Annotated in this window: 103 protein-coding genes, 1 tRNA gene, 1 pseudogene and 1 riboswitch (2 of these 106 running past the window's edge); of the genes and pseudogenes, 47 read left to right on the top strand and 58 right to left on the bottom strand. The window is 73.5% G+C overall.

All coding sequences use genetic code 11. The features are described from left to right. A pseudogene (locus tag ACFFKU_RS01345) lies at positions 1 to 706 on the bottom strand (CaiB/BaiF CoA transferase family protein); it reaches 403 nt to the left of the window's first position. A 129-nt stretch (positions 707 to 835) separates the two neighbouring features. Here ACFFKU_RS01345 and ACFFKU_RS01340 point away from each other — a divergent pair. After that, positions 836 to 1,045: a hypothetical protein gene (locus ACFFKU_RS01340; protein ID WP_380134761.1), complete on the top strand. Its 210-nt coding sequence runs from the start codon at positions 836 to 838 to the stop codon at positions 1,043 to 1,045. 15 nt (positions 1,046 to 1,060) lie between these two features. Here the strand turns inward: ACFFKU_RS01340 and ACFFKU_RS01335 are convergent, their stop codons facing one another. After that, positions 1,061 to 1,354: a hypothetical protein gene (locus tag ACFFKU_RS01335; protein ID WP_380134759.1), complete on the bottom strand. Its 294-nt coding sequence runs from the start codon at positions 1,352 to 1,354 to the stop codon at positions 1,061 to 1,063. A gap of 719 nt (positions 1,355 to 2,073) precedes the next feature. After that, positions 2,074 to 2,823 carry a hypothetical protein gene (locus ACFFKU_RS01330; RefSeq protein ID WP_380134756.1) on the bottom strand — a complete coding sequence of 250 codons (750 nt, stop codon included), beginning with the start codon at positions 2,821 to 2,823 and terminating at the stop codon, positions 2,074 to 2,076. Between the two features lie 8 nt (positions 2,824 to 2,831). On the opposite strand from ACFFKU_RS01330, the gene ACFFKU_RS01325 reads away from it, so the two are divergent. Then, positions 2,832 to 4,139 (top strand): DNA polymerase domain-containing protein, encoded by a 1,308-nt coding sequence (locus ACFFKU_RS01325; RefSeq protein ID WP_380134754.1) that lies wholly within the window; start codon positions 2,832 to 2,834, stop codon positions 4,137 to 4,139. A 201-nt stretch (positions 4,140 to 4,340) separates the two neighbouring features. Here ACFFKU_RS01325 and ACFFKU_RS01320 read toward each other — a convergent pair whose 3' ends face one another. Continuing rightward, on the bottom strand, positions 4,341 to 6,524 hold the full coding sequence (locus ACFFKU_RS01320) for a putative bifunctional diguanylate cyclase/phosphodiesterase (protein WP_380134753.1): 2,184 nt from the start codon (positions 6,522 to 6,524) through the stop codon (positions 4,341 to 4,343). A 299-nt stretch (positions 6,525 to 6,823) separates the two neighbouring features. On the opposite strand from ACFFKU_RS01320, the gene ACFFKU_RS01315 reads away from it, so the two are divergent. Continuing rightward, positions 6,824 to 8,860 (top strand): putative bifunctional diguanylate cyclase/phosphodiesterase, encoded by a 2,037-nt coding sequence (locus ACFFKU_RS01315; protein WP_380134750.1) that lies wholly within the window; start codon positions 6,824 to 6,826, stop codon positions 8,858 to 8,860. A 23-nt stretch (positions 8,861 to 8,883) separates the two neighbouring features. Here ACFFKU_RS01315 and ACFFKU_RS01310 read toward each other — a convergent pair whose 3' ends face one another. Together ACFFKU_RS01310 and ACFFKU_RS01305 are read right to left on the bottom strand one after the other, a co-directional pair. Continuing rightward, positions 8,884 to 10,011, bottom strand: coding sequence for a heparan-alpha-glucosaminide N-acetyltransferase domain-containing protein (locus ACFFKU_RS01310; RefSeq protein ID WP_380134748.1), 1,128 nt, complete (start codon positions 10,009 to 10,011; stop codon positions 8,884 to 8,886). A 35-nt stretch (positions 10,012 to 10,046) separates the two neighbouring features. Beyond that, positions 10,047 to 11,996 carry a hypothetical protein gene (locus ACFFKU_RS01305; RefSeq protein ID WP_380134745.1) on the bottom strand — a complete coding sequence of 650 codons (1,950 nt, stop codon included), beginning with the start codon at positions 11,994 to 11,996 and terminating at the stop codon, positions 10,047 to 10,049. Positions 11,997 to 12,156: 160 nt separating this feature from the next. Here ACFFKU_RS01305 and ACFFKU_RS01300 point away from each other — a divergent pair, with 160 nt between their 5' ends. Together ACFFKU_RS01300 and ACFFKU_RS01295 are read left to right on the top strand one after the other, a co-directional pair. Then, positions 12,157 to 14,217: a putative bifunctional diguanylate cyclase/phosphodiesterase gene (locus ACFFKU_RS01300; RefSeq protein WP_380134743.1), complete on the top strand. Its 2,061-nt coding sequence runs from the start codon at positions 12,157 to 12,159 to the stop codon at positions 14,215 to 14,217. Positions 14,218 to 14,544: 327 nt separating this feature from the next. Continuing rightward, positions 14,545 to 15,990 (top strand): HNH endonuclease signature motif containing protein, encoded by a 1,446-nt coding sequence (locus tag ACFFKU_RS01295; protein ID WP_380134741.1) that lies wholly within the window; start codon positions 14,545 to 14,547, stop codon positions 15,988 to 15,990. Between the two features lie 22 nt (positions 15,991 to 16,012). Here the strand turns inward: ACFFKU_RS01295 and ACFFKU_RS01290 are convergent, their stop codons facing one another. After that, entirely contained in the window at positions 16,013 to 16,963 is a 951-nt protein-coding gene (locus tag ACFFKU_RS01290; RefSeq protein ID WP_380134738.1) for a cell wall-binding repeat-containing protein, read from the bottom strand. A gap of 237 nt (positions 16,964 to 17,200) precedes the next feature. Beyond that, the gene (locus ACFFKU_RS01285; RefSeq protein WP_380134735.1) at positions 17,201 to 20,053 is read right to left on the bottom strand and encodes a cell wall-binding repeat-containing protein; all 2,853 of its coding nucleotides are present in this window, start codon (positions 20,051 to 20,053) and stop codon (positions 17,201 to 17,203) included. 487 nt (positions 20,054 to 20,540) lie between these two features. Between ACFFKU_RS01285 and ACFFKU_RS01280 the strand changes: the two genes are divergently transcribed. From ACFFKU_RS01280 to ACFFKU_RS01270, 3 genes are all read left to right on the top strand, one after another. Continuing rightward, positions 20,541 to 22,688 (top strand): SpoIIE family protein phosphatase, encoded by a 2,148-nt coding sequence (locus ACFFKU_RS01280; protein ID WP_380134734.1) that lies wholly within the window; start codon positions 20,541 to 20,543, stop codon positions 22,686 to 22,688. Positions 22,689 to 22,849: 161 nt separating this feature from the next. Beyond that, entirely contained in the window at positions 22,850 to 25,549 is a 2,700-nt protein-coding gene (locus ACFFKU_RS01275; protein WP_380134732.1) for a diguanylate cyclase domain-containing protein, read from the top strand. Positions 25,550 to 25,629: 80 nt separating this feature from the next. Next, a complete protein-coding gene (locus ACFFKU_RS01270; protein WP_380134729.1) occupies positions 25,630 to 26,481 on the top strand; it encodes an NAD(P)H-binding protein in 852 nt (283 codons plus the stop codon). A 43-nt stretch (positions 26,482 to 26,524) separates the two neighbouring features. On the opposite strand, the gene ACFFKU_RS01265 is transcribed toward ACFFKU_RS01270, so the two are convergent. Continuing rightward, positions 26,525 to 27,019 carry a MarR family winged helix-turn-helix transcriptional regulator gene (locus tag ACFFKU_RS01265; RefSeq protein ID WP_380134726.1) on the bottom strand — a complete coding sequence of 165 codons (495 nt, stop codon included), beginning with the start codon at positions 27,017 to 27,019 and terminating at the stop codon, positions 26,525 to 26,527. Between the two features lie 83 nt (positions 27,020 to 27,102). Here ACFFKU_RS01265 and ACFFKU_RS01260 point away from each other — a divergent pair, with 83 nt between their 5' ends. Further along, the gene (locus ACFFKU_RS01260) at positions 27,103 to 29,196 is read left to right on the top strand and encodes an MMPL family transporter (protein ID WP_380134723.1); all 2,094 of its coding nucleotides are present in this window, start codon (positions 27,103 to 27,105) and stop codon (positions 29,194 to 29,196) included. On the opposite strand, the gene ACFFKU_RS01255 is transcribed toward ACFFKU_RS01260, so the two are convergent. Genes ACFFKU_RS01255 through pyrE form a run of 3 tightly spaced genes read right to left on the bottom strand, consistent with a single transcriptional unit; the run spans position 29,174 to position 30,972 of the window. After that, the gene (locus ACFFKU_RS01255) at positions 29,174 to 30,037 is read right to left on the bottom strand and encodes a methyltransferase domain-containing protein (protein ID WP_380134720.1); all 864 of its coding nucleotides are present in this window, start codon (positions 30,035 to 30,037) and stop codon (positions 29,174 to 29,176) included. The two genes, ACFFKU_RS01260 and ACFFKU_RS01255, sit on opposite strands and share 23 nt — an antisense overlap. A gap of 1 nt (position 30,038) precedes the next feature. After that, positions 30,039 to 30,395, bottom strand: coding sequence for a hypothetical protein (locus ACFFKU_RS01250; protein ID WP_380134719.1), 357 nt, complete (start codon positions 30,393 to 30,395; stop codon positions 30,039 to 30,041). 1 nt (position 30,396) lies between these two features. Continuing rightward, positions 30,397 to 30,972 (bottom strand): orotate phosphoribosyltransferase, encoded by a 576-nt coding sequence (pyrE, locus tag ACFFKU_RS01245; protein WP_380134717.1) that lies wholly within the window; start codon positions 30,970 to 30,972, stop codon positions 30,397 to 30,399. Positions 30,973 to 31,055: 83 nt separating this feature from the next. Between pyrE and ACFFKU_RS01240 the strand changes: the two genes are divergently transcribed. From ACFFKU_RS01240 to ACFFKU_RS01230, 3 genes are all read left to right on the top strand, one after another. After that, complete coding sequence (locus ACFFKU_RS01240) at positions 31,056 to 31,853, top strand: exodeoxyribonuclease III (protein ID WP_380134715.1); 798 nt, start codon at positions 31,056 to 31,058, stop codon at positions 31,851 to 31,853. Positions 31,854 to 32,051: 198 nt separating this feature from the next. After that, a complete protein-coding gene (locus tag ACFFKU_RS01235; protein ID WP_380134713.1) occupies positions 32,052 to 32,618 on the top strand; it encodes a hypothetical protein in 567 nt (188 codons plus the stop codon). A 50-nt stretch (positions 32,619 to 32,668) separates the two neighbouring features. Further along, entirely contained in the window at positions 32,669 to 34,057 is a 1,389-nt protein-coding gene (locus ACFFKU_RS01230; protein WP_380134712.1) for a serine hydrolase domain-containing protein, read from the top strand. A gap of 18 nt (positions 34,058 to 34,075) precedes the next feature. Here ACFFKU_RS01230 and ACFFKU_RS01225 read toward each other — a convergent pair whose 3' ends face one another. Continuing rightward, on the bottom strand, positions 34,076 to 34,891 hold the full coding sequence (locus ACFFKU_RS01225; RefSeq protein WP_380134710.1) for a class I SAM-dependent methyltransferase: 816 nt from the start codon (positions 34,889 to 34,891) through the stop codon (positions 34,076 to 34,078). A 48-nt stretch (positions 34,892 to 34,939) separates the two neighbouring features. Between ACFFKU_RS01225 and ACFFKU_RS01220 the strand changes: the two genes are divergently transcribed. Next, entirely contained in the window at positions 34,940 to 35,539 is a 600-nt protein-coding gene (locus ACFFKU_RS01220; protein ID WP_380134707.1) for a helix-turn-helix domain-containing protein, read from the top strand. A 9-nt stretch (positions 35,540 to 35,548) separates the two neighbouring features. Here ACFFKU_RS01220 and ACFFKU_RS01215 read toward each other — a convergent pair whose 3' ends face one another. Then, on the bottom strand, positions 35,549 to 36,166 hold the full coding sequence (locus tag ACFFKU_RS01215) for a DUF1684 domain-containing protein (RefSeq protein ID WP_380134706.1): 618 nt from the start codon (positions 36,164 to 36,166) through the stop codon (positions 35,549 to 35,551). Positions 36,167 to 36,325: 159 nt separating this feature from the next. Here ACFFKU_RS01215 and ACFFKU_RS01210 point away from each other — a divergent pair, with 159 nt between their 5' ends. Then, complete coding sequence (locus ACFFKU_RS01210; RefSeq protein ID WP_380134704.1) at positions 36,326 to 38,053, top strand: ATP-binding protein; 1,728 nt, start codon at positions 36,326 to 36,328, stop codon at positions 38,051 to 38,053. Positions 38,054 to 38,141: 88 nt separating this feature from the next. Here the strand turns inward: ACFFKU_RS01210 and clpB are convergent, their stop codons facing one another. Beyond that, positions 38,142 to 40,781: an ATP-dependent chaperone ClpB gene (gene clpB, locus ACFFKU_RS01205; protein ID WP_380134701.1), complete on the bottom strand. Its 2,640-nt coding sequence runs from the start codon at positions 40,779 to 40,781 to the stop codon at positions 38,142 to 38,144. A gap of 108 nt (positions 40,782 to 40,889) precedes the next feature. On the opposite strand from clpB, the gene ACFFKU_RS01200 reads away from it, so the two are divergent. Further along, positions 40,890 to 41,810, top strand: coding sequence for a ribonuclease Z (locus tag ACFFKU_RS01200; RefSeq protein ID WP_380134699.1), 921 nt, complete (start codon positions 40,890 to 40,892; stop codon positions 41,808 to 41,810). A gap of 37 nt (positions 41,811 to 41,847) precedes the next feature. Here the strand turns inward: ACFFKU_RS01200 and ACFFKU_RS01195 are convergent, their stop codons facing one another. The 6 genes from ACFFKU_RS01195 to dnaK form a co-directional block, all read right to left on the bottom strand. Further along, on the bottom strand, positions 41,848 to 42,327 hold the full coding sequence (locus ACFFKU_RS01195; protein WP_380134697.1) for a cell wall-binding repeat-containing protein: 480 nt from the start codon (positions 42,325 to 42,327) through the stop codon (positions 41,848 to 41,850). Positions 42,328 to 42,459: 132 nt separating this feature from the next. Then, a complete protein-coding gene (locus ACFFKU_RS01190) occupies positions 42,460 to 42,831 on the bottom strand; it encodes a hypothetical protein (RefSeq protein ID WP_380134694.1) in 372 nt (123 codons plus the stop codon). A 179-nt stretch (positions 42,832 to 43,010) separates the two neighbouring features. Beyond that, entirely contained in the window at positions 43,011 to 43,379 is a 369-nt protein-coding gene (locus ACFFKU_RS01185) for a heat shock protein transcriptional repressor HspR (RefSeq protein ID WP_380134791.1), read from the bottom strand. Between the two features lie 125 nt (positions 43,380 to 43,504). Continuing rightward, a complete protein-coding gene (locus ACFFKU_RS01180; protein WP_380134692.1) occupies positions 43,505 to 44,551 on the bottom strand; it encodes a DnaJ C-terminal domain-containing protein in 1,047 nt (348 codons plus the stop codon). Between the two features lie 46 nt (positions 44,552 to 44,597). After that, positions 44,598 to 45,191: a nucleotide exchange factor GrpE gene (grpE, locus tag ACFFKU_RS01175; RefSeq protein WP_380134689.1), complete on the bottom strand. Its 594-nt coding sequence runs from the start codon at positions 45,189 to 45,191 to the stop codon at positions 44,598 to 44,600. Continuing rightward, positions 45,191 to 47,056: a molecular chaperone DnaK gene (gene dnaK / locus ACFFKU_RS01170; RefSeq protein WP_380134687.1), complete on the bottom strand. Its 1,866-nt coding sequence runs from the start codon at positions 47,054 to 47,056 to the stop codon at positions 45,191 to 45,193. The genes grpE and dnaK overlap by 1 nt, the downstream gene beginning before the upstream one ends. Before the next feature lie 163 nt (positions 47,057 to 47,219). Between dnaK and ACFFKU_RS01165 the strand changes: the two genes are divergently transcribed. After that, positions 47,220 to 48,311 (top strand): DUF3616 domain-containing protein, encoded by a 1,092-nt coding sequence (locus ACFFKU_RS01165; RefSeq protein WP_380134685.1) that lies wholly within the window; start codon positions 47,220 to 47,222, stop codon positions 48,309 to 48,311. A 99-nt stretch (positions 48,312 to 48,410) separates the two neighbouring features. Here the strand turns inward: ACFFKU_RS01165 and ACFFKU_RS01160 are convergent, their stop codons facing one another. The 3 genes from ACFFKU_RS01160 to ACFFKU_RS01150 are packed head-to-tail and all read right to left on the bottom strand — an operon-like array spanning position 48,411 to position 51,366. Further along, on the bottom strand, positions 48,411 to 49,178 hold the full coding sequence (locus ACFFKU_RS01160) for an energy-coupling factor transporter transmembrane component T family protein (RefSeq protein WP_380134683.1): 768 nt from the start codon (positions 49,176 to 49,178) through the stop codon (positions 48,411 to 48,413). Further along, positions 49,175 to 50,728, bottom strand: coding sequence for an ATP-binding cassette domain-containing protein (locus ACFFKU_RS01155; RefSeq protein ID WP_380134682.1), 1,554 nt, complete (start codon positions 50,726 to 50,728; stop codon positions 49,175 to 49,177). Before ACFFKU_RS01155 ends, ACFFKU_RS01160 begins: the two co-directional genes overlap by 4 nt. A gap of 2 nt (positions 50,729 to 50,730) precedes the next feature. After that, on the bottom strand, positions 50,731 to 51,366 hold the full coding sequence (locus tag ACFFKU_RS01150; RefSeq protein WP_380134681.1) for an ECF transporter S component: 636 nt from the start codon (positions 51,364 to 51,366) through the stop codon (positions 50,731 to 50,733). Positions 51,367 to 51,415: 49 nt separating this feature from the next. Further along, positions 51,416 to 51,520, bottom strand: a riboswitch (TPP riboswitch). Between the two features lie 28 nt (positions 51,521 to 51,548). Between ACFFKU_RS01150 and ACFFKU_RS01145 the strand changes: the two genes are divergently transcribed. Next, positions 51,549 to 51,689, top strand: coding sequence for a hypothetical protein (locus tag ACFFKU_RS01145; RefSeq protein ID WP_380134678.1), 141 nt, complete (start codon positions 51,549 to 51,551; stop codon positions 51,687 to 51,689). A gap of 16 nt (positions 51,690 to 51,705) precedes the next feature. Beyond that, entirely contained in the window at positions 51,706 to 52,008 is a 303-nt protein-coding gene (locus ACFFKU_RS01140) for a DUF4235 domain-containing protein (protein WP_380134675.1), read from the top strand. Between the two features lie 100 nt (positions 52,009 to 52,108). Here ACFFKU_RS01140 and ACFFKU_RS01135 read toward each other — a convergent pair whose 3' ends face one another. After that, the gene (locus tag ACFFKU_RS01135) at positions 52,109 to 53,098 is read right to left on the bottom strand and encodes an NAD-dependent epimerase/dehydratase family protein (protein WP_380134672.1); all 990 of its coding nucleotides are present in this window, start codon (positions 53,096 to 53,098) and stop codon (positions 52,109 to 52,111) included. 212 nt (positions 53,099 to 53,310) lie between these two features. On the opposite strand from ACFFKU_RS01135, the gene ACFFKU_RS01130 reads away from it, so the two are divergent. Continuing rightward, positions 53,311 to 54,444 (top strand): GGDEF domain-containing protein, encoded by a 1,134-nt coding sequence (locus tag ACFFKU_RS01130; protein ID WP_380134670.1) that lies wholly within the window; start codon positions 53,311 to 53,313, stop codon positions 54,442 to 54,444. A gap of 96 nt (positions 54,445 to 54,540) precedes the next feature. Here the strand turns inward: ACFFKU_RS01130 and ACFFKU_RS01125 are convergent. Further along, positions 54,541 to 54,611, bottom strand: a tRNA-Gly gene (locus ACFFKU_RS01125). A 125-nt stretch (positions 54,612 to 54,736) separates the two neighbouring features. Here ACFFKU_RS01125 and dcd point away from each other — a divergent pair. The 5 genes from dcd (at position 54,737) to ACFFKU_RS01100 (ending at position 59,500) form a co-directional block, all read left to right on the top strand. Beyond that, the gene (gene dcd / locus ACFFKU_RS01120) at positions 54,737 to 55,312 is read left to right on the top strand and encodes a dCTP deaminase (RefSeq protein ID WP_380134668.1); all 576 of its coding nucleotides are present in this window, start codon (positions 54,737 to 54,739) and stop codon (positions 55,310 to 55,312) included. Positions 55,313 to 55,568: 256 nt separating this feature from the next. Continuing rightward, complete coding sequence (locus ACFFKU_RS01115) at positions 55,569 to 56,795, top strand: EAL and HDOD domain-containing protein (protein WP_380134666.1); 1,227 nt, start codon at positions 55,569 to 55,571, stop codon at positions 56,793 to 56,795. Between the two features lie 67 nt (positions 56,796 to 56,862). Continuing rightward, on the top strand, positions 56,863 to 57,330 hold the full coding sequence (locus ACFFKU_RS01110; RefSeq protein WP_380134664.1) for an ankyrin repeat domain-containing protein: 468 nt from the start codon (positions 56,863 to 56,865) through the stop codon (positions 57,328 to 57,330). Positions 57,331 to 57,471: 141 nt separating this feature from the next. After that, positions 57,472 to 58,830 carry a TrkH family potassium uptake protein gene (locus ACFFKU_RS01105; RefSeq protein WP_380134662.1) on the top strand — a complete coding sequence of 453 codons (1,359 nt, stop codon included), beginning with the start codon at positions 57,472 to 57,474 and terminating at the stop codon, positions 58,828 to 58,830. Next, on the top strand, positions 58,823 to 59,500 hold the full coding sequence (locus ACFFKU_RS01100) for a potassium channel family protein (protein WP_380134660.1): 678 nt from the start codon (positions 58,823 to 58,825) through the stop codon (positions 59,498 to 59,500). Before ACFFKU_RS01105 ends, ACFFKU_RS01100 begins: the two co-directional genes overlap by 8 nt. A gap of 24 nt (positions 59,501 to 59,524) precedes the next feature. Here the strand turns inward: ACFFKU_RS01100 and ACFFKU_RS01095 are convergent, their stop codons facing one another. Then, a complete protein-coding gene (locus tag ACFFKU_RS01095; RefSeq protein WP_380134657.1) occupies positions 59,525 to 59,716 on the bottom strand; it encodes a hypothetical protein in 192 nt (63 codons plus the stop codon). 91 nt (positions 59,717 to 59,807) lie between these two features. Between ACFFKU_RS01095 and ACFFKU_RS01090 the strand changes: the two genes are divergently transcribed. Together ACFFKU_RS01090 and ACFFKU_RS01085 are read left to right on the top strand one after the other, a co-directional pair. After that, the gene (locus tag ACFFKU_RS01090) at positions 59,808 to 61,040 is read left to right on the top strand and encodes an MFS transporter (protein WP_380134654.1); all 1,233 of its coding nucleotides are present in this window, start codon (positions 59,808 to 59,810) and stop codon (positions 61,038 to 61,040) included. A 115-nt stretch (positions 61,041 to 61,155) separates the two neighbouring features. After that, positions 61,156 to 61,356, top strand: a complete 201-nt coding sequence (locus ACFFKU_RS01085) for a hypothetical protein (RefSeq protein ID WP_380134651.1) — start codon at positions 61,156 to 61,158, stop codon at positions 61,354 to 61,356. Positions 61,357 to 61,734: 378 nt separating this feature from the next. Here the strand turns inward: ACFFKU_RS01085 and ACFFKU_RS01080 are convergent, their stop codons facing one another. Then, positions 61,735 to 62,067 (bottom strand): DUF350 domain-containing protein, encoded by a 333-nt coding sequence (locus ACFFKU_RS01080; RefSeq protein WP_380134790.1) that lies wholly within the window; start codon positions 62,065 to 62,067, stop codon positions 61,735 to 61,737. Between the two features lie 83 nt (positions 62,068 to 62,150). Here ACFFKU_RS01080 and ACFFKU_RS01075 point away from each other — a divergent pair, with 83 nt between their 5' ends. After that, complete coding sequence (locus ACFFKU_RS01075) at positions 62,151 to 62,498, top strand: hypothetical protein (RefSeq protein ID WP_380134648.1); 348 nt, start codon at positions 62,151 to 62,153, stop codon at positions 62,496 to 62,498. A 36-nt stretch (positions 62,499 to 62,534) separates the two neighbouring features. Further along, the gene (locus ACFFKU_RS01070) at positions 62,535 to 63,170 is read left to right on the top strand and encodes a thymidine kinase (RefSeq protein WP_380134646.1); all 636 of its coding nucleotides are present in this window, start codon (positions 62,535 to 62,537) and stop codon (positions 63,168 to 63,170) included. 10 nt (positions 63,171 to 63,180) lie between these two features. Here the strand turns inward: ACFFKU_RS01070 and ACFFKU_RS01065 are convergent, their stop codons facing one another. Beyond that, positions 63,181 to 64,686 (bottom strand): thioredoxin-like domain-containing protein, encoded by a 1,506-nt coding sequence (locus ACFFKU_RS01065; protein WP_380134644.1) that lies wholly within the window; start codon positions 64,684 to 64,686, stop codon positions 63,181 to 63,183. Between the two features lie 87 nt (positions 64,687 to 64,773). Between ACFFKU_RS01065 and ACFFKU_RS01060 the strand changes: the two genes are divergently transcribed. Genes ACFFKU_RS01060 through ACFFKU_RS01050 form a run of 3 tightly spaced genes read left to right on the top strand, consistent with a single transcriptional unit; the run spans position 64,774 to position 66,261 of the window. Continuing rightward, a complete protein-coding gene (locus tag ACFFKU_RS01060) occupies positions 64,774 to 65,193 on the top strand; it encodes a hypothetical protein (protein WP_380134641.1) in 420 nt (139 codons plus the stop codon). Between the two features lie 16 nt (positions 65,194 to 65,209). Continuing rightward, complete coding sequence (locus ACFFKU_RS01055; RefSeq protein WP_380134638.1) at positions 65,210 to 65,407, top strand: helix-turn-helix transcriptional regulator; 198 nt, start codon at positions 65,210 to 65,212, stop codon at positions 65,405 to 65,407. Between the two features lie 26 nt (positions 65,408 to 65,433). After that, positions 65,434 to 66,261 (top strand): IclR family transcriptional regulator, encoded by an 828-nt coding sequence (locus ACFFKU_RS01050; protein WP_380134636.1) that lies wholly within the window; start codon positions 65,434 to 65,436, stop codon positions 66,259 to 66,261. Positions 66,262 to 66,335: 74 nt separating this feature from the next. Here the strand turns inward: ACFFKU_RS01050 and ACFFKU_RS01045 are convergent, their stop codons facing one another. Continuing rightward, the gene (locus ACFFKU_RS01045; protein WP_380134634.1) at positions 66,336 to 67,919 is read right to left on the bottom strand and encodes a GMC family oxidoreductase; all 1,584 of its coding nucleotides are present in this window, start codon (positions 67,917 to 67,919) and stop codon (positions 66,336 to 66,338) included. Further along, complete coding sequence (locus tag ACFFKU_RS01040; RefSeq protein ID WP_380134631.1) at positions 67,916 to 68,506, bottom strand: hypothetical protein; 591 nt, start codon at positions 68,504 to 68,506, stop codon at positions 67,916 to 67,918. Before ACFFKU_RS01040 ends, ACFFKU_RS01045 begins: the two co-directional genes overlap by 4 nt. 172 nt (positions 68,507 to 68,678) lie before the next feature. On the opposite strand from ACFFKU_RS01040, the gene ACFFKU_RS01035 reads away from it, so the two are divergent. Continuing rightward, positions 68,679 to 69,320 (top strand): ClpP family protease, encoded by a 642-nt coding sequence (locus ACFFKU_RS01035; protein WP_380134628.1) that lies wholly within the window; start codon positions 68,679 to 68,681, stop codon positions 69,318 to 69,320. After that, complete coding sequence (locus ACFFKU_RS01030) at positions 69,320 to 69,913, top strand: ClpP family protease (RefSeq protein ID WP_380134625.1); 594 nt, start codon at positions 69,320 to 69,322, stop codon at positions 69,911 to 69,913. The genes ACFFKU_RS01035 and ACFFKU_RS01030 overlap by 1 nt, the downstream gene beginning before the upstream one ends. Positions 69,914 to 69,919: 6 nt before the next feature. Here the strand turns inward: ACFFKU_RS01030 and ACFFKU_RS01025 are convergent, their stop codons facing one another. The 5 genes from ACFFKU_RS01025 to ACFFKU_RS01005 form a co-directional block, all read right to left on the bottom strand. Next, positions 69,920 to 71,086, bottom strand: a complete 1,167-nt coding sequence (locus tag ACFFKU_RS01025; protein WP_380134622.1) for a mannosyltransferase family protein — start codon at positions 71,084 to 71,086, stop codon at positions 69,920 to 69,922. Positions 71,087 to 71,142: 56 nt separating this feature from the next. Continuing rightward, positions 71,143 to 71,415, bottom strand: a complete 273-nt coding sequence (locus ACFFKU_RS01020) for a helix-turn-helix domain-containing protein (protein ID WP_380134619.1) — start codon at positions 71,413 to 71,415, stop codon at positions 71,143 to 71,145. Between the two features lie 187 nt (positions 71,416 to 71,602). After that, a complete protein-coding gene (locus ACFFKU_RS01015) occupies positions 71,603 to 73,126 on the bottom strand; it encodes a methyl-accepting chemotaxis protein (RefSeq protein ID WP_380134617.1) in 1,524 nt (507 codons plus the stop codon). A gap of 97 nt (positions 73,127 to 73,223) precedes the next feature. Beyond that, a complete protein-coding gene (locus tag ACFFKU_RS01010; protein ID WP_380134615.1) occupies positions 73,224 to 73,760 on the bottom strand; it encodes a SigE family RNA polymerase sigma factor in 537 nt (178 codons plus the stop codon). Then, positions 73,757 to 74,602: a serine/threonine-protein kinase gene (locus ACFFKU_RS01005; protein WP_380134612.1), complete on the bottom strand. Its 846-nt coding sequence runs from the start codon at positions 74,600 to 74,602 to the stop codon at positions 73,757 to 73,759. Before ACFFKU_RS01005 ends, ACFFKU_RS01010 begins: the two co-directional genes overlap by 4 nt. Before the next feature lie 135 nt (positions 74,603 to 74,737). On the opposite strand from ACFFKU_RS01005, the gene ACFFKU_RS01000 reads away from it, so the two are divergent. Further along, positions 74,738 to 76,081 (top strand): sensor histidine kinase, encoded by a 1,344-nt coding sequence (locus tag ACFFKU_RS01000; protein WP_380134609.1) that lies wholly within the window; start codon positions 74,738 to 74,740, stop codon positions 76,079 to 76,081. Then, on the top strand, positions 76,078 to 76,758 hold the full coding sequence (locus ACFFKU_RS00995) for a response regulator (RefSeq protein ID WP_380134606.1): 681 nt from the start codon (positions 76,078 to 76,080) through the stop codon (positions 76,756 to 76,758). Before ACFFKU_RS01000 ends, ACFFKU_RS00995 begins: the two co-directional genes overlap by 4 nt. Before the next feature lie 132 nt (positions 76,759 to 76,890). On the opposite strand, the gene ACFFKU_RS00990 is transcribed toward ACFFKU_RS00995, so the two are convergent. From ACFFKU_RS00990 to ACFFKU_RS00970, 5 genes are all read right to left on the bottom strand, one after another. Next, a complete protein-coding gene (locus tag ACFFKU_RS00990) occupies positions 76,891 to 77,601 on the bottom strand; it encodes a MerR family transcriptional regulator (protein WP_380134604.1) in 711 nt (236 codons plus the stop codon). A gap of 103 nt (positions 77,602 to 77,704) precedes the next feature. Beyond that, the gene (locus ACFFKU_RS00985) at positions 77,705 to 79,312 is read right to left on the bottom strand and encodes a methyl-accepting chemotaxis protein (protein ID WP_380134602.1); all 1,608 of its coding nucleotides are present in this window, start codon (positions 79,310 to 79,312) and stop codon (positions 77,705 to 77,707) included. Between the two features lie 118 nt (positions 79,313 to 79,430). Beyond that, positions 79,431 to 80,798: an ATP-dependent 6-phosphofructokinase gene (locus ACFFKU_RS00980; RefSeq protein WP_380134599.1), complete on the bottom strand. Its 1,368-nt coding sequence runs from the start codon at positions 80,796 to 80,798 to the stop codon at positions 79,431 to 79,433. Between the two features lie 95 nt (positions 80,799 to 80,893). Beyond that, positions 80,894 to 82,948: a bifunctional copper resistance protein CopD/cytochrome c oxidase assembly protein gene (locus tag ACFFKU_RS00975; protein WP_380134596.1), complete on the bottom strand. Its 2,055-nt coding sequence runs from the start codon at positions 82,946 to 82,948 to the stop codon at positions 80,894 to 80,896. 109 nt (positions 82,949 to 83,057) lie between these two features. Next, complete coding sequence (locus ACFFKU_RS00970) at positions 83,058 to 83,468, bottom strand: ATP-binding protein (protein WP_380134594.1); 411 nt, start codon at positions 83,466 to 83,468, stop codon at positions 83,058 to 83,060. Positions 83,469 to 83,767: 299 nt separating this feature from the next. On the opposite strand from ACFFKU_RS00970, the gene ACFFKU_RS00965 reads away from it, so the two are divergent. Both ACFFKU_RS00965 and ACFFKU_RS00960 read left to right on the top strand, forming a co-directional pair. Then, positions 83,768 to 84,325 (top strand): MarR family winged helix-turn-helix transcriptional regulator, encoded by a 558-nt coding sequence (locus ACFFKU_RS00965; protein WP_380134591.1) that lies wholly within the window; start codon positions 83,768 to 83,770, stop codon positions 84,323 to 84,325. Then, complete coding sequence (locus tag ACFFKU_RS00960) at positions 84,322 to 86,340, top strand: MDR family MFS transporter (protein ID WP_380134589.1); 2,019 nt, start codon at positions 84,322 to 84,324, stop codon at positions 86,338 to 86,340. Before ACFFKU_RS00965 ends, ACFFKU_RS00960 begins: the two co-directional genes overlap by 4 nt. 95 nt (positions 86,341 to 86,435) lie before the next feature. On the opposite strand, the gene ACFFKU_RS00955 is transcribed toward ACFFKU_RS00960, so the two are convergent. The 3 genes from ACFFKU_RS00955 to ACFFKU_RS00945 form a co-directional block, all read right to left on the bottom strand. After that, a complete protein-coding gene (locus ACFFKU_RS00955; RefSeq protein ID WP_380134586.1) occupies positions 86,436 to 86,732 on the bottom strand; it encodes a hypothetical protein in 297 nt (98 codons plus the stop codon). A gap of 75 nt (positions 86,733 to 86,807) precedes the next feature. Beyond that, the gene (locus ACFFKU_RS00950; protein ID WP_380134584.1) at positions 86,808 to 87,884 is read right to left on the bottom strand and encodes a ScyD/ScyE family protein; all 1,077 of its coding nucleotides are present in this window, start codon (positions 87,882 to 87,884) and stop codon (positions 86,808 to 86,810) included. A gap of 139 nt (positions 87,885 to 88,023) precedes the next feature. After that, a complete protein-coding gene (locus tag ACFFKU_RS00945; protein ID WP_380134581.1) occupies positions 88,024 to 89,067 on the bottom strand; it encodes a ScyD/ScyE family protein in 1,044 nt (347 codons plus the stop codon). Between the two features lie 206 nt (positions 89,068 to 89,273). Here ACFFKU_RS00945 and ACFFKU_RS00940 point away from each other — a divergent pair, with 206 nt between their 5' ends. Further along, positions 89,274 to 91,574 (top strand): cell wall-binding repeat-containing protein, encoded by a 2,301-nt coding sequence (locus ACFFKU_RS00940; protein ID WP_380134578.1) that lies wholly within the window; start codon positions 89,274 to 89,276, stop codon positions 91,572 to 91,574. A 158-nt stretch (positions 91,575 to 91,732) separates the two neighbouring features. Here ACFFKU_RS00940 and ACFFKU_RS00935 read toward each other — a convergent pair whose 3' ends face one another. The 5 genes from ACFFKU_RS00935 to hisC all read right to left on the bottom strand — a co-directional run bounded on the left by ACFFKU_RS00935 (position 91,733) and on the right by hisC (position 97,692). After that, a complete protein-coding gene (locus ACFFKU_RS00935; RefSeq protein WP_380134576.1) occupies positions 91,733 to 92,782 on the bottom strand; it encodes a hypothetical protein in 1,050 nt (349 codons plus the stop codon). A gap of 124 nt (positions 92,783 to 92,906) precedes the next feature. Next, complete coding sequence (locus ACFFKU_RS00930; RefSeq protein WP_380134573.1) at positions 92,907 to 94,193, bottom strand: dihydrolipoamide acetyltransferase family protein; 1,287 nt, start codon at positions 94,191 to 94,193, stop codon at positions 92,907 to 92,909. A 32-nt stretch (positions 94,194 to 94,225) separates the two neighbouring features. After that, positions 94,226 to 95,209, bottom strand: a complete 984-nt coding sequence (locus ACFFKU_RS00925; RefSeq protein ID WP_380134570.1) for an alpha-ketoacid dehydrogenase subunit beta — start codon at positions 95,207 to 95,209, stop codon at positions 94,226 to 94,228. Beyond that, positions 95,209 to 96,414 (bottom strand): pyruvate dehydrogenase (acetyl-transferring) E1 component subunit alpha, encoded by a 1,206-nt coding sequence (gene pdhA, locus ACFFKU_RS00920; RefSeq protein ID WP_380134567.1) that lies wholly within the window; start codon positions 96,412 to 96,414, stop codon positions 95,209 to 95,211. The genes ACFFKU_RS00925 and pdhA overlap by 1 nt, the downstream gene beginning before the upstream one ends. 198 nt (positions 96,415 to 96,612) lie before the next feature. After that, entirely contained in the window at positions 96,613 to 97,692 is a 1,080-nt protein-coding gene (gene hisC / locus ACFFKU_RS00915) for a histidinol-phosphate transaminase (RefSeq protein WP_380134564.1), read from the bottom strand. A 130-nt stretch (positions 97,693 to 97,822) separates the two neighbouring features. Between hisC and ACFFKU_RS00910 the strand changes: the two genes are divergently transcribed. After that, the gene (locus tag ACFFKU_RS00910) at positions 97,823 to 98,332 is read left to right on the top strand and encodes a flavin reductase family protein (protein ID WP_380134788.1); all 510 of its coding nucleotides are present in this window, start codon (positions 97,823 to 97,825) and stop codon (positions 98,330 to 98,332) included. Positions 98,333 to 98,351: 19 nt separating this feature from the next. Here the strand turns inward: ACFFKU_RS00910 and ACFFKU_RS00905 are convergent, their stop codons facing one another. Together ACFFKU_RS00905 and ACFFKU_RS00900 are read right to left on the bottom strand one after the other, a co-directional pair. Further along, complete coding sequence (locus ACFFKU_RS00905) at positions 98,352 to 99,968, bottom strand: proline dehydrogenase family protein (RefSeq protein WP_380134562.1); 1,617 nt, start codon at positions 99,966 to 99,968, stop codon at positions 98,352 to 98,354. Beyond that, entirely contained in the window at positions 99,965 to 100,231 is a 267-nt protein-coding gene (locus ACFFKU_RS00900) for a hypothetical protein (protein WP_380134560.1), read from the bottom strand. Before ACFFKU_RS00900 ends, ACFFKU_RS00905 begins: the two co-directional genes overlap by 4 nt. A 175-nt stretch (positions 100,232 to 100,406) precedes the next feature. Between ACFFKU_RS00900 and ACFFKU_RS00895 the strand changes: the two genes are divergently transcribed. Together ACFFKU_RS00895 and ACFFKU_RS00890 are read left to right on the top strand one after the other, a co-directional pair. After that, positions 100,407 to 101,201, top strand: a complete 795-nt coding sequence (locus ACFFKU_RS00895; RefSeq protein ID WP_380134558.1) for a fructosamine kinase family protein — start codon at positions 100,407 to 100,409, stop codon at positions 101,199 to 101,201. After that, the gene (locus ACFFKU_RS00890) at positions 101,198 to 101,776 is read left to right on the top strand and encodes an MOSC domain-containing protein (protein WP_380134556.1); all 579 of its coding nucleotides are present in this window, start codon (positions 101,198 to 101,200) and stop codon (positions 101,774 to 101,776) included. The genes ACFFKU_RS00895 and ACFFKU_RS00890 overlap by 4 nt, the downstream gene beginning before the upstream one ends. 10 nt (positions 101,777 to 101,786) lie before the next feature. Here the strand turns inward: ACFFKU_RS00890 and ACFFKU_RS00885 are convergent, their stop codons facing one another. After that, positions 101,787 to 102,455 (bottom strand): AMIN-like domain-containing (lipo)protein, encoded by a 669-nt coding sequence (locus tag ACFFKU_RS00885; protein WP_380134554.1) that lies wholly within the window; start codon positions 102,453 to 102,455, stop codon positions 101,787 to 101,789. A gap of 110 nt (positions 102,456 to 102,565) precedes the next feature. On the opposite strand from ACFFKU_RS00885, the gene ACFFKU_RS00880 reads away from it, so the two are divergent. The 3 genes from ACFFKU_RS00880 to ACFFKU_RS00870 all read left to right on the top strand — a co-directional run bounded on the left by ACFFKU_RS00880 (position 102,566) and on the right by ACFFKU_RS00870 (position 105,255). After that, positions 102,566 to 102,766 carry a hypervirulence associated TUDOR domain-containing protein gene (locus ACFFKU_RS00880; protein WP_380134552.1) on the top strand — a complete coding sequence of 67 codons (201 nt, stop codon included), beginning with the start codon at positions 102,566 to 102,568 and terminating at the stop codon, positions 102,764 to 102,766. Positions 102,767 to 102,844: 78 nt separating this feature from the next. After that, positions 102,845 to 104,224 carry an adenylosuccinate lyase gene (gene purB / locus ACFFKU_RS00875; protein ID WP_380134785.1) on the top strand — a complete coding sequence of 460 codons (1,380 nt, stop codon included), beginning with the start codon at positions 102,845 to 102,847 and terminating at the stop codon, positions 104,222 to 104,224. 2 nt (positions 104,225 to 104,226) lie between these two features. Further along, on the top strand, positions 104,227 to 105,255 hold the full coding sequence (locus tag ACFFKU_RS00870) for a zinc-dependent alcohol dehydrogenase family protein (protein WP_380134550.1): 1,029 nt from the start codon (positions 104,227 to 104,229) through the stop codon (positions 105,253 to 105,255). A gap of 130 nt (positions 105,256 to 105,385) precedes the next feature. Here ACFFKU_RS00870 and cls read toward each other — a convergent pair whose 3' ends face one another. Both cls and ACFFKU_RS00860 read right to left on the bottom strand, forming a co-directional pair. Further along, positions 105,386 to 106,849, bottom strand: a complete 1,464-nt coding sequence (gene cls, locus ACFFKU_RS00865) for a cardiolipin synthase (protein WP_380134782.1) — start codon at positions 106,847 to 106,849, stop codon at positions 105,386 to 105,388. 46 nt (positions 106,850 to 106,895) lie between these two features. Next, entirely contained in the window at positions 106,896 to 107,543 is a 648-nt protein-coding gene (locus tag ACFFKU_RS00860; protein WP_380134547.1) for a VOC family protein, read from the bottom strand. 118 nt (positions 107,544 to 107,661) lie between these two features. Between ACFFKU_RS00860 and ACFFKU_RS00855 the strand changes: the two genes are divergently transcribed. Further along, the gene (locus tag ACFFKU_RS00855; protein ID WP_380134544.1) at positions 107,662 to 109,863 is read left to right on the top strand and encodes a RecQ family ATP-dependent DNA helicase; all 2,202 of its coding nucleotides are present in this window, start codon (positions 107,662 to 107,664) and stop codon (positions 109,861 to 109,863) included. 90 nt (positions 109,864 to 109,953) lie between these two features. Continuing rightward, on the top strand, positions 109,954 to 110,304 hold the full coding sequence (locus ACFFKU_RS00850) for a DUF3817 domain-containing protein (protein ID WP_380134542.1): 351 nt from the start codon (positions 109,954 to 109,956) through the stop codon (positions 110,302 to 110,304). 21 nt (positions 110,305 to 110,325) lie between these two features. Here the strand turns inward: ACFFKU_RS00850 and ACFFKU_RS00845 are convergent, their stop codons facing one another. Then, the gene (locus tag ACFFKU_RS00845; RefSeq protein WP_380134541.1) at positions 110,326 to 111,660 is read right to left on the bottom strand and encodes a reverse transcriptase family protein; all 1,335 of its coding nucleotides are present in this window, start codon (positions 111,658 to 111,660) and stop codon (positions 110,326 to 110,328) included. Positions 111,661 to 111,866: 206 nt separating this feature from the next. Further along, positions 111,867 to 112,439 (bottom strand): NYN domain-containing protein, encoded by a 573-nt coding sequence (locus ACFFKU_RS00840; RefSeq protein ID WP_380134781.1) that lies wholly within the window; start codon positions 112,437 to 112,439, stop codon positions 111,867 to 111,869. 181 nt (positions 112,440 to 112,620) lie between these two features. On the opposite strand from ACFFKU_RS00840, the gene ACFFKU_RS00835 reads away from it, so the two are divergent. Further along, positions 112,621 to 112,869, top strand: a complete 249-nt coding sequence (locus tag ACFFKU_RS00835; RefSeq protein ID WP_380134540.1) for a hypothetical protein — start codon at positions 112,621 to 112,623, stop codon at positions 112,867 to 112,869. Here ACFFKU_RS00835 and ACFFKU_RS00830 read toward each other — a convergent pair. After that, entirely contained in the window at positions 112,845 to 113,222 is a 378-nt protein-coding gene (locus ACFFKU_RS00830; RefSeq protein ID WP_380134539.1) for a hypothetical protein, read from the bottom strand. The two genes, ACFFKU_RS00835 and ACFFKU_RS00830, sit on opposite strands and share 25 nt — an antisense overlap. Next, positions 113,219 to 113,361 carry the 3' end of a hypothetical protein gene (locus tag ACFFKU_RS00825; protein WP_380134538.1) on the bottom strand. The gene runs 508 nt beyond the window's last position, so the window shows 143 of its 651 coding nt (coding positions 509-651); the start codon falls outside the window, past its right edge; the stop codon is at positions 113,219 to 113,221. Before ACFFKU_RS00825 ends, ACFFKU_RS00830 begins: the two co-directional genes overlap by 4 nt.

Raw genomic sequence — 113,361 nt, 5'->3', positions numbered from 1 at the left:
ACGTCGGCGAGGCCCGGAACATGGCGTCGCTGCCGCAGGCCAGCGCGAGCGGTTCGTCGGAGCAGTCCAGCAGCTCGTAGGGGGCGATGGAGGGGTGCAGGTTCCCGAGGGCCCGCGGCTCCACCCCGGCCCCCAGGAGACCCTGGACCTGGTTCACCAGGGCCGCCTGCAGGCTGGAGAGCAGGTTCACCTCGACCCGGGAACCCTGGCCGTCCACCCCGCGGCGGACCAGCGCGGCGAGCGCCCCGATCGCGGCGTCCTTGCCGCACAGCACGTCCACCAGCGCGACCCCGACCTTCGTCGGCGAACCGGGTTCCCCGGTGATGCTCATGAGCCCGCCGACGGCCTGGACGAGGAAGTCGTAACCCGCCCGGTCGGCACCGCCATCCGGGCCGAACCCGCTGATGGAGACCGTGACGAGTCGCGGGTTGAGGTCAGCGAGCACGTCCGGGCCCCACCCGAGCTCGGCCAGCCGACCGGGCCGGAAGTTCTCGACGAGGACGTCGGCCCGGCGCAGCAGTTCCCGGGCCGTCGTCCGGTCGTCGCTGTCGGTCAGGTCGAGGCGGACCGACTCCTTGTTGCGGTTCACGCTGTCGAAGTAGGTCGTGCCGGTCGCGGTGAACGGCGGACCCCACCGTCGGGTCTCGTCCCCACCGTCCGGGCGTTCCACCTTGATCACTCGCGCACCGAGATCGGCCAGGTGCACCGTGGCCAGCGGCCCGGCGAGGACCCGGGAGAAGTCGGCGACGAGCACCCCGGCCAACGGCGCGGACCTCCCGGACGGACCGACCACCGACACCCCCGGCGCAGCGTCCCCGACTCCGAGGACCCGACGGTGGGCCCTCCGGTGGACCTCCTCATCCTGGGCCGGACGACGGGTGCCGACAAGGCCCCCCACCACCACGACCCTCAGGCACGGGTGTCCGGGACGCCCCGCAGGGCGTACCGTCGCCGGCACCGAGAGGGGGCTCCCATGACCGAAGGCGGACTCGTCGTCCTGGCGATCATCATCCTCGTGCTCGTGCTGCGCCGCAGCGGGAAGTAGGCGCGGCGAGCGTCCTCAGCCGCGACCGAGCAGCCGAGCGAGCAGCCGGGCGAAGAACCCGCGACGCACGACGGGCGCGACGACGGGGGCCGTGACGGGCGGGGTGGCGACGGGCGTCACGGCGGCAGCGACAGGGGCGACGGTGGCGGGGACGGGCTCGGTCGCGCGCGACGGCGCCTGCAGGCGGGCACCGGCCCGGACCTCGGGGACGTAGGCCCCCTCGTCCAGCTGGGCGGCGGCGAGCAGCAGGGCGGACGCGTCGGTCCGGCCGACGGTCAGGGCACCACGGGTGTTCGGCGAGTCCGGCATCGACATCTCCTCAGGGCGCGGGGGGCGGACCGCCCCTTCATCGACCGTTCCCGGCCCCGACTTGAGCGCCCGTCCGGGGGAGTCCCCGGACCCTCCGATCAAGGTCCGGCCCCGACCTGCCGATGGAGCGGGCCGACGGGGCTCCGACGCCCCAGCGAGGGAGGGGACACCGTGCGAGCGTCCGACGCGAACCGGCTGCGGACCGGCGACTACGTCCTCGTCCGCGGCATCGCCGGGGTCGCGGTCGACGGGCCCGGGCGCCGCGCCCAGGTGCTCTCGGTCACCGCGACCCGGCTCGAGGTGCGGTTCTCGATGAAGGACAAGCCCCTGCACCTCGACGTCACCGGGCCGGGCGAGGTGACCCCCGTCGACAAGCCCTTCCCGCCTACGCCCGTCACCCGGGTCCTCGGCACCGCCGAGACCCCGGCCCGTCCCCGCCGGACGGGCCGGACCGTCGCCGCCGTGCTCGTCGCCGTCGTCGCGGCGGTGGGGGTGTGGTCCTGGTCGGGCGCGGTGTCGGCCAGCCGGGCCGGGAACGGCGGCGGGGCCGACCTGGCCGCGGCCGCGACCCTGGCGGGCGCGGGCACCGGCGGGCCCGAGCGTGTCGGCCCGGAGGGGACGTCGACCGCGACGACCGGCACCGCCACGGCACCGGCCGCGGCCGGTGGTCAGACCACGCGCCCCGGGGTCGGGTCCGCGCCGTCAGCCACCTGCGGGGATCAGAACAGGCAGACCGCCGCCAGCGCGTCGCCCTCCGGGGCCTCCTCGGCCACGAGCAGCGGCGCGATCTCCTGCAGCGCCCACCAGACGCCTCGGGCCGAACCCCATTCCTCGCGCAGCTCGTCGCGCTGGGTCGGGTCACCGCCCAGCGTGCGCGCCGCCGAGTAGAAGGGCGCCGGATCGGCCTGCAGGGCGCGGCACCGTTCAGGGTCGTCCGCTCCGGCGGGCAGCAGCGCCGGGTCCGACTCGGTGCTGAGCGCGGTCAGCGCGTACCCGTTGTCGGCCGTGGCGACGGTGAACGTCCCGGTGATCCGCAGCAGGTCGGCGGCCTGGTTCTCGACCGCGAACGCCGTCGGCTCGTCCGTCGTGAGCCGGAGCGGCCGCACCCCTTCGACGAGGGCGTCCGTCGGCAGCACCACCCGGCCCTCTCCCAGCTCGCTCCCGCTGGGGTCGAAGTCGGCGACCACGTCGAGCTGGACCCGCCGGTTCTCCGTCGCCGCCGCCCGCAGGGTCTGGTTCAGCGCATCGCTGCCGTCGGGGGCCACCACCACGGAGTCCACCAGCGAGGTCGGCGGCTGCTCCTGGGTCCCGCTCGACGTCGGTGCGGACGCGCTCGGTGCCGACGCGCCCGCCGTCGGACCCTCGCCCGGCTCGTCCCCGCCGCACGCGGCCAGCGTCGTCACGGTCACGAGTGCCAGCGCGAGGGCACCGGTGGGACGCAGGAGTCGCCAGGACAGTCGAGTGGTCACAGTCAGACATGGTGTCAGAGCAGAGCGTCACGCGTCAGTGGGCGGGACAGGACCGCCCGGACTGGCTACCGTGCAGCGTGGCCACCTCGACGGGGCACGTCCTCACCCTCGCCGGGCACGACGTCGCCATCACCCACCCGGAGAAGGTCGTCTTCCCCGAGCTGGGCGTCACCAAGCTCGACCTCGTCGAGCACTACCTCGCCGTCGCCGAGGGCGCCCTGCGCGGGGTGGCCGGCCGGCCCATGGTCCTCAAACGCTTCGTGAAGGGCATCGCCGAGGAGGCGGTGTTCCAGAAACGGGCGCCCACCAAGCGACCCGAGTGGTTGGAGGTCGCCGAACTCCGCTACGCCTCGGGCACGTCGGCCGCCGAGACGGTCGTCCGCGACACGGCGGGACTGGCCTACGTCGTCAACCTCAACTGCATCGACCTGAACCCCCACCCGGTCCTGGCCGAGGACCTCGACCACCCGGTCGAACTGCGCATCGATCTCGATCCGGTGCCGGGAGTTCCCTGGGGACAGATCGTCGACGTCGCGTTCGTGGTGCGCGAGGTGCTGCTCGACCACGGTCTGACCGCCTGGCCCAAGACGTCCGGGTCGCGGGGCATCCACGTCTACGCCCCCGTGCACCACGAACCCGGGGTGCAGGTGTGGACCTATCCGCAGTTGCGGCGGGCCGCCGAGACGGTCGCCCGCGAGGTCGAGAACCGGGCCCCGGATCTCGCGACGTCGAGGTGGTGGAAGGAGGAACGCGAAGGCGTGTTCGTCGACTTCAACCAGAACGCCAAGGACCGGACGGTCGCCTCGGCCTGGTCGGTGCGCGCCACTCCCGACGCCCGGGTCTCGATGCCGCTGACCTGGGACGAGGTCCGCGACGTCGACCCGGCCGAGCACACCATCCGCACCGCGGCGGGCAGGTTCGCGGAGATCGGCGACCCGTGGGCCGGGATGGACGACGTGGCGGGGTCCCTGCAACCCCTGCTCGATCTCGCCAAGGCCCTCGGGCCCGCCGAGAAACCCCCGAAGGGGACCGGCCGACGGACCATGACGATGCCCCTGGTCGAGATCGCCCGGACCCGGACGAAACCCGAGGCCCTCGACCTGGTCCAGGTGTGGCGCGACGCCCACCCCGCCGTGGCCGCCCACCTGCACGAGGCCGACGTCCTGGTGGACGGGATGCGGGGCAGCAGTTCGCTCTGGTACCGCGTGCGGATCAACCTCCAGCACGTCCCCGAGGAGCAACGCCCCGAGCAGGGGGATCTCCTGGCGGACTACAACCCCTGGACGAACTACCGGGGTCCGCAGCGACCGTCCTGAGACGGTCGCCACTCCCCCGACCTCACCCGCGGGACGCGGCCCCTCACGAGTACCGGTCCGACCCGAACGTGTCCGGGCCGATGCGAGGGAGATCGTCGCCGACGCGCAACCGGCGCTGCGGGACCGGGTCCGGGGCCGAGGGGGCGGGAGCGGACGCGCAGACCTCCGTGGGCGGCGCGGCGTCGCGTCCGACGCCGCGACCTAGCGTCCCCCGGGTCGGTCGGGACGGCCCGGCCCCACGACGTCCGCCGCGGCCCGCCCCACGAGCTCGCGCGGACCCGGCTGACGCGCCCGCACCCAGTCCAGGAGTTCCACCACCGGCAGGGCCGGGGTCAGGGCGAAACCCTGCACCAGGTCGCAACCCAGCAGCCGCAACGCCTCCACGACGACGGTGTCCTCGGCCCCCTCCGCGACCACCCGCAGCCCCAGCCGGTGGGCCAGGTCGACCGTGGCGGCCACGATCGTGGCGACCCGGGGGTCCTCGACGACCCGGGCGCAGAAACTCCGGTCGATCTTGAGCTCGTGCGCCGGGAGGTCGTTCAGGTACGACAGCGACGAGTACCCCGTGCCGTAGTCGTCGATGCTCAGCTCGAACCCCGCGACGACGAGCGAGGAGCAGACCGCGAGCGCCAGGTCGGCGTCGGCCATCAGCGTCGTCTCCGTGACCTCCAGGACGATGTCGCCCGCGACGGCCCCCGGTGCCAGCGCGGCGAGCAGGGCGGCGGGCAGCCCGGGGTCGGAGAGGCACCCGGCCGACAGGTTCACCGACATCCGTGGTCGCCGACCGGTCCCTCCGGGACCGGTCGGCGGGAACCGGGACAGGTCCCGACTCGCCGTGGCCAGCACGAACACGGTGAGGTCCGGCATCCGCCCGAGGTTCTCGACCAGGGTCAGGAACTCGACCGGGGGGACGGGACCGCGACGGGGGTGCCTCCACCGGACCAGGGCCTCGAGGCCCCGGACCGATCCGTCGTCCAGACCGACCTGCGGTTGGTAGTGCACCTCGAAGGGGAGCGCGCCCGTCTCGAAGGCGAGGCGCAGGTCCTCGGTCAGGGCGAGCCGCTCCTGGTGCGACCGGTCGCTCTCCGGGTCGAAGACCGCCACCCCGGCGCCGGTGGCCTTGGCCGCGTACATCGCGACGTCGGCCCGTCGCAGCAGGTCCGTGTGCTGGTGGCGACCGCTCCAGGCCACGCCGACGCTGAGGTCGACGTCCACACGGGACCCCGGTCCGAGGAGTTCGGCCGCGCGCAGGAGCTCGGTCGCGACGTCGGTGCGGACCCGGGCGGCGAGGTCGACCGCGTGCGCCTGGTCCGGGTCTCCGACGAGCACCGCGAACTCGTCACCACCGAGGCGGGCCGCGAGCGCGGCGCCCGGGACGACGTCGTTCAGCACCCGACCGACCCGGGCCAGCAGACGGTCACCGGCCTCGTGCCCGTGCCGGTCGTTGAGCTTCTTGAACCGGTCGAGGTCCAGCAGCAGCAGCGCCGTCGGTTCGCGGGTCCGCGTCACCTCGGCGAGCCGCTGGTTCAGGGCCCGGCGGTTCGCCAGCCCCGTGAGGTCGTCCGTGAGCGCCTCCACCCGTCGCTGGGCGAGGCTGGCCAGGTCGCGGATGGTCGTGGCCGCGCGCGTGCTCACCCCGGCGACCGCCGCGACCGCGAACGCCACCACGGTCGTCGTGCGGTCCGGGGGGAACCGGGTCGCGACCACGAGGGCGGTCATCGCCGCCGAGAGGACGACCAGGGCCCCCACGACCGCCGACTGGGGCGTGACGATCTGGGTGGTGGTGCGGGCGGCGGGGAGCAGACGAGCCGCGCCGAGCCCGAGGCCGAAGGTCGCGGTGGAGACCAGGCCGAGGGTCGGTGACGGGCCGCCCCCCGTTCCCGCGAGCTGCCATCCCGCGGCGACACCGGCGCCCGCCACCCCGAGGCTCATCACCCACGGCCGCGGGTCGCGCGTGAGCGCCGCCAGCGACGCCACCGTGAGCGTCGAGCCCAGGACGATGACGAGGGCCGAGATCTGCAGGACGGCCAGCTGCTCGACCGGGCCGACGACGCGCCCGTCGACGTGCAGGAGCAGCAGGTTGACGAGTGCGGCCAGGGCCAGGGTGCCGCTCAACCCGTTGAGGTGGTCCCCGGGATCGGCCACCGCCGAGGAGTCGCGGTTCCAGGCGAGCAGCCCCTGGTAGAGACAGGCCGCCGCCAGCACGCTGCTCAGGGCGGCCGCCGACCCGGCAGGGGTGTCCGAGCCCGCCGCCTGCGCGAGGACGAGGGTCAGCGTGGTCCCGACCGCCAGGGTCCAGAGTGCGCGACGCACCCAGCGCCACAGGGCGTCCTCGCTGGCTACCGGGCCACGTCGGGCCGCGGCCGGCGCGGGATGTCTGGTCATCGGACCCTTCTCGGTACTGAAGGTGGGCCCGACTGGCTGCAGGTCGGTGGAACATCGGCGCGACGGCCCGCCCGGCGGACCCCGACCGGGCAGGACCACCCCCTCGGGTGAAGATCGGCGCCCGCCGAGCGGCACGTCCGCCCGGGCACCGCCACGCGGGTGATCCCCGCCGGGGCCCGTTCAAGCCGTCGTCCCTGTCGGCCGATGTTCGGGACGACCCGGAACCACCGGGGCGGCCTCGGCGGACGGGAGGGCAGGGCGTGGTCCGGTTCCGTCGGCGCCCGATCCGGCCGGACCGCGTGACGGCTCTGCTGACCGTCGCCGGGGTGCTCACCACCCCGGCCGGGGCCCTCGCGCTCGTCGGGCCGGCTCCGGTGTGGTCGCTGCTGCTGGGCCTGCTGGGGCTGGGTTCGCTCTACCTGGGTCAGGTCTTCCTGCTGCGGCAACGGGTCCGGGTCGAGGTGCGCAGCAGCTGGCTGGACCCCATCGGTTGGACCCTGGCCGGCGCCGCCGCGATGATCGGGCTGGTCGGGCCGGCCTACCAGCGTCTGGCCGGGATCGACCTGGCCCAGGCCGACCTGTCGATGGCCTCGGTCGCCCTGTCCCTGAGCTCCGCCCTGTTCGCGGCGTCCACCGTCGTGCGGTGCGGGGTGCGCGAAGACCCCCGGGTCGGCTGGCTGTCCCTCGGCGCGGTGAGCATCCTCGGCTCGCAGGTGCTGCTGATGCTGCACGCGGTCGGCGTCGGGATCCCTCTCCTCACGGCGCAGCTCAGCATGGCCGTGACGTCGTTCGCCTACCTCGCCGTGCTCTACGCCCGGCCCGAGACGCTGCCCCCGCGCCGTCCGATGCCCTGGCGCCAGCACGTGCTGAGCGGCCTGGTCACCACCCTCACCGCCCTCGTCGTGATCCTCGGCGTCGACCGGTCGGCGCCGATGGTCCCGGCCCTGGCCCTGGCCGTGGGGGCCATCGGCTGCGTCGGCGTCATCGCCTACGTGACGGTGCGCGACGTGGTCGCCCTGCAGGGCTCGCACGAGGAGGCCCTGACCGACGAGCTCACCGGACTGGCGAACCGCCGGGCCCTGCTGCGGGCGCTGGCCGGTGGCCCGCACGGACAGTACGGCGCGGCCCTCCTCCTGCTGGATCTCAACCGCTTCAAGCAGGTGAACGACGGGCTCGGTCATCACGCGGGTGACACCCTGCTGCGCCAGGTCGCCCGCCGGTTGCGGGGTGAGATCCCCCCGGAGGCCGTACTCGCCCGGATCGGCGGCGACGAGTTCGCGGTCCTCCTGCCCGGCGCCGGCGCGCTCGACGCCGCCACCCTGGCGGACACCCTCACCCAGGCGTTGCGCACCGACTTCTCCCTCTCCGACCACGTCGTGAACGTGGGGGCGAGCCTGGGGATGGCGGTCGTCGAACCGGGGTGCTGGAACCCACCCTTCGAGGCCGCCGCGGCGGAACTGATGCGGCAGGCCGACACCGCCATGTACGTCGCCAAGGCCGAGGGACGCGGTCCCGTCCTGCACGAGGAACGGCACGACGACGACGCCCGCACCCGGCTCACCTTGCTCGAGGAACTGCGCAAGGCGTTGCGCGCCGGGCACATCGGTCTCCACTACCAGCCGCAGGTGGACGTCCGCGACGGCCGGGTCCGGGGGGTCGAGGCGCTGGTCCGGTGGCAGCACACCACGCGCGGCACGATCTCCCCGTTCCACTTCCTCCCGCTGGCCGAGGACGCCGGGTTGATGCCCGAGATCACCGCCACCGTGCTCGAGCAGGCCGTCCGGCAGGCCGCCGAGTGGTACCGCACGGGGTTCGCCGTCCCGGTCTCGGTGAACCTCAGCGCCGACGACATCACCCCCGACCTCGAGACCACGATCACCGCTCTCCTGCGCAAGCACCGGCTGCCCCCGGAAGGCCTGGTCCTGGAGATCACCGAGACCTCCGTCATGCACGACCCGACCGCCGCGGCGATGGTGCTGCGCGGCATCCGGGAACTCGGTGCGGGGGTGAGCCTCGACGACTACGGGACGGGCCACTCCTCCCTCACCCTGCTGCTCCGCCTGCCGGTCACGGAGGTCAAGATCGACCGCTCGTTCGTCTCGTCGTTGCCCGACGACGCCCGGCACACCGCCGTCATCCGGTCGACGATCGAACTGGCCCACTCCCTCGGGATGCACGTCGTCGCCGAGGGGGTCGAGACCCACGCCATGCTGGGCGCGCTGCGCGAACTCGGCTGCGACATCAGCCAGGGCTACCTGCACTCCCCACCCGTACCGCCCGCGGAACTCCCCGGGATCCTGCGGCACAGCGGGGTCGCGGTGCTGGCCGACCGCTGAGGCGCCTCCCCCGGGGCGACCCGTCAGGGCCGCAGGTAGATGCGGAACCGGTGCAGCACGGCGGCGACGAGCGTCCAGGCGAGGACCGCGGCGACGGAGAACGCGAGTTGTTCGTGCCCGGTCAGGGACGACGCTCGCGTGATGCCGTCGGCGATGCGGGTGGGCAGGTCGACCCCCTGCGCGTCGACGCTGCGGGTGAGCAGGGCCATCGCCACGTGCGAACCGAAGTAGACGAGCAGGCTGTTGCGGCCCAGTGCGATCAGCGGCCAGACCGCGCCGCGGACGACCGCCGGGTTCCGCGGTCGGTCCAGGAGCAGGTGCGCCATGAGCAGGACGACCAGGACTCCCGCGGCGACGGACAACCCGAACGGCGGGGTCCACAACCGTTTCATCGTCGGGAGGTCGACGCCGGCCAGGGCCTGCGGGACGACGGAACAGGCCCAGGCCAGACCGGCGGCACCCAGCGCGAGGGCCAGGCCGGGCAGGGCGGAACGTCCGGGACGGGCCAGCAGGAGATGCCCCAGGGTCACCCCGGCCGACGCGCTGACCAGGGCCCCGAGGATGGCGACGAGCCCCTCCGGGTCGTGCCCGAGAACTCCCCCGGCGTACATGTGGCCCGGCCCGAGCCAGGCGAGGTCGACGACACCCGAGGGGTTGCACTCCGGCGTGAGCGTGCGTCCCGGGCAGTCCCGGGCGGAGAGGGTCAGGACGACCGTGGAGGCCGCGGCCAGCAGGACCGTCAGCAGCGCCCAGCCGCGCCAGTCCCGGGTGACGAGGTGCAGCAGGGCCAGCACCAGCACGACGACCGCGTAGAGCTGCAGGACGCCGGTGAAGCGCCAGGTGTCGGGCACCCAGGAGTTCAGGACGAGGGCGTTGTAGAGCAGTCCCACCGCGACGAGGACGAGGATGCGTCGGCCCAGGCTGCGGACGTCGGTCCGGCGGTGCATGGCGAAACCCAGACCGCACCCCGTGAGGGTGACGAACGTGGGGAACACCAGGTCGACGACCCCGACCCCGGCCCACTTCGCGTGGTTGAACCAGGTCGGGACGTCGACGAGCACGAGGCTGTCCACGGACACGCTCACCACGAGCATGAGGCCACGGACCACGTCGAGACTCTGCAACCGGAGCCGGGACGGCGAGGAACCCACCCGGCCACTCTGCCCCACCCGGGGCGGGGAGACCGTCAGCCGCGCGTCACGACCGTCCGCCCGGTCCCGAACGAGTAGGTGATGGAACCGTGCTGGAACGTCTGCACGACCCCGCCGGGGACGGCGGTCTCCTCACCGGTGGGGTATCCGAGGGTGGAGTTCTCCCAACCCAGCGAGGCCCACCGGTCGCGGATGGCCCCCTTCACGACGTGCGCACCCCCGAGCGGGCTCCAGTAGATGGAACCGTGCTCGAACCGGGTGAACGCCCCACCGCGCAACGGGATCTCGTCGGTGACCGGGAGGCCGAGGCTGGAACGGTTCAACCCGGCGGCGCGGTAACGCTGCAGGATCGCCCCGCGCACGACGACCGTCCGGTCCCCGCGACGCACCGCGATCGTGCCGTCCGGTCGCTCGGTCACCGGGGAGAGCTGCCGCGAGGGCGGCCGGGTCGGGGTGGGGCTCGAGGTCGGGCGGGTGGTGGTCGGGCGGGTGGTGGGGTTCGACGTGGGACGGGTCGTCGGGGTGCCGGTGGGCGACGTGGTGCGCGTCGGGGTGGACGTCGGCGTGGCCGTCGGGGTGGAGGTCGGGGCGCTGGTGGGCGCCGCGGTCGGGGTGGACGTCGGGGTGCTGGTCGGGGTTTCCGCTCCCAGGGCCACCTGGACGGTCGCGGAGGTCCCGTCGACCGTCGTGGTGGTGATGCGGACCTGCCCGCTCGCCGAGGTGAAGGTGGAACCCGCGGTCAGGATCCAGTTCCGGTCGGTGCTGGACCCGGTGGGGGTCGCGTCCAGGACGACGCTGCCCCCCGACTGCGAGTCGTCGGCCTTGGTGATCCGCACCCCACGCGGCATGGACGTCAGCGAGGCCGACGACCGGGCGTCGCCCGACCAGTTGCCCCGCAGCTCGACGAAGTAGGTCCCCCGCCCGGCCGGGTCGGGGATGCGCAGACCGTGGGCGGCGCCGTCGGTCCGGACCGGCAGGGCGGCGACGGTGTAGCTGCCCGCGGATCCGACCGTGCGGATGCCCGCCGTCTGCAGGCCGAGCCGGGACTGCCCGGCCACGCCGAGGCTGCCGTACCCGAGCTGCCCCGAGGGGCCCATCACGTCGAACCAGTCCCCGTAGGAGACCCAGGTCCCGGTGCAGGAGGCGCACCCGCACCCCCAGGTCGAACCGTTCCAGGTGACGTCGGCCGACGCGCTGCAGTACACGGCGTTGGCGTGGTTCAGGCTGAGGTTGTGGCCGAGTTCGTGCGCCCAGAGGCTCGACGCGGTGTCGGTGACGTAGAGGGCACCGTTCGCGGCCGACGAGGAACCGATGGTGCCCTTGCCGTAGGCGTCGCAGGCCCGCGACGTGTACGCCTGGCGGGGGACGACCACGACGAGGTGCTCCCGGGCCGCACCGGTCCACCCGGTGCGGGCGGCGGCCTCGTTCCAGAGGTTCCCCACGTCCGAGCAGGGGTAGGTCGAGGTGTACCAGCCCGTCACGGGGGCGGCGAGGGTGAAACTCACCTTCCCCTCGGTCTGGTCCGACCAGTACTGCGAGGCGGCGGCGAGGGAGTTCTCCGCGTCCTGCGCGGTCATGGGGTTCGCGTCCTGGCCGGCGCCGGCGGGCACCACCATCGCGATGCGCACGGTGTGCGGGGCCGACGAGGAGCCGGTGGACTGCGGGCGCGCCGGAGCCGAGACGTCCTGCACGGACAGGACCCGCAGGGTGTCGGCGTCGGCATCGCTGACCCGCACGGTCACCTCCGAACCCGGGGCGACCCGGTCGAGCCGCTGGTTCCCGACGGCCCGGAGGTCGAACCCGGCCCCGTCGCCGAGGTCGAGGTAGGTGGTGGGGCTGCCGTCGGTCCCGGAGTCGGCGATGCGGACGACCGTGCCCACCAGCTCCTCCCCGGTCAGGGCGTGCGCCGGCAGCGGACCCGTCCCGAGGAGGGGGGCCAGCGCCAGCGCGAGGACCAGGGGCGTGCGGGCGCGACGGGAGCGCATCGGGGGGTTCACCGATGAGGGATCGGTCGCGGGACCCCCGGTCTCGATGGTCCGGGCGGGTGATCCGTCCACCACCCCGCGGTCAAGGAACCACGGGACGGGGCCGATCATGGGACGGAGTCCCGGGAGGCCGGGGCCGGAGCCCGGGCGGGGGACGGTCGTGCTGCAGGTCGTGTCCTACTACCGCCGGGGCGGCCTCGCGTCGGCGCTGATGGTGGTCGCGGTGACCCTCCAGGCGCCGGCCGTCGCCACGAGCGTCGTCGGCCGGGCCCCGTCCTGGGCCCTCGCGCTGGCGGTCCTGGGGCAGGCGGTCGTGCTCAACGCCCAGGTGCTCCTGCTGCGTCGCCGGGTCACCTCGATTCCCTGGAGCAGCCACGTCGAGATCGCGACGAGCGTGCTCTCGTGGGGTGCGCTGCTGGTCTGGCTGGGCGCGGAGACCCTCTCCGGCACCGACGGCACCGGCACCACCTGGGCCTGGCTCGCCCTCGCCGCCGCCCTCGTGTCCGCGACCCTGGCCGGGGCCAGCGTCGCGATGTGCCGGCCGCGCCCGGACCTGCGTCTCCTCGCCCTGCTGGCGGGTTCCACGGCCGGGTTCCTGCTCCAGGTCCTGCTCCACGTCGACGACGCCACGTCCCCCGTGCCCGGGGCAGCCCGGGTCGTCCTGGGCGCCCTGGTCGCAGCGAGCTTCCTGGTTTCCCTCGGGGAGCAACCGGTCGTGCCGCGCTCCGCGCCCCGGCCCCGCTGGGCCCGCGAGTTCGCCACCGGCGCCCTGTCCGGGGCGATGGCCCTGGTCGTCCTGACCGTGAGCGGACACGTCGACGTCCCGTCGTCGGCGGTTCTGCTGGCCGCCCTCTCGGTGGCCACCGGGTTCGTCCGGGCCGGGCTGGTGGTCCGCGAGTTCCTGGCCCTGCAGGCCTCCCGGGAGGAGGCGACGACCGACGAGCTGACCACCCTGCCGAACCGCCGGGCCCTGCTGCGAGCCCTCGGCCGGAGGGTGACCCGGGGTTCCGGCGCGACGCTGCTGCTGCTGGACCTCGACCGGTTCAAAGAGGTGAACGACACCCTCGGCCACCACGTCGGCGACGAGCTGCTCCGCCAGGTGGGCGCGCGGATGCGGGCCACGGTGCCGACCCCCGCCCTCGCCTCCCGGTTGGGAGGTGACGAGTTCGCGATCCTGCTGCCCTTCGCCGATCCCGGGAGGGCCGAGGCGGTCGCCCGGCAGGTCGAGACGGTTCTGGGCCAGGGTTTCGACCTCGGCACCCACGTCGTCACCGTCCAGGCCAGCATCGGCGTGGCCCTGTTCGACCCCTCCGCGCACCAGGATGACGACCCGGGGATGACTGCGGTGGAACTCCTCCGTCGCGCCGACGTCGCCATGTACGCGGCCAAGGGGAACGACCTCGGGCCCGTCCTGCACGAGGAGACGCTGGACGAACGGACCAGGACCCGCGTGCGGGAACTCGCCGAACTGCGGAACGCCCTCGAGCGCGGCGAGATCGTCCTGCACTACCAACCGCAGGTCGACGTCGTCTCGGGATCCCTGCGCGGCCTCGAGGCCCTGGCCCGCTGGGACCGCCCCGGGCGAGGCGTCCTGCCCCCGCCCGCGTTCCTCCCGCTCGCCGAGGAGACCGGCCTCATGCCGGCGATCACGAGGGCTGTCCTGGAGCAGGCCGTCCGGCAGGCGGGTACCTGGAACGCCGCCGGGCTCGCAGTTCCCGTCTCGGTGAACCTGGCCGCTGCGGACGTCCACCCGGGTCTGGTCCCCACCGTCGCCGACCTCCTCACCGCGTCCGGGCTCCCCGCGAACCTGCTCGTCCTGGAGATCACCGAGACCTCCGTGCTGCACGATCCCGACGCGGCAGCCGCGGTCCTGACCGAGCTGCGGGACCTCGGGGTCGGGGTGAGCCTCGACGACTACGGCACCGGGCACTCGTCGCTGCTGCTGCTGCTCCACCTCCCCGTGAACGAGGTGAAGATCGACCGCTCGTTCGTGGCGCAGCTCCTGCACGACGAGCGCCACCTGGCGGTCATCAGTTCCTCGATCGACCTGGCCCACCGGCTCGGCATGGTCGTCGTCGCCGAAGGGGTCGAGACGGAGGCGATGCTGGACCGGTTGGCGCAGCTGGGGTGTGACGTCAGCCAGGGGTATCTGCACTCGCCACCCCGGCCCGTCGCCGACCTCTTCCCGGCCCTGGGCACGATCGCGGTACCGGGTTCCTGACCGGGGTGGGGGCATGGACCGCGGCGACCGCGGCGGCTCCCCCGACCGGTCGTCCCCGTACGCCCAGGGAGGTGCCGACGGTCGTTCCAGGCCGCGGTCGCCGCAGGCAGGAAGGTGAACCCGCGGCGGCGGAACTCACGCCATCACGGTAGCTCTCCGTTGTCACTCGCGCACGTCTGGTCACAGATTTCGTGTCGCGGAAGGGTTCCCGATTCTCGCACGGAGGGGATCGTCAAGGCGCCGATATGGGCTGTAACTGTTGCTGTGCAACGGATTAGGGGGTCGGAAGACCTTGATCGGACAACCTTGTTCGGATGATATTCGGACATGGACGCAGGGGTAGTCATGCCGGTGGACAACTCGGTCGAACTGGCGCCTCGCGACGCCCTGGCCGAGCTGTTGCAGGCCTCCGAACGCCTCCGCTCCACCGGACACGCGATGGCCATCGACGCCGTGGTCGCGCTGCTGGACTGGGTCCGTCGCGAGCACCCCGACGTGGCCCGCGCCCGCGACCTCGGTTGCACCCGCGACGGGGAGGAACTCACCCTCGAACTCCTCGACCACCTGGTGGCCGAGGTGGCGGCGATGATCCTGGCCGAGGCTCGACACCTGTCCCACCTGCAAGCCGTGGGGCAGGTCGGCGACGCGGAGGACGCCCTCCAGGACCCGGCCCTGCACGACGCCTACCGGGCCGGGAACATCACGTTCACCCACCGCGCGGTCGTCCGCCGCGCCCACGACCGCCTCGCCGCCCGCGAAGCCACCCTCGTCCCCATCGAGGGTTCGGAGGGTGTTCGGGTGGGCGCGTTCGGCGAACCCGTTCTCGACGGCGACACACTCGCTGCCGCCCGGGCGGAGTTGACCGCCTCGGCGCTGGCCCACATCGCCACTGCTCATCCCACCCCGCAGCAGTTGACCCGGCACTGCACGAAGGTCATCCGGCGGTTGACCCCCGAGCACGTCCCGGTCGCGGTGCGGGTCGCGGACGCGAACCGTCACGTCAGCGTCGACCTGTGCGACACCGGTGAGGACTCCGGCCTCTCCGCGCACCTCACCGCCCTGGTCGGCAAGGACGTCGCGCTGCGCTTCGACCGGTGGTTGACCGCCGCCGCCGACGCGGCCGCCGACCACGCCACGGCCACCGGAACCCGTGACCACCGGACGCATCAGCAGCGTCGCGCCGACGTGTTCACCGACGTCCTGACCACCGCGATGCGCGACGGCGTCCCCGCCTTCTCCGACCCCACCATGCCGGCGGAGCCCGGTGAGGTGAACCCGGTCAAGCACGTCCGCACCCACCGCCCCGCGTCCAGCACCACCGTCCACGTCACCATCGCGGCCAGGACGTTGTTGGGGTTGGACGACGAACCCGGTGAGGTCGCCGGGATCGGACCGGTCCCCGCCGCCCTGGCCCGCGCCCTGGCCGCCGACGGGGACTGGCGAAGAATCCTTACCGACCCGGTGTCGGGCGAGGTTCTGGACGTGTCTCCGCGGGTCTACCGCCCCGGCGCCGCGTTGCGACGGTTCGTGCAGGCGAGGGATCGGACCTGCACCACCCCGGGCTGCTTGGTGCCCGCGATCGACTGCGACCTTGACCACCGGGTCCCGTTCGAGGAGGGCGGGCGGACGGTCCGGTCGAACCTGCACGCCTCCTGCCGCCGGCACCACCGGCAGAAGACGCTGTACGTGTTCGAGCACCGTGCCGCCCACCGTCGACGCCAGCGGAACACCGGAACGTCGCGGTGGGGCAGGCCGGACGAACCACCGTTCTGAGGGGGCGGGTTCTGGACGTGACTCAGGGACGCGCGGCCCCGACGAAGACGACGTTGTCCGGCCGCCGACGCTCCAACTCGACCGCGGTCTCGACCGGGGTCGACCCGACCTGGGTCAGGAGGAGCGGGGCGTCGATCTCGGCCGCGAACGGACCGGCCGCCAACGCGTCGGGGTAGTTGTCACCGACCGCGAGAACCGCGGTGTCGTTGCCCGGGAAGAAGCGTTGCCCGACCGCAACGGCGGTGGCGTAGCGCGTGTTCCCCCCGAGCCGCTCGAACGAGGCGTTCTGGAACCCGAGGGCCCGGATCTGGTCGATCACGGCCGGACTGATCGCGCCCTCTCCCCCGAGGACGAAGAACCGACTGGGTCGGAGGGGCAGGAACTGCTCGGTGAACGCGTCCCGGACCTCGGCCGGAACGGTGTCCCGCCCGACCAGGAGGATCGGCGCACCGAGGCTGCCGGCGGCGGCCGCTCCGGCCAGCGCGTCGGGGAAGTTCTGTCCGGTGGCGAGGAAGGCGGTGTCGGGGTCGTCGAAGAGGATGCGGGCGGTCTGCACGGCCGTCCCGTAGCGGTTGGCCCCCTCGAGCCGCAGCACGCTGTACCCCCGCCGCTCCAGCTCGGTCTCCACCTCGGCGCTCACCGACGTGGTCCCACCGATCACGTAGACGGACCGCGTGCCGAGTCCCTGCAGCTCGTCCCAGGTCGCCTGCGGAACCGAGTAGCGGGACGTCAGCAGGACGCGGCTCTGGTCCGCCCCGGCGGCAGCGCTCGCCGCCAGCGCGTCGGGGAAGTTCTCCCCGGTCGCCAGGTACACCGGCGCGAACTCGGACCCGTCGAAGGCCGCCGACACCAGCGCGGCGGTCTCGAACCGGTTGGCCCCCGAGATCCTCGTGTCCGCGGCCTGGGCGGGGACCGCTCCCACGAGACCGATCGCGACGGCAGCGGACAGGACGGTGAGCACTCGACGTCGCACGACGCCTCCCTGGTGTCGGGCGACTCCGGGCGGAGCCGGCGGTGCGCGCCACCCTCGCTGCGCCCCCGCGGTGACGCAACCGGGACCACCACGAAGACCGGTCCGCCGGGCACGACGAAGCCCCCACCGGTCGAAGATCGGTGGGGGCTGCGTGCGGGACCGTTCGGGTGGAACGGATGACGACCACGTCCGTGGCCGCCACCCGCTCACCGAGCCCGGGTCACCTCATCGACGGTGTCAGCCGTTGGTGATGGCGTGGTTCTTGCCGGTGGTGGCCGAACCCGACGTGGTGTCGGTGTAGACGACCGAGTCTCCGACGCTGATCGCGTCCACCAGCTGCGCCGCGGTGGCGGTGCTGCCGTTGACCGTCCCGGTGCTCCCGGAGGCACCGATGGTCAGGAGCACGTTGCCGACGCTGGTCTGCAGCAGGTACGACGCCGACGGGGTCGCGGTGTTCTTCGTGACCCACAGGACCGTGCCGGAGAACGTCTCGGCCGCGGTGCCCGACTCCGCACCGTTCACCTTGAGGAAGGTGGCCGAGTCGGAACCGGAGAGGTTCACACCGTTCACCGTGGCTGCCGCCGAAACGGTCGCCGAGGTGGCGTCGGCCGCGGTGAGGGTGATCGTCTCGTTGTTGGCACCCGAGGCGATCGTGTCGGTGTAGGTGCCCGTCGCACCGGCGGCCAGGGTCAGGCTCGACCCCGAGGCGGCAGTGGCGCCGGAGATGACGACCGGGTTCGCACCGGTGTTGCGCACCGTGTACGTGACCGGGGTGTTGGCCGCCACGTTGATCGCGTTGCCGCTCTGGTCCACCGTCGTGAAGGTGAAGACCTCGGAGCCGGAGGTGCCGGCAGCGCTGCTGGTGGTCAGGACCTGGTCGTCCGGAGCGGCCAGCGTGGCACCGGTCAGGACCGGGGCGACCCAGGTGGTGGCCGTCGAGGTGAACTGCTGCTCGTTGGACTCACGGATGGCGTTCGGCGTACCGCTCTCCACCCAGATGGTCGGGGTGGCGGTGGTGGCCGCCGCCGAGTAGACCGCGAAGGAGAAGTTCCCGCTCGCGTTCGGGGTGACCGAGACGGTCGCGGCACCGGTGGTGCCGTTGACCGCGGTCGCCCCGGTCGGGGTGGCCGTACCGGCGCCCGGCGTGGTGACCGGCGTGGCGGTGGCGGACGTCCACAGCAGGACCGCCGAGGTGGTGGTGCTGCTGTTGTTGTCCTGCAGCTCGTTCAGACCGATCTCGACGGACCCGGTGTACGGGGTGCCGTACTGGTCGACGACCCGGCCGGAGTAGACGCGCTGCCCACCGTTGCCGATGCTCGCGGTACCGCTGACCGGAGCCGCGGTGAAGGTGTACTGACGGGCGACGAACGTGGTCGCCGGACCCTGGGCCCGGAACTCGTTGGCGTCGATCGCGTTGTCGCTGTCCGAGTCCAGCCAGACCGTCGGCGTCACGGTGGCCCCGGAGGTCGAGGACAGCGTGAACGTCGCGCTCGCGGTGTTGGCCGGGACCGTCACGGTCCCGATGCTGCTGCCGGTCACGGTGGGGGCGGAACCCGAACCGTTGAAACGGACGTCGGCCACCGAGTTGTTGGTGGCGTCGGTGTCGAGCAGGTTGGCCAGCGAGACCTTGAGCGTCGTCGCGGTCGTGTACGGAGCGCCGGTGGCCGGGTCCTGCAGCGTCACCGTGTAGGTGCGGGCGGTGTTGACCCCGACGCTCGACCCACCGGCGGCGGTGACCGCGATGGGCGTGGCGGCGACGCCGACCTGCAGCGAACCGGCGGTCTGGGTGGCGACCTCCGGGGTGGCGGTCACGAACGCGCGGTAGGTGTAGGAACCCGTCGCACCGGTGCTGAAGTTCACCGAGGCGACACCGTCGGAGTTCGTGGTCGCAGTGAGGGTGCGCACGACCGCGCCGCCGCTGTTGAGGACCTCGAAGGTCACGCCGGCGTTGCGCACCGGCGGGGCCACGGTCGAACCGGACGGGATCGCCCCGGTCACGGTCGAGGACAGGGCCACGGTCTGGCCGGCCTGGGCGTAGGTGAACGCGGGCACCGAGATGGCCGCAGCCGTCGTCACGGTGGACGCGGCCTCGTCGGCCGCCTCCACGACACTCTCCGGCAGGACCGAGGTCCCGCCGGCGGCGATGGCGGTGGTCAGGGTCGAGTAGTTGGCGGAGAGGTAACCCTCGGCCTCCTCGCCCAGCGACCCGTCGGCGGTGAAGACGATCGGGTAGTTCTGCGCGGCCGCGACGATGGCCGCGGGCAGCGCGTCGACCGGACGGTTGCCGTTGACGAGCCAGACGCCGGCCTTGGAGAAGGAGTTGCCGTTGGCGATCTGGACCGAGGTGTCGCGACGGTTGTCACCGCGGACGCGGGTCACCGCGTGACCGGCGGCGGAGATGTCGCTCTCGATGTCGGCGGAGACGGCGTTCTCGCCACCGATGATGAAGACGCGGGTGCCGGTGCCCCAGGTCGACAGGGCGTCGACGACGGAGTCAGGGAGCTCGTTCGGCTTGGTCAGCAGGACCGGGATGCCGGAACGGGCGGCGACGGGGGCGATCGCGAGCGCGTCAGCCAGGTCGGTGCCGGTCACCAGGTAGACGGTGTTGGGGGTCGCGCCGTTGAGCTTGGTCTGGGCCACCTCGAGGGCGGTCTCGTACCGGTCGGAACCCTGGACGCGCTCGTCGCCGCCGACCTCGTCGTACACGGCGTCGGAGATCGCGTTGGTGCCACCGACGACCCACACGGTGCTCGGGTTCAGGTCCTCGAGCGCCGCGGCGGTCTCCTCGGGAACGCTGTCGCGCTTCACGTAGAGGATCGGGATGGTGGTCCCGGCGAGGAAGGACGCGGCCAGCGCGTCGACGGGGTTGTCACCGTTGACGACGATGACGTTGCTCGCGCCCGACGTGAAGTAGTCGGTGTTGATCGACGCGGCGGTGGCGAAGCGGTTCTCGGTGCTGCTGGGGCGGGCGACTTCGAAGTTGGGAAGAGCCTGGGCCGGCACAACGGTGCCGAGGCCGGTCAGACCAACAAGAGCCGCGACGCCGGCCCCGATACCACGCCGGCGCAACCGGGAGGTTGCTGCGGTCACGATTGCCTCCAAGGCATATGAAGTGGTGTTCCCCCCCACGGGGGCCGGCCCAGTTGGACCTGTCGTCGCCCTCAGCCGCCGCTACGGAGCGGAGTCTTCCGGTGACAGGGATGAACGTACACGACAGTCACAACAGCAACACGGGGAGTAACGACGAGAGGGGGAGTCACACGCTCAGTCATGACGTTCATACAGCCCGTGACCTGCACGTTTACTGCGTCAGCTTGTTTGTTACAGTTCGATAACGGAGTGTCACACCCGTCGCAGACGTACTCCCCCGCCCCAGATGACCACGACTTCCGGGCCCCCGGCTCCGGGCCGAGCATGGTCACGTCCGACCAGGCGACTGCTTCGATGGGGCCACTGCCTCGACGCGCCGTGATCACGAGCTCCATGATCCGTGACGGAGGGTGAGTCTCGTCGGACTCCCCCGCAGCCCCTCACCCTTGCCCTGCCAGGGCCCCCGCGGTCGGTTAGTGTCGCGGCAATGGACAGGCATCTCTTCGCCCTCACCGAGGGCTCCCTCGCGGACCTGATGCCGACCGTCATGCACGGCGAGCCGGGGGCCGTGCTCCTGGTCGGGGTCGTCGACGGTCTCGTCCACTACGCCAACCCGGTCGCCGAGCAGCTCGCCCCCGGGGTCCAGCTGCCGTGCCTGGTCGACGACTGGTCGCGCGCAGCCCAGTTGCAGGCCGCCGACGGCTCCCCTCTCGACCACCCCGAGCTCGGCCTCGCCACGAACCCCCTGTCGCGGATCGCGAAGGGTCGACCGGTCAACGGAGAGCGCATCTCCGCCGCCCGCGGCTCCGACATGAGCAACGCCCGGGAGGCGCTCTGGGTCATCGGGATCCCCTTCGAGGAGGGGGTCACCGAGGCGCTGGTCGGGATGGCGCTCGTCGTCCTTCTCCCCGTGCGCGAGCTCCATGACGCCGCCGGGAAGCGCGACGAGCTCCGCGGAGCGGCCGAGCGGCTGCACTCACGGGCCGTCGTCGCCAGCGACCTCTCCTTCACCATCTCCGACCCGAACACCCCGGACAACCCGCTGGTCTGGGTGAACCCGGCCTTCGAGCGGGTCACCGGGTACGGGACGGAGATGCTGGGCCAGAACTGCCGGTTCCTGCAGGGGCCGGACACCGACCCCGCGGGGGTGCAACGGATCCGCGAGGCCCTGGCCAAGGGCGAGACCGTCACCGAACTGCTGCTGAACTACCGCAAGGACGGCAGCGCGTTCTGGAACGAGGTCGTCATCTCCCCCGTCCGGGACTCCACCGGGCACATCACCCACCACGTCGGCGTCCAGTCCGACGTCACCGTGCGCGTGCACGCCGAGAGGGAGCGCGACGAGGCCCTGGCCGCCGCGCGCAGCGCCCGCGGCCGCCTCGAGTTCCTGTCCGGGGTGGCCGACACCCTGTCCGCCGAACTCGACCCGCGGACGGCGCAGGACCTGTTGCCCAGCCTGGTCGTCCCCGACCTCGCCCACTGGGCCTTCGCCACACTGGTCGACCACGACGGGTCGCACCGCTCCCGCGGGGGTTTCGTCGTCCGCGCCGCCCACTCCGACCCCGCGCTGAGCGGTTCCGCCCTCCGGTTCGCCGAGAACGCGAGCGTCCTCACCTCGCAGTCGCTCACGGTGCGGGTGCTGCAGGGGCGCACCGGCCCCACCCTCCTGCCCACGATCGCCGACGACGCGCTCACCAGCGGGGTGGCCGACGAGCACGGGCGCCGGCAGCTCCGGGAGCTCGGGCTGGGCAGCGCCATCGTGGTCCCGCTGCGGGCCCGCGGGGAGATCATCGGGGCCCTGACGTTGCTCTCCGGTCCGCACCGGCGGCCCTTCGACGACGAGGACCTGCTGACCGCGGCCGACCTCGGCGCCCGGGCCGGTCTCGCCCTGGAGAACGCGCGGCTCTACGCCCAGCAGCGTCGCAGCAACGAGACGCTCCAACTGGCGATGCTCTCGACCCCCCGCAGCGGATCCGGCCTCGAGGTGGTCACCCGCTACGTCCCGGCCGGGGAGGTCGCCCAGGTCGGCGGCGACTGGTACGACGCCTTCCCGTTGCCCGACGGCTCCACCGTCGTCGTCATCGGCGACGTCATGGGGCACGACGTGTCCGCCGCCGCGGCCATGGGGCAGTTGCGGACCCTCGTCCGCGGGATCGCCTACGACCGGGCGTGCTCGCCCGACGAGGTGCTGCGGCGGATGGACCACGCGCTGGAGGGGCTGGGGGTCTCCAGCCTGGCCACCGTCGTGATCATGCAGATCTCGCCGGCCGAGGGTGGCGAGAACGTGCTGCGCTGGTGCACGGCCGGCCACCTCCCCCCGCTGGTGCGTGAGGCCGACGGCTCGGTCACCGCCCTGCAGGGCGTGGGGTTCATCCTCGGTCTGGGACTCGGCGGGGTCGAGCGGCGCCAGCACGAGCGCATCCTGGCCCCGGGGTCCACGGTGCTGCTCTACACGGACGGTCTCGTGGAACGCCGGGACGAACCCATGGACGTCCGCCTGGCGGAACTGCGCGAGGTCGTCACCGGCTTCGACGACGCACTGCCCCTGGACGAGCTGTGCGACGAGATGCTGCGCCGCATGCTCCCCCACGGCAACGACGACGACGTCGCGATCGTCGGGGTCCGGACCAGCTGACCCCTCCCCGCCCGTCGCGGACGCCGCTGCGCCGTTCGGTGACGTGGGCACCGACTGCGCTACAGATGATCCCCTCCCGCGTCGAAGGCTTGTGAGCACGGTCGACGACCTGCTGCCCGAAGGGTTCGGGCTCGCGATCACGGGGTGGAGCTGAGACGAGGATGCGCACGCGACGCGATCTCGGCGTCCTCGTCGTGGGCTTCGTGGTCTACCTCCTGGCCGCCCTGCTCGGCCGCTGGAGCCGCCCCGAGGACAGCCTGCTGGCCCTCGTCTGGCCCTCGGCGGCGGTCGGCACGATCTGGTTCGGCCTCGTCCGCGGGGCCCGCGGTCGACTGGCCGCCTCCGTCGCGATCCTGGTCGCCACGCTCCTCGCCGGCCGGTGGACCGGAGGACTGCCGGCGTCCGCAGTCGCCTCCACCGCGATGGGCGTCCTGCAGTTCGTCGTCACGGCCCGCCTGCTCGACCGTCATCTGACCCGCGGCGGCACGAGGTTGCCCTGGCGCCTGCGCACCCTCCACGACCTGTGGTGGTTGCTCGGAGCCACCGCGCTCGGCTCGCTGCCCATGGCCGTTCTGCAACCACTCTGGTGGTCGCTCCTCGGGAATCCCGTCGCGCTCGGCGAGGGACTGCAACTGGGCTCGCTCCTCGTCGTCCGCAACGTCACGGCGGTCGCGACCCTCGTGGTCCCCGTGCTCCTCCTGCTGGACCGCCGCCGTTCCGAGAAGCCGGTGTCGACCCACGCCGGGGCCCTCGAGACCGTCCTGGGGCACGCGGTCGGACTCGCCCTCGCCGTCGTCGTGCTGCTGGGGGCGATCCACCTGCCGCTCGGCTGGCTGGTCATGCTCTACGTCTTCTGGGTGGCCCAGCGACGTCCCACGCTGGAGGCGTCCGCCCTGGTCCTGGTCACCAGCGTGATCGCCGTGATCGGCGTCCTCCTCGACCTCGGCCCCTTCGTCGGCCGGGGTCGGCTGGAGGGGATGCTCATCGCCCAGGCGTTCCTCGTGGTCCTCACCGTCGTCAGTCTGGCCACGGCCGTCCACCGCGACCGCCAGGCCGCTCTGCTGCGCGCGGTGCAGCGGGCCCGCAACACCGCCGCCTCGCAGCGGGGGATGCTGGAGGCGGTCTTCGCCGCCAGCAACGTCGGACTCGTCGCCTACGACCGTGACGGCCGGGCGCTGCGGATGAACGCCGTGGCCGAGGAACTCTTCTCGCACTTCCCCAACCCCGCCCGCTCCGCCGACGCCCACGTCGACGGCGTGTGGGCCACCGACCCCACGACCGACGCTCCCATCCCGCTCGGCGACCTGCCGCTGAGCCGGGCCCGCAACGGGGAGACCGTGACGGACATGCCGTTGCGCGTCTTCACCCCCGGGATGCCGCAGGGGCGGGTCATGAACGTCAGCACCTACCTGCTGCCGGAGTACGGCGACGACGAGTGGGGCGGGGGTTTCGTCCTGAACTTCGCCGACGTGACCGCCGCGCACGACGCCGGTCGGGAGCTGGCCCGGGCCCACGCCCTCCTCTCGGGACTCTTCGACGCCGCGACCGAGCAGAGCATCATCGCCTGGGACCTCGACCTGCGGATCACCACCGCGAACGCCGGCGCCGAACGGCTCACCGGATACTCGCGGGCCGAACTGATCGGGCGCAGCCCCGGCATCCTGCACGAGAGCGAGGAACTCACGGACCGGGCCCGGGAACTCGGGGTCGAGGTCGGCCCGGCCGTTCTCTGCGCGATCCCGCTGCAGCAGGGCAGCGAGACCCGCACCTGGACCGTGCGTCGCCGGGACGGTGCGACCCGGCCCGTCCGGCTGACCGTCACGCCGATCCTCTCCACCCACGGGGAGACGACCGGGTTCATCGGCATCGGCAGCGACATCTCCGCCGAGCTGCGCGCCCGGGCCGTGCTCACGGAGTCCGAGCAGATCTTCCGGCTGGGTTTCCTCACCGCCCCCGTCGCGATGTTCATGCTGGACGTGCGCACCGCGCGCATCCGGCGGGTGAACGCCGCGGCGTCGGTCTTCACCGGGCGCAGCGAGGACGAGCTGCTGACCCTGCGGGGTTTCGACCTGCTGCACGAGGACGAGCTCGCCGAGAGCCACGGGGCCCTCGAACAGTTCCAGGACGGCAGCCTGCACGAGACCCGTTTCGAGCGGCGGTTCGTCCACGCCGACGGGACCTCCCGGTGGGCCGTGCTCTCCACGTCGTTGGTCGAGTCCCCGGACGCCGATCCGTACCTGATGTGCCACCTGCAGGACGTCACCGATCGCAAACTGGCCGAGCAGGAGATCGTCCGGCAGGCGCAGCGGGACGCCCTCACCGACCTGGCCAACCGCACCCTGTTCCACCAACGGTTGCGCGAGGCGCTGTCCGCCGCCCGCGGCGAGGGGATCCCGGTCGGGGTGGCCTTCGTCGACCTCGACGGGTTCAAGGCCGTCAACGACACCGGTGGTCACCGGGCCGGGGACGCCGTGCTGCGCCACGTGGCCGACCGGCTGCGACGCTGCGTGCGCGACGGGGACACCGTGGCCCGCCTCGGGGGGGACGAGTTCGCCCTGCTGTGCACCTCGGTCGACTCGGTCGCGACGCTCGCCGCGATCGCGGAACGGGCCCTGGACCTCGTCGAGCAGCCCATCGTCACCGAACGGGGCGTCTTCGGGGTCGGCGCGAGCATCGGGGTCCGCTGGTGCGGTGGCGCCGACCTGGACGGGCTGGACCGTGACGACGACCTGGAACGGGCGGCGGAAGCCTTCCTGCACGACGCCGACGAGGCCATGTACACCGCCAAGCACACGGGCAAGGGACAGGTCGTCCGGCACGCGGGAGGGTCCTGGAGGGTGACCGGCGAGTCCCGGACCTGACCTCCGGAATCAATCCGGGCGGGGCGTGGTTGGCGCCGATGCTTCAACCGACAACAACCTCGCGCACCCCAGGAGCCGTCATGTCCTTCGCCGTCACCGGAGCCACCGGAGCCCTCGGCCGTCTCGCCGTCACCGCCCTGCTCGAGCGCGGGGTGGCCCCGGCCGAGGTCGTCGCCCTGGTCCGGACGCCGGCCAGGGCCGCCGACCTGGCCGCGCTGGGCGTGCAGGTCCGCCCGTTCGACTACGACGCCCCGCAGACGCTGGTCCCCGCGCTGGCGGGCGTGCACCGTCTGCTGCTGATCTCCGGCAACGCCGTCGGGCAGCGCGTGGCCCAGCACACCGCCGTGATCGAGGCCGCCCGCACGGCCGGGGTGGGGCACCTGACCTACACGAGCATCCTCGCGGCCGACACGACGGCGAACCCCCTGGCCCCGGAGCACCTCGCCACCGAGCAGGCCCTGGCCGCCTCCGGCCTGGCGTACACGCTGCTGCGCAACGGGTGGTACGCCGAGAACTACACCGCCCGGGTGGCCGAGTACGTCGCCTCCGGCACCATCCCCCACTCCACCGGGGGCGCCGCCCTGTCGTTGGCGAGTCGCGCCGACTTCGCCGGGGCGGCCGCGGGCGCGCTGCTCCTCGACGCCCCGGCCGTCCGCTACGACCTCGGCGGCCCGGCCGTCACCTTCGAGGGGTTGGCCGCGGCCGTCACCGCCGCGACCGGGACGACCGTGGTCGCCCTGCCACTGAGCGGCGCCGACCACGTGGCCGCGCTCGTCGCCGCCGGGCTGGACGAGGGCACGGCCGCCTTCGTCGCCGGCATCGACGCGGCGATCGCCGCGGGCGACCTGCTCACCGACCCGGCCCCCCTCGAGGCCCTGCTCGGCCGCCCGGCCACGCCGCTGGCCACCTCGCTCGCCGCCGCCCTCGCCTGATCCCGTCCCGCCCACCCCACCCCGCGGGCGGGGTGGGCGGGGGTCAGGTGTCGCGCAGGCCCTGCCGGTGCTCGGCGAGGGCGTCGGCCATGCGGGTCAGGAACCCGAGCACGAGGGTGAGCTCGGTGTCGTCGTAGTCCTTCATGATCTCGTCGCTGCGCCGCCCCAGGGGGCCGAAGAACGCCGTCGCGACCTCGCTGCCCCGCTCGCCGTAGTGCAGGTGGACCCGTCGGCGGTCGGTGGTGTCGCGCTCGCGGCGCAGGTGCCCGAGCTGTTCCAGACGATCGACCACCCCCGTGACCGCTCCGGTCGAGATCCGCAGCAGCGCAGCCAGTTCACCCGCGGTCGTGGGCGCGCCGAGGGTCTCGGCCCGCATGACGTGGATGAGCGCCTGCAGGTCGGTGGGGTGCATCGACTGCGACTCGGCGAAGGCGTGGGCCACCTGCTGGGACTCCAGGCCGATGCGCCGGACCTCGTCCAGCAGCTCGGCCTGCAGTTGCCGCCGCGGGGTGTCGCGGGGCCGGTACATCTGCGTCATCTGTTCTCCGTCGCTCCGACTGGCAACTGTATCCGAGACCTGCTAAACCTCTCACTCACTGAACCTTTCAGCGAGGGAGAGAAATGACCCGGCACCGCGTCGAGACCCCCGGACGGAGCCCGTTCGGACCGGTCGGCCGCCTCGTCACCCACCGCCTCGGAGCCTGGCTCACCATCGCGGCCGGCCTGCTGGTCGCCGTCGGGATCGCCCTGTCCGCGGGGACCGCCCCGGCCGGGCAGGCGAGCGCCACCGGGCTGCCCGACTCGGCCGAGGCGGCGAAGGTGGCGGCGCTGCAGGCGCAGCTGCCCGGGGCCGAGGTGTCGCCGGCCGTCGCGGTCTTCAGCTCGACCACCGCGCTGACCCCTCAGGACCTCCAGGTGCTCGCCGCCGCCCGCGACCGGGTCGGCGGACTCGCGACCGGCGGGGAGGTCGGGCCGCTCATCCCCTCCGCGGACGGCCTCGCGGCCCTCCTCCCGATCCCGCTGGACACCCGGGTGTCCCTCGACCAGCAGACCGAGGAGGTCACGCAGATCCGCGCCGCGCTGCGCGAGGACCTGCCCGCCGGGGTCCAGGTCCAGGTCACGGGGGGGCCCGCGTTCGGGGCCGACATCGCCGGGTCGTTCAGCGGGGCCGACACCCGGCTGCTGCTGGTCACCGTCGCGGTCGTGGCCCTGCTGCTCCTCATCACCTACCGCAGCCCGGTCCTCTGGCTCGTCCCGCTGGCCGTGGTCGGGATCGCCGACCGGACCGTGCTGGCCCTGCTGACCCTCATCGCCCGGGTCACCGACGAACCGCTCGACCCCTCCGTGGGCGGCATCACGTCGGTGCTCGTCTTCGGGGCCGGGACCAACTACGCGCTGCTGCTCATCGCCCGGTACCGGGAGGAGCTGCGCCGCAGCGACGACGCCCGCGCGGCCATGCGTCGTGCGCTGCGCGGGGCCGGCCCCGCCATCGCCGCCAGCGCCTCGACCGTCGTCCTGGCCCTGCTGACCCTGCAGTTCGCCCTCTCCCCCAGCAACCGGGTCCTCGGGACCGCGGCCGCGCTCGGGATCGTCGTCGCCGGGCTCGGCGCGCTGCTGGTGCTGCCCGCGGCCCTCGTCGTCTGCGGCCGCCGGTTGTTCTGGCCGTTCGTCCCGCACGTCGGGTCGGCCGACACCGCCCGCACGGGTGCGTGGTCGAAGATCGCGAACCGCGTCGTGACCCGACCCGTCCCGGTCGTCGTCGGTTCCGTCGTGCTCATCGGGGCCCTCGCCGCCGGGCTCGTCGGTGCGAAGCTCGGCCTGTCGCAGACCGAGCAGTTCCGGGTGAAGGCCGAGTCGGTGGAGGCCACCGCGACCCTGGCCCAGCACTTCCCCGACGCCGCCGGGCAGCCGGCCGCCATCCTCACGACCGAGACGCAGGCCGATGCCGTCGTGGCCGCCGCGCAGGCGGTGCCCGGGGTCGAGTCGGCCGCGGTGTCGGTGACCGGGGGCGGTCGGGCCCAGGTCGACGCGGTGCTCACGGCCGAGCCGGAGACGGCGGCCGCGCGGGACACCGTCGAACGGCTGCGCAACGCCGTCCACGCCGTCCCCGGGGCCGACGCGCTGGTCGGCGGGCCGGACGCGGTGGCCCTGGACGCCCGGGACACCGCAGTCCGCGACCTCCGGGTGATCGCCCCGCTCATCGTGGGGGTCGTCCTCGTCGTGCTGCTGGTCCTGCTGCGGGCGCTCGTCGCACCGATCGTGCTGGTGCTGACCGTGCTCGCGACCTACCTGGCCTCGCTCGGGGCGGCGAACCTGCTCTTCACCCGGGTGTTCGACGTCCCGGCGCTGGACACCCCGGTCCCGCTGCTGTCGTTCCTGTTCCTGGTCGCCCTCGGGGTCGACTACAACATCTTCCTCGTGACCCGGGCCCGCGAGGAGACGCTCGGGCACGGGACCCGGGAGGGCATGAAGATCGCCGTCGCGGTGACCGGCGGGGTGATCACCAGCGCCGGCGTGCTGCTCGCCGCGGTGTTCACCGTGCTCGGGGTCCTGCCGCTGATGACCCTGACCCAGATCGGCGTCATCGTCGGGATCGGGGTCCTGCTCGACACGCTGCTGGTCCGGACGGTGCTGGTGCCGGCCATCGTGTCGCTGCTGGACCGGCGCACGTGGTGGCCCTCGCGGCTGGCGGTCAGGTCGGCCGCAGGGTCGTGACCCGCACGGCCAGGGTGACGGGGGTCGGGTCGGCCAGCGCGGCGACCCGCCCCCGCAGGTCCTCGGCCGTGACGTGGTGGGCGCTCGGACCCATCTCGACCAGGGCGCGCAGGTCGGCGTGCCCCAGCTCGCGGACCACGACGACGTCGCGACGTTCGAGCGTGGCCCAGCCGCGGAACTCCTCGGCCAGGCGTTCCTCCTTGCGCGGGTCCACCGCGATCATCCCGAGCGGTCCGACGAGCTCGGCCAGGTGCTCGGGATGCGGGGTGACGACCACCCAGACCCCGTCCGGCCCCAGCACCCGCCGGACCTCGACCGGGTTGCGGGGCGCGAAGATCCCGAGAACCGCTGCCGCGCAACCATCCTGGACGGGCAGGGCACGCCAGGCGTCGGCGGCGACGGCCGCGACCCGGGGGTGCGACCGGGCGGCGCGGTGCACCGCCGGGGTCGAGGTGTCCAGGCAGATGCCGTGCGCGGCGGGGACGGCGTCGAGGACGTGGGCCAGGTACTGCCCCGTCCCGCCCCCCAGGTCGACGACGAGCCCCTCCGGGGCGTGCCGGGCCACGGCGTCGGCCACGGCGTCGGCGATCGGGGCGTAGTGGCCGGTGGCGAGGAACTCCTGCCGCGCGGCGACCATCGCTGCGGTGTCCCCGGCGGGCAGCGGTCGGCCCCCGGAGAGGTTCAGGCTGCCCTGCCGGGCCAGGTCGACGACGTGCCCGTCGGCACAGGTCACCGAGCGGGCCGGCCCGGCGCCCGGGGCGAGACCCGCCTCGCAGACCGGGCAGCGGAGGGCGGGCAGCACGGCGAGCAGTCCCGCCGGCAGCTCGCGCCGGGTCCCCACCTCAGGCGTGGTCGGCGGAGGCGCCCAGCGGGTGCAGGCCGGAGACCGCGCCCACCCAGGACGCGGGAGCGGCCGACAGGCGCGCGTCGTAGGCGCGGACGGCGGCGGCGTGGAAGGAGAGGTCCCCCGCCAGGCGCTGCTCGGCGTCGGTGATGGCGCGACGGATCTCCGGCTCGTCCCGGTTGGGGCGACCGTCCAGGTCGGACAGGCGCGAACGGCGCTGCTCGGCGAGCGCCCCCGCCTCGACCGCCAGGTCGCGCATCCGGACGAGCGCCGAACGGGTCGCCGCCGCCCAGGCGATCACGCCGAGCACGGCGAGGACCACCAGCACCAGCACGACGGTGCCGAACGGTTCCACCTCAGGCCTCCAGACCGATGTCGGTGAGGCCGTAGGCGTAGCGGTACTCCAGCCCCTCGGCCTCGACCTTCTCCTTGGCGCCCGTGTCGCGGTCGACGATGACGACGACCCCGACGACCTCGGCCCCGGCCTCGCGCAGCGCGGCGACCGCGGTGAGCACCGAGCCGCCCGTGGTCGAGGTGTCCTCGACCGCCAGCACGCGACGCCCGGCCACGTCGGGCCCCTCGACCCGGCGCTGCAGGCCGTGGGCCTTCTCGGCCTTGCGCACGACGCAGGCGTTCAGCGCCGCCCCGTGGCGCTCGGCCCACCCGGAGGCGTTGGCCGCGTGGACCATGGCCAGGGCCACCGGGTCGGCGCCGAGGGTCAGCCCGCCGACCGCGTCGAAGTCCCAGTCCTGCACCAGGTCCAGCAGCACGGGACCGATCAGGGCCGCGGCCTCGCCGTCCAGGCTGATGCGCCGCAGGTCGACGTAGTAGTCGGCCTCCTTGCCCGAGGCGAGGGTCACCCGGCCGCGGACGACGGCCTTCTCGGAGATCTGCGCGGCGAGGGCGTCACGCGCGGAGCGGGGGTCGGTCACGAGGCCACAGCCTACGGGCGGCGGGGGTCCCGCCCGGACATCCCGGGGCGGGTCCTCCCGCCGTGGCGGGTAGCGTGCGGGCCGTGCGTCTGGCCACCTGGAACGTGAACTCCGTCCGCGCCCGCCTCGACCGGGTCCTGGCCTGGGTCGACCGCAGCGACGTCGACGTGGTCGCCCTGCAGGAGACCAAGTGCAAGGACGAGCAGTTCCCGACCCAGGCCTTCGAGGACCTGGGCTACCAGGTGGCCCATCGCGGTCTGTCGCAGTGGAACGGGGTGGCGCTGCTGTCCCGGGTGGGGCTGGAGGACGTCGCCACCGAGTTCAGCCCGGCCGTCCCGCACTTCGGCGAGCCGGCGGCGGCCGAGGCCCGGGCGATCGGGGCGACCTGCGGCGGCATCCGCGTCTGGAGCCTCTACGTGCCCAACGGCCGCACGCTCGACGACCCGCACTACCTCTACAAGCTGCGCTGGCTGGAGGTGCTCCGCGACGCCGGTCGGGAGTGGCTGGCCGCGGACCCGGAGCTCCCGGTCGCGCTGGTGGGCGACTTCAACATCGCCCCCACCGACGACGACGTGTGGGACCCGGCCTTCTTCGAGGGCTCGACGCACGTGTCAGGTCCGGAGCGCGAGGCGTTCGCCGCCCTCGTCGAGGCCGGGTTCGCCGACGTCGTGCGCCCCTTCACCCCCGGCCCGGGCGTCTTCACGTACTGGGACTACCAGCAGCTCCGCTTCGCCAAGCGCCAGGGCATGCGGATCGACTTCGTGCTCGGCTCGCCCGGCCTGGCGCGGCGGGTCAGCGGCGCGACGATCGACCGTGAGGAGCGCAAGGGCAAGGGCGCCTCCGACCACGCCCCGGTGGTCGTGGAGCTCGACGCCCCGTAACGCACTCACGGTGAGTGAGCCTTCAAGGACCACCTGTGACAGAACATGATCCGGGTGGGGGACGGCGCCACCGGTCCCGAGCGCACCGCGAGCACTGCGCCGCACGGGTGTCCCCCGGCTGAGCCGAACGGTTGACTTGGCCGCGCGGCGGGGTCGTGGGGCAAGACGCCGGGCCCGTGGCTGGCTAGCGTCGAGAGGGTGCGAACCCCCCTCACCCCCGGCGATCTCGAGGCCGTCGAGCTCGCAGCCGCACCGGACCCGCGCAGCCAGCAGGCGGTCGCCGACCTGCTCCAGCTCTGGGCCACCGGAACCCATCCCGACGACTCCGTCTCCCGCGGGCGCCTGCTCGTCGCCGCCAGCGAGCACGCCGTCTTCGCGAACGAGTCCGCCCGCGCCGTCCGCCTCGCCCGCGAGGCGATCGAGACCCGTGACACGGTCTCCCCCGACACCCGCTGCTACCTCATCTCGGCGCTGCTGGCCGACGACCAGCTCTGCGAGGCCCTCGAACTCACCGAGGACGTCCTCGACGACCGCGGCGGCGACGCCGAGGTCCTCGTGTTCCTCGGTGAGGAGTTCGGGTTCCACGGCCAGCCCCGCCTGGCCCACCTGATCCTGACCCGCGGGTTGTACCGCTGCGCCGACGACGAGGAGGCGACCGAGCTGCTGCTCAGCGCCCTGCGCCGGATCCGGTCGGCGGCCCCGTCCTCCGTCGACGTCCGCGACGTCATCCCCGCCCGTCCCGGTCCGGGGTGGCTCACCGCCTGAGGCGGGGCCGTCGACGGGACCGCGCGACCGGGGCGTCGTAGTGTTCGCGCGTGAGTGACGACGCCACCGCCCGCCTGCCCCGCAGCACCCCGACGGACGCGGGGGTCGACGCCCGCGGGATCGGGCGGTTCCTCGACGCCGTCGACGCGCTCGACGGGGTCGAGCTGCACTCGCTCATGGTCTGCCGGAGCGGCCGGGTCGTCGCCGAGGGCTGGTGGGCGCCCTACGCGCCCGAGCGCCCGCACCTCGTCTACTCGGTGTCGAAGAGTTTCACCTCGACCGCGCTGGGTCTCGCCGTGGCCGAGGGGCTCGTCGACCTCGACGCGACCGTGCTCTCGTACTTCCCCGAGCTCGACGCCGACGTGACCGACGACCGCGCCCGGTCGATCCGGGTCCGCCACGTCGCCGCCATGGCCTCGGGGCACGCCGAGGAGACGGTCGGGCCGGCCTCGCTCGACGAGGAGGGGGACCTGCTGCGGGGGTTCCTGCGCATCCCGCCGGACGTCGAGCCCGGAACGCTCTTCACCTACAACCAGCCCTGCACGTTCGCCCTGGCGGCCATCGTGCAGCGGGTGAGCGGGACGGGGTTGCTGGAGTTCCTCCGACCCCGCCTGCTCGAACCGCTGGGCATCGGTGAGCTCGGCTGGATCCGGGACGGGCGGGGTCGGGAACTCGGGTTCTCCGGGTTGCACGCGCCGACCGAGGCGCTCGCGAAACTCGGGCTGCTCTACCTGCAGGAGGGGGTCTGGGAGGGACGGCGGTTGCTGCCGGCCGAATGGGTCGCCGAGGCCCGCCGCTCCCACGTCGACACCTCCGCGGAGGAGAAGATCGACTGGGCCCAGGGGTACGGGTTCCAGTTCTGGGTGGGGCGGCACGGGTACCGGGCCGACGGGGCCTACGGCCAGTTCAGCCTGGTCCTGCCGGAGCAGGACGCCGTCGTGGCCATCACCTCCCAGACCGTCGACACCCCCGCGCTGCTCGCCGCCGTGTGGGAGCACCTGCTGCCGGCGCTCACCGCCGGGTCGGGCGACGAGGAGGCGGACGACGCGGTACGGCAACGCCTCTCCGACGGACGACTGGCCGGACCGGCCGGGGACCCGGCCCCCGCACCGGAGGGCACCTACCGGCCCGGTACCGACGTGGAACCCGCGTCGCTGGCCCGGGTGGGCGTCGGCGGTGGCCGCGTCGTGCTCGAGGAGGACGGCGTGGAGACCTCCGCCCCGCTCGGCGAGGGGTGGCCGGGCGGGGAACCGCTGACCACCGCGGGCGCCCGCCGCGCCGACGGCACCTACGCCCTCGACGTGGCCTTCGTCGAGACCCCGCACCGGCTGCACCTGGTGCTGGACCCGGCGGACGGCACCTTCACCTCGCGCTGGGGCAGCACGCCCCTGCACGTGGGTTCGCTCGCGGAGCTGCGGGTCCCGACACCGCTCGCCTGACCGTCCGCCGGTACCGGGTCAGGCCGTCCGCGGCCGAGCCGTCCACCGCGTGCGCGAGGCCCGGGGACGCACCGGTCGATCCGCCGCGACCTCCCGGGCGGCCCGCAGCAACCCATCCCGTGCCTGCTCAGCCAACCCGTCGACCCGGGCCAGGCGCAGCAACCACTGCGCGCCGTAGCGGCGGGCGGCCGGGGTGGCCGACAGCTCGTCGTCGCTCCGGTCCGTCGCGACGTCGAAACCGGCCGCGACCAGCAGCGGGGTCCAGTCCGGGTACCGGTTCCAACCCTGGGCGGCCGCGAGCGCGTGGGCGTGAGCCTCGAACCCCGCGTCGGGACCGGTGCCGTCGAGGAAGGAGGGAAGACCGGCGAGCTCGACCACGAGCAGGGTCCCCGCGGGATCCATCGCTGCACGCACCGAGGCGAGGAAACCCGCCGGGTCGACGACGTGGTGCAGGGCCGAGGACATCCAGACGAGGTCGGGTGCCGGCCCGTCGCGGTCCGGTCGCAGATCCGGGAAACCGTCGTCGAGATCCACCTCGACCGCGTCGAACCCCTGCTCCCGCAGACCGGCGAGCATCACCGGATCACGGTCGAGGCAGCTCAGCCGAGCCTGCGGGAACCGCTCGCGCAGCATCCGACTCCCGGCGCCGCTGCCCGCCCCCACGTCGACGACGTGCCGGGGCGCGGTCACCCCGGCCCCGTCCACGGCCGCGACGAGCTGCCGGCCGAAGACCTCGGCGTCGAGGTCGAGGAACGTCCCGTGATCGACCTCGCCCGTCGGTGCCCCGTGTTCGTGCCCGTGACCCGTCTCCTGACCGTGGTGCCCGTGTTCCATGTCCCGCACGCTAGACCGGTGATGCGCGCAAGGCATACGGTCTTGCGCATGAGGCAAGGATTCGGTGCCGTGCCCGACGTCGACGCGGTGGTCCGACGTCGACTGCGGGCCCTCCGCGTGGCCCGCGGCTGGTCGCTGGAGACCATGGGGGCGCGGTGCTTCCTCAGCCCCTCCACGCTGAGCCGGATCGAGACCGGGGGGCGCCGGATCGCGCTGGACCAGCTCGTCCCTCTCGCCCGGGCGCTGGGCGTCAGCCTCGACGACCTGGTGAGCGTCGACGACGACGAGGACGTGGTCATCCGCCCGGAACCGGCCCATCGGGCGGGCGTCACGACCTGGGTCCTCTCCCGCGACCGGGCCGAGGCGGGCGTCGTGGTCGTCAAGGCCGCCGTCGCGGCCGGGACGGCGATGGGACCCCGGCACCAGGTCCACCCCGGCTGGGAATGGTTCACCGTGCTGGCCGGTCGGGCCCGTCTCGAACTGGGTGACCGGGTCGTCGCGGTCGGTCCGGGGGAGGCGGCGGAGTTCTCGACGATGGTCCCGCACCGGGTGTGCGCCGAACCGGGGGACGACCTGGAGATCCTGTCGATCTTCAACCGCGACGGTCAGCAGGCCCACCTGCGGACCGACCCGGCCGCCACCGTGTGACGACCGGCGTCACGTCGCGACGCCGACGAAGGCGAGTTCTCCGGCCTCGACGGCCGTCGTCACCGTGTTCCCGACGGGCGGCAACGGACAGGCCCACTCCGGGTCGTAGGCGCAGCTCGGTGCGTAGGCGAAGTTGAGGTCGACGACGAGCGCTCCCCCGGCCTCGCCCGCGCCCAGGTCGGCGCCCTTGACCGTGTCGAGGACGTACCGACCGCCGCCGTAGCCCGGGCCCGGGTCCTTGAGCGGCAGGAAGATCCCCCCGCCGTACTGCGCGAGCCACCACACGTCCAGGTGACCGAGACCCGGGAGCTCGACGCGCCCGATCCGGTCGAACCCGACGGTGCCGTCGGTGCCGGTGACCACGTCCCGGCGCTCGGGCTCGGCGGGGACGACCTCGACCTCGAACCGGAGCCCGGGGTCGTAGGGGGCCAGGGCCAGGCCGGTGAAGGTCGCCCGGTCGGCCGGCAGCAGCGGGGAGGCCGGGTGGGTGGCGAAGAGCTCGTCGCGGCCCTCGACCCAGACCCGGTGCCCCAGACGGGGTTCCGGCGCCGCCCGCACCCGCGCGTACAGCGCCGTGACCCGGCGACGCCAGTCGAGGACGGTCAGTGCGGTCGTCGCGGTGCCCATCGGACGAGTTTCGCCGAGGAGCGCGTCGCGGGCAGGACGTGACGCCGCCGTTCTGGCGAACTCCTCAGGTCGAGCGCCTACTTGTCAAGCTTGTCACTAGCTTGCTAAGCACGTGACGAACGAACTCTGCTCAGTAGGTACGTGGACGAAGGAGCCGGCATGGTCGAGACCACCGACGTCGTCGAGCTGCTGCAGACCCTCAGACGGCTTCGGGGTGAGCCGGAGACTGTCGAGGTCAAGAGTGGGGCCGGAGGCTTCCCGGCCTCGATACGGGAGACACTCGTCGCCTTCGCGAACACCGACGGAGGGACCGTCCTCATCGGAATCGACGAGGACGCCGGCTTCGCAGTGGTCGACCTTCCAGACGTCTCCCGCTACCGGGACAACCTCGTGGCACTGGCCCGCGACACCATCACTCCACCCTTGATCGTGTCCGCCGAGATCATCGACGTAGAAGGTCGACTCATCCTGCTCGGTCAGGTCCCCGCGCTTCCCTCTGATCAACGCCCTGCCTACGTCACGACCAAAGGCATGGCCGGCGGCGCCTACCTCCGCACCGGGGACGGTGACCGCCGGATGAGCGAGGGGGAGATCGGACTCGTCTACGCGTCACGCACCCGACCCGTGTACGACCAAGAACCTGTACCCGGGACGAGCACGGACGACCTCGACCTCACCGTGGTGCGACGAACGCTGGAACGAGTCAGAGCGGGATCGCCGCGACTCAGAAGGGTGGACGACCTAGCGGTCATGCACAACATCGGAATTCTCACCGAGCGCGATGCATCTGCGCCCCTCACCCTTGCCGGTCTCCTGACGTTCGGTGATTTCCCCCAACGCCTCTTCCCTCAGCTCATGGTGTCCGTCGTCGTCCACCCGCCCGAGCCCGGCACCACGCGCTTCCTCGACAACGTCACGATCCGAGGCCCCATCCCTGATCTCGTCGCCGAGTCGTTGGCGGTCGTCCGTCGAAATCTCGCCGCTCGGGCAGTGATGACCGAGACAGGTCGGCGGGATCAGCTCGAGTATCCGCTCACCGCCGTCCGTGAGGCCATCGTGAACGCGGTCCTTCATCGCGACTACAGCCCCCTCACCCGCGGCACGCAGATCCAGGTGGACCTCTTCCCCGACCGACTTGTGATCCGTAGCCCAGGGGGCCTCTTCGGCGGTCTCACGGTCGACGATCTGGGCCAGAACCGTGCTTCGACCTCCCGCAACACAGTCCTGGCAAGCCTTCTCTCGGACACCTACCTGCCGCAGTCCGATGAGCTCATCGCAGAGAACCGGCACACCGGGGTTCCGACCATGATCGATCTGGCGCGTGACAACGGGCTACCTCGGCCCGTCTTCGACAGCGCGATCTTGAGCTTCGCGGTGACGATGGATCGGTCGCAACTCCTCGGCCCAGACACGCGTGCATGGATTTCCGCCGTCGCCGGACGTCTGCCGTCGCCTCGGCACGAGGTTGCGCTCGCCATGCTCCGTAGCGGATCAGTGACGAACAGCATGCTGCGTGAATGGGGGGCGGATCGCGTCGAGGCAGGGCAGGTTCTTCGTGACCTCGTCAGCGCCGGCCTCGCGGTGAAGGAAGGCGGGCGACGCTACGCCCGCTACCGCTTCGCAGGGCCCTCGAATACGCCCGGCACGTTCCGGCAACTGGAGTTGGCGCCGCCGGATGACGAGGTGGAGACCGTCGAACGCGTCACCGCAGCCCTCCGCTCGCTCGGGGAAGCGACCACGCAGCAACTGATGAAGGTCACCCGCCTGAGCCGACCGACGGTGACCGGCCATGTCAACACCTTGATCCAACGGGGCGACGCAGCAGCCGTAGGGGCGCGAACCAGTCCTCGACGCCGCTACCGGTGGCTCGGAACGAACGCCACCTGATCTTCCTGTCCGATGGCGGATCACGAGAGGGCGACAGATCGCACCGGGTTGGTCCCGCCGCCCGGAGCGGGACCAACCCGGGTCGGCCTCACACCGTGACGCCGACCTCCCGGCGCCGGACGACGAGCCCGCTCGCGTCGCCCGACCGCTTCTCCAGGTCCACGCCGAGCGAACCCTCCGCGGTGTCGACCTCGACGGTGTCGCCGTCGTGGATCTCCCCCGAGAGCAGCGACCGCGCCAACCGGTCGCCGATCTCGCGCTGCACCAGCCGCCGCAGCGGACGCGCGCCGTAGGCGGGGTCGTAACCGGTGAGGGCCAGCCAGTCCTTGGCCACGTCGGTGACCTCCAGGGTGATGCGCCGGTCGGCCAGCCGGGCCGCGAGCCGCTGCACCTGCAGGTCGACGATGCGGGAGAGCTCCGCGGTCGAGAGCGGTTCGAAGACCACCACGTCGTCCAGGCGGTTCAGGAACTCCGGCTTGAAACTCGCACGCAGCGCCGTCATCACGGCGTCGAGCTTGGTCTCGCGGGAGAGCTCCGGGTCCACCAGGAACGCCGACCCGAGGTTCGAGGTCAGCACCAGGATCACGTTGCGGAAGTCGACCGTCCGCCCCTGCCCGTCGGTGAGCCGACCGTCGTCGAGGACCTGCAGGAGGATGTCGAACACCTCCGGGTGGGCCTTCTCCACCTCGTCCAGCAGGACGACGGAGTAGGGACGCCGGCGCACGGCCTCGGTGAGCTGACCACCCTCCTCGTACCCGACGTAACCGGGGGGCGCCCCGACGAGACGGGCGACGGCGTGCTTCTCGGAGTACTCGCTCATGTCGATGCGGACCATCGCGCGCTCGTCGTCGAAGAGGAAGTCGGCCAGCGCCTTCGCCAGTTCCGTCTTGCCGACCCCGGTGGGGCCGAGGAACAGGAAGGACCCGGTCGGGCGGTCGGGGTCGTTCACCCCGGCCCGCGAGCGCCGGACCGCGTCGGAGACCGCCTGCACCGCCTTGCCCTGCCCGATCAACCGGCCGCCCAGGAACTCCTCCATGCGGAGCAGCTTCTGCGTCTCCCCCTCCAGCAACCGGCCGGCGGGGATCCCGGTCCACCCGGCGATGACCTCGGCGATGTCGTCGGGGCCGACCTCGTCGGCGACCATCGGGGCCGCGGCGGTGCCACCCTCCTCCGCGGCCTGGGCCGCGGCGAGGTCGCGCTCCAACCCGGGGATGCGGCCGTAGAGGATTTCGCTCGCCCCGGCCAGGTCGCCCTCGCGCTGCATCCGTTCGGCCTGCGAGCGGAGCTCGTCGACCTGCTGCTTGAGGTCACCGACCCGGTTGAGGCCCGCCTTCTCCTGCTCCCAGCGCGCGGTGAGCGCGGTCAGCCGCTCCTGCTTGTCGGCCAGGTTCTGCCGCAACGTCTCCAGCCGGTCGCGGGAGGCGGCGTCCCCCTCCTTGGACAGGGCCAGTTCCTCCATGCGGAGCCGGTCGACGGCCCGGCGCAGTTCGTCGATCTCGACCGGCGAGGAGTCGATCTCCATGCGCAGGCGGGACGCGGCCTCGTCGATCAGGTCGATGGCCTTGTCGGGCAGCTGCCGACCGGAGATGTAGCGGTCGGACAGGGTCGCGGCCGCGACCAGTGCGGCGTCGGAGATCGCGACCTTGTGGTGCGCCTCGTAGCGCTCGCTCAGCCCGCGCAGGATCCCGATGGTGTCCAGGACGGAGGGTTCCCCCACGAACACCTGCTGGAAACGACGCTCCAACGCCGGGTCCTTCTCGATGCGTTCGCGGAACTCGTCGAGCGTGGTCGCGCCGACCAGGCGCAGCTGGCCGCGGGCGAGCAGGGGCTTGAGCATGTTGCCCGCGTCCATCGCCCCCTCGGCCGCCCCCGCACCGACGACGGTGTGCAGCTCGTCGATGAACGTGACGATCTGCCCCTCGGACCGCTGGATCTCGGCCAGGACGGCCTTCAACCGTTCCTCGAACTCACCGCGGTACTTGGCCCCGGCGACCATGCTGGACAGGTCGAGGGAGATCAACCGCTTGCCGCGCAGGGATTCCGGCACGTCGCCGGCGACCATGCGCTGGGCCAGGCCCTCGACGACGGCGGTCTTGCCGACGCCCGGCTCCCCGATGAGGACGGGGTTGTTCTTGGTCCGCCTCGAGAGCACCTGGATCACCCGACGGATCTCGGCGTCGCGCCCGATGACCGGGTCGAGCCGACCCTCGCGGGCCTGCGCGGTCAGGTCGACGCCGTACTTCTCCAGCGACTTGTAGGTCCCCTCCGGGTCCGGCGAGTCCACCTTGGCCCCGCCGCGCACCGAGGGCAGGGCGTCGAGCAGCGCGTCGCGGCCGGCCCCGACCGCCCGCAACGCCTCGCCGGCGGCCGACGTGGACGCGGCGGTCCCGAGCATGAGGTGCTCGGTGGAGACGTAGGCGTCGTCGAGCGCGCGCGCCTCGTCCCCGGCGGCCTGCATGAGGGCCAGCGCGGGACGCGACAGCTGCGGTTGCGCGACGGCGCTGCCCGACGCGCTGGGCAGCGACGCGAGGGCGCCCTGGACGCGGCGCGCGAGCACGGCCCGGTCGGCACCGACCGCTTCGAGCAGGAACCCGGCCACACCGTTCTGCTGCTCCAGCAGGGCCAGCAGGATGTGCAGGGGTTCGACCTGCGCGTGGCCGGCGGTCGTCGCGCGACCGACCGCGTCGGCGAGCGCCTCCTGCGCGCGGGTCGTGAGCTTCAGGTCCACGGAAACCTCCTGGATCGACGACGGGACCTCGACACCAGGCACAACTCTCGCAGAGTTGAGCTTGTTCCGCTCAACTTCGCGGTTCGTCCCCCGCGTAGATTCACCGGCATGGCCGCCCGCGAACTCGTGGTCCTCGGGACCTCCAGCCAGGCGCCGACGCGCACCCGTAACCACAACGGCTACGTCCTGCGCTGGGACTCGACGACGCTGATGTTCGACCCGGGTGAGGGGACGCAGCGGCAGATGGTGCTGGCCGGGGTGGCCTCACCGCGCATCGAGCGGATCTGCGTCACCCACTCCCACAACGACCACTGCCTCGGGGTGCCCGGGGTCCTGGCCCGGATGGCGCTCGACGCGCCGGGGCGGCGGGTCGCACTGCACGGCCCCGACGCCGCGCTCGGGCACCTGGGCGACCTCGTGCGGGTGGCGCAGGCCGACGTGGACGTCGAGCTCTCCGCCGTGCGGCCGGGAGCCGAGCCCCTGGACGTCGCCGGGGCGGCGCTGCGCGGGGTGGCCCTGGACCACCGCGTGCCCGCGGTGGGCTACCGGCTCGACGAACCCGCCCGCCCCCACCTGCTGCGTGACCGCCTGGCCGCCGCGGGGATCGTCGGCCCCGACGTCGGACGGTTGCAGCGGGAGGGGGAGCTGCGCGGCGTGAAGCTCGCCGAGGTCAGCGTGACGCGGCCCGGGCAGTCCTTCGCCTTCGTCATGGACACGCGGCTCTGTCCCGGCGTGGAGGAGCTGCTGCGCGGTGTCGACCTCGCCGTCGTCGAGTCGACCTTCCTCGACCGCGACGCCCGCCTGGCCCAGGACTACGCGCACCTGACCGCCCGGCAGGCGGCGACCGCGGCGGCCCGGGCAGGGGTCCGCCGTCTGGTGCTGACCCACTACTCCCAGCGCTACGGAAACCTGGAGGAGATCGCGGCCGAGGCCCGCTCGGCGGTGCGCGAGGCGGGCGGGAGCACCGAGGTGCACGTCGCGGCCGACCTCGACGTGATCGCGGTCCCGGCCCGCCGCGAGACCACCTGACGGGCGCCGACCGGACGGGGGCCGCCCGCGGAGGCGGTCAGTTCCGGAGGCACGCGCTCCCCTCGGGGTCGACGTAGGTCATGGCCTCGGCGACGACGGCGTCGGAGAGCACCTGGGTCCCGCCGACCGCGACGAGGAGGCAGGGCCGCAACCGTTCGAGCTCGGCCCGGGTGGCCTCGGGGAGACGGTCGCGGGCCGTGAGCAGCAGCGGCCCCTGGGAGAACGAGGACGGACCCAGCGCGAGGGCGTCGGCCGTCGAGGTCCCCGAGGCGAGGAACACCACGAAGGTCGTGGTGGGGGCCCAGTTCCGGCGGGAGATGTCGGCGGCGGTCTCGTAGCGGTCGGCCCCACCCACCCGGATCAGGCCGGGCGTCTCGGCGGCCAGCGGGGACGCACCCGCGGTCGCCGGGCGGGCCCAGGAGGCGGGGGCGGGGTCGGCCGCGACCGCGGAACTCGTCGTGAGCGACCCGACGGCGAGCACCCCCACCGCGAGCAGTTTCCGGGCGGTGCGGCGCATGACGAGGTCCGATCTGTGGGCGGTGGAACCGGGTCCGTCCTGGGGTTCCGTCGACGACGGTAGACCCCCCGCGAACTCCCCGAGCCGGTTCGACCGACGAACTACGCAGTGCTGCTCGCGGTGACGCTCAGCTCACTCCGGCTGGCATCCCGGGGCGCGCGGGTCGGCGTAGCTCTCGGCCTCGAGGAGGACGGAGTCCGACACGCTCCCCGCCCCTCCGACGACCATGACGAAGCAGGGTTGCAGCCGGGCGAGCTGGTCGCGGGTCCCGGCCGGGAGGTGGTCGTGACCGGTCGGCAGCAGCGGTCCGTCCAGGAAACCGGCTCCCCCCGAACCCCCGTCGGGGCCGAGGTAGACCACGGAGGAACTCGTCGACGACCCTCCGGCGCGGGGGCCGGCACCCAGACCCAGCGCGGCGAGGGCACCGTCGAGGTCGGGCAGCACGAACGCGCAGCCGCCGGCGAAGACGGCGGCCGCGACGATCGCGGCGACGGTGGTGCGCATGGCGGCGTCCAGATCCGAGACGGGCAGGACCGGGCGTCGGTACCCGGCGCGCGCCAGCTTCCCGACCCGGCACCGCCTCGGGGGCGAGGAACTCCGCAGCCTCACCCGTTCGGCGCGGGGCGTCACCCGTTACCGGAACGGAGCGACGCGACGTGCCGCGGAGGACACGGAGAGCGAACTCAGTCGCGGGTGTGCGGACGCCAGACGACGAGGGCGGTCGAGCGCTCCCGGGCCGCGGGACGTTTCCCGACCGGGGTCGCGACGATGTCACCGGCCATGCCGGCGGCGAAGATGCGCCGGGCCTGCTGCCGCACCAGGTCGAGCTCGGCCTCGAGCTCGGAGACGCGGTAGCCGAGGGCCGAGACCTGGTTCTCCAGGTCGAGGATCCGTTTGATCCCGGCGAGGTTGACGCCGTCCTCCTGCGACAACCGCTGGACCTCGCGCAGCTGCGCGATGTCGCGGGCCGAGTAGCGACGCCCCCGGCCCCGGGTGCGACTGGGGGAGACGAGGCCGAGCCGGTCGTACTGCCGCAACGTCTGCGGGTGCATCCCCGCCAGTTCTGCGGCGACCGAGATCACGAACACCGCGGTGTCGTCGTCGTACACCGAGCCTCCTCTCCCCCTGTCGTCGGGTCATCATCACCCGGGGCGGGTGGCCCCGGGGCGGGATCTCCTCAGCGACCCACCTGGGCCGCGAGCCCGGCCCGGGGGTCCTCCCCCTCGGTGGCCGCGGCGAACGCCTCGACCGCCTCACGGGCGGCGCCGTCCAGCTTCTGCGGGACGACGACCTCCAGCGTCACGAACAGGTCGCCAGCGCGGGAACCGTCCCGGTCGAGCGCGACCCCGCGACCCTTGAGCCGCAGGGACCGACCGGAGGGGGTCCCGGCGGGAACCTTCATCCGGACGCTCGTGCCGTCGAGCAGCGGCACGTCGACGGTCGCCCCGAGGACGGCCTCGGGGAAGGTGACCGGCAACGTCATCCGCAGGTCGTCGCCGTCGCGACGGAACACCGGGTGCGGCTCCACGGTCACGGTGACCAGCAGGTCGCCGTGGGGGGCGCCGCCGGTACCGGGCAGGCCCTGGCCCTTGAGCCGGACCTTCTGACCGTCCTTGACCGCCCGCGGCAGGCGGGCGGTGACGCTGCGGGCGGGGCCCCCGCGCGGGTCGGGGACCCGCAGCGGGACCGTCGCGCCCTCCAGGGCGTCCCGGAACGACACCCGGGCCCCGGCGGCCAGGTCCTGACCCTTGGGCGGCGGGGGCGGGGGGCCGCCGAAACCGCCCCCCTGCCCGAACAACCCGCCGAGGAGGTCCTCGAACCCCGCGCCCGGCGCCCCGGCGCCGCCGGGGGGCCCGAACCGCGGAGCACCCCGCCGGGCACCCCCGGCCCCCGCACCGGCCTGGCCGAACAACCCGCCGAGCAGGTCGTCGAAACCCGCCCCGCCGGCACCGGCCCCCGGTCCCCCGGAGGAGAACCGGGCACCGCCGCCGACCATGGCGCGGATCCCGTCGTACTGCCGACGCTGCTCGGGGTCGGACAGGACCGAGTTGGCCTCGCCGAGTTCCTTGAACCTCGCCTCGGCCTGCGCGTCACCGGGGTTGGCGTCGGGGTGCAGGAGACGGGCCTTCTTGCGGTAGGCCTTCTTGATCTCGGCCGCGTCCGCGTCCGGGGAGACGCCCAGGACCGCGTAGTAGTCCTTCTCCGCCCAGTCCTGCATGCTCATGCCCGTTCCCTCCTTCCGTCAGCCTGTTCGTCGGACCCGACCAGGGTCACTGCGGGTCGGCGACCGCGACGCGCGCCGGACGCAGCACCCGCTCGCCGAAGCGGTACCCCGGCTGGAGGATCTGCGTGCACGTCGCCACCTCGACCTCGTCGGAGTGCGCGTGCATGAGCGCCTCGTGCACCGCCGGGTCGAACGGTTCGCCGTTCTCCCCGTAACGGACCAGACCGAACCGCTGCAGCGTCGCCTCGAGCTTCTCGGCGATGGCCGCGAACGGACCGCTCAGGTCCCCGTGCTGACGCGCGAGGTGCACGTCGTCCAGCACGGGCAGCAGGGATTCGGCCACCCCCGCCAGCGCCGCGTTCTTGGCGACGTCGCGGTCGCGGTCGACCCGCTTGCGGTAGTTCACGTACTCCGCGTTCAGCCGCTGCAGCTCGTCGAGCCGCTGCTCGGCCAGCGCCTGCGCCGCAACCAGTTCGGCGTCGGCCACGGACGTGGCCGCGGGTTCGTCGGCACCGTTCGCGCCGTCCGGGGCCCCGGCGGCCTCGGCCGCCGGGGCCTCGGGACGGACCTCGCCGGTCTCGGGGTCGAGCCGGCGCTTGTCGCGGATCACGGTCGGTTCGGCGGGGAACTCCTCCGCCATCACTTGTCCTTCGGGGTCTCGTCGTCCACGACCTCGGCGTCGACGACGTCCTCGTCGGCCTTGGCCTGGGAGGAACCGTCGGTGCCGGCGCCCGCGGAGTCACCCTGGGCGGCCTGCTGCTCGTACATGGCCGCCCCGAGCTTCTGGCTGGCCGCGGCGACGGCGTCGGACTTGGCCTTGATCTCGGCCGCGTCGGTGCCGTTCAGCGCGGTCTTGAGCTCCGCCACCGCAGCCTCGACCTCGGTCTTGCCCTCGGCCGGGAGCTTGTCCGCGTTGTCCGCGACGAACTTCTCCGTCTGGTAGACGAGCGCCTCGGCCTGGTTGCGGGCCTCGGCCTCCTCGCGGCGGGAACGGTCCTCGCTGGCGTGCGCCTCGGCGTCCTTGACCATCCGCTCGATGTCCTCCTTCGACAGCGCGCTGCCGCCGGAGATGGTCATCGACTGCTCCTTGCCGGTGCCGCGGTCCTTGGCCCCGACGTGCACGATGCCGTTGGCGTCGATGTCGAACGTGACCTCGACCTGCGGGACCCCGCGGGGGGCCGGCGCGATGCCCGTGAGCTCGAACGTGCCCAGCGGCTTGTTGTCGCGAGCCAGCTCGCGCTCGCCCTGGAACACCTGGATGAGGACCGAGGGCTGGTTGTCGTCGGCGGTCGTGAAGACCTCCGAACGCTTGGTCGGGATCGCGGTGTTGCGCTCGATCAGCTTGGTCATGATGCCGCCCTTGGTCTCGATGCCCAGGGACAGCGGGGTCACGTCGATGAGCAGGACGTCCTTGCGGTCGCCCTTCATGACGCCGGCCTGCAGGGCCGCACCGATGGCGACGACCTCGTCGGGGTTGACGCCCTTGTTGGGCTCGCGGCCCCCGGTGAGTTCCTTCACCACGTTGGTGACGGCCGGCATGCGGGTCGAACCACCCACGAGCACGACGTGGTCGATCGCGGACAGCTGCACGCCCGCCTCGGCGATGACGTCGTGGAACGGCTTCTTGGTGCGGTCCAGCAGGTCCTGGGTCATCGACTCGAACTGCGCGCGGGACAGCGACTCGTCCAGGTGGACGGGGCCGTTCTCGGTCATCGACAGGTACTGCAGCGAGATGTTGGTGCTGGTCGCCGTCGAGAGTTCCTTCTTGGCCTGCTCGGCCGACTCGCGCAGCCGCTGCATCGCGATCTTGTCCTTGGACAGGTCGATGCCGTAGCTGCCCTTGACCTTCTTGAGCAGGTGGTCGACGACGCGCTGGTCCCAGTCGTCCCCACCGAGGTGGTTGTCACCGGAGGTGGCCTTGACCTCGATGGTCGCGAAGCCGTCCTCGTCCTTGCTCACCTCGAGCAGGGACACGTCGAACGTCCCGCCGCCGAGGTCGAAGACGAGGATGAGCTCGTCGGCCTTGCCCTTGTCCAGGCCGTAGGCGAGGGCGGCCGCGGTCGGCTCGTTGATGATGCGCAGGACGTTCAGACCCGCGATCTCCCCGGCCTCCTTCGTGGCCTGACGCTGGGCGTCGGAGAAGTAGGCGGGAACGGTGATGACTGCGTCGGAGACGGCCTCGCCGAGGTAGCTCTCGGCGTCGCGCTTGAGCTTCTGCAGCACGCGGGCGCTGATCTCCTGCGGCGTGTACTTCTTGTCGTCGATCGTGGTCGTCCAGTCGGTGCCGACCTCGCGCTTGACGGAGCGGATCGTGCGGTCGACGTTGGTGACGGCCTGGCGCTTGGCGATCTCGCCGACCAGGACCTCGCCGTTCTTGGCGAACGCCACGACGGAGGGGGTGGTGCGGCCACCCTCGGCGTTGGCGATGACCGTCGGTTCGCCGCCTTCGAGGACGGAGACGACGGAGTTGGTGGTGCCCAGGTCGATGCCGACGGCACGAGCCATGGTGGATCTCCTTCGGTTGGTTGAGCTTGTTCCACTCAAGTCTGCCCGTCCTCGCGGATCTGTCAACCCGGGAGTCACGCATCTTGAGTCCACCCCGCTCAACTCATGGCGGTCGCGTCCTGTTCCCGGGAACCTCGACGACCTCCCGGACGCTGAGCGGGGCATGATCGAGCCGCTGCGGCGCATCCCTCTGCACTTCTCCGACGACTCCCGCGAGGCGGGCACCCACACCAACCTGTCCGCGGTCCGGACCGACGGGCGCCACCTGTGGGTCGCGGGCGACGAGACCGCCACCGTCGAACGGCTGACCGCCCTGGGCGACGAGCACCTGGACGGCTACGGCGAGCAGGTGAGCGTCCGGCTCGGCGAGCTGGTGGACCTGCCCGCCCCGGACGACGAGGAGGCCGACGTGGAGGGCCTGGCCCGCAGCGGTCCGTGGCTCTGGGCGGTCGGCTCGCACAGCCTCAAGCGCAAGCGCGTGCGGGCGGGCGACGACGACGACCGGGCCCGGGAGCGGCTGGCCCGCGTGGTCCGGGAGGAGAACCGGTTCACGCTGGTCCGGTTGCCGGTCGACCCGGTCACCGGGCTGCCGGCCCGCGAGGTCCGGACGGACGGGCAGGTCCTGACGTCGGCCGTCCTGGGAGGTCGCGACGACGACCTGGTCCACCTGCTGCGCAAGGACCCGCTGATCCGCCCCTTCCGCAAGATCCCCTCCAAGGACAACGGCATCGACGTCGAGGGTCTGGCCGTCCACCACGACGAGGCCGGCGACCCGACGCTGTTCGTCGGCTTCCGCGGACCGGTGCTGCGCGGGTGGGCGCTGCTGCTGGAGATCCGACCGGTCACCCACCCCGACGACCCGCACCGGCTGGCCCTGGCCGAGCTCTCCGCCGGGAAGGCGTACCGGCTGCACCTGCTCGACCTCGGCGGCCTCGGCATCCGCGACCTCTGCCCCGACGGCCCCGACCTGCTCGTGCTCGCCGGACCGTCGATGGGGTTGTCGGGGCCGGTCCGGGTCCACCGCTGGGTCGGGGGCTGCGCCACGCAGGCCGCCGACGTGGTCCGGGCCGAGGAGCTCCCGGTCGTCCTGGACCTCCCGCACGGTCAGGGCGTCGACCATCCCGAGGGCATCGCGGTCGTCCCCGCCGAGGTGGACGGGGCCCGCGACCGGCTGCTGGTCGTGCTCGACTCCCCCGCCCCGCAGCGGCACGTCCCCGGCGGGATGCTGGCCGACCTCTGGGAACTCCCGGGGTGATCCCTCCCCCGACGGTGCAACGGATCGGGCCGGCACGGCGTCCTCGTCGGTGACGGGGCGACCCGGCCTCGTCGGAGGGGAGAGGCCGGGTCGTGACCGTCAGAGGATCTGCGACAGCACGACGGGCACCAGCGCCACCACGACCGCGGCCCCGACCAGCACGGTGTCGGCCCGGGTCCAGGGCGCCGGCAGCGCCCAGCTGCGCGGGTGCTCGGAGTCGAAACCCCGCGCGTCCATCGCCACCGACATGCGGTCCGCCCGCCGCATCGACTCGACCAGCAGGCCGAAGGAGGTCGAGGCGAGGAACCGGACCGTCGAGGCCGGGGTCCGGGACGGCCCCAAGCCGCGGGCGCGGCGGGCGCGGGCCAGGTCGTCGTGGACGTCCTTGAGGGCTGCGAGCTGCTCCAGCGCCGCGACCGCGGCGACGACCGGTCGCCCCGGGACCCGCAGCCGCTGGGCCAGGTGGTCGCCGGTCTCGCTCGGCTCGATCCACCCGAGCAGGGCCGCCCCGGGCAGCACGAGGACCAGGATCCGCAGCGCCGCCCCCGCGGCGGTCGCCACCGGGTCGGTCGATTCCCCCAGCAGCCAGGTCGACCACCCGACCGAGGCCGCGGCCACCAGCATGGGGACGATCCGCGCGCAGAAGGGACGCCAGCTCCGGACCAGGAGCGGCAGGCAGAGCAGCTCCACGACCAGCGCCGCCAGACCGACCCGCCAGTCGCGGACGAACATCGAGGCGGGGACGGCGAGCAACGAGGCGGCGAGCACCGAGAGGGGTCCGCAGAACCGCACCGGGGAGCGACCGACCCGCGAACGCTCCACCGTCGCCGTCGGCGGGATCACGACGGGTCGCGCGTCGACGCTCACCGGGACCCCACCCCCGTCCGCACCGGGGCCCGGCCCGCGACCCGGTGGTCGACGTGCCCGTCGACCAGGTGGACCTGCTCGTCGGCCAGGTCCAGCAGGTCGGTGTCGTGGGTGGCGGTCACGACGGTCGCGCCGGCCGCCGCCGCCGAGACGAGCAGACCGGTGACGAAGGCCCAGGTCCGGGCGTCCTGACCCACCGTCGGCTCGTCGGCCAGCAGGACCGCCGGGGCGGCGGCCACGGCGCAGACGGCGCTCAACCGCCGTTGCTCCCCACCGGAGAGCAGCCGCGGGTCCAGCCCGGCCCGGTCGGCGAGCCCGGCCTGCTCCAGCAGCCCGACGACCCGTTCGACCTCGCCCGGCCCCCGACCGAGGACGTCGAGGGTCACCCGGACCTCCTCGGCCACCGTGGGCCGGACGAAACCCCGGTCCGGGTGCTGGGGCATCCAGCCCACCCGGGCGGCGAGGTCGCGGGAGCGCCAGCGGGCCGGCTCCCGGTGGCGCAGTCCCGCGGTCAGCCCGGCCGCGGCCAGCACCCGCCCCCGGGTCGGCCGCTGCAGTCCGGCGAGCAGCCCGAGCAGGCTCGACTTGCCCGCCCCCGAGGGTCCGCCCAGCGCCGTGAGCGCTCCGCTGCGCAGCTGCGCGTCGACCGCGTCCAGGACGAGGGTCGGCGCGCTCGGGCGGATCCCGCGCGAGCGCACCGACAGCCCCACCGACTCGGCGACGAGCGCCGGCTCCCCCTCCACCAGGGCGATCGCGGGGTGCAGACCCGCGACGTCGGCGGGCCGGGGAGGGGCACCACCGGGGACCCGCAGCCCCAGCCGGGTCGCGAGCACCTCGTCGCCGAGAACGGCGGCGGGGGTCCCGTCGGCGACCAGGACCCCGTCGTGGTCGAGGACCAGGACGCGGTCGACGGCCTCGGCCCACGCCGCGAGGTCGTGGTCGACCACGACCAGCGTCCGCGGGCCGACCGCGGCCAGGACCGAGTCCCGGACCCGCCGCGCGGTGGCCGCGTCGAGCATCGACGTGGGCTCGTCCAGCAGCAGCAGCCCGGGGTCGAGCGCGAGCACCCCGGCGAGTCCGAGCCGCTGCCGTTCCCCGCCGGACAGGGTCACGGTGTCGCGACCGGGGCCGACCCGGAGCTGGGCCCGGTGGTGCGCCTCGGCGACCCGGGCCCAGATCTCGGCCCGGTCAGCGCCGCGGTTCTCGGGGCCGAAGGCGGTGTCGCGCCCGACGCTCGCCGCCACCACGGTCTCCTGCGGGTCCTGCAGCAGCAGGCCGGCCGAACCCGCGCGACCGGCCCGCACGGGACGCCCGTCGAGGAGCACCTCCCCGGAGTTCTGCCCGTCGAGGTCCTCGACCAAGCCGGCGAGGGCCCGCAGCAGCGTCGACTTGCCCGCCCCGCTGGGGCCGACCAGCAGCACCCGGGACCCTGCCCCGACGTCGAGGTCGAGACCCGCGGACCCGCCCAGGTACGTCCGCGAACCGTCCCGGACCCGCAGGCCGCGGACCCGGACCGACGTCGCCCCGGACGGCGCCGAGGCCGGTGCCACGGTCAGACCCGGGTCCGGGCGCGCAGCTCGGCCGCGACCGGGAAGCGCCGCAACGCCCCGGCGCGCGCGAGAGCCTGCACGATCGCGTGGCCCAGGACGCCGGCCAGCAGCGCCCCGGACACCGCGAAGAACCCGAGGTAGGCGAGCTTCCAGGCGAACGACCACTCCGGGATGTAGGCGAACCACTCGTAGACCGACTCCGCCGTGGCGGCGACGATCCCGGCCAGGACGGCGACCCCCACGCCCCAGCGCTTCCAGGCGAGGGCGGCGACGGCGAGCTCGACGCCGAGCCCCTGCACCGCACCGGAGATCAGGACCCCGGTGGACCAGTGCGACCCCAGCAGGAACTCCACGTTGGCGGCGACGAGCTCGGCCAGCAGGGCCGCGCCCGGGCGACGCACGATCAGCGCGGCGATGACCGCGGGCATCAACCACACCCCGCCGACCAGCCCGGAGGCCGGCTGGAAGAACGTCGTCAACGGGGTGACGACGGCGGAGTACACGACGCCCCACCCCCAGAACACGACGCCGAACGCGACGCCGACCATGGCCGCGGTCAGCAGGTCGATCGTGCGCCAGCGCGCGACGGGACCGGTCGCGACGGAGATGCGGGTGGGGGTTCGTTCGGTGGTGCTCACTGCGTCCTCCTGCGGATCAGGAGGGGGACCCGCGGCCATCGTGGCCACGGGTCGAGACGTCCCGACTCCCTACGCCGGTGTGAACCGGATCAGGTTCGAGGGTCTGCGGTCTCCCGCACTCTCAGCGCCCGGTGGCGCTCCCCTGTCGTGGCGCCCAGGGTACTCCCGGCAGGATGGGGTCCGTGCTGCGCAACCTCCGTGGACCGGACGGCGGCCCCTCCCGGGGGGTCCGCCTCGTCGCCGTGCTCCTGGCGTTCGCGCTGGTGCTGGGGGCCGCCACCGCCCTCGTCCCGGCCCTGCGCTGGCTCGTGGGTCTGCTGTAGGGCAAGGTCTGGACCCATGAGTTCTGTCGTCTGGAAGCTGGTCGGCCCCGGGGCCGGGTTCATCGCGACCGCGGTCGCGAACCGGGTGGTCAAGAAGGCCTGGGTCGGGATCACCAAGAGCCCGCCGCCGGACAACCCGGAGGACCCGGACGTCGCCTGGAAGGAAGCGGTCGTCTGGGCGCTGGCGTCCGGCGCGATCATCGGGATCACCCGTCTGCTGGTCGAACGCCAGGCCGCGGTCTGGTACCGCAACACGTTCAACGAGGCGCCCCCCGGTCTCGGCAAGGGTGACGACGGCCGGGTAGAGCAGCTCAGCTGACCACCCCTCCGACGGGCACCACCCACCCGTGATCAAGGAATTCGGCGCCTCGGATTCCTTGATTACGGGGGGAGGGTCGAGAACGAGGGAGGGGAGGTCGTCAGCCCCAGCGCCTGACGAGGTCGTCCTCCAGCGCGTCGACGACGGGGTCGACGCGCCGGAGTTCCGGGTGCGCGTCGTGATGGGCCACGATCTCCCGGGCGCCCTCGGCGAACGGGATCGTCGCCGCGAAACCCGGGACCAGCCGTTTCAGCACCGTGGTGTCGAAGACGACCGAGTGCGCCTTGTCCCCCAGCAGCCCGGGACCCCGGGCGGGGTCCTCACGGGCGATGACGTCGGAGGGGACGTGCACGAGCTGCGGCTCGCCCGCCCCGGCCGCGTCGGCCAGGACCCGGTGGATGGCGTCCCAGGTCAGGACCTCCTCGCCGGTGATGTGCACCGCCTCCCCGGTGACCCGGCGATCCCCCAGCAGCGGGACGAAACCCTTCGCGAAGTCGCGATGGTGGGTCAGCACCCAGAGCGAGGTGCCGTCCCCGTGCACGACGACGGGCTTGCCGCGGCGCATCCGCTCGACGATGGTCCACCCGCCGTCGACCGGGAGGGAGTACCGGTCGTAGGTGTGGCTGGGCCGGACGACCACGGCCGGGAACCCCTCGTCGCGGTAGGCGCGGACCAGGACGTCCTCGGCCGCGATCTTGTTGCGGGAGTACTGCCAGAACGGGTTGCGCAGCGGGGTGGACTCGGTGATCGGCAGGTGCCCCACCGGCTTCTGGTACGCCGAGGCCGAGGAGATGAAGACGAACTGCCCCACGCGCCCCCGGAACGTCTCGACGTCGGCGGCGACGTGCGCGGCCGTGAACGCCACGAAGTCGACCACCACGTCGAACTCCCTGTCCCCCAGCGCCGTCCGCAGCACCTCAGGTGACCGGGCGTCGGCGGTCAGCACCTCCACGCCTTCGGGCAACGGTCGGCGGCTGGCACCGCCCCCGCGGTTCAGGACGGTCAGGTCGAGCCCGCGTTCCACGGCGAGCGCCGCGCAGGCCGAGCTGATGATCCCGGTGCCCCCCAGGAACAGCACGCGCAAGGACATTCGTGACCCTCCGTCGTTGTCGGTCCGGTCACCGTAGGACGACCCGGGTGTCGGCGCGCGCGAGCGGGCCGGGGGGAGCACAGTGATCACCTGCCCCATGAACCTCATCCGTCACACCGCAAGCCGAGGAGTCCGTGCCCCGCACCGACCGGGCTCGTCCCGCCCACCGGGAACGACGTCAAGACCGCCCTGCGAATCGTCGATGGTCACCCGTGACCGAACCGGACCCGCTGCTCGGGCGCCCCGCGGTCCGGGCGCGCATCGAGGCGCTCGCCTTCACGGCCATGGCCCTGCTCTGCGTGCCCGGGCTGCTGGTGGCGCTGTCGCGGGCCGACCTCGCGGCGTTCCTGCCCGTCGCGGTGGCCGTCGCGCTGTGGTCCTCGGTCGCGGCACTCGCCGTGCGGTCGCTGCGGCGGGGGCAGCTGGTGGCGCGGGGTCTGGTGGCGGTGGCCCTTGCCACCGACACGGTGCTGATGACCTTGAGCGGCCTCTCCCCGCCGCGGATCGGCAACATCACCGTCGCGGCCCTGGCGCTCCTCGCCCTCTGCGCCGCGGCGGGTTTGCTCGTCCCTCCCCGCTGGGTCCCGGTCACGGTGGTCCCCGCGCTGGCCGGGCAGGTGGCGTTGCTGCAGGCGGCCGACGCCGGTGCCGGCGCGGGTCGGCTCGTGGCCGACGTCGCCGGGACGGTGACGCTGACCCTGGCCGTCACCGGGATCATCGTCTGGCTGGGGCACGAACGGGACCGGGCCGCCGCCGCCCTGCACCGGGCCGCCACGACCGACCCCCTGACCGGTCTGCTGAACCGGCGCGGGCTCGACCTCGCCCACCGTCGGTTGGTCGCCGAGCCGACCGGACGCACCCGGCCGGTGCTGGCCGTCGTCGTCGTGGACATCGACCACTTCAAGAGCGTCAACGACCGCCGCGGCCACGAGATCGGCGACGAGGTCCTGGTCACCGTCGCGCGGGTCCTCCGGGAGAGCTGCCGGGCCGGGAGCGACGCCGTCGTCCGCCTGGGCGGGGAGGAGCTGGCCTGGCTCGCCCGCTGGCCCTCGGCGGAGGCGACGGTCGAGGCGGCCGAGCGGCTGCGCGCCGAGATCGCCCGGGTCACCGCGACCACCACCGAGGCGGTCACCGTCAGCGCGGGGGTCGCGGCCGACGTGCCGGGCCCGACCCACGACGAGACCGACCTCGCCCGCCTGCTTAATCGGGCCGACCAGGCCCTCTACTGCGCCAAGCAGGAGGGCCGCGACCGGGTCCGGGTGGCCGGGGCGGAGGCGACGGACACCGACGGTCGGCGGGACCGCCACAGGGTCGCGCTGGACGACTCGCCGAACGGCGCCCGGTAGCCGGGGGGCTGCCGCCCCGGCGCGGTGCCCGGAGAGGGGCTCATCGGCCGGGAACGACGAAGGCCCCGGTCGGAGCACGACCGGGGCCTCACGCGGAGCGGGTGACGGGAATCGAACCCGCGCTATCAGCTTGGGAAGCTGAAGTTCTACCATTGAACTACACCCGCGAACCGTCGGAGCCGCACCACGGCCTCGACGAGCGAGTCGAGCTTAACGCACTCCACGGGGCGCTCCGTCACCCCTCCCGCCCGAGCCGCCGATCACCGCTGCCCCGGCCTGTACGGTGACCGGCGTGCTGCTCTCCGACCGCGACATCCGCCGCGAGGTCGACGCCGGTCGCGTCGTGCTCGACCCGTACGACGCGGCGATGGTCCAGCCCTCCAGCGTCGACGTGCGGCTCGACCGGTTCTTCCGCCTCTTCGACAACCACAAGTACCGGGTCATCGACCCGAGCCAGGAGCAGCCCGAGCTGACCCGACTGGTCGAGGTCGAGCCCGACGAGGCGTTCATCCTGCACCCGGGCGAGTTCGTGCTCGGCAGCACCTACGAGGTCGTCACCCTCCCCGACGACCTCTCGGCCCGTCTGGAGGGCAAGAGCAGCCTCGGCCGGCTGGGCCTGCTGACCCACTCGACGGCCGGGTTCATCGACGCCGGGTTCACCGGTCACGTCACCCTGGAGCTGTCCAACGTGGCGACCCTGCCGATCACCCTCTGGCCGGGCATGAAGATCGGCCAGCTCTGCTTCTTCCGGCTGACCTCGTCGGCCGAGAACCCCTATGGCAGCGGCGTTTCCGGGTCGCGCTACCAGGGACAGCGGGGCCCGACGCCGAGCCGCTCCTTCCACGACTTCCACCGCACGGCCCTCTGACCGGGGCCGCGGCCGGTCGCCCGTTCACCCGACCGGTGGATCTGTGCGGGCACCCGCTCGGACGGCTCAAGATTCGCGCTCGACGATCCGTATCAGTAGTCATGCGGATCACGACGGTTCACCCGGCTCGCCGGGTGACGACGTCGGCGTCCCGCCCGTCGCTGCGAGCCGGAGAAGACAAGCCCATGACCATGCCCCGCGAGGCCGCCCACCTCGCCCCTGCCGTTTCGGTGGTGCGTCCGCGATGATGCCTCAGATGGAGCACCCAGCGCCCCCCGCACCGGTGCGGGTCGGCCGGCAGGCCATCTACGACCGGGAACGGCACGTGTACTCCTACGAGCTGCTGTTCCGGGCCCACGGCGGCACCGCCGCCGGCCTCGCCCCGGGCAGCGCCGCCCAGGACTACGCCACCTCCCAGGTGATCAGCGCCACGTTCGGGGACTTCGGCGTCGAGCAGATCGCCGGCGACAAGCTGCTCTTCATCAACCTGACCCGCGGCTTCTTCACCGGGGAGCTCCCGGTGCCGTGCGCCCCCGACCAGGTCGTCCTGGAGCTGCTGGAGGACATCGAGGTCGACGAGCGGGTCTTCAAGGGCCTCATGAACCTCAAGCAGCAGGGCTACCGGATCGCCGTCGACGACTATGCGGGCGAGGAGGGGCGGCTCGCGGCCGTCGACATCGCCGACTACGTCAAGATCGACCTCGAGGCGGTGGGCGACCGTCTCGAAGGCCTCATCGGTCACGTGCGGTTGAACAACCCGCGGGCCCTGATCGTGGTCGAGCGCATCGAGACCCAGGCGGACCTGGAGCGGTGCCTCAAGGCCGGGGCCGACCTCTTCCAGGGGTACTTCCTCAGCCGCCCGCAGACCATGGAGGCGGCCAGCCTCTCGCCCTCGCAGCTGGTCTGCCTGCGGCTGCTGCGCGCCCTCAGCGGCAACGAGGCGACCACCGACGAGATCGCCAAGCTGGTCGCTTCCGACCCGGGGCTCAGCCTGCGGGTCCTGCGCACCGTGAGCTCCGCGGCCTACGGGGCCCGGCAGGAGATCACGTCGCTGCGTCAGTCGATCGTGCTCATCGGTCGCCGGCAGCTCAGCTCCTGGGTCGTGCTCATGCTGCTCGGCGGCGTGACCAGCGTCGACAGCGAGGCGCTCACGACGGTCCTGGCCCGGGCCGCGGCCTGCCAGCAGCTGGTGCCCGACTCCGAGGCCGACGTCGCCTACACCGCCGGCCTGCTGTCCGGGGTGGCCAGCGCGCTCGGCATGTCCGAGGAGGAGCTCGTCGAGACGACCGGTGTCGGCCTGAGCGTCCGGAGCGCCCTCGTGCAGCACAGCGGGGCCGCCGGGCACGCGCTGGAGGCCGTGCTGGCCTACGAGCGCGAGAACGAGGACGTCCCCGAGCACGAGATGTACGAGGTCTCCCGGGCCTACCTGGCCGCCCTCGGCACGGCGATGTCCACCGTCAACGCGCTGGGCGGGACCGCCTGAGGCGACCGCCCGCGTCCCGACACCCGGTGATCCCCGGGGGGTCGCCCCGGGTCCGTACCCTGACCGCGTGAGCGAGGAGACCGGGCGCCGGGGGACCGCCGGGGCCGACGCCCCCGGCACCGCGCACGAAGAACGCGCGGTCGACCTGGCCCAACGACTCTTCGAGCACGCTCGGGCCGGACGCACCGAGGCGCTCTGCGCCTGGCTGGACCACGGGTTGCCGGTCGACGCCGCCGACGCCGAGGGCAGCACGCTCCTGGCGCTCGCCGCCTCCCACGGCCACGTCGAGACGGTCGAGGCCCTGCTGTCCCGGACGGCCGACCCCGACCGGGCCGACAACCGCGGGCGGACGGCGCTCGGCATGGCCGTCCTCAACGACCGGCAGGACGTCGTCACGGCGCTCGTGCGCGCCGGGGCCGATCCCTACCGCGGCTCACCGAGCGCCGAGGAGTCGGCCCGCTTCCTGGGACGTCCGGACCTGCTCATGGCCATCGGCATCGACGACGACGACCCCCTCTCCCCCGGGCGGGGGTAGGGAGCCCGACCCGCCCCCGACGCGTCTCTCGGCCCGACCGCCTGCGGACGGCCCGGCGCCGACCCTCCGGCATGATCGAGGGATCGGGCCAGACATGCCCTAGCCTGACCCCGCTCGATCCGGCCCGGCAGGAGGCACCACGTGGAGGCAGGTCTCCGACGTCGCCTCAAGCTCCCCTTCCTGCGGCACCCGGCGCAGGTCGTCGCCTTCGCGTTCGGGGTGGCGGTCGCGATCGGCACCGCCCTGCTCTGGTTGCCCATCGCCCGGCGCGGGCCCGGGGGCGCGGCGTTCGTGGACGCCCTGTTCACCGCGGTCAGCGCCCTGTGCGTGACCGGCCACGTCGTGGTCGACACCCGCGAGCACTGGTCCGGTTTCGGGCTCGTGGTCATCCTGGCCCTGGCCCAGGTCGGCGGTTTCGGGATCATGACCTCGGCGTCCCTGCTGGGGGTGTTCATGTCCCGTCGCCTGGGGCTGCGCACCCGGATGTGGACGGCGACGGAGTCGCGCGGGGTCGAGATGGGTGACGTGCGCCGGGTCCTGCTCGGGGTCGTCAAGGTCTCGCTGCTGGTCGAGCTGGTCACCGCCGTGATGCTCACCGCCCGCTTCCTCCTCGCCTACGACCGCAGTTTCGCCTCGGCCCTCTGGGAGGGGGTGTTCCTCGGCGTCTCCTCGTTCAACAACGCCGGTTTCGCCCTTCGCAGCGACAGCCTCACGGCCTTCGTCGCCGACCCATGGGTCTGCCTGCCGGTCCTCGCGGCGACGATCCTCGGTGGTCTCGGGTTTCCCGTGCTCCTGGAGCTGCGCCGACAGTTCCGCCGGCCGCGGCAGTGGTCGCTGCACACCAAGCTGACCCTGACGACGACGTCGGTCCTCCTGGTGCTCGGCTGGTTGCTGATCACCGCCAACGAGTGGGGCAACCAGGCCACGCTCGGCCCCCTGTCCTGGGACACCAAGCTGCTGGCCGGTTTCTTCCAGGCCACCGCCACCCGCAGTTCCGGCTACAACACCGTCGACATCACCGAGATGACCGGTGCGTCGTGGATGGTCATGTCGGTGCTGATGTTCATCGGGGGCGGGTCGGCCTCGACCGCGGGCGGCATCAAGGTCACGACGTTCGCCCTGCTGCTGGTCGTCCTGGTCGCCGAGTTCCGCGGCGAGCAGACCGTGACCGTCTTCGCCCGTCGCATCCCCGAGCGCGTCTACCGGCAGGCACTGACCGTCGCGCTGGTCTCGGTCGCGGTGGTCGTCGGTTCCACGCTGCTCCTGGTCGAGATGACCGGTGCCCCCATGGACATGGCCCTGTTCGAGGTCGTCTCCAGCTTCGGGACCGTGGGCCTCTCCACCGGGTTGCTGGCGGACCTGCCCGACTCGGGGCAGATCCTGCTGGCCGCCCTCATGTTCCTCGGCCGCCTCGGGCCGATCACCCTGGGCGCGGCGCTGGCCCTGCGCGAGCGCAAGCGTCTCTACGAGTACCCGGAAGGAAGGCCGATCATTGGCTAGGCGGTCTGCACTCGCGACTCCCCGCTCCGTCGTCGTCATCGGACTGGGGCGGTTCGGTCGTTCCCTGGCGCTGGAACTGATGGAGGGCGGCGACGTCGACGTCCTCGGGATCGACTCCGACCCCGCGCTCGTCGACGAGCTCGCCGGTCACCTCACCCACGCCGTCGTGGCCGACTCCACCAAGGAGGAGGCGCTGCGCCAGCTCTCGGTGGACGAGTTCGACCGTGCCGTCGTGGGGATCGGCACCAACCTGGAGGCGAGCATCCTCACGGTGTCGGTGCTGCTGCAGTTCGGCATCCGCCACGTGTGGGCCAAGGCGATCTCGGAGAGCCACGCCCGCATCCTCAGCCAGCTCGGCGCCCACAAGGTCATCCGCCCGGAGCACGAGATGGGGCTGCGGGTCGCGCACCTCGTGCGCGGTCGGATGCTCGACTTCATCGAGTTCGAGGACGGGTTCGCGATGGTCAAGATGACCCCGCCCCCGGCCCTCGTCGGGCGCACGTTGGGCCAGACCCGGCTGCGCAGCGAATACCGTGTGACGGTGGTGGCCCACCACACCCCGGGCGAGGGCTTCACCTACGCGACCCAGGACACGATCCTCGGCGCGGAGGACGTGATCATCGTGTCCGGGCAGATCCGCGACGTCGAGGCGTTCAGCTCGATCATGTGACCCGGGGCCGGGAGCGCGAGGACCTCAGTCGTCCTCGGGCAGCTGCTCCCGCTCGGGGCCGGCGGTCCCGCGCCGTTCCAGGCCGGGGAAGGCGCGACGCTCGGGCTCACCCCGCTCGGCGCGCGTCAGGTCGACGGTCCGCCGACGGTCGGGCAGCTCCTCGTCGTGACGCCGGTCGCCACCCTCGTCGCCCACAGTCCCGGGATCAGTACTCACGGTCCTACTTCATCACGGAACGTCGCTCGGCGTCGCACTATGGACCCCTCAGGTTTATAGTGTCCCTAAGCAACTACTTCCGAACGAAGGGATGAGCGTGTCCTCCCCCGGCACCAGCCTGCTCCGGCAGCCGGTGGCCGTCTGGGCGGTGGCCTTCGCCGCCGTGGTGTCCTTCATGGGCATCGGCCTGGTCGACCCGATCCTGCCTGCCATCGCCCACGACCTCGGCGCCAGCCGCTCGCAGACCCTGCTGCTGTTCACCAGCTACCTCGGCATCACGGGTCTGGCCATGCTGCTGACCGGCGCCGTCGCCGGCCGCTACGGGGCCAAGAAGACCCTGCTGATGGGTCTCGGCCTCATCGTCGTGTTCGCCGCCCTGGCCGGGGCCTCCGGGTCGATCGGTCAGATCGTCGGCTTCCGGGCCGGCTGGGGTCTCGGCAACGCCCTGTTCATCGCGACCGCGCTCGCCACCATCGTCAGCGCCGCGAGCGGCGGCACGGCCGGCGCGATCATCCTCTACGAGGCCGCGCTGGGACTGGGCATCGCCGTCGGACCGTTGCTCGGCGGCGCCCTGGGCGAGATCAGCTGGCGCGGTCCGTTCTTCGGCACCGCCGCGCTCATGGCCGTCGCGTTCCTGGCCATCTCCGTCCTGCTGCCCGCGACCCCGCGGCCGGCGGTCCGCCCCCGACTCGCCGACCCGATCCGGGCGCTGCGCCACCCGGGCCTGCGCGCGGTGGCCGTGATGGCGTTCTTCTACAACCTGGGGTTCTTCACGCTCCTGGCCTACACGCCGTTCGCGCTCGGCATCGCCTCCCCGACCGGGCTCGGGCTCGTCTTCTTCGGCTGGGGGATCTGCCTGGCGCTGGCCTCGGTCCTGCTCGCCCCGGCGCTGCAGCGGCGCTTCGGCGCCGTCCCCGTGGTCGCCACCATGCTCGGTCTGTTCGCCCTGGTCCTCGCCGCCGAGGCGGTGCTCGTCGGCCACCCCACGTTCCTCGTCGTGGGCACCGTGGTCGCCGGGATCTTCCTCGGGGTGAACAACACCGTGGTGACCGAGCTGGTCATGGAGGTCTCCCCCGTCCCCCGCGCGACCGCGTCGGCGGCCTACTCCGCCGTGCGGTTCGTCGGCGGGGCCCTGGCCGCCTGGGCCGCCGGTGTCCTCGGTGAGGCCGTCGCCCCCTGGGCCCCGTTCGCCCTCGGTGCCGCCGGTGTCGCCGTCGGCCTGCTGATCCTGCTGGACAACGCCCGCCACCTGCGGGTGGTCGACCACCCCGTCGAGGCGCACTCGCGCACCGAGGCCGTGGCCGTCGGGACCGGGGACGCCTGAGGTCGCCGTCCCCACCTCAGCACCAGGACCACCCCCGCCGTTCCTCGGACGGTCGGGGTGGTCCTGTGCTGTGATCGGCGGACGAGCGGGTCTCCGGACGACAGGAGCGGTGTCGATGGACCAGGAGGAGGTCCGGCGCCGGGTCGAGGCCCGGGGGGAGGACGCCTCCGAGTTCCTCGCGTCGACGCCGGCCACCGATGCGGCCGGCTACAGCGAGGAGGCCATGCTCGTGGAGGAGGTCGTGACGCGGTTGGAGAACGTCGAGGACGGCACTTGCACGGACGACCGGGTGTCCCGCGTCCGTCGGTGGCACTGAGTGTCGGTCGGGCCGCCCCTGCTGTTCACCGGACAACGGGCACGGAGTCGTGCTGTGATCGTCAGACCCACGGGTCGACGGCATCTCCCCGGACGGAGACGACGGCCGGTGCCGGACGGTTCGGTCCGACCGGGGCGGACGCCGCGTCGCCGCGTCGTCGTCGGGTTTCCCTGGTCCTGATTCTTCTGGGAGGGAACCGATTCCTGCCCGATGAGGACGAACAACCGGCCGCCCCGCTCCGACGAGCCTGGCTGTATCGCCCGCCCGCGGGCTGACCCCACCTCACCTCCCCCGCCCCCACCTCCCGTGATCAAGGAATTCGGCGCCGGGGAATTCCATGATCACGGGTTTGGGGCGGGCACGTCGCGGTCAGCGCCCTCACCAGATCGAGGCGACCACGACCAGGGACACCGCGAGTTGGGCGGCGCCGAGGACGACGCCGGCCGGGTGCAGGTCTCGTTCGACGAGGAGCTCGCGCATCCTGCCCGGTGTCAACAGTTCCAGCACCGCCCCGGCCAGGGCCTGCAGAACCACACCGAGCAGACCGGACGCGACCGTCCAGCCGAGGGCCGGCCCGAGGCTGGCGTCACCGTTGGTCCAGATCGCGGTGAACACCACCAGTCCCAGGCCCAGGAACCCGCACGAGACGACGACAGCCGCGTTGGCCGAACGGTGGACCCAGATCTGCTCGGCCAGTTTCCCCGGGGTCAGCAGAGCGTCGGGAACCCGTCGGCTCCACGTGCCACCCTTCGAAAGACCGGACGGCGATCATCCTGGCCTCCTAGGCTGGGCCGGTGCCCGCCCGACACCGGACCTGGCCCCGAAGGGTCACCCGACTGGCCCTGCCGGTGGTGCTCGTCGCGCTCGGCGTCGCGGCCTTCCGGCTGCACGAGGTCCACGACGAGACCGGGGAGTGGCGGCTGCAGGCCTCGGAGTCCCCGCCCCGGGTGCGTTTCGAGGATCGCGACTACCGCCGCGGGGAGCCGGTGGCCGGACCGCCCGCGGGGACCCGGGAGGTCGGCCGGGTGCTGGGCGACACCCCCGTCCTCGCCCGGCCCGCGGCAGCGGGAGCGACGGCGACGGTGATCTGGTTGCCCGCCGACGGGCGATGGGTCGGGTACGGCCTGGTCGGCGGGCCCTGACCTCCGGCCGGCACCGTTGCGGCAGGATGGTCGGCCGTGGCCGAACTCGTGTTCTTCTCCGGGACGATGGACTGCGGGAAGTCGACGCTGGCCCTGCAGACCGACCACAACCACACCGTCCGCGGCCGCCGCGGCCTGCTGTTCACCCGGTTCGACCGGGCCGGGGAGGCGGTGATCTCCAGCCGCATCGGGTTGCGACGCCCCGCCTTCGAGGTCCGCGACGACACCGACCTGTTCGCCGAGGTGGACTCCCGGCGACGGGCCGGGGAGCAGGTGGACTACGTGGTCGGGGACGAGGCGCAGTTCTACTCCCCCGAGCAGGTCGAACAACTGGCCCGGGTGGTCGACGACCTCGGCATCGACGTGTTCGCCTTCGGGATCACCGCCGACTTCCGCACCCGGTTGTTCCCGGGTTCCGCCCGCCTGATCGAACTCGCCGACCGGGTCGAGGTGCCCCAGGTCGAGGCGATCTGCTGGTGCGGGGCCCGGGCCACCCACAACGCGCGCACGGTCGACGGTCGGATGGTCGTGGCCGGGGACCAGGTTCTCGTGGGGGACGTCGGCCGGGTCGAGGGCACCCTCGACGTCGGGCCGGTGGGCACCGTCGAGTACGAGGTCCTCTGCCGGCGTCACCACCGCAGCCGCAGCACCGCGGCGCACCGGGACGGCTGACCCCGGCTATCTAGAACCGCGGCCGGCAGAGGTCGGCGCAGTCCTCCCCCTCCAGCGGCACGCGGGTCAGCCGGTGCCCGGCGGACTCGACCACGACCAGGGTGTCGCCCTGCACCAGGACGTCGGTGGGTTCGGCGAGGTCGCGCGCGATCGTGCTCACCTCTCCGTCGGGACGGACCCGTCGGACCGCGCCGTTGTAGGTGTCGGCCACCAGCACCGACCCGTCGGGCGCCACGGTCAACCCGTGCGGGTGCTGCATCAGGGCCTCGGCCGCGGGACCGTCGAGGTGCCCGAACTCGAACAACCCCTGCCCGACGACGGTGTGCACCTCGTACCCCGGCCGGGCGACCGGGTCGACGTTGGCGAAGCGGGGGTCGACCACCCCGGGGATGCTGCGGTCGGGAGTCACCCCGGGACGGCGTCGGAGCCACCGCAGGGCCGAGGTCTCGGCGTCCACGAACCACAACCGGTCGCCGACCGGGTCGGGGGCCAACCCGGTCGGCTGGGCGAACCAGGCGGCTTCCGCGGAACCGTCGCGCAGCCCCTCGGCGGTCGTCCCCGCGATCACCCGGAGGTGTCCGGCAAGCGGGTCCAGGGCCCACAGCTGGTGCACCCCGGCCATGGCCACGACCACCTGGCCGTCGAACCAGGCTACGTCTTCCGGCGTCGACATCGTCTGCTGGGCAGCCGGTCCGCCCCCCTCGCGGCGCCGCAACGGTTCCCCGGTCCCGGCGATGCGATGCAGGTAACCGTCGGAGCGGCGTCCGAACAGGGCGTGCCCACCGGCGTCGGCCACCACGAGGTCGTGGCCGACCTCGCGCGCGACCGCGGTGGGCAGGAAGCAGAACCCCCGGGGTTCCACGAGAGCGCTCGCGGTGGAACTCCAGCGTTCGGTGACGAGGTCGGCGTCGAGTTCCACGACCCGGGAGTTCCCCGCGTCGGCGACCAGGACGCCACCGTCGGCCGCCGCACCGAGGCGGGCCGGGAAGCGGAAACTCTTCGTCACCCGGGGTTCGGGGACGAACAGGTCCGGGCCGGTCCGCCAGGACCCGTCGGCCCGGTGCCGGTCGAGGACCTCGGCCACCCGCTCGCCGATCTCCGCACCGTGCCCTTCCCCCGACCACCGGTCCTCGACGTAACCGTCCGGGGCGAGCAGGACGACCGTGGGCCAGGCCTTCACGGCGTAGGCGTCCCACGTCGCCCGGTCGGCGTCGTCGAGGACGGGGTGGCGCAGGTCGAGCCGTCCGGCCGCCGCTCGCAGCGCCGCCGGGGTCGCCTCGTGCGGGAATTTGGGGGTGCGCACCCCGAGCACCACGAGGTCGGCCCCGAACCGTTCCTCCAGCGCGCGAAGCTCGCCCGCCGCATGGGTGCAGTTCACGCACCCGCCCGTCCAGAAGTCCAGGAGCACCACCCGGCCCCGCAGCTCGTCGAGCTCGGGACCCCGCTCCCCGGCGCCCCACCACCCGCGTCCGCGCCACCGCGGGGCGCGGACCCGACCCCGGGCGGAACGGTGCACGTCCCGATGGTGCCCGGCCCCCGCCCTCCCCGCACCCGTTGTCAAGGAGACTTGACATGGCCGACCGGACCGGCGCACAGTCGAGGCATGACAAGGAAACTTGACACCCGGATGAGTCGGGGCGACCGGGCGCGGGCCGCGGCCTACTACCGCGACTTCCTGCCGGGCATGATCACCTACGTGCTGGTCGTCGTCCTGGTCGGTGCCGTGGGGCACCTCGACGGAACCAGTCCCTGGCGCTTCGCCTGGGCCCTGCTGCCCGTCGTCCCCACCCTGCTCGTGGTCCGCGCCGTGGTCCGCCACCTGCGCCGGGTCGACGAGTTCGCCCGGACCCAGCTGCTCGTCGCGATCGGCGTCGGGTTCGCGGCGGCGATGACCGCGGCCGTCGGTCTCGGTTTCCTGGCCTCGGCCGGCGCACCCTTCCCGGCCGGGACCCCGAGCTTCGGGGTGCTGGCGGCGGGCATGGCCGCGTTCGGGATCTCCGCCGCGGTGCAGAACCGACGCTGAGCGCGGGACGACCGGGATGGACAACCGCATGCGCGAGCTGCGCTCCGACAAGGGCTGGAGCCAGGCGACCCTGGCCGACCTGCTGGACGTGTCCCGCCAGACCGTCAATGCGCTCGAGACCGGACGCTACGACCCCAGCCTGCCGCTGGCCTTCCGCATCGCGGCGCTCTTCGGCACCCGGATCGAGGAGGTCTTCTTCCCCGGACAGCCGTGAGCGCACCCCCGACGTACGATCACCCTGTGCTCGACGCCGACGCTGCGCTGAGGGTCAGTCCACGACCCCCCCGCGACTCCGCCCCGTCCGGCAGCGTGCAGACGGTGGAGAAGACGTTGGCCATCCTGGAGGTGGTCGCCGAACGCGGCGGGGCCAGCGCCAAGGACGTCTCCGAGGCTCTCGGCTACCCGCTCCCCACCACCTACCGGCTGTTGCAGGCCCTGGTCAGCAGCGACTACCTGGTCCACCTCCGCAAGGAGAAGCGGTTCGAGCTGGGCTACAAGCTCGACCGGCTCGGCGCGTCCCTGCACCGGCAGATCGGGGTGCCCGCCCCCGTCCGGGCCGAGATCGCCCGCCTGCACCAGGCGGGCCAGACCGCGGCCTACTTCGCCGTGTACCGCGGCTCCGACGTCGTGGTCACCTACGTCGTGGACTGCCCCGTCCATCCCCGCATCACGCCGCTGCGGTTCGGTTTTCACGAGGCCACCCACGCCACGGCGTTCGGCAAGCTGCTGCTGGCCGGCATGGACGAGGACGAGGCCGCCCGTCACCTCGACCGGTACGGGACCCCGGCACTGACCTCCTCGACGTTCACCGACCGCGACGCCCTGGCCGAGCACCTCGCGGAGATCGGCCGCGCCGGGCTGGCCTGGGAGCACGAGGAGTTCGTTCCCGGGATGACCTGCGCCGCCGCCGGGGTCCGCAACGGCGCCGGGATGCTCGTCGGGGCGGTGGCCATCAGTTCCCCGACGGAGGCGCTGACGTCCATGCGCGCCGCCGAGGTCGAACGGGCGTTGCGCGAGTCGGCCAACCGCGTCTCGCGGTACTACCGGTCCGGACGCACCTCGGGTTAGATGCGGTCCGGCCCGGTCCCGTGGTGGCCGCGTCGAGGGGGGACACGGCCACCACGGGCGTTCGGGCGACCGGGTCAGATGCCCCCGGTCTTCAGCTGGTCGGCGATGTACTCCGCCTGCCGGATGGCCAGGGCCACGATCGTCAGGGTCGGGTTCGCCGCAGCACCGGTGGTGAACACCGAACCGTCGGACACGAACAGGTTGTCGACGTCGTGGGTGCGGCCCCACTTGTCGACGACACCCTCGTCCGCCCGCGCGCTCATGCGCGAGGTGCCGAGGTTGTGGGTGGCGGGGTAGGGCGGGGTCCGGTGGACGCCCGTCGCGCCGACCGCCTCGTACAACGCGGTGCCCTGCCGGTAGCCGTGCTCCCGCATGGCGGCGTCGTTGGCGTGGTCGTCGAAGTGGACGTTGGGCACGGGGAGACCGAACTTGTCCGTGATCGCCGTGTTGAGCGTGATCCGGTTGGTCTCCTGCGGCATGTCCTCACCGACGACCCACATCGCGGCCGTCCGCGCGTAGGCGTCCATCACCTCGGTGAACTCCCGACCCCACGCACCCGGGTCGGCGAAGCTCGCGAGGAAGGCGGGCCCGAGGGAGATGGTCTCCATGTAGTAGCCGCCGACGAAACCCCGGTCCGGGTCGTGCCGGGACTCGTCGGCGATGACCCCGGCCATCGTTTCCCCGCGGTACATGTGCACCGGCTGCGGGAAGCGCGCGTAGAGCGACCCCGTCGTGTGCCGCATGTAGTTGCGACCCACCTGGCCCGAGGAGTTCGCCAACCCGTCGGGGAACATGGGGCTCGCGGACATGAGCAGCAGGCGCGGGGTCTCGATCGAGTTCCCGGCCACGCAGACGAGCTTCGCCTTCTGCCGCTGCAGGTTCCCCTCGGCGTCGAGGTAGAGCACCGCGTCGGCGCGACCGCGGGCGTCGTGCGTGATCTGCACGACGTGGCTCTCGGGACGGAGGTCGAGCAACCCGGTCGCCTCGGCGCGCGGAATCTCCCGGACCAGCGTCGACCACTTGCTCTTGTTCTTGTCGCCCTGGAAGTTGAACCCGTCCTGGATCGAGGCGGGGCGCCCATCGTAGGGTTCGGCGTTCGTCGCGTAGGGGCCCGTCGAGTAGAACGAGTAGCCGACCTTCTCGGCGCCGTTGGCGAACACCTTGTAGTTGTTGTTGGCGGGCAGCGGGGCCCGGCCGCCGGTGTGCGTGGACCCCATGGCGTCCTCGGCCCGGGTGTAGTACGGCTCCAGCTCCTCGAGCGTGATCGGCCAGTCGAGCAGGCTCGCCCCCTCGACCCGGCCGTAGGTGGTGCGGGCCTGGAACTCGTGGGCCTTGAACCGCGGGGTCGCCCCCGACCAGTGCGTGGTGGTCCCGCCGACCGCCTTGACGATCCAGGCGGGCAGGTTCGGGAAGTCCTTGGCGATCCGCCACGACCCCGAGGTCGTCCGCGGGTCGAGCCAGGCCATCTGGTTGAAGGCCTCCCACTCGTCGTTGAGGTAGTCCTCGTTGCGCAGGTAAGGACCGGCCTCGAGGACCACGACGGGGATCCCGGCCTTCGTCAGCTCGTAGGCGAGGGTGCCGCCACCGGCGCCGGAACCGATGATGACGACGGCGTCCTCGTCCTGCGACTGCGGCTTGCCGATGGACTGCGCGCTCACTTCGCGACCTCCTGCATCGTGGCTTCGGTGGCTCCGGGCTGGTTGCGGGTGTCCGCCTCGCCCTGGGCGCTGCGCTGCGGGGAGTTGCCGGCCAGCGGCACGGTCGGGGCGATGTCGTGGAACTCGGCGGGGCCGGAGTACGTGTCGATCCGCGGTTCGGGCAGCCAGTCGAGGTCGTCGAAGCCCCGGTTCACGTAACCGCCCTTGTCGAAGCTGGGCCCCTCGTAGCCGAGCAGGTCCCACACGTCGGCGTTGTCGTAGAAGTTGAGGACGGTCGTCCGCCGCACGAAGCCGAAGAACTCGGTGGTCTCGATGCGCTTCAGGACGCTCGTCGCCGCCTCGTCGTCGAGGTCGCGGAAGTCGCCGCCGGCGAGGTGGCTCAGGGTCAGCAGACCCTGGGTGAGAGCCACGCGGAACCAGGTGGACTTCTCCGCCTCGGCGAGGATGGTGTCCGCGGTGCGCTCGTAAGGACCGTCGGGGATCTGCTCGTGGGGGAAGGCGACCCGGAGGACGCGGATCAGGACGCTCTTGGCCTCGTCCGTCAGCGTCGTGTCGTTGAGTTGCGGGTACTTCGCGGGGAACGCCATCTCAGCTCCTTCGCTGCGCTGCACGCTTGCCCCACCAGCCTGCCCCGGGAGGCGACCTGAGGACACGTCCCGTTCTCACATGGTGACGATCCTCTGCCGGCAGCAGAAGGCGCGGCCGGGTGCGGCCCCGGGGGGCGACGGTGGGACGACCACCGATCCCTGGAGGTCCACCATGATCCACCGTCCCACCTCCCTCGCCGGGCCGTCGTCGACGGCCGGCGACGAGGCTCCCCCCACCCTGGACGAGCAGCTCGGGCGACGGCTGCAGGAGCAACGCATCCTGGTGCTCGGCAGCGCCGTGGACGACGCCGTCGCGCACCGGTTGTGCGCGCAGCTTCTGCTGCTCTCGGTCGAGGACCCCCGCCGACCGATCACCCTGTGGATCAACTCCCCGGGTGGGTCGGTCACCGCCGGCCTCGCCGTCTACGACACGATGCGGGCCCTCCCGAACGAGGTCACCACGGTGGCCCTCGGGTTGGCGGCCAGCATGGGCCAGTTCCTGCTCTGCGCGGGCACCCCCGGGCGCCGCTTCGCGCTGCCGCACGCCCGCGTGATGATGCACCAGCCCTCCGGCGGGATCGGCGGGACGGCCGCCGACATCGCCATCCAGGCCGAGAACCTGGCCCACACCAAGGCGACGCTGCAGCGGTTGATCGCCGAGCACACCGGGCAGGACGTCGCCACGGTCGAGGCCGACTCGGCCCGCGACCGCTGGTTCACCGCCGAGGAGGCCCGGGCCTACGGGCTCGTGGACGAGGTCCTCACCTCCCTCGCCGACCTGCCCGCCACCCGCGACCGGAAGGTGGGTCTCTGATGGCCGGCTACCCCATCCCCTACGTCACCGAGACGACCCCCCGTGGGGAGCGGACCGCCGACGTGTTCTCGCGGTTGCTCAGCGACCGCATCGTCTTCCTGGCCGGGGAGATCGACGACGGGGTCGCCAACGTCGTCGTCGCCCAGCTCCTGCACCTGGCCTCGGCGAGCCCGACCGCCGAGATCAGCCTCTACATCAACTCCCCCGGCGGCTCGGCCACCGCGCTGACCGCGATCTACGACACGATGCGCTTCGTCCAGCCCGACGTGGCGACGTTCTGCGTCGGGCAGGCCGCCTCGGCCGCCGCGGTCCTGCTCGCCGCGGGCACCCCGGGCCGGCGTTCGGTCCTGGAGCACTCCCGCGTCCTGCTGCACCAACCCTCCGGCGGGGCCCAGGGCACGGTCGCCGACCTGGAGATCCAGGCCGCCGAGGTGCTGCGCATCCGCGCCGACGTGGAACGGGTCCTCTCCCGGCACACCGGCCACCCGGTGGAGAAGCTGCGGGCCGACCTCGACCGCGACCTCGTGCTCACCGCGAGAGCCGCGGTGGAGTACGGGATGGCCGACCGGGTGGTCGAGCCGGCCGTCGCCTGAGCGGGGTCAGCCGACCCAGCGGGCCTGGGCGAAGAGCATCGCGGAGGAGAACAGCACGGCCGCGGAGGGGAGGAGCACCAGCGCCAGCCTCCCCTCCCCGGCCAGCCGCCGGGAACCGGCGAGGGCGACCGCGACCGGGAACACGACCAGCGCGTACCGGTTGACGGCCTGGAAGTTGCTGTTGATCGAGGTGAGAACGAGCGTGCCCACCGCCAGCACCGTCCAGGAGAACGGCTGGCGACGGGCCAGGACGACGGTGAACCCCAGCAGGACCAGCCAGGTGCCGACGCCGAGCCCGTCGCGGAACAACCAGGCGACGTCGGGGCCGCCGGGCGCGGTCGCGTACCCGGCGAGTTTCACCAGGTTCACCCACAGGGTGTGGGCGATGTTCGGGTCGAACACCTGGTAGGTCCAGGCGATGTCGTAGGCGTGGAACGAGGCCAGCGGGTCGTCGAGGGCCGCCCAGCACCAGCCGTACCAGGACAGCACCCCCACCGGGGCCAGGGCCAGCCACGCGGTGGACCGGTCGAGCCGGCCGATCCGCCACGGGCGCAACGAGAACCCCTTCTGGGCCAGGTGCTCGACGACGATCGCACCGAGGACCACCAGGGCGGGCAACCGGGTCGCGGTCAGCAGTGCCAGCACCAGCCCGGTGCGGGCCCACTGCCCCCGCCCGGCGAACAGGAACGCGGCGAAGGCCAGCGCGCAGAACAGCGCCTCGGTGTAGATCGCGGCGAGGAAGAACGCGCCCGGCGCGAGCAGGAACACGACGGCGGTGCGGGCGACCCGGGCCTCGTCCCCGAACCGGTCCCGCGCGATCCCGCGCAGGCACACGAGCGCGACGAGGGCCGCGACCCAGCTCACGAGGACCCCCGCGTAGGGGAGACCGACCCCGAGGCTCGCGACCCCGCGCACCAGCAGCGGGTACAGCGGGTAGAACGCCGGTTGGATCGGGTTCTGGTACCCGTCCCGGGCGATGTCGAGGTAGTGGTTGGCGTCCCACCGGCTGAGCGCCTGCACCCACTCGGGATAGGGCCGCAGCCAGTCGTAGGCAACGTCGAGACCGGTCGGCGGCAGGGTCGCCAGGGTGACCGTCATGGTCCCGACGACGCCGACCAGCCAGACCAGCAGCAGGGCGGCGGCGGGCAGGGCTCGGCGGAGCGGGGTCGGCACCCGAGGACGCTAGTGCCTCGGGTGCCGGGTCGCGGTGCGTCCGCCGGCGCCCGGGGTCAGGCGGCCAGGCGCAGCTGCACCGACGACGGGGCGGTCGGGACGGCGCGGGTGGTGACCGTGCGGAGGCTGCGGGCGAGGAGGTCGGGCACCGTGAGGTCGAGGGCGCCGCAGAGGTCGGCGAGGATCTCCGAGGACGGTTCCTTGCGACCCCGTTCGATCTCGGACAGGTACGGCAACGAGATCCCCGACCGGCGGGCGACGGCGGCGAGGGTGCGGCCCTGGGCCAGCCGCTCCTCGCGCAGCACCGCGCCGAAGACGGTACGCAGCAACGGGTCCGGGGACCGGCGGGCCGACCGCGGCGGCGACGACGACGGCGACGGTGACGACGCGGACGGCACGAGTCGGAGCGCGGGACGGGCCAAGGCGGTCTCCTCGGGCACGGGGAACGGGTCCGCCCCCGACGCTAGGCGTCGGGGGCGGGTCCGGACAGGATCGTCCGCTGAGGGCAGAACCCGGTCAGTCGCGGCTGTCGAAGGCCGAGGCCATGCGCACCTGCTCGTCGATGACCTCGTTGATGCGGGCCTGGACGGTGTCCAGCTCGCGCACGATGGCCGAGGTCTCCTCGATGCCGTGCTGCACCGAGCGGGAGGACTGCTGGATCCCGGCGACCTGGTGCACGACGCGCTGGGTCGCCTCGGCGGTCTCCCGGGCGAGGTCCTTGACCTCGCTCGCGACGACCGCGAAACCGCGGCCGAGCTCGCCCGCCCGGGCCGCCTCGATCGTCGCGTTCAGGGCCAGCAGGTTCGTCTGGTCGGCGATGCCCGAGATGATCTTGATGACCTCGCCGACGGCGGCGGAGGCCTGCGACAGCGCGTCCACGTCGGCGGTCATGGTCAGCGCGTGCCCGACGGCCGCGTCGGCCACCCGGCCCGCGTCCTGGGTCGCGTCGCGCAGCCGCGACACGGTCTGCAGCAGGTCCAGCGCGTTCTGCGCGTCGTGCTCGGCCCGGCGGACCACGTCGAGACGCTGCGAGAGGAGCTGCTGGACGCTGCGCAGCGCGTCCATGCGGGACTCCGACACGTCCACGTGGTTGTGGGTGAAGAAGTCCATCGTGCCGATGATGCGACCGCCGACGACGACCGGGAAGCACACCCCGGAACGGATGCCGGCCCGCTGCGCGGCGGGGGCGCGCACGCAGTCGCCGAGCTCGCCCAGGTCGGGCACGTAGAGCAGCTCGCGCGACTGCCAGGCCCGCCCGTTCAGCCCGACGCCCGGGGAGTAGGAGGTGGCCAGCGTCGCCCGGCGGAACTCCTCGCCGGCCGAACCGGAGTCGGTCTTGAAGCGCAGCTGCTGACGGGCCTCGTCGAGCTCCCAGAAGGAGCCGTAGGCCCAGCCGAAGACCTCGCGGACCGTGGACAGGGCGATCACGATGGCCGAGGCCTCGGTCGCGGCCTCCCCGACCCGGGTGACGACCGTGGTGACCGCCATCCGGTCGTTCAGGGTCTCCTGCAACGCGGTCTGGCCCAGCGCCGCACGACGGGCGTGGGTGGCGACGCGGGCGATGGCCTGCCACTTCTCGGCGCGGGGCCCGAAGAACGGCAGCGGGGTGCGGCTGTAGAACTCCTGGACCGCGACCAGGCGTCCGCGCTCCAGCACGGGGACGAAGGCCCCGTAGAGGGCCCCGGCGGCCCGGGCGGTGGTCCAGCGCAGGCTGCTCTCCACCTCGTCGCAGGCGACGGGTGTGCGGCTGATGACGGCGCCGCGACCCGCGGTGTGCTCGAAGGGGACGGTCCGGACCAGGGCCATCTGCTCGGCCACCGGGCCCGCCTCGGCGGACAGGGCGAACCGGTCGTCGTCGTCGGGCAGCCAGACCGCGCCGTACTCCAGGCCCAGGGCGCGCACCAGGGCCTCGACGCACAGCCGGTGCCCCTCGACCGCGTCCCGGACGCCCCCGTCCAGGGCGTCGAGGACGGCTTCGAGCGCCTCGACGTCGCGGGGGGTCGGCATGGGCGCGGGCGCCTGCTGCTTACGACGGAACACGGATCATCCTCCGGCCGTGGGGTGCCCTTCCTGGACTTCCCCGGATCTCTTCCCCAGCTTGATCGGCGTGGATCATCCCGATCTGAACCCGCCGCGCTCAGGTGCCGCCGAGACGGGTCCGCAGGGTCGCGAGCCCGCGGTGGGCGTTGCTGCGGACCGTGCCGGGAGAGATGTCCAGGAGGTCGGCGATCTGCTCGTCGGCGAGGTCCTCGAAGTGCCGCAGCACGAGCACCGTCCGCTGCCGGGTCGGCAGTCCGCGCAGCGCCCGGAGCAACTGGTCGCGGTCGGCCAGCATGGCGTCGGCCGCCCGGCCACCGGTGGGCCGCTCCGGCAGGTCGCCGTCGAGCGTCGGCCCCTCGCGGCGGGCCGCCCGCCGCCACCACGACGTGCACGCGTTGACGACCATGCGGTTGACGTAGGCGTTCGGGTCGTCGGCCCCGGACACCCGCGACCAGGAGAGCAAGGCCTTGGCCAGCACGTCCTGCACGACGTCCTCCGCGGTGTCGGGGTCGCGCAGCAGGCCCCGGGCCAGCCGGACCAGGGCCGCGCCACGGGCCACGACGAACGCCTCGAACTGCTCCTCGGCCGAGGTCCGGGCGGGCGGGGCCGCGGTGCCGTCCCGGACGGCCCTCATCGGGTGGCCGCCGGGATCTCGGTGCCGTCCAGGGCGCGCTGGACCGCCGTGCGGGCCAGGGTCTCGGCCAGGGCGGTGACGTCGGCGGGGTCGCCGGCGGCGACGTCGCCCTGGACGGTGACGAGCAACGGCCCGTCGTGGGTGACGACCGTGAAGCGGTAGACGGAGTCGGTCAGGCTCGCGTACCCGCCCACCACCGCCTCCCCGACCCCGCCGACCGGGAACGCCGTCCACGGGCCGGTCTCCTCGGGAGCCTGGCACCCGTCGGCCAGCTGGTCCCGGGTGACGGCCACGGCCCGCTCGGGCGCGTCTCCGCCCAGGGCCAGCACGGTCTCCCGCAGCGCCCGCGGCGGACCGTCGGCCAGGACCGGGTTCTCGCTCCACAGCGTCGACCGCCCCGCCCGGAGGTCGGCGTCGGGCAGCACCTGGTCGGTGCAGGCCCCCGTGGTCACCGGCGTCCCGGCCGGGACGGCTGCGTCGTCGTCGGTGCGGACCAGCTCCGGGAGCTGCGCCGCCACGTCGGCGTCGCTCAGCATCGCCGCCGCGGGGACGTCGTCGGGTACCGCGGGCGCCGCCACGGAGGCGGTGCTCGTCGGTCGGGTCGCCGGCGGGACCGCCGCGTCGGGCCGGGCCAGCTGGCTCCACCCCACGGGGACCACCAGGGCGACGAGGGCCAGCGCCCCGACCGTGGCCCGTCGTCGCCGTCGGATCCCGACCGCCCGCCCGCGCGCGCCCACCAGCAGCGCGGCCACGTCCACCGGCCGCTGGTCGGCCGCCCCGCGCAGGGCCCGGCCCCACGCGTCGTCGGCCCCCGCCCCGCCCCGTTCCTCGTCGCCGAGCATCCCGGTCCCCCCCTTCCGCCCGGACGCCCGTGGTCCGGTCTCCTCGGCAGGACGCTGCCCGGTCGGCTGAACGTTGCACCGGATCGCCGACCGTCGGTCGATCCTCGCCCGTGCGCACCGACCTAGCCTGGGCGGGTGCACGACACCCTGCGTCGTCGGTCCTGGATCGAGCGCTACGGCCCCCGCATCCGCGACGTGCTGCTCGTCGTGCTCGGCCTCGCCTTCGCCGCCGCGTTCACGCACGACCTGCTGACCCAGGGCGGGCGGGTGGAGTTCTCGACGTCCGCGGTCCGCGCCCCGGTCGTCCTGTCCGGGGTGCTCGCCGCCCTCTCGGCCCTGGCCCTGTGGTGGCGGCGGCGCTACCCGGTCGTCCTCACCGTCGCCGGGTCGGCCGTGGGGCTGCTCGTCGGTTTCGACGGCGTGGCCGTCCTCGCGCTGCTGACCCTGGCGGTCCGTCGCCGCGACCGGTTGCTCGTGCTCCTCTCGGCCGTCGTCTTCGTCACCTCCGTCGCCTCGGGCCTGCGCGCGCCCGGGGTGTCCTGGCTGGTCGCGCTGCTCACCTCGGCCGCGTTCGTCGCCATCGCCGTCTTCCTCGGCGCGTTCGTCGGGGCGCGCCGCGACCTCGTGCGGAGCCTGCGCGAACGGGCCGAGCGCGCCGAGGCCGAGCAGGTCCTGCGGGCCGAGCAGGCGCGGCTGGCCGAACGCACCCGCATCGCCCGCGAGATGCACGACGTGCTCGCCCACCGGATCTCGCTCGTCGTGCTGCACGCGGGCGGGTTGGAGGTACGGCCCGACGTGGGGGCCGAGCAGGTGGAGGCGAGCGCGGCCACGATCCGCGAGACGGCCCGCACGGCGCTGGAGGACCTGCGCCGGGTGCTCGGCGTGCTGCGCACCCCGGGCGAGACCGGCTCCGCGGTCGGTGCGGCGGAACTCCTGCCCCAGCCCACCCTGGTCGACGTGCGGCGGCTGGTGGAGGGGTCGCGCGAGGCGGGGGTCGACGCCGACTTCCGGACCGACGTCCCCCTGCACGCCGACGTCCCGGCCGAACTCGGGCGCACCGTCTACCGGGTGGTGCAGGAGGCGCTCACCAACGTCCACAAGCACGCCCCCTCGGCCCGGACGATGGTGACGGTCTCGACCCGGACCGGTACCACCGGCCGCTCGCTGCTGGTGAGCGTCGTCAACGAACGGCCGACCTCGCGGGCCGACGACCTGCCGGGCACCGGGTCCGGTCTCGTCGGCCTGACCGAACGGGTGGGGATCGCCTCCGGCACGTTGACGTCCGGCTTGGAACCCGGCGGGGGTTTCGCGGTCCGGGCCGTCCTGCCCTGGCCCTGCGCGGAAGGGGCCGACCCCGACCGCGCGGCCTGGACGCCGCCCGACTTCCGCCCGGGTGCCAGACTCTCGACCGTCCACGACACCGCGGCACCGGCGGAGGGAACTCCTCGCGCCACCGACGACCACCGGAGGAACCCGTGACCACCCCCACCCCGGACCGTCCCACCCGGGTGCTGCTCGTCGACGACGACGCCCTGGTCCGGGCGGGCCTGCGGATGATCCTGACCAGCGCCGACGACCTCGACATCGTCGGGGAGGCCGAGAACGGCGTGCAGGCGGTGGAGGCCGTCTCGGCCCACCACCCCGACATCGTCCTCATGGACGTCCGGATGCCGGTGATGGACGGACTCGCTGCGGCCAAGGCGATCACGAGCCGCCCCTCGGCCCCGGCCGTCATCATGCTGACGACCTTCGACCTCGACGAGTACGTGTTCCAGGCGTTGCAGGCCGGGGCCACCGGTTTCCTGCTGAAGGACACCCCGCCGCGCGACCTGCTCGCCGCGGTCCGTGTCGTCGCCTCGGGAGAGGCGATGCTCTCGCCCACCGTCACGCGCCGACTGGTCGGCCACTACGCCGCCGACACCGGCAACCCCCGGCGCCGGGAGGCCACCGAGCGCCTCACCCTGCTGACCGAACGCGAACGCGAGGTGCTGGCGGCGGTCGGGCGCGGGTTGTCCAACGCCGAGGTGGGCAAGGAACTCTTCATGAGCGAGGCGACCGTGAAGACCCACGTGTCCCGGCTGCTGACGAAACTCGACGCCCACAACCGCGTCCAGGTCGCGATCATCGCCCACGACGCGGGCCTGCTCGACTCCTGACCCCACCCCTCCCCAGGCCCCGCCCCCCTGCGAAACCCTCCCCCGCGAAACCTTCCCCCCGCTCACCCCTCCCGTGATCAAGGAATCCGCCATCAGGATTCCTTGATCACGGGGAGTGTGCGGGTGGACGGTTCAGAGGCCGGCGCGGGTGATGAAGTCGATCGACACGGGGCTGGGGCCGCCGTGGTCGCGCTGGATCTGCTCGGTGTTCTCCTCGTTCATCCGGAACAACGCGTTCCGCAGTTCCGGGTCACCGCCGTGGAAGCGGTGCAGCAGTTCCTGCCACTCGGCCAGGAGTTCCTGCCCCCGCGGCGAGGACGGGTCGACCCCCGCCGCGACCGCCTCCTCCACCTCCGCGATGAGCGTCGGCCACCGTTCCTCGGTCGCGCGGACGACATCCTCCCCGAGCTCGACCCGTCGCTGCTGCAACGTCTCCAGCTGCTCGGGCGTGAAGTACTCCTGCACCGTGCTCACCTCTCTCACCAGGTCGAGGACGTCGGTGTCGGTCACCGCTTCGCGGACCACCGTGGTCAACCGGGACCGCAACCGCTGCAGGGCCAGCAGCTGCTCGTCCACGCGGGCCAGGTGCGCCTCGGCCAGGTCGCGCAGGGACGCGGTGCCCTGCAGCACCTCACCGATCTCGGCGAGTCCCATGCCCAGCGCGCGCAGCGCCAGGACCCGGTAGAGACGTTCCACGTCGGCCGGGGCGTAACGCCGGTGCCCGGCGACGGTCCGGCCCGACGGGTGCAGCAGCCCGACCGCGTCGTAGTGGTGCAGCGTCCGGACCGTCACCCCCGTCCGCCCGGCCAGTTCGCCGATGCGCCAACCCTCGTCCTGGTCCATCCCGGAATCCTCCCCACGACGGTGCGGGACCGCCCGACCCCCTCCCCCACCCGTCGTGGGGGTGCTCCGAGCATCGGCCCTGACGTGGCGTGAGGAGCAAGCGTCAGATGCGGAACGTCTGGGCGGCCGACCGCAACCGGTCGGCGGTCGAGCGCAGCGAGCCCACGCTCTCCACGGTCGCGCGCAGGCTGCGCTGGTCGTGGTCGACGGCGGAGCGGACCCCGATCAGCATGGAGGAGATGTCGGTGGTGCTGCGGGCCGCACCGGTGACGCTGCCGATGAGCTCGCGGGTCGTGGCGGTCTGCTGCTGCAACGCGGTCGCGACCGCGGCCTGCAGCTCGTCGACCCGCTCGATGACCCCGGAGATCCGCCCGATCGCGACGACCGCCTCGGCGCTGCCGTTGCGCACGGCCTCGACCTTCGCGGCGATCTCCTCGGTGGCGACCCCGGTCTCCCGGGCGAGTTCCTTGACCTCGCCGGCCACGACCGCGAAACCCCGACCGGCCTCGCCGGCGCGGGCCGCCTCGATGGTGGCGTTGAGGGCCAGCAGGTTGGTCTGCTCGGCGATCGAGGTGATGACCGCGACGACCGCCCCGATGCCCTCGCTGGCCGCCCCGAGCTCGGCGACGGCGGACCGGGTCCGCTCGGCGGTCTCGACCGCCTGGCGCGCCACGAACGAGGACTCGTCCATCGCCATCGCGATCTCGTCGATGGAGGACCCCATCTGGTGGGCCCCCTCGGCGATGACGGCGACCTCCTCGGAGATGGCGTCGGCCGCGGTCCCCACCCGGTGGCTCTCCTCGCGCGTCCGCCGGTTGCCGTCGGTCAGGGCGCTGGCCTGGGCGGACAGCCCGTCGGCCAGCGCCGAGACCGAGTGCGAGGCCCCGACCAGGTCCATGACCGTGGCCCGGGTCGCGGCGACCGCGTCGGACAGGGCGCGGGCGATGTCGGCGAACTCGTCCCGACCCTCCACCACCGGTTGGACCCGGAGGTCGCCGTCGGCGACCCGACGGACCTCGGAGAGCATGCGCCGCAACGGCACCCGGATGCTGCGCCCGATGAGCCAGAGCAGCGACAGGATGCCGAGGCCGGCCAGGGCCAGCGTGAGCAGGACCCAGGTGCGGGCACGGTCGGCCCGACGGTCGGCCTCCCGCTGGGCAGCGGCGGCCCGCGCCTCGACCGAGGCGGTGAGGCGTTCTGTCGCGGTCAGGAGTTCGGCGTACACGCCCCAGCTGTCGTTCTGGATGATGTCCTCGCCCCGGGCCAGGTCACCCGCCGCGTAGGCGGCGACCGCCCGGTCGTCGCTGGCGAAGAACTCCCGCCACTTGCGCACGACGAGGTCGTTCTCGGCCCGTTCGTCGGGCGTCATCACGGCCACGGGGGCGAGGGCCAGGGCGGACTGGAGCTTCTGCTTGTCGGCGAGGTAGCCCGCGCGGTTCGGCGAGGCCGGGTCGATCGCCCGCTGCGGCCCGAAGCGGTAGGTGTCCCAGGCGTAGGCGGCCTGCCACCCGGACACGTCCGCGTCCCAGAACCGCTGCTCGTGGACGTAGTCGGTCAGCCGACCCAGCTCGCGCAGGTGCGTCACGGTCCGGACCTGCGCACGGTTGGTGCCGAGCGCCACGGCGCCGCACGCGACGAGCAGGGCCAGCACCACCCCTGCCGTCACCGCGAGCCGAGCCCCCACCCGCACCCGTCGCACCATGCCGATCATGCATCCCCCACAACGATCCGACCGGGGGCGTCCGCCCTCCGTCCGCGGTCCATCGGCAGACCGGGGGGAGGAACGTAGATCGTCGGGCGAGCTTTCTAGAAGCCGGCCTCCGGGCGGGTCACTGCCCCCCGAACGCCGTCACCTGGTCGGCGTCGCGCTCACCGAAGGACCACGGCTGCCCCGTCGCCTCGAGCACCGACCACCAGAGGTCGCCGTGGGGGTCGACCTGGTTGCGGGCCGAGACCGCGAGGTGGATCGGGATGTGCACGAACCGCCGTCGCCAGCGCCCCACGACCATGTTCGTGCGGCCCGCCATCGCCGCGTGCACGGCCGCGTGGGCCAGGCGAGTGCAGTAGACGGCGTCGTAGGGGTTGGCCGGGACCGAGCGGATGACGTAGCTCGGGTCGATGTAGCGGAAGTTCAGGTCCATCTGGTGGGCGGCGAAGTCGTCGACGATCGCCTGCCGCAGCAGCAGACCCACGTCCTGGAGCTTCTTGTTGCCCGAGGCGTCCCGGTCGTCGACGTCCTCGAACAGTTCCTGCCCGGCCCCCTCGGCCGCCACGACCAGCGCGTGGCCCTGGTCGCGCACCTTGGCGCGCAACGCCTCCAGGAACCCGCCCGGGCCCTCGAGGGTGAACGGGACCTCGGGGATGAGCACGTAGTCGGCGTCGTTCTGCGCCAGCGCCGCGTAGCAGGCGATGAAACCGGAGTGCCGCCCCATGAGCTTCACCAGCGAGACCCCGTTGGGGGCCGTGCGGGCCTCGACCTTGGCCGACCGGATGGACCGGGTCGCCTCGGAGAACGCCGACTGGAACCCGAAGCTCTGGTCGATGAACGGGATGTCGTTGTCGATGGTCTTGGGGATCCCGACGACCGCGATCCGCTGGTCGCGCTCCTTGATCTCGGCCGCGATGCGCTGGGCCCCCCGCAGGGTGCCGTCGCCCCCGATCACGAAGAGGATCGAGATCCCGAGCCGTTCCAGGCAGTCGACCATGGCGACCGGGTCCTGCTGCCCGCGGGAGGTGCCGAGGATGGTGCCGCCCTCGTTGTCGATGTTCTCGACGACCTTGGGCGTCAGGTCCACGATGTCGTGGCCGTAGCTGGGGATGAAGCCCTGGTAGCCGTTCTTGAACCCGACGATGCGACGCACGCCGTAGTGGTTGGTCAGCTCCGAGACGACGGCCCGGATGACGTTGTTGATGCCGGGACAGAGCCCCCCGCAGGTGACGATGCCGACGCGCGTCTTGGACGGGTCGAAGAAGATCTTCTTGCGCGGTCCGGTCGGCTCGAAGCTCGGCAGGTCGGCCAGGCCGTCGACGTCACCGCTGCGGCGCGACACCTTGGAGAGCGTGTCGTCGAACAGGACGCGGTCGGTCTCCTGCACGTAGTGCTGGGTGGTGCGCCGGGCGTCGAGTCGGGGGGCCAGGGGCGAGTCCACCGTGCACGACCCGAGGGTCTCCACGGTGAAGTCCAGGCTGGTGCTCATGGGCGCGGCAGGTCCTCTCGAAAGGTCGGGCTCGTGACCATCATCGAGCACGAGGGGGGACGGGCGACAGTCCGGGGTCGGCGCCCGACCGGGCCTCAGCGCCCCTGACGGTCGCGGTCGGCCATCCGGGCCAGCATCGCGTTGTACTCGGCGAGGTCCCGGTCGCCGTCGCGGTCGGCCGCCCGGTCGCGACGGCGCACCTCCCGGCCGTCCGAGCGCGACCAGGCGACGGCCACGCCGAGCAGCAGCAGCACGGTCGGCACCTCGCCGATGCCCCAGGCGATGCCGCCGCCCTTCTGCTGGTCGGCCAGCAGGGCGGGCCCGTCCAGACCGGAGACGGCCGCGAACCAGCTCCCGGCGAGCAGTCCCGACCCCTGCATCAGCGCGACGCCGAAGAAGGCGTGGAAGCCCATGGTCGCGAGCAGCAGGATGAGGCGCAGCGGGTAGGCCGGCCGGTGCGGACCGGGGTCGACCCCCACCAGGCAGGACGCGAACAGGTACCCGGTGCCGATGAAGTGGACCATCATCAGCTCGTGCCCGACGTGGGTGCGCAGGGCCAGCTCGAACAGCGGCGAGTAGTAGAAGACGATCAGGCTGCCGGCGAACAGGACCGCGGCCACCAGCGGGTGCCCGACCACCCCGAGGAAACGCGAGTGCGCCAGGGTCAGGACCCACTCGCGCAGACCGCGCGAACCGTCGCGGCGGGACGGGACGGCCCGCATCACCAGCGTGACCGGGGCGCCCAGGACGAGCGGGACGGGCACGGCCATGGTCAGCAGCATGTGCTGGAGCATGTGCGAGCTGAAGGTGAGGCGGCCGTAGGCCGCCGGGCCGCCGCTGGTGACGAAGAACAGCAGCACGCAGCCGAGCACCCACCAGAGGGTGCGTCCCACGGGCCACCGGTCCCCCCGCCGACGCAGGCGGCGGACGAGGACGAGGTAGCCGACGAGGACGGTGGCCCCGACGACGAGCCAGAGCAGGTCGGGCGAGACCTGCACGAACCAGTTGACGGTGCTCAGCGGCGGCGGGACCGCCTCACCGAGGAGCTCCGCGGCCGGGGAGACGCCCGGGGCGGCGTCGGGCACCGGCGTGGGGCTGCGGCTGAGCGCGACCCCGAGACCCAGCGCGGCCCCCATGACCGCGACCTCGACCGCGGCCAGGCGCAGGAACGCGTGCGGGGACCGGCCGATCGTGGGCACGGTCCGTCGCCGGTGCCAGACCCCGAGGCCGGCGAGGACGAGCAGCAGGACGACCTTGGCGACCACGAGGAGGCCGTAGGGGCTGCCGAGGGCGCCGAACCCGCCCAGCCGGACGGCCGCGTTGACGACGCCCGACAGGGCCACCAGCCCGAAGCAGGCGAGGGCGATCGTGGAGTACCGCGCGGTGACGGTGGCCAGGTCGACCACCTTCTCCCCCGCACCGGCCCCGCGCCGCACCCCGGTCAGCGGGGCCACCGCGACCAGCACGACCAGCCCGCCGACCCAGAGCGTGACCCCGACCAGGTGCATCCCGAGCGAGCTGACCGCCGTCATGTGCGAGGCCGAGCCGGCGGCGTGCCCCGACAGCGACAGCGGCAGCAGGGCCACCAGCGACAGGACGGCCCCCGCGGCCGCCCCGGTCATCGAGGTGGCCGCGGCACCGATGGTGGCCACGACGGCGGCGAGCACGGTCGTGGCCAGCAGGGCCCGCCCGAGGTCGATCTCGGTCGCGAACTGCCCGAGCTGCGCCCCGAAACCCGGGGCACCCGGGGCGGCCCCGAGCACGTCCATGGCCGTGAGGACCAGGACCAGCAGCGCGGCCACCGCCCAGACCCCCGCGGCCGTCGCGCCGATGCGCACCGCGCGGGTCCATGCGGCCGAGGGTGCGGGGAGCACGACCGAGGCCAGGACGAGACCCCCGACCGCGACGGCGGCCGCCAGGTCGTGGACGACCCGGACCACGGGCAGCCCCCAGCGCACCAGGGGGCCCGGGTCGAGCAGGGCGGAGGGGCGCAGACCACCGGACAGGGCCAGCCCGAGCAGGGCCAGCAGGACGGCGGTCACGAGCGCCGCCCCGACCGCGGCCAGGACGAGGGCGGGACGTTGCGGGCGGGCACCGGGGCGCGGGGCCGGGCGCACCGACCCCGTGGCCGAGGACGACGGGGAGGACACCCCTCCAGGGTAGGCGCCGGGTCGGAGCGTGGTCCGCCCTCGTCGTGCCGGCCCCCCGTGCGGTGCTCGGCCCCGGGCAGAGCGGTCGGCGGCCGTCGGACCCGGGGGATCAGGCGGGAACGGCGTGCCGCGCGGGTTCCGTGGCGACGTCGAACCAGACGGTCTTGCCGCCGGGGTCGACGTCGACGCCGTGCGCGTCGGCCAGCGTCTCCACGAGGGCCATGCCCCGGCCGTTGAGGGCGTCCGGGTCGAGCGGGCCCCGCTGGGGGACCCGGCTGTTCTCGTCGCCCACCCCCACCCGGATGCGGGTGGCCGTGCGGCGCAACCGGAGGACGACCTCGGAGCGGCCGTGCAGGACCGCGTTGGTCACCAGCTCGGCGGTGAGCAGGACCGCGGTGTCGACGGCGTCGCCGTCCACCCCGTGCCGGGAGCACCAGTCGCTGACGATCCCGCGGGCCGCGCGTGACGAGCGCGGGTCGGGGGGCAGCGTCGTGACGCTCGACCAGGACACTGCGGTCACGGCGTTCCTCCATCTCCGTTCGGCGAACCGTCCGCAACGGTAACGCAGAGTGACCGAGTATGCGCCATACGTCGTACTTCTGACCGCCGAACACCTGAAGGCGCCGTTCCGGGGCTCGCGCCGGACGGAGATCGGCTGCTACTTTGTTGCATGAGGCACTCAAGGAATCTCCTCCGGTGCCGAAGACCGGATCAGCACCATCGTCCGCCGAACGCACCGCCCGAACCTCCCTGTCGTCATCCCCACCGCCCGGACGGCCCCGCCCCGGGCGGTCCGGACCCGCCCCACCCGAGGACCTCATGACCGAACCCGCCGCGGCCCCGCCGCCGCTCCCCGACCGTCCGGACGGCCTCGTCGCCGCCCTGGCCGACGGTCTGCTGCGTCAGGTGCGCGCCCAGCACCAGCTCAAGTGCCTCCTGAACCGGGGCCGCAGCGAGAGCGAGCGGGCCGTCCACCTGGCCCTGTTCGTCCTGCACGACGGCGGGCCGCAGCGGGCGGGGGCCCTGGCCGAGCAGCTGGGCACCGACCCCTCGACGACCAGCCGGCAGACCGCCGAACTGGTCCGCCTCGGGCTGATCGAGAAGCTGCCCGACCCCGACGACCGTCGCGCCAGCCTGCTGGCCGTCACCACGGCGGGGCAGGACCTCGTGACGCAGCTGCGCCGACGTCGCGACGCCTTCATCACCCAGGCCGTCGCCGACCTCGACGACGACGAGCTCCGCACCTTCACCGCTCTCACCGCCCGCTTCACCGCCGGCGTGGAACGCCTCCGCGAGGACGCCCTCGCCGGATGCCTGGACCTGACCGTGGCCGAGACCCCCTCGCCCCGGACCGCACCGCAGGAGACGCACGCATGAGCGCCACCACGGCCGAGACCTCGGCCCCCTCCCCCGCCCTCACCCACCGGCAGATCCTGGCCATCCTCTCGGGGCTGCTGCTGGGCATGTTCCTCGCGGCGCTGGACCAGACCATCGTGTCCACCGCCATCCGCACCATCGCCGACGACCTCGACGGGTTCTCGCTGCAGGCCTGGGCGACGACCGCGTTCCTCATCACGTCGACCATCTCGACGCCGCTGTACGGGAAACTCTCCGACATGTACGGCCGGCGGCCGTTCTTCATCGCCGCCATCACGATCTTCGTCATCGGTTCCGCGCTCTGCGGGATCGCCGGGTCGATGTACGAGCTGGCCGGGTTCCGGGCACTGCAGGGCCTCGGCGCCGGTGGGCTCATGTCGCTGGCCCTGACGATCATCGCCGACATCGTGGAACCGCGGGAACGCGCCAAGTACCAGGCCTACTTCATGGCCGTCTTCGGTACGTCCAGCGTCCTCGGTCCCGTCCTCGGCGGGTTCTTCTCCGGTCAGTCGGAGATCCTCGGCCTGCCCGGCTGGCGCTGGATCTTCTGGATCAACGTGCCGATCGGGGCGTTCGCCCTCTTCGTCGTGTTCCGCAACCTCAAGCTCCCGCGCCGCTCGACCCGGCACCGCATCGACTGGCCCGGCGCACTGGCCCTCGTCACCACGCTGGTCCCGGTGCTCATCGTCGCCGAGCAGGGCCGGATCTGGGGTTGGGGTTCCACCTCCTCGATCGTCTGCTACGCCATCGGCGTCGTCGGGCTCATCGGTTTCCTGCTCGCCGAACGGGCCTACGGGGACGAGGCGCTGCTCCCGCTGCGCATGTTCAGCGGCCGCACCTTCGTCGTCGGCAGCCTCGGCAGCTTCATCCTCGGGATGGGGATGTTCGGTGGTTTCGCCGTGCTCCCGCAGTACCTGCAGGTGGTGAAGGGTTCCTCGCCCACCGTCGGTGGTCTGCAGATGCTGCCGGTCGTGCTCGGCATCATGTCGGCGAGCGCCGTCGCCGGCCGGATCATCTCCAAGACCGGCAAGTACAAACCGCTGCCGGTCGTCGGGATCTCGCTCATGGCGGTCGCCCTGTTCGGGTTCTCCCGGGTCACCGCCGACACGCCGATCTGGCAGACCATGATCCTCATGCTGCTGCTCGGCTGGGGCCTGGGCGGCAACATGCAGCCGATGATCCTCGCGGTGCAGAACGCGGCGAGCCCGCGCGAGATCGGGGTCGCCACCTCCTCGGTGACGTTCTTCCGGCAGATGGGCGGGACGCTCGGGACCGCGGTCTTCCTCTCGATCCTGTTCTCCACGCTGGGTTCGCACATCCGTGACGCCTACACCGCGGCGGGCAGCGACCCGGCGTTCCAGGCCGGCATGCAGCAGGCGGGGCTGAGCCAGGAGCAGCTGCAGTCGACGCTCGGCCGGGCGGTCGACAACACGTCGATCCTCGCGACGCTGCCCGACGCGGTCGCGCACCCGTTCCGGGTGGGTTTCACCGACTCGATCAGCATCATCTACCTGGTCGCCGCGCTCGTCATGGTGATCGGCGTGGTCGTGGTGGCGTTCCTGCCCGCCCTCCCGCTGGTCCGGCACGGCGCCGCCGGTGCCCCGGCCCCGACCGGGGACGCGGCCGCCGCCGCTGCTCCGGCCGCCGCCGCAGGTGCCCCGGTCGAGACGGCCGAGGGTTCCACCGGGCACCCCGCCCACCGCTCCGACCTCGCCCCCGACGAACTCGCCGACCGGGTCGGGTCCGCGGTCCAGAAGGCCAAGGACGCCCAGCAGGCGGTCGAGGCCCTGGCGGCCGAGTCCGCCCTCCGGGAGGCGGAGTTCACCGCCGCCGTGGACTCGCTGCGCGACCTCGGGCTGGACGACGCCTCGATCGAGGCCGCTCTCGGCGCCGACGTGACCGCCCCCTCCGGACGGCACGCGGCCCCGAACGCCACCGGGCCGGCATCTCCCTCCGGCCCCACGGGGCCCGGGCCGCAGCGCACCAACCCCGACCGGCTGGGCGCACAGCACTGACCGACCCCGGGGGCAGCGGCCCCCGGTCATGACGAAGGCCTCCGGGAGTTCCCTCCCGGAGGCCTTCGTCGCGTCCGGCCGTTCTCGGACCGGGTTCAGCGTTGGCCGGGGTGCTCCGGACCGGTGTCGCCGGAGACCACGTCCTCCCCGTTCGCGGCGGCCTCCTCGGCGTCGAACGTCACCCCGGCCAGCGGGTCGCCCTGCCCGGTCCCGTCCTCGACCCCCTCGTCGGCGGCGTCCGGGACGCCGGGCACGGCGTCGGCCTCCCGGGCCGGCGAGGGCACCGGTCCGCCGTCGCTGGACCGGGCGAGGGTGTGCGAGGCCGTGGACTCGGCGATCTGCGACTCCTCGTTGTCACGCGGGTCGATGGGGGTGCTCTTCTCGTCGGTCATGCCCCCGACCCTCGCACCCCCACCGGCACCGCGCCCGCCGACGGATCATCGACGGGCGCCGTCGCGACCGACGGCTCAGTCGTCGACCTCGACGAAGGCCTTCTCCCCGACCCGGACGACCTGCCCGAGTCCGGGCCCGGCGATGCTCCACGCGGTCGAGTAGAGCTCGCCGTCCACGACGCGCAGCCCGAGCGGCTGCGTCACCTGCGCCGTGGCGAGCGACCCGTCGGGGTCGATCCGGGTGATCTGCCCGACCGTCGACGGGTCGAAGTCCGGCGGCGGGGGTTGTTCCGGGTCACCTGCCGGCGCCCCCTCGAGGATCTGCGACACGTAGATCTCCCCGTCGTCGCCGACGGCCACACCGGTCGGGGAGTCCAGTCCCCCGACGGTGCGGACGACCTCGGCGGTGCGCGGATCGAGGACGTAGACCAACCCTTCCCCGGGAGCCTCGCCCGACAGGGTGGAGACGTAGAGGTTGCCGTCGGGACCCCAGGCGAGGCCGGTCGGCACCGAGTCGCACCCGGTCGAGGCCTCGTCGTTGTTCGGACGGCCCTCGCACGCGCCGGTGGTGACGGTCGGCGGGACGAAGAAGGTGCTGACCGTGCCGTCCGCGGCGACCTGCAGCACGTCGTTGCCGCCCCCGTCCGCGACGTACGTGGGCTGGCCGCGCCAGCGGCCGGCCAGCACCGACACCGGGTTGCTCAGGGCGTCCAGGGCGGCCCCGTCGGGCCCGAACTGGGTCTGCCCGTCGGGGTTGGCGGCCAGCTCGTAGGCCTGCAGGTCGGCGATCGTCTGGGTGGGGGCGTTGCGCCGCGCGTGGAACAGGGTCGCCGCCCCCGGGACCGGCGTTCCGTCCTGGGGTCCACCGGTGACGACGAGCAGTCGGCCGTAGACCCGGTCGACACCGGTCGGCCCGGCGAAACCGGACGCCCAGACCTCCTGGCGACCGTCGCGCCGGATCGCCGTGATCTCCCCCGAGATGGGTTCGGCGACGTAGAAACGTCCGTACCGGAAGGACAACCCGAAGGCTCCGTCCAGACCGTCGGCGACGACCTGGACCGCGGGTGGGTCGTCCTTCGCCTGGGCGGGGGCCGCACCCACCGAGACGGCGGCGACCAGGCTGATGACTGCTGCTCCGAACCGGTGTCTCATGACCGCTCCTCACCAGAGCCGCGGGGGCACCTCGTCGGTGCCCTCGTGGGTGCACCGTCGCACCCGCGCCGGACCGTACTCCTGCGGCTGGGTGGCGCGCCAGAACTTCCGAAGAACGATCTGGGCAGACCCTGAGGATTCAGGCGACGGGGGTGAACGCGGACTCGTCGATGCGGACGAGCTGCCCGGGGTGGTTCCCGATCTCCCCGAAACCCCGACTGCTGAGCAGCGTGGCGTAGAGCCGCCCCTCGGCGAGCGCCAGGCCGTGCGGTTGCTGGACCCCGAGGACCGACCGGGTGCCGTCGGGCGCGACGCGGGTGATCTGCCCGACGTCGGCGGTGGGCCAGACCTCCGGGGAGACCGGGACCCGCTCGAAACCCTCCTGGGCGACGTAGACCGCGCCGCTGCCCGACACCGCGACGGAACTCGCCCCGGGAATGCCGAAGATGCTGCGGCGCAACGCTCCCGTCCGACCGTCCAGGACGAGGAGGTCCGCCCCCGAACCGGCCGAGGTGACGTAGACGGATCCGTCGGGTCCGTGCGCGAGCCCGGTCGGGCGCAGCCCCGGGGCGGTGAAGAACGGCGTGATCGTGCCCGTGGCCCGGTCCACCGCGAGGACCGCGCCGAGACCGGCGTCGGCCACCAGCAGCGGTCGGCCGGCGCGCACCGGGGCGAGGAGGGCCTGCGGGTCGCTGGCCTCGGGACGGTCACCCTCGGGCAGGGACGACCGGTAGGCCTCCAGGTCCGCCACGACGGACGGGGCCCGGTTGAGCGGACCGGCGCTCACGCTGGCCAGGCCCGGCCCCTCCCACGACCCCTGGTCGTCGTCGTAGAAACTCCGACCGGTCGCCACCAGGAGGGTGCCGCCGGTCCGGGCGACCGCGGTCGGGCCGGGCACGAGGGCCCGTTCGACACGTCGCCCGGCACCGGAGGTGGAGAAACTCAGCACCCGCCCCCGGCTGTTCTCCGTGACGTAGAGGCGGCCGTAGGCGTACGCGATCTCGCGCGGGTCCCCCAACCCCTCGGCGAGGACCGTGTACGGCCGCTCGGCGGCGGTCCCGACGGGCTGCTGGGCGGCGGCCACCGGACCGCCGTACCCGAGCGTCACCACCCCGAGAAGGGCCAACCCACCCGCGACGCCACGCGCCCGCAGGACCCACGACGACAGAGTTCCACCACGCACCGCACTCATCCCCACCCAGGAACCGTTGACGGACACCCCCCGGCGCCCGGTGCGAACGCTACCCCGCGGACCGCTTCCGTTCTGACGTTTCGTGCAAGTGGTGTCACGGAAAGTCAGAACCCGACGATGGAGAGGGCAGGCGTCCGTTCGGATGACGACGCGACATCTAGATGACACTCCACAGTGTTCTAGATACCGTCTGTGACATGGGTCTCACTCACCGTTCACAGCGCCGTGCGGTCAGCCTGCTGCTCGCCGCCGCCCTGCCCCTCGCCGTCGCCCCGGCGGCGACCGCTTCCGACGTCCGGGCGGGAGCCGTCCTCCTCGCCTCCCGGCCGACCATCACCTCCCCGACCCCGGTCGCGGTCATCGTCCTGGGGAGCTGGTTCACGCACACCTACACCGCCGACGGCGACCCGGCGCCGACCTGGTCGGTGACCAGCGGGTCGCTGCCCCGGGGGCTCTCCCTCGACCCGGTCACCGGAGTCCTCTCCGGTGTCCCCCAGGCCTCCCTGCTGTCGGTGTCGAGCTTCACGGTCACCGCCCGCAACGCCTCGGGCTCGGCCGGGCAGGCCGCGCTGGTCACGACGGTCCTGAGCGGGGGCGGGGGCGGCTCCGGTGGGGGCGGCACCGGTGGCGGTGGCACCGGTGGCGGCGGCACCGGTGGCGGCGGCTCCGGTGGCGGCGGCACAAGCACCCCGGCGACGGCGCCCGCGATCACGTCCGCCCCGCCCGTGGGGGCCGTCGTGGGCGCCCCCTACCGCCACCAGTTCAGCGCCACGGGCAGTCCGGCCCCGACCTGGACGGCCGACCAGCTGCCGCCCGGGTTGACCCTGGACGCCGGTACCGGCCTGCTCTCCGGGACCCCCGTCGGTGTGGGTGCGACCGTCTTCACGGTGACCGCGACCAACCCGGCGGGCAGCGCGGGCCAACTGGCCACGCTCGCCTTCGTGGCCGCGGCCTCGCCGCCGCGGATCACCTCCGCCGCCCCGCCGCCGGCCGACGTGGGCGAGCCATACGCCTTCGCGGCCACCGCCTCCGGGGTCCCCACCCCCACCTGGTCGGTGCCCGGCGGGCTCCCCGCCGGCCTCCGGCTGGACCCCGCCTCGGGGGTCATCACCGGTACGCCCACCGCGGCCGGCAGCAGCACCGTGACCCTCGTCGCCACCAACTCCGCCGGCAGCGACCGGGTCAGCAGCACCATGGTGGTCACCGCACCGGGAACCCCGCCCGTGGTCGAACCCCGCCAGACGCTGACCGGGACCCAGGGCGTCGCCGTGAACCTGCCGCTGGTCTCGAGCGGTACCCCGCGCTGGTCGGTGGTCGCCGGGCGGCTCCCGTCCGGGGTGACCCTCGACGTCGCCAACGGGGTCGTGGCCGGGGTTCCGACGTCGCCCGGCAGCGGCGAGGCGACGCTGCGCGCGACCTCGCCGGCCGGCAGTTCCGACACGGTCCTCACCTGGGTCATCGACCCGGCGCCCGTCGCCAGCGCCCCGGTCGGCGGCGGTGTCGACCGCTACCACGGACCGGACCGGGTGCAGACCTCGGTCGCGGTCTCCGGCCGCCTCTTCCGCGACACCGGTTCGGTGCGCGCGGCCGTGCTCAGCACCTCCGAGCGCTACGCCGACGCGCTGGCCGGTGGTCGCCTCGCCAGCGCCGTCGGCGGTCCGCTGCTGCTGACCCCGGCGGGCGGGTTGTCCCCCGCCGTGGCCGAAGAGCTGCGCCGGGTCCTCGGCCCGGGGGCGACGGTCTACGTCCTCGGCGGCCCGGGAACGTTGTCGCCCGCGGTGGTGGACCAGGTGCGCGCGCTGCCCGGCGCCCCCGCGGTCGAGCGGCTGGCCGGCGACGACCGCTATGCCACGGCGGTCGCCGTGGCCGAGAAGATCCTGCGGCTGAGCGGGCGTCCGACGAGCACCACGGGCGGCACGGCCACCCCGGTCTACCTGGTGAACGGCCAGAACTACCCCGACGGGCTGGCGGTCTCCGCGCTCGCCGCCCGCACCCGCGGCCTGGTGCTGCTCACCGCCGACGACCGGCTGCCGGCCTCGACCGCGGCGTTCCTCGGCGCGCACGACCCGGCGGGATCGGCGACCGTCCCGGTCGGCGGGCGGGCGGTGACCGCGGCGGGGAACCTGCCCGGCGCGGCCGGACGAACGGCGGTGGGCAACGGCATCACCGGCGCCGACCGCTACGACACCGCCCAGCTCGTGGCCGTCCAGTTCACCGTACCCGGCGGCGCACCCCTCGGCGCGGTCGGCCTGGCCACCGGGGAGAACTGGCCGGACGCCCTGGTCGGGGCGGCCGCCATGGGGGCGTTGGGTTCGCCCCTGCTGCTGACTCCGCGCGAGCAGCTGCACCCGAGGTCGCAGGCCGCGCTGGCCGCGCTGAACCGGTCGACGCCGATCCCGGTGGGCCTCGTGTTCGGGGGTCCGAACTCGGTCAGCGACTCGACCGTCGACCAGTTCCGCAGCATGGTCCCCGGGGTCGGGGGTGCCGTCCGCCGCTGACCGCAGCCAGGGCGGAGACGGGCCGGAGGTGGGGTGGAGGCGGGGTCCGGGACATGGTTCCCGGAACCCGCCTCCGTCGTCGCCGGCCCCGTCGGGAGTTCCGGCGGGGTTCCGGCGGGGTTCCGGCGAGGTCTCGGCGAGGTCTCGGCGAGGGCCGGTCAGGACTCCGAGAGGGGCGGTCCCGTCTGCACCGAGGAACCCGGCCCGAACCCGGCGAGGTCGACCTGGACGACCTGGCTCCAGGGGGAGGGGCGGAAGTACCACGGCGACGTGCTGTTCTGCGTCGCGAAGAGGCGACCGTCACCCCAGGCGATGCCGGAGGGTTGCGCCATCGTCAGGTAGCTGCGGGAGCCGTCGCCGGCGATCCGGACGATCTGGCCGCAGGCGCAGGGCGGGTCGCCGTAGGCCGGGTCGTCGATCCGCCCACCCCACGGGTACCACTCCTGGGTGAGGAAGATCGTGCCGTCGGGAGCCACGGTGAGCTGGCTGGGGTCGAAGAATCCCTTGACGACGGAACGGACCCGGCCGTCCACCGGGTTCAGGACGTAGACCGCCCCCGCGTCGCTGAGGGTCCCGGCGCTGACCGCGACGTAGAGCCCGCGCGGCCCGCGGGCCACCGACACCGGCACGCCGGTCGGGGGCCGGAACAGCACGAGGGACCTACCGGTCTGCTGCTCCACCAGGCGCACGACCCCGGCGGCACGGTCGACGACGAGCACCGGACCACCCGCGAAGGTGGGCCCCAGGACGTCGACCGGGTTGCCCCTGCCGCCGCCGGTCCGGAACGTGGTGACCGGCTTGGCCTTCTGCCCCAACGGGTTGACGAAGAGCATCGACGCCCGCCACCCGTCCGGGGGCTGCGGGACCGACGCGTCCAGGTCGAGGTCGGGCACGTAGCCCCGGGCCCCGGTGACGCTCAGGATCCGGCCGAAGGACCGATCGGCCGCCTGGACGGAGGGGACCTCGGTGACCTCGACCCGGGCCCGACCCCGCAGGTCGAGACTGCTGACGCGGTTCGCCCGCGGTTCGGCGACGTAGAGCCGCCCGTAGGCGTAGGACAGGTCGGGTGCGTCGTAGAACGACTGCGTCCCCACCCGCGTCAGCGGGGAACCGGCAGCGGCCACGGCCGGTTGCCCGACCCCGACCGTCAACGCCGTTCCCAGGATCCCTGCGGCCAGAACCGCCCGTCGCGACGCCCGTCGACGCATGCCGTGCTCCCCCACCTCGAACTCCTCGACGCCCCCACGTCCTTGCCGGCGACGTTACTCCGGGTGAGCGGGGGTCGGGGGAGTTTCCGCGAGGGAGATCACGACACGCCGGACGGCGCGCCGCTCAGCTCCAGACGAGCGCGCGCGCCGGGTCCTCGAGGACGGCCGCGATGTCGGCGAGCACGCGCGAACCGCTCTCCCCGTCCAGCATCCGGTGGTCGATGGAGAGGCCGAGGGTGACGGTCCAGCGGGGTTTCACCTTGCCGTGGTGCACCCAGGGACGCTGCTTGATGGTGCCCACGGCGAGGATGGCGGCCTCGCCCGGGTTGAGGATGGGGGTCCCGGTGTCGATCCCGAAGGTGCCCACGTTGGTGATGGTGATCGTGCCCTCGGCCAGATCCTTCGGGGAGGCCTTGCCCGAGCGCGCCGTGGCGGTCACCTCGTTGAGCGCCAGCGCCAGGTCCTTCAACGACATGGCGTCGGCGTCCTTGACGTTGGGCACCATGAGGCCGCGCGGGGTGGCGACGGCGATCCCGAGGTTCACGTAGTTCTTCACCACGATCACCTGGTTGTGCTCGTCCCAGGTGGAGTTCACGTCGGGGTTGCGCCGCACGGCGACCATGAGGGCCTTGGCCACGAGCAGCAGCGGGGAGACCCGGATGCCCTCGAACTCCTTGTCGACCTTGATCCGCTGCACGAGTTTCATCGTGCGGGTCACGTCCACCTCGGTGAACACGGTCACGTGCGGGGCGGAGAACGCGCTCTCGACCATCGCCGCGGCGGTGGCCTTGCGGACCCCGCGGATCGGGACGTGGCGTTCCCGCTCGTGCCGTTCGACCCGGCGTCCGGGCTCGACCGGTGCGGTCGGGACCAGGGCCAGGACGTCGGCGCGGGTGACGGTCCCGCCCGGGCCGCTGGCGTGGGCGTCGGCCAGGTCGACACCCAGGTCGCGGGCGAGCTTGCGCACGGGCGGCTTGGCCAGCACGTGCCGGATCTCCTCGCCGGCGACGTCCGGGCTGGACTCCCCGACCGCCGGGCGACGACGGCGTCCGGCCCCGGCGGGCCGGGCCCCGTAGCCGACCAGCGTGGCGCCCGAACCCTCGGCCTCGGGGGCCGGGGCTGCAGGAGAGGCGGGAGGTGCGGCGGGCGCGGGTTCCGCCGCGGACCCCGGTTCGGCCACGACGATGATGTCCACGCCGACCGCGACCGTCTGGCCCTCGGCGGCCAGCAGCTCGGTCACCACGCCCGCGTAGGGCGAGGGGAGCTCGACCAGGGACTTGGCGGTCTCGATCTCGACCAGCACCTGGTTGACGGTGACGGTGTCGCCGACCTTCACCTTCCAGGACACGATCTCGGCCTCGGTCAGACCCTCACCCGCGTCGGGGAGGGCGAAACGCTTGTGCGCGGACATGTTCCTCGTCGGGTCGGCGGTGGCGATGGGGATCAGGCGGCGAGCGTAGCGTCGACCGCGTCGAGCACCCGGTCGACGTCGGGCAGGTAGTGCTCCTCGACGCGGGCGACGGGGTAGGGCAGGTGGAAACCCCCGACCCGCTTGACCGGGGCCTCCAGCGAGTAGAAGCAGCTCTCCTGGATGCGCGCCGCGAGCTCGGCGCCCGGGCCGTGGAAGGTCGGGGCCTCGTGCACGACGACCAGCCGGCCCGTGCGACGCACGGAGTCCGCGACGGTGGTGACGTCGAGCGGTGAGATCGAGCGCAGGTCCACGACCTCCAGGTCGCGCCCCTCGGCGGCCGCGGCGTCGGCCGCGTCGAGGGCCAGCCGCACGGTGGGTCCGTAGGCGACGACGGTGGCGTCCGTCCCCGGACGCAGCACGCGGGCCTTGTGCAGCGGGGTGACCTCGCCCGGTCCGAGATCGGTGTCGACGTCACCCTTCTCCCAGTAGCGCCGCTCGGGTTCCAGGAACAGCACCGGGTCGGCCGAGGCGATCGCCTGCTGGATCATCCAGTAGGCGTCGTGGGAGTTCGAGGGCGTGACGACGCGCAGCCCGGCGGTGTGGGCGAAGAGCACCTCGGGACTCTCCGAGTGGTGCTCGACCGACCCGATCCCGCCGCCGATCGGCATGCGGATGACCACGGGGACGGTGAGCTGCCCGCGCGACCGGGCCCGCAGCTTGGCGAGCTGGGTGACGATCTGGCTGAAGGCCGGGAAGACGAACCCGTTGAACTGGATCTCGCAGACCGGGCGGTACCCGCGCAGGGCCATGCCGGTCGCGGTGCCGACGATGCCGGCCTCCGCCAACGGGGTGTCGAGGACCCGGTGCTCGCCGAAGTCCTTCTGCAGACCGTCGGTGACGCGGAAGACGCCCCCCAGGGCACCGATGTCCTCGCCCATGAGCAGGACCCGGGGGTCGCGCTCCATCGCGGCGCGGAGCCCGGCGTTGACGGCCTTGCCGATGGCCAGACGGGGCATCAGCGACCTCCCTCGTTCTGCCCGCCGGCGGCGAGCTCGTCGTCGTGGCGGGCCCAGGCGGCGAGGAACTCGTCGCGCTCGGCCTGGACCTGGGCGTGGGGCTCGGCGTAGGCGTGGTCGAACATGGCCGCCGGGTGGGGGTCGACGAGGGCGCGGACCCCGGCGCGGACGCGTTCGGCGAGCTCGTCGGACTCCGTCGCGAGCGCGCTCTCGAAGGCCTCGTCGAGGATGCCCTCGGCCCGCAGGTAGGTCTCGACGCGGTCGAGGGGGTCCTTGGCCCGCCACTCCTCCACCTCGGCCGCGTTGCGGTAGCGGGTCGGGTCGTCGGACGTCGTGTGCGCACCCATCCGGAACGTGTAGGCCTCGACGAACGTCGGGCCCTCGCCGCGCCGCGCCCGCTCCAGCGCCGAGCGCACCACGGCCAGCACCGCCAGCACGTCGTTGCCGTCGACCAGGACGCCCGGCATCCCGAACCCGTCGGCGCGGCGGTGCAGCGCCACGGTGGACTGCCGTTCCACCGGCTCGGAGATGGCCCACTGGTTGTTCTGGCAGAAGAAGACGACGGGCGCGTGGTAGACGGAGGCGAAGGTCAGGGCCTCGCTGGCCTCCCCCTGCGCGGTCGCCCCGTCCCCGAAGCAGGCCACCACGGCCGCGTCGCGGGCCGGGTCGCCCGTGCCGACGGCACCGTCACGCTGCAGGCCCATCGCGTAACCGACCGCCGGGAGCATCTGCGCCGCGATGACCAGGGTGTAGGGGTGGACGTGGTGCTCGCGCGGGTCCCAGCCGCCGTGGTCGACCCCGCGGAAGATGCTCAGGACGTGCAGCGGGTCCACGCCGCGGGCGAAGGCGAGCCCGTGGTCGCGGTACCCGGGGAAGACGTGGTCGGGCTCGTGCAGCGCGTACCCGGCGCCCACCTGGGCCGCCTCCTGACCCCGGCACCCGGCCCAGAGCCCGAGCTCGCCCTGCCGCTGCAGGGCCTCGGCCTCGGCGTCGAACCGGCGCAGCAGGACCAACCGGCGGTAGAGCTCGAGCAGCTCGGCGTTGTCGAGGTCGAGCCGGTAGTCCGGGTGCTCGCGGCGGACGCCGTCGGGCCCCAGCAGCTGCACCAGACCGCGCGTCCGCTCACCCCCCGTCGGGGCGGGCGCCGCCGCGGGGGCGGTGGGCTCCCCGGCGGTCGGGTGGGGCGATACGTCGGCCTCGATCACGCGGTGTCCTCCTGCTGTCGTCGGCCCGGTCCAGCGACCCGGACGGGTTCAGGTCCGCCTGTTCCCGACCTGTCGGACGCAACCTACGGTTCCGTACCTTACGGAAGCGTACGTGACATCGCGGTGACTTCGCCAGGACCGGTGGCCGCCGAACAGGTGAGAGATCCGCGACGGGACCCGCGCGCGACGCGGGCCCGCTCAGCCCAGCAGGGACGCCGCCAACGAGAGCAGCCGGTCGTTGGCCTCGGTCTCGGCGACGGTGATGCGCAACCCCACCCCGGAGAACGGCCGTACGGCCAGACCCTCCCGGCCGAGCCCCTCGGCGAGCGCCGACGACCGCTCCCCGGCCCCCAGCCAGACGAAGTTGCCCTGCGCGTCGGGGACGTCCAGCCCGGCGGCCCGCAGCCCGTCCAGGACGCGGTGACGCTCGGCGACGAGGGCCGCGACCCGTCGGTCCAGCTCCGCCTCCGCGTCCGGTTCGAGCGAGGCGACCACCGCCGCCTGGGCCAGGGCGTTGACCCCGAACGGGGTGGCGGACCGGGTCAGGGTGGCCGCCACGTCGGGATGGGCCAACGCCCAGCCCACCCGCAGGCCGGCCAGGCCGTAGGCCTTGGAGAACGTCCGGAGCACGACCAGGTTGGGGTGCTCGCGGAACAGCTCGACCCCGTCGGGGGTGTCCGGGTCGTCCACGAACTCCCGGTAGGCCTCGTCGAGGACGACCAGGACGTGCGGCGGGACCGCGGCCAGGAACTCCCGCAGCTCGGCCTCGTGCACCGCCGGGCCGGTCGGGTTGTTCGGGCTGCAGACCAGGACCAGACGCGTCCGGTCGGTGACCGCCGCCGCCATGGCCGGCAGGTCGTGGCGGGCACCGGCGGCCAGCGGGACCCGGACGGCCACCGCGTCGGCGACGGCGGCGACGATCGGGTAGGCCTCGAAGCTCGGGTCGGCGAAGACGATCTCGTCCCCCGGGTCGCAGGTGATCTCGGCCAGCTGGGCCAGCAGCCGGACGCTGCCGGTGGCGGTGGCGACGCTCTCGGGGGCGACGTCGAAGCGCCGCGCGATGGCCGCGACCATGGCCCGCCCGGCCGGGTCGGGGTAGCGGTTGATCCCCGCGGCCGCCTCGGCGATGGCCCCGAGGACCGCGGGCAGCGGCGGGTAGGGGTTCTCGTTGGAGGACATCTTGAAGACGGTCAGCCCGTCGCGGGGACTGGCCGGGCGACCGGCCACGTAGGCGGGGACGCGTCCCATGCTGGGACGGAGCCGAGGCGCAAGAACCATGGGGGCAGGGTAGGTCCGGCGGGTGGGCGCCCGGATCTCCGGCATAGCCGCCGGGGTCGTGGTGTTCCTGCCGGGGTGGGAGCCGCCGCGGCTGGCGCGCGGGGCACGACGAGCGGGACGGGTGGACGTCATGGAACTGGTGGACTTCGAGGACGACCCGGCCCGCCTGCGGTCCACGTTCGCCCTCTTCCCTTCCGGGGTCGCGGCCCTCTCGGCGGTCGTCGAGGGACGCCCCACGGTGCTGGTCGCCTCGTCCTTCCAGGTGGGCATCTCCGCCGACCCCCCGCTGGTGCTCTTCGCCGTGCAGCGCACCTCCCGCAGCTGGCCCGTCCTGCGGCGAGCCGGACGGATCGGGGTCTCCGTCCTCGGCGAGGTGCACGACGCGGCCGCGCGGCAGCTGGCCTCCCGGGCCGACGACCGGTTCCGCGGGATCCCCACCACGACGCTGCCGAACGGCGCGCACTTCGTGCAGGGCGCTCCCGTCTGGTTCGACACGAGCGTGCACGGGGAGTTCCCGGCGGGCGACCACGACGTGGTGCTGCTGCGGGTGCACGCCCTCGGCACCGACCCCGGGGCCGAACCGCTGGTGTTCCAGTCCTCGACGTTCCGTTCGCTCGTGCCGCGCCAGCCCGTGGCCTGACCGTCGTCGACCACGCGGTTCACCGCCGGGTCAACCGGTAGTCGGTGGCGGTGACGGTGGTGCCCGGCGCGTCCAGGAACGGGGCGGCCGACTCCAGGTAGGCGCGCAGGGCCGGGTCGTCGGAGGCGTCGACGGCCCGGGCCGTGCGCAGGTAGGCGTCGGACTCGTGGGCGGCCAGCCCCGCCCCCACGTCGGCGGTGACGACGATGCGCCCCTCCCCGCCGCCGGCCCGCACCCCGTCGAGACGGGGGACGAGATCGCCCGTGTGCTCCAGCTGCAGCACCCGCACGTCGGACGGTACGGGGATGCCGTCCACCGGGGACCCGGCGGTGAGGACGTGGGTGACGGTGAACTCCTCGCGCAGCCGGGGGTCGGCGGCCACGGCGGCCGCGGTCAGCCCGCCCTGGGAGTGCCCGGCGAGCAGCACCGGTTCGCCCGGGGCGATCCCGGCCTGCCGCATGGCCTCGACCACCCCGGCCTCGACCGCGGTGCCGGACCCGGCCACGAGGTCGAGGTTGGCCGTCAGGTCCATCGGCGTCCCGCCGACCGGTGTCCCGGCCCGCCACGTCTGGGTCCCGGGGATCTCCACGATCCAGCTCCGCCGACCGCCCCGGACGACCTGCTCGACCCGGACGGTGCCCGGCGGGGGCGGTGCGGCCGGGGCCAGCCGGGAGGCGAGGTCGGCGCCACCGGACCACCCCCCGGAGTTGATGCGGACGCCCTGGAGGATCTCCGCGACCCCGGTCGGGGCCCGCGCCGGGGTCCCGCGGCCCGGGGGCAGCCGCGTCACGGAGACCGCCGTGGCGCCGAAGACCGGGGCGACCGCGGCGAGACCGGTCAGCAGCCGGGCCACCCCGGCCGCGTCGGCGGCGACCTTGTCCGGGCTCCCGTCCCCGGCGAGGAGGAGCTCCGGGGAGCGCTGCGCCACCACCGCGGCGAACAGCGGGGAGGCCGCCGCCCCCGCCCGGACCACCTCCGGGGTGAGCTCCACCAGCGCCTGGACGAGATCGGGGTGCTCGGCCAGTTCCGCGCCACCCGCCCGCAGGACGCGCACCGCGTCGCCCGCCACCTGCTCGTCCAGCCCGGTCAGTCCGTCGACCGCTGCGGAGCGCAGGGCGCCGCGTTCGGTCTCGTCGAGCTCGCCGTCGGCGAGACCCGCACCGGCCGTCCGCACCAGGTGCAGGGTGAGCCGGCCCGCGCGGTGGGCCAGGTCGAGGACCAGGAAGACGCCGGCGGCCTGCGCCGTGGCACCCAGGGCGAACGGGGCCAGGGCCAGGGCCGTCGCACCGGCCCGGGCCCGGGCCGCGGCGAGGACGGCACCCGCCGCGGCCTCACCGACCTCGTAGGCGAGCGCGGCGGTCTGCAGCTGCACCGCCGTCTCCGTGAGCCGGGCCGCGGCCAGCGCGGAGGTCGCCAGCAGTTCGGCCAGCGAGCCCACCGCCGTCGCGCCCTCGGCGGGGGCCGGCAGCGAGGCGGTCACGAGCTCCGGGGCGGCCAGCAGCCCCGCGGCCGAGGCGGTGATCTCGGCGAACCGGACGGCCTGCGCGGACACCCGGTCGGCGACCCCGACGAGCTCGGCCGGGTCGACCGCAACCCGGACCCCGGACCCGGTCCGCACCGTGATGCCGCCGCTCACCCGGCACCGCCGGCAGCGGCGCGGGCGAGCCGGCGCAACGCCCGACCCGCGTCCGCGCACGTCTCCTCGACCCGGTGCCCGAGCGCGACGTCGCCGCCGAGCCGTTCCCGGAACCGGTCGGCGGCCGGCGAGCGCCAGCCCGTCGGGTCCACCGCGGTGAGCGCCCGTACGGCCTGCCGGGCCGACTCACCCGCCGCCTCGGCCCGCCGGGCCAGGACCTCGATCCCCTCGCCCCCCGCTCCTCCGACCCCCGGCAGCAGCACGGTCGACCCCCTCCCGCTCACGACCCGGTACGCGTCCCCGGTGGAATCCCGGGCACCGTCGGAACGCTAGGGACGGCGGGAGGTCGGGGTCCGACCCGGCGGAACGGTTGTGGACACCGCAGGATGATCCCGTCCCCTGTGGACAACGACGGGCGGGGGAGGAGAGGGGTACGCGATGGGACGCACGCCCGCCGCGCCGGGGGATCCCGTGCACCGCAAGCAGGTACCCGGGGCGGACCCGACGTCGGTGACCTTCGAGGCGGCCGGGCTGCGGTGGCTGGCCAAGGCCGGCGGGGTCCGCGTCGTGCCCCTCCTCGACCAGGGGCCGGACTTCCTGGTGCTGGAACGGGTCGAGCACCGCCGTCCCTCCCCCGCCGAGGCCGAGCGGTTCGGCCGGGACCTCGTGCGGACGCACGCCGCGGGTGCCCCCGCCTTCGGGGCGCTGCCCCCGGGAGCCGGCACCGGCTGGATCGCCGCCCTGCCCCTGCCCCCGACGCCGTCGGGGACGTCCTGGGGACGGTTCTACGCCCGCTGCCGCATCGCCCCCTTCGTCCGGGCCGGCCGCGACGCGGGGGCCTTCACCTCCGCGGACGTCGAGGTGCTGGACCGGGTCTGCGCCCGGCTGGAGGACGAGGAGGAGGCGCTCGTGACCGGGGTGGACGCGCCGGCGCGGCTGCACGGTGACCTTTGGTCGGGCAACGTCCTGTTCGGCCCCGAGGGGGCGGTGCTGATCGACCCCTCCGCGCACGGTGGCCACCCCGAGACCGACCTGGCGATGCTCGCGCTGTTCGGGGCGCCGCACCTGGACCGCGTGCTGGCCGCCTACGAGGAGGCCGCGGGTACCCCGCCGGGCCGGGCCGCCCGCACCCCGCTGCACCAGCTCTACCCGCTGCTGGTCCACACCGTGCTGTTCGGCGGAACATACGCGGCGCAGACCGTGCGCGCGGCCCGCGACTGCGGGGCCCTGTGAGCCCGGCCGTCGCGCACGTCTACGAGATCGAGCTGCTGCACCTGCTCGTCTCGCCCGAGCACGCCTACTTCGGGCGGCCCCGCGACGGGGCCGCCGACGTCGAGACCCACGACGCGACGAGCGTGGACCTGGTCGCGGGCAAGGGCATCCGCGGGGACCGGTTCTACGGAAAGGCCGCGCACATGGACGCGGCGGTGACCCTGCTCGCGCACGAGGCGTGGGTGGGGGTCGCCGAGGACCTGGGGCTCGACCCGGTGCCCGACGTCCTGCTGGCGCGGCGCAACCTCGTCGTCCGCGGGATCGAGCTGGACCCGTTGCGCGGCAACGACTTCACCATCGAGACCGCCGGCGGCTCGGTCGTCCTGCACGGCGGGCGGCCCGCCGCCCCCTGCGCCTGGATGGACCGCGTCGTGGCTCCCGGCGCCCACGCGGCGCTGCGCGGGCGGGGCGGTCTGCGCTGCCGGGTCGTCACCGACGGCCGGCTCGTCCGTGGCCCGGCCCGCCTGCTCTCGCCGGTCGAGATGGACCCCGCCCGGGCCGCAGACGCCGTGCTGCGCCGGACCCCGCTGCCCTGAAGACCCCGCCTCAGCGGACGTCGACCACGATCCGCGCGGGGTCGCTCAACCGCGTCAGGCGGTACTCGCGCACGTCGTCGTCCAGACCCACGACGACCTGGGCCTGCCCCTCCCAGGCCCCCTCGACGTGCACCTCCTCGACGAGCTCGGCCCCCTCGGGCGCGTCCACGTCACCCCGGAAGGCCTGGCGCCCCGCGGAGTCCGTGGTGCCGTCGGCCCCGTTCGCGATGCCGGTCAGGCTGATGTCGAGGAACCGGTCGCCGTCGACGTCGAGCGGCTCCCCGGAGAAGTCCTGCACCGCGGTGCCGGTCGGGTTGGCGAACCACCCGACGGAGTCGCCGTCGGTCGGGGCGAGGTCCACGACGATGCGCTCGTAACCCTGGTGCATGCCGAGCCGCACGCCCGTGATGCTGGAGCTGCCCGAGCCCGCGTACTCCGTGCGTCCCGCGATCGCGATCCAGGGGGTCTCGTCGCCGCCGGAGGGGGCGGGGTCGGCCGAGGCGCTCGCCCCGGCGCTCGGCGAGGGCGACGACGTGGCGCCGGACGAGCTCGACGACGTGGGGGTGCCCGACGTGGTGGCGGCCGGGGTCGAGGACACCGGAGCCGAGGCCGAGGCGACCGGGGTCGTGGCGGGGTCCGGATCCCCCCCACCGCACGCGCCCAGGCCGAGAGCGATCACGAACCCGCAACCCGCGGTGACGATCCGACGCATCCTGTCCCCCTCTGGTGACTGTGGGTCCCATCATGGCCCCGGATGCGCCTCCAGCGATTCGGGGTCACCCTCCGAGCATGGTGAAAGAGGGAGATCACGTCAGCTGGAAGACCCCCCAGGGCAAGACCGAGGGCGAGGTCGTGGAGAAGAAGACCGACGACTTCGAGCTCTACGGCCAGAAGCGTCGGGCCGACGAGGACGACCCCCAGGTCATCGTCGAGAGCGACAAGAGCGGCAAGAAGGCGGCGCACAAGGAGGAGTCCGTCGAGAAGGCGTGACCGCACGGGCCGGGGTGGGCCCGTGGGACCATCAGGCACGTGACCGACGCTGCCGGTGGCCCCGCCACCCACCCCGACCTGCCCGCGGCCGCCTCGCTGGGTGAGCCCGCTCTCGGCCCCCTGGACGGGCGCTACCGCTCCGCGGTGGCCCCCCTCGCCGAGCACCTCTCCGAGGCCGCCCTCAACCGTCGGCGCATCCACGTCGAGGTCGAGTGGCTGGTCTTCCTCGGGACGCACGACGTCGTCCCGGGGGCGCGTCGCATCACCGCGGACGAGATCACGCTGCTGCGGTCGCTGCCGCGGCAGTTCGGCGAGGCGGCGATCGAGGAACTGGCCGACATCGAGCGCGTCACCGTGCACGACGTGAAGGCCGTCGAGTACTGGATCAAGCGCCGGCTCGAGACGACCTCGCTCGCCGACGTCGCCGAGTTCACCCACCTGTTCTGCACCAGCGAGGACATCAACAACCTGTCCTACGCGCTGATGGTCCGCGACGCGGTCGCCCAGGTCTGGCTGCCCGCCGCCCGGGCGCTCACCGACGACGTCGCACGGATGGCCGTCGAGCTGCGCGACCTGCCGATGCTCGCCCGCACGCACGGTCAGCCCGCGACCCCGACCACCCTGGGCAAGGAGTTCGCGGTGCTGGCCGCCCGGTTGCGCCGCCAGCTCGACCGGATCGGGCGCGCGGAGTTCCTCGGCAAGTTCAACGGGGCCACCGGCACCTACGCCGCGCACCGGACCGCGGTCCCGGGTGCCGACTGGCCGGCGATCTCGAAGGAGTTCGTCGAGGGTCTGGGGCTGACCTGGAACCCGCTCACCACCCAGATCGAGCCGCACGACTGGCAGGCCGAGCTGTACGCCGACGTCGCCCGCTTCGGGCGCGTGCTGCACAACCTCTGCACCGACGTGTGGACCTACATCTCCCTGGGGTACTTCGCCCAGGTGCGCGGTCAGGGCACCGTGGGTTCCTCGACCATGCCGCACAAGGTGAACCCGATCCGCTTCGAGAACGCCGAGGCCAACCTCGAGGTGTCGGGCGGGTTGTTCCGGGTCCTGGAGGACACCCTCACGACGTCGCGGCTGCAGCGCGACCTGACCGACTCCTCCATGCAGCGCAACATCGGGGTCGCCTTCGGGCACTCGATGCTCGCCCTGCAGAACGTCGCCAAGGGTCTCGCCGGGCTCGACCCGGTCCCCGCCGCCCTCGAGGCCGACCTCGACGCCACCTGGGAGGTGCTGGGTGAGGCCGTGCAGTCGGTCATGCGCGTGCACGGGCTGCCCAACCCCTACGAGCGGTTGAAGGACCTGACCCGCGGCCGCAAGGTCGACCAGGCGAAGTTGCGTGAGTTCGTCGCGGAGCTGGGTCTGCCCGAGGGCGAGGCCGCCCGGTTGTCCCTGCTGACCCCGGGTGACTACGTGGGTGACGCCTCCGCGCTCGTCGACCACCTGGAGGCCTGACCGTGCGGGCGGTGCTGGTCGAGGAGTTCGGCGGCGAACCACAGGTCCGGGACGTGCCGGACCCGACGCCCGCCCCGCACGGGGTCGTGCTCGCCGTCCACGCGACGGGGGTCTGCCGCAGCGACTGGCACGCCTGGCAGGGCCACGACGACGACGTGCGGCTCCCCCACGTGCCCGGTCACGAACTGGCGGGCGAGGTCGTCGCCATCGGGGCCGAGGTGCGTCGGTTCGCCGTCGGCGACATCGTCACCACCCCGTTCATCACCGCCTGCGGGAACTGCCCCGAGTGCGCGGCCGGGCAGCAGCAGGTCTGCCGGTCGCAGACCCAGCCCGGGTTCACCGGGTGGGGTTCCTTCGCCGAGCTGGTGGCTCTCGACCACGCCGACCTGAACCTGGTCCGGCTCCCGGAGGACCTGTCCGCGTCGCACGCCGCGGCGCTCGGGTGCCGGGTCGCCACCGCGTTCCGGGCGGTGTCCGACGTGGCCGCGGTCCGACCCGGGGAGTTCGTGGCCGTCCACGGCTGCGGAGGCGTCGGGCTCTCGGCCGTCGCGATCGCCACCGCGGCGGGCGCCCGGGTGGTCGGGGTCGACCCGTCGCCCGCCGCGCGCGAGCTGGCCCGGACCTTCGGGGCGGACGAGGTGCTCGACCCGGCCGAGGCCGGCGAGGGCATCGCCGCCCTCACCGACGGCGGCGCCCACGTGTCCATCGACGCGGTGGGGCTGCCGGCCACCTGCGAGGCCTCGGTCCGCTCGCTGCGCCGCCGCGGTCGGCACGTGCAGATCGGGCTGCTGCCGGCCGCCGCCGGTCGGCCCGCCGTCCCCATGGACCGGGTCATCGCCTGGGAGCTGCAGGTGCTCGGCTCGCACGGCATGGCCGCGCACGACTACCCCCGACTGCTGTCGCTGGTGACCTCCGAACGGTTCCCGCTGGATCGCCTGGTCACCCGGGAACTGCCGCTGGCCGAGGGCCCCCGGGCCCTCGCCGAGGTCGCCACCGCCGCCGCGGCCGGCATCACCGTCCTGCGCCCCTGACCCCGTACACCCCGCACGCTCCCCCACCCACCCGTGATCAAGGAATCCTTCCCGCGGAATTCCTTGATCACGGGGGGAGAGGGGGTCGCGGGGGGTCGCGCGGGGGGCGCGGGGGGGGTCGCGAGGGGGGTTACTGCAGGGCCGAGGTGAGGCGGGCCAGGTTCTCCTTGATGACGTGCATCCGGGAACGGTTCATCCAGTCGTCCAGGGTGAGCTCGGTGCAGCGCTCGCGGTAGCGGTCCTCGATCCGACGCAGGTCGTCGACGAAGGACCGGCCGCACACCATGAGGGTGAGTTCCAGGTCGAGCATGAACGAGCGCATGTCCATGTTGGAGGAGCCGACGACGGCAACGTCCTCGTCCACGCTCATGTGCTTGGCGTGCAGCACGTACGGGGCGGGGTAGCGGTAGATGCGGACCCCGGCCCGCAACAGGTTCTCGTAGTAGGAGCACTCCGCGTAGTGCACGATCGCCTGGTCGCCGTGCTCGGAGACGAAGAGCTCCACGTCCACCCCGCGCTCGGCCGCGGTCGTGATGGCGTTGAGCATCGACTCGTCGGGCACGAAGTACGGGCTGGTGATGGAGACCCGGCGGTGCGCACCGTAGAACAGGGCGTTGAACAGCTTCAGGTTGTTCTCGGCGTCGAACCCGGGGCCGCTGGGGACGACCTGGCACTCGAGCCGGCCGGGGATCCGGTCACCGACCTCGGGACGTTCGGCCGCGAGCAGCACGTCGGTCTCGGAGTACCAGTCGGTGATGAACAGCGCGTCGACGCCGCTGACGACGGGGCCGTCGACGCGCACCATGAGGTCCTGCCACTGCAGCCCGCGCCGGATGTTGCCCCGCTTGTTGTAGCTGCGGTCCAGGACGTTCTGCGACCCGATCCAGCCGAACTCGCCGTCCACCACCAGGAGCTTGCGATGGTTGCGCAGGTCCGGTCGCTGGTACTTCAGCTTCTGCAGCTGAACGGGCAGCATCGGGTGCCACTCGATGCCGTGCTCGTCCAGGAACCGGGTCGTCTCCCGGTAGCCGGGTTGGCGCAGCGAACCCAGGTGGTCGAGCAGCACCCGCACGGTGACCCCGCGCGCCGCGGCGGCGGCCAGCGCCGTGAAGAACGGGGCCGAGGTCTGGTCCTTGGTGAGGATGTAGAACTCGACGTGGACGTAGTCGGTGGCCCGGTCGACGTCGGCCGCCATCCGGCGGATGCTCTCGTCGTACTCGTCGACGATCTCGGCCGCGTTGCCCCCGACCAGCGGCATCGACCCGAGGTTGCGGTTCAGCGCCACGACCCCGGACAACCACGGCGGCCAGGGGTTCTCCTCGCTCACCAGGTCCATGCCGCGGGTCGCGGCGAGGATCAGCTTGTTGATCTCGCGCTGCTTGCGCCGCCGGGCCCGCGGCAGTTTCGGGCTGCCGATGAGCAGGAACGCGATGACCCCGACGTAAGGGATGAAGAAGATCGTCAGCAACCACGCGAGGGCCGAGCTCGGGCGGCGGTTGACGGGAACGATGGCCACCGCCGTGAGGCGCACGACGAGGTCGACGGCCAGCAGCAGGATGGCCGAGGCGGTGAGGGAGTCGACCCAGTCCGGCAGGTGCCAGTAGTCGGTGCTCAGCCAGTCGGGCACGAGGCCGCCCGCGTCACAGCGTCACCGGGCCGCGCGGCGTCTCGAACGTCACCGAGTGCAGTCCCACCGCCGGGGTGACGTCCGGGCCGAGCCAGGTGAACTCCACGTGCTCGGCGCTGAAGTCCGGGGGCAGCCCGAGCCAGTCGCGGACGTGGTCGCGGTCCCCGGCGATCGTCAGCCCGGACAGTCGCGTCCCGCCGGCCAGGGCGATGGCCGAGGGGTGCTGGGTGGCGGGCCCGGCCCACTCGATGAGCAGCGGCAGCTGCGGGTCCTCGCGCAGGCCCGGCGCACCGATCTGCCGCCAGCGCAGCTCCACCCCGTCGGGTCGGCGCCGCACGCCCTCCTCGGCCCCCTCGCCCAGCCGGGCGGCGTGGGCGTCGAGGTCGTCGACGGTGACGGCCCAGACGAACCAGCCCCCGCCCGCCGCGGACCGTTCGCGCACCGCGTGCCCGAAGACGGCCTTGTCGGCCACCGGGTGGTCGAGCACCTCGACCACCTCGACGTAGCAGTTCCCCGACAGCGGGAGCACCACGTTGCGGGTCCCGAACCGGGGGTGCGGGCCTCCGTCGACGACACGGACGCCGAGCTGGGCGGCCAGCGATCTGGCCGTGGCCTGCAGCCCCTCGGGACCGGCGGCGTAGCCGACGTGATCGAGGCGCATGCCGCTCATCGTCTCAGAGGTCTCCGGATGCGCCCGCCGCGGTGCGGACCGGGCGGGCTCCACCCGGCGTCCGGGCCGGATCGGACCTCGTGTCGGGGGCGGGTGGCACAGTCGGGGCGTGCCCGAGGACCTCACGACCACCCCGCCGTCCACCCCCGCGCCCAGTTCCGGGTCCACCACCCCACCCGCTCCGGACCGCGGTGCCCTGCGCGCCGAGGCCGAGGAGATCCTGCGCCGGCTCGTCGGACGGCCCGACGCCGCGCTGCGCGAGGACCAGTGGACGGCGATCGAGGCGCTGGTCGCGGACTCGCGACGGGCCCTGGTCGTGCAGCGCACCGGCTGGGGCAAGTCGGCCGTCTACTTCGTCGCGACGGCGCTGCTGCGGGCCCGCGGGGCCGGGCCGACCGTCATCGTGTCGCCGCTGCTCGCGCTCATGCGCAACCAGGTCGCGGCGGCGGAACGGGCCGGGGTCCACGCGGTCACGGTGAACTCGACCAACGCCGAGCAGTGGGGCGAGGTCTACGAGCAGGTGCGGGCCGGGGCCGTCGACGTGCTGCTGGTGTCCCCCGAGCGGCTGAACAACCCCGGGTTCCGCGAGGAGGTGCTGCCCCGGCTGGCCGCCACCACGGGCCTGCTGGTGGTGGACGAGGCGCACTGCGTCTCCGACTGGGGCCACGACTTCCGTCCCGACTACCGCCGGATCCGGACCCTGCTGGCGGAGCTGCCCGCGGGAATCCCGGTGCTCGCGACGACGGCGACGGCCAACGCGCGGGTGACCGCCGACGTCGCCGAGCAGCTGTCGGTCTCGGGCACCCGGACCCTGGAGGACGTCCTGGTCCTGCGCGGTTCGCTCGACCGCGACTCGCTGCGCCTGGGGGTGCTGCGCCTGCCCGACCAGGCCCACCGGCTGGCCTGGCTGGTCGAGAACCTGCCCACCCTGCCCGGTTCGGGGATCGTCTACGTCCTGACCGTCGCCGCCGCCGGGGACGTCGCCGCCCACCTGCGCGCCCACGGGATCGAGGCCGTCGCCTACACGGGGCAGACCGAGGCCGACGACCGTCTGCAGATCGAGGCCGACCTGCTGGCCGACCGGGTCAAGGTGGTGGTCGCCACCAGCGCGCTGGGCATGGGTTTCGACAAGCCCGACCTGGGTTTCGTCGTCCACCTGGGCGCGCCGAGCTCACCCATCGCCTACTACCAGCAGGTCGGGCGCGCCGGGCGCGGCATCGCCGAGGCCGTCGTCGTGCTGCTGCCGGGCGCGGAGGACCGCGACATCTGGGCGCACTTCGCCGCCATGGGTTTCCCCGACGAGGACGACGTCCGGCTCGCCCTCTCGGTGCTGGGCGACGTCGGGGAACCGCTGTCCACCCCGGCCTTGGAGGCACGGGTCGCGCTGCGGCGCAACAGGTTGGAGATGATGCTGAAGGTCCTCGACGTGGACGGCGCCGTGCGCCGGGTCCGCGGCGGGTGGACCGCCACGGGGCAGCCCTGGCGCTACGACGCCGAGCGCTACGCCCGGGTCGCCGAGACCCGGGCCCACGAGCAGCAGGCGATGCTCGACTACCAGGCCACGCCCGGGTGCCGCCTGGAGTTCCTGCGCCGGGCGCTGGACGACGAGCAGGCCGAACCCTGCGGGCGGTGTGACAACTGCGGGGGTCTGGACCTGTCGGGGGAGGTCTCCCGCGAGCACGTCGACCGCGCCGACGCGGACCTCTCCCGGCCCGGGGTACCGCTCGTCCCGAAGAAGCAGTGGCCCTCCGGCCTCGCGGCGTTGGACGTGCCGCTGAGCGGGCGCATCGCCCCGGCCGAGCAACCGGGCGAGGGTCGCGCGGTGGCGCGCACGACCGACCTCGGCTGGGGCGGGGCGGTCCGCGAGCTGTTCGCGCCGGGCACCCCCGACGGCGAGACCCCGGTCCCGCTGCGGCACGCCGTCGTCCGCGTCCTGGAGGACTGGGGCCAGGACCTGCAACGGGCCGAACTGACCCTCGACGGGATCGTCGCGCTCTGCTCGGCCTCCCGCCCGCAGCTCGTGGCCCACCTCGCCGATGGGCTCGCCCGCTACACCGGGTTGCCGTTGCTGGCCACGTTCGTGCTGCGTCCGGGCGCGGGCCCCACCCGGAGCGACGTGAACTCCGCGCACCGGGTGGCCCAGGTGGTCGACCGGTTCCGGCTGCCAGAGGACGCCCCCGTCGCCGGCCGACGCGTGCTGCTGGTGGACGACCGGACCCGGTCCGGTTGGACGCTGACCGTGGCCGCCCGGATGCTGCGCCGGGCCGGGGCGAGCGGGGTGCACCCGTTCGTCCTCGCCGAGGGTGAGTGAGGACACAGCGTCCGCGGCCCTGACGGTCCGTCGGCTCCGGCGAGAATGGGTCGACACCGAAGGCTCCGTCGTCGACCGAGGAGGTCCCCCGTGCCCGCCGTCGCCCGCTGGTTCCGCACGATCGCGATCGTCGAGGCGGTGACCTGGGCCGCCCTGCTCGTGGCCATGTTCCTCAAGTACGTGGTCAAGACCCCGTACGAGGGCGGGGTGCCGGTCGTGGGGATGCTGCACGGCATCGCCTTCGTCGTGTACTGCGTCTCCACCCTCGTCGCGGCCACGACGTTGCGCTGGCGCTGGTGGGTGTGGCCTCTCGCGTTCGCCGCAGCGATCCCGCCGCTGGCCACCATCGCCTTCGAGCGCTGGGCCGGCCGCCGCGGCCTGCTGCACCGCGACCCGGCGCGCACCGTCTTCGGCGACCGCGCCCTCGCCCGGCAGGGCTGACCCCGCGGGTCGCCGGGCCGGTCAGCCCGGCCACTCGATGCGCTGGAACGTCTCCCGCAGGCGTTCCCCCCGGGCGGGGTCGGCCGCACCCACCCAGGCGATGCGCCCGAGCAGGTGGGCCCGGAAGTCGGGATGGCCGTCCCGGTTCTGCGACTGCGGCCCGGAGCGGACCGCGTTGTGCAGGATCGCCCGCAGCCGGTCGACCTCGCTGCGCCGCACCCTCGGGCCGGCGTTGACCACCAGCCCGGTGACGACCTGGCGCGCCCCCGCCCCGCGCACCAGCGTCTTGGCCGGGTTCAGGCCGAAACCCTCCTCGGTGACGATCTGCTGCAGGGTCGCGCGCAGCTGCGGGGCGCGCAGGTCGCCGGATCCGGAGAGCACCAGGTCGTCGGCGTAGCGGGTGTACGTCGCACCCCAGGTCGAGGCCAGCCCGGACAGCCGCCGGTCCAACCCGTGGGCGCAGAGGTTGGCCAGGGCCGGCGAGGTCGGGGCGCCCTGCGGCAGGTGCGGGAAGCCCAGGTCGCGCCGCAGCCGGAACCGGTCCTCCGCGCGGCCACCGTCGGGCATCTGGCGCAGCACGACGAGCGGGGTCCGGTGGGTGCACAACCCCGCCAGCAGGTGCGCCACCTCCTCGGGGTAGCCGAGCACCCGGAACCGTCCGTAGACGCGCGCGGCGGAGATCGAGGCGAAGAACGCCGCGAGGTCGAAGCGCAGCACCACCTCGGAACCCACGTGCTCACGCGCACCGGTCACCGCCGAGCGGCCCCGGACGAAACCGTGGGCCGCGGGATGCGGGGGGACGACGTCCAGAACCTCTCGCAACAGCTTGCGCTGCAGCGCCTTGAGACGAGGCTTGGGAACCTCCAGGAGGCGCGGGGCGCCCGGCTTGGCCCACCAGCGCGACCGGTAGTGGTGCAGGGCCGTCCCGGGGGCACGGCGCTGCAGCCCGCGGACGTCGGCGAACCAGTCGAGCTCCTCCGGGTCGATCTCCAGGAACTCGGCGAGGTCGAGCACACCGTCCAGCTCCGGGACGGGCCACCGGCGGCGACCCATCCGGGTCCCGCTGACCAGGACGTGCCGGACGTGCAGGGGGTTTCCCCGGGCGCGGGCGGTGGCGCAGGCGCGCAGGAAGCGGGGGTGCGCCCCGATCTCGCGGGCCAATGCCCGGGGGGCGTCGCCGGGGGCCGCAGGGTGCTCGGCGCAGAGGTCGGCGGCCAGGGCGGGGAGCCAGGTCCGGCCCCGCCCGCCCAGCACCGTCCGCATCCTGGTCGCGATCGCGGCGGGCACCCAGGCACCGGCCAGCGCCCCGTCGGCGAGGGCCACGGCGAGGGCGTGGGTGGGGTCGTGCCCCTTCATCGTCGGTGCGCGGTGGTGGGGGCCGACCCGTCCCGTCGTGCGGGGACACGGCTGCGCGGAGCGCAGCTTCGCCCCTGCGGCGTCGTGATCAGCACCTGCTCCTGCCCGCGGGGTAACCCCGCAGCGGCCTCGTGGGGCCGGACGTTCCCGGCCCGACGCGCCTTCCTCGCCCCCCACCACCGCACCCGGTCACGGTAGGGGAACCGTCAGAGGTAGCGCAGCGGGTCGAAGTCGGAGAGGGAGATGATCCGCACCCGGGGCAGGACCACGTTGAACGCCTTGACGTCGTCCTCGAGGTCGAAGACCTCCAACCCGCGCTCGCGCAGCGGTGTGTACTGCGAGCTCACGAACTCCCGGAACGCGAACAGGCCCACCCGCCGGGTGCCGTCGAGGAGGGTGTCGACCTGGGGCAGGAAGTCGGCGTCGTGGCTGGCGAGCAGCACGTCACCGGACCGCGACGCGATGGCCTCCAGCGTCCGCTGGATACCGATGTCGACGACCTTCTCCCCCGGCCCGCCGGACAGCGGGATCGGCTGGTAACCGATCGCGAGAAGTGCCTGCACGAACGACATCGGCAGGTACCCGTTGGAGGCGTTGAGGAAGAACAACCCCTTGGTGGGTTGCGCGTACCGACGCTGGGCGAAGTCCAGCAACCGCTCCCAGCGCGGACGCTGCTCGGGGGCGGGGCGGCCGTCGAGGATCGAGGCCCCCAGGGTCGCGTCGATGTTCTCGCCGTCCACGACCACGTAGGTGGTGCCGGGGGTCTGCTCGCTCGTCAGGGAGGCCACGCAGGGAGGCTACTCGGAGCCCGGAGCTCCGGGTCCGGGGCGGCGAGGACGCCCGGGGAGGGGGTCGGCGGAGCCGTTCTCCGACCGAGGTACCCCCCGGGGATCCACCCCTGGCAGGACGCGCGGGAGGGCGTTCTGCGCCAGACTGGCGGTGATCAGCAGGAAGGACCCCATGCCCGCCCCCACCGAACCGCAGCCCACCCTCCTGGACGAGGGCGGTCTCGTCGACCCCGGGGTCGACGGTGGCGCTGATCGTGACGGCGAGCGGACCCCCACGGCGACCGAACGGTCGTTGCGGCGGGCGTTGCTGCTGGACGAACGGCAGGCCGCGGCGCTCCGGCGACGGCACCGGGGGGTCGGCATCCGGTTGCCCCGCACGTTGCCGGTCCCGGCCGCTCAGGAGTCCCGCCGCGACTCCTGACCCTCCGCCCCCTCCCCGCCGCCCGGGGCGGGGCCCGGGTCGTGCTCGGCGAACCAGTCGGCGTACTGCGTCGTCCGGGCCAGGTGCCGGGTCAGGTCGGGTGCGCCGTCGGTCCACCACACCGGACCGCGTTCTCCCAGAGCGTGCTTCGCGGCGTCGACCCGTTCCCGCGCCGCCTCCGCCGCGTCCCGGTCACCGGCCCGGCGCGCCGCTCCCTTGGCCCGGCGGGCGGACATGAGTTCGGCGACGAGCTCGGCCCGGTGCTCCTCGTCGAGGTCCGGGTCGGACCGGCGCCAGAGCCGGCCCCGCACGACGAGGTAGCGCCCGTCCGGGGTGACGAGCGGAGCGTTCACGGCCGCACCGACGGGGAGGCACCGCGGCGGGACCGCCCGGAACCACGCGGCCCGGTCAGCCGCTCCAGCACCCCCGGGTCGTCGTCGAGCAGGCCGCGCACCGGATCGGGGTGCAACCGCAACGCCTCCTCGCCCGGCA

The organism is Kineococcus gynurae, assembly GCF_042433995.1.
Lineage (GTDB): Bacteria > Actinomycetota > Actinomycetes > Actinomycetales > Kineococcaceae > Kineococcus > Kineococcus gynurae.
This window is presented reverse-complemented; position numbering and strand designations above follow the sequence as displayed.

Bases quoted from the DNA above. Each gene is read 5' to 3' on its own strand.
- ACFFKU_RS01280 (WP_380134734.1), top strand. From the start codon at position 20,541: ATGGACAGGCATCTCTTCGCCCTCACCGAGGGCTCCCTCGCGGACCTG.
- ACFFKU_RS00925 (WP_380134570.1), bottom strand. From the start codon at position 95,209: ATGCCCCGTCTGGCCATCGGCAAGGCCGTCAACGCCGGGCTCCGCGCC.
- ACFFKU_RS01320 (WP_380134753.1), bottom strand. From the start codon at position 6,524: ATGACCAGACATCCCGCGCCGGCCGCGGCCCGACGTGGCCCGGTAGCC.
- grpE (WP_380134689.1), bottom strand. From the start codon at position 45,191: ATGGCGGAGGAGTTCCCCGCCGAACCGACCGTGATCCGCGACAAGCGC.
- ACFFKU_RS00835 (WP_380134540.1), top strand. From the start codon at position 112,621: ATGCCCGCCCCCACCGAACCGCAGCCCACCCTCCTGGACGAGGGCGGT.
- ACFFKU_RS00860 (WP_380134547.1), bottom strand. From the start codon at position 107,543: ATGCGCCTCGATCACGTCGGCTACGCCGCCGGTCCCGAGGGGCTGCAG.
- ACFFKU_RS01090 (WP_380134654.1), top strand. From the start codon at position 59,808: ATGAGCGTGTCCTCCCCCGGCACCAGCCTGCTCCGGCAGCCGGTGGCC.
- ACFFKU_RS00985 (WP_380134602.1), bottom strand. From the start codon at position 79,312: ATGATCGGCATGGTGCGACGGGTGCGGGTGGGGGCTCGGCTCGCGGTG.
- ACFFKU_RS01035 (WP_380134628.1), top strand. From the start codon at position 68,679: ATGATCCACCGTCCCACCTCCCTCGCCGGGCCGTCGTCGACGGCCGGC.
- ACFFKU_RS01275 (WP_380134732.1), top strand. From the start codon at position 22,850: ATGCGCACGCGACGCGATCTCGGCGTCCTCGTCGTGGGCTTCGTGGTC.
- ACFFKU_RS01165 (WP_380134685.1), top strand. From the start codon at position 47,220: ATGATCGAGCCGCTGCGGCGCATCCCTCTGCACTTCTCCGACGACTCC.
- ACFFKU_RS01005 (WP_380134612.1), bottom strand. From the start codon at position 74,602: ATGCTCGGCGACGAGGAACGGGGCGGGGCGGGGGCCGACGACGCGTGG.
- ACFFKU_RS00955 (WP_380134586.1), bottom strand. From the start codon at position 86,732: ATGACCGACGAGAAGAGCACCCCCATCGACCCGCGTGACAACGAGGAG.
- hisC (WP_380134564.1), bottom strand. From the start codon at position 97,692: ATGGTTCTTGCGCCTCGGCTCCGTCCCAGCATGGGACGCGTCCCCGCC.
- ACFFKU_RS01185 (WP_380134791.1), bottom strand. From the start codon at position 43,379: ATGCACCCGCAGACGTTGCGGCAGTACGACCGGCTCGGCCTCGTCTCC.
- ACFFKU_RS01270 (WP_380134729.1), top strand. From the start codon at position 25,630: ATGTCCTTCGCCGTCACCGGAGCCACCGGAGCCCTCGGCCGTCTCGCC.
- ACFFKU_RS00965 (WP_380134591.1), top strand. From the start codon at position 83,768: ATGACCGAACCCGCCGCGGCCCCGCCGCCGCTCCCCGACCGTCCGGAC.
- ACFFKU_RS01225 (WP_380134710.1), bottom strand. From the start codon at position 34,891: ATGGAACACGGGCACCACGGTCAGGAGACGGGTCACGGGCACGAACAC.
- ACFFKU_RS01195 (WP_380134697.1), bottom strand. From the start codon at position 42,327: ATGCGCCGCACCGCCCGGAAACTGCTCGCGGTGGGGGTGCTCGCCGTC.
- ACFFKU_RS01325 (WP_380134754.1), top strand. From the start codon at position 2,832: ATGGTGTCAGAGCAGAGCGTCACGCGTCAGTGGGCGGGACAGGACCGC.
- ACFFKU_RS01030 (WP_380134625.1), top strand. From the start codon at position 69,320: ATGGCCGGCTACCCCATCCCCTACGTCACCGAGACGACCCCCCGTGGG.
- ACFFKU_RS01085 (WP_380134651.1), top strand. From the start codon at position 61,156: ATGGACCAGGAGGAGGTCCGGCGCCGGGTCGAGGCCCGGGGGGAGGAC.
- ACFFKU_RS01055 (WP_380134638.1), top strand. From the start codon at position 65,210: ATGGACAACCGCATGCGCGAGCTGCGCTCCGACAAGGGCTGGAGCCAG.
- ACFFKU_RS00910 (WP_380134788.1), top strand. From the start codon at position 97,823: ATGGAACTGGTGGACTTCGAGGACGACCCGGCCCGCCTGCGGTCCACG.
- ACFFKU_RS01010 (WP_380134615.1), bottom strand. From the start codon at position 73,760: ATGAGGGCCGTCCGGGACGGCACCGCGGCCCCGCCCGCCCGGACCTCG.
- ACFFKU_RS00895 (WP_380134558.1), top strand. From the start codon at position 100,407: ATGGGACGCACGCCCGCCGCGCCGGGGGATCCCGTGCACCGCAAGCAG.
- ACFFKU_RS00950 (WP_380134584.1), bottom strand. From the start codon at position 87,884: ATGAGACACCGGTTCGGAGCAGCAGTCATCAGCCTGGTCGCCGCCGTC.
- ACFFKU_RS01215 (WP_380134706.1), bottom strand. From the start codon at position 36,166: ATGGGCACCGCGACGACCGCACTGACCGTCCTCGACTGGCGTCGCCGG.
- ACFFKU_RS00990 (WP_380134604.1), bottom strand. From the start codon at position 77,601: ATGGACCAGGACGAGGGTTGGCGCATCGGCGAACTGGCCGGGCGGACG.
- ACFFKU_RS01180 (WP_380134692.1), bottom strand. From the start codon at position 44,551: ATGAGCATGCAGGACTGGGCGGAGAAGGACTACTACGCGGTCCTGGGC.
- ACFFKU_RS01040 (WP_380134631.1), bottom strand. From the start codon at position 68,506: ATGGCGTTCCCCGCGAAGTACCCGCAACTCAACGACACGACGCTGACG.
- ACFFKU_RS00960 (WP_380134589.1), top strand. From the start codon at position 84,322: ATGAGCGCCACCACGGCCGAGACCTCGGCCCCCTCCCCCGCCCTCACC.
- ACFFKU_RS00880 (WP_380134552.1), top strand. From the start codon at position 102,566: ATGGTGAAAGAGGGAGATCACGTCAGCTGGAAGACCCCCCAGGGCAAG.
- ACFFKU_RS01140 (WP_380134675.1), top strand. From the start codon at position 51,706: ATGAGTTCTGTCGTCTGGAAGCTGGTCGGCCCCGGGGCCGGGTTCATC.
- ACFFKU_RS00930 (WP_380134573.1), bottom strand. From the start codon at position 94,193: ATGTCCGCGCACAAGCGTTTCGCCCTCCCCGACGCGGGTGAGGGTCTG.
- ACFFKU_RS00940 (WP_380134578.1), top strand. From the start codon at position 89,274: ATGGGTCTCACTCACCGTTCACAGCGCCGTGCGGTCAGCCTGCTGCTC.
- ACFFKU_RS00980 (WP_380134599.1), bottom strand. From the start codon at position 80,798: ATGAGCACCAGCCTGGACTTCACCGTGGAGACCCTCGGGTCGTGCACG.
- ACFFKU_RS00845 (WP_380134541.1), bottom strand. From the start codon at position 111,660: ATGAAGGGGCACGACCCCACCCACGCCCTCGCCGTGGCCCTCGCCGAC.
- ACFFKU_RS01305 (WP_380134745.1), bottom strand. From the start codon at position 11,996: ATGCGCTCCCGTCGCGCCCGCACGCCCCTGGTCCTCGCGCTGGCGCTG.
- ACFFKU_RS01265 (WP_380134726.1), bottom strand. From the start codon at position 27,019: ATGACGCAGATGTACCGGCCCCGCGACACCCCGCGGCGGCAACTGCAG.
- ACFFKU_RS01210 (WP_380134704.1), top strand. From the start codon at position 36,326: ATGGTCGAGACCACCGACGTCGTCGAGCTGCTGCAGACCCTCAGACGG.
- ACFFKU_RS01135 (WP_380134672.1), bottom strand. From the start codon at position 53,098: ATGTCCTTGCGCGTGCTGTTCCTGGGGGGCACCGGGATCATCAGCTCG.
- ACFFKU_RS01260 (WP_380134723.1), top strand. From the start codon at position 27,103: ATGACCCGGCACCGCGTCGAGACCCCCGGACGGAGCCCGTTCGGACCG.
- ACFFKU_RS01190 (WP_380134694.1), bottom strand. From the start codon at position 42,831: ATGCGCACCACCGTCGCCGCGATCGTCGCGGCCGCCGTCTTCGCCGGC.
- ACFFKU_RS01060 (WP_380134641.1), top strand. From the start codon at position 64,774: ATGACAAGGAAACTTGACACCCGGATGAGTCGGGGCGACCGGGCGCGG.
- ACFFKU_RS00935 (WP_380134576.1), bottom strand. From the start codon at position 92,782: ATGCGTCGACGGGCGTCGCGACGGGCGGTTCTGGCCGCAGGGATCCTG.
- ACFFKU_RS01295 (WP_380134741.1), top strand. From the start codon at position 14,545: ATGGACGCAGGGGTAGTCATGCCGGTGGACAACTCGGTCGAACTGGCG.
- ACFFKU_RS01335 (WP_380134759.1), bottom strand. From the start codon at position 1,354: ATGCCGGACTCGCCGAACACCCGTGGTGCCCTGACCGTCGGCCGGACC.
- dnaK (WP_380134687.1), bottom strand. From the start codon at position 47,056: ATGGCTCGTGCCGTCGGCATCGACCTGGGCACCACCAACTCCGTCGTC.
- ACFFKU_RS01200 (WP_380134699.1), top strand. From the start codon at position 40,890: ATGGCCGCCCGCGAACTCGTGGTCCTCGGGACCTCCAGCCAGGCGCCG.
- ACFFKU_RS01115 (WP_380134666.1), top strand. From the start codon at position 55,569: ATGGAGCACCCAGCGCCCCCCGCACCGGTGCGGGTCGGCCGGCAGGCC.
- ACFFKU_RS01220 (WP_380134707.1), top strand. From the start codon at position 34,940: ATGAGGCAAGGATTCGGTGCCGTGCCCGACGTCGACGCGGTGGTCCGA.